The sequence below is a fragment of the Rhodococcus sp. IEGM 1370 genome (assembly GCF_033142325.1).
In the GTDB taxonomy this organism is placed as follows: domain Bacteria; phylum Actinomycetota; class Actinomycetes; order Mycobacteriales; family Mycobacteriaceae; genus Rhodococcoides.
In genome coordinates, this window is sequence record NZ_JAWLRY010000001.1 from 1 (window position 1) to 113,391 (window position 113,391).

A 113,391-nucleotide genomic window follows, 5' to 3' on the forward strand; every position below is an offset into this window, starting at 1 on the left:
CATCGTCGATCCTTCCCACCAAGCTGAGCTCGGCGTGTCGAACCAAGGACCGGATCAACCGTTATTCAGACAGTCCCGGATTCGTGACCTGAGCTGGGGCGAATTTGCGTGCGTGTGGCAAACGCGCGCGCATTCGCGGGGGTCGGGGGGCGGAGGCGAGTCAGAGACCCGGTGAACCCGAACCAGCAACCCAGTGAACCAGCGTGTCGGCTAGATCGGGCTCAGTTGCAGGCATGCATCTGCTGCGAGCCAGAACAATTGTTCGCGCACTGTCGTGGCCTTGGTCCAGCCGCGGTGGTCCCAGTCGGCGGCGAGGGAGTCACCCGCGTACAGCAGTTGCGCGAATCGCACTCCGCGGAATCGGGCAACGGCGCAGAAGGCCGAGGCTTCCATGTCGACCGTTCGGCAGCCCTCCTCGACGCGGCGGGAAACGCGCGCACGGGTCTCGCGGTAGAGCGCATCGGTGGTCCACGAGCGGCCGGTGACGAAGTCGACTCCGGCGTCGGTCAGCACGGATTGCAGCACAGCCACGCCTGCGGGATCGGCGTCGACGATCCGTCCGGGCGGTAGGTAGTGGAACGAGGTGCCCTCGTCGCGGACGGCGCTGTCGACCACCATCACGTGTCCCATGCCCAGGTCGTCGGACAGTGCCCCCGCGCCGCCGACGGCCACGAACTGGGTGCATCCCATCGCGATGGCCTCTTCGAGGAACAGTGCGGCCAGTGGCGCTCCGACGCCGGGGTGGAAGACGGCAAGCTTCTCCCCGTTCCGTTCGATCTCGTAGACGGGATGTTCGCCGTGCTCGGAGCGCATGATCGAGACGACTCTGGCGTCGCCTTTCGCACAGATGCTCTCGATCACCTCGGAGAAGAAACAGACGACGGCTTTCGGCGGTACGTCGACTCCCTTGGCCACCATCGACGGGTCGATGACGCCCGTTTCGTCCAGATCGTTCTCGGTCAGCGCGATGTCCATCAGGTGATGTTCGCACGACCGATTGCAGACCCTGCACGACCGATGCCGTACATGTCGCACGGTCCCGATAGACTCTCCCTGGCATTTCGCTCCATCGAAGGGACCTATTCCTCGTGTCCGCTAGCTCTGTACCCACAGACACTGTCTCCAACGCCGTCGCAACCCCCGACGTAGCGCAGCCGTACAAGGAACTCGGACTCAAGGACGACGAATACGTCCGCATCAAGGAAATCCTCGGCCGCCGGCCGACCGACGCCGAGTTGGCGATGTATTCCGTCATGTGGAGCGAGCACTGCTCGTACAAGTCCTCGAAGGTGCACCTGAAGTACTTCGGTGAGACCACCACCGACGAGATGCGCAAGCCCATGCTCGCCGGTATCGGTGAGAACGCGGGCGTCGTCGACGTCGGCGACGGCTGGGCCGTCACGTTCAAGGTCGAGAGCCACAATCACCCGTCGTACGTCGAGCCCTACCAGGGTGCGGCGACGGGCGTCGGCGGCATCGTCCGCGACATCATGGCCATGGGCGCTCGCCCGATCGCCGTCATGGACCAGCTGCGATTCGGTGCCGCCGATGCACCCGATACGCGCCGCGTCCTGAGCGGCATCGTCGCAGGCGTCGGTGGCTACGGAAACTCCCTCGGCCTGCCGAACATCGGCGGCGAGACGGTGTTCGACGCCTCCTACGCCGGTAACCCTCTGCTGAACGCTCTGTGTGCCGGTGTCATGCGCGTCGAGGACATGCATCTCGCGTTCGCGTCGGGGCTGGGCAACAAGATCATTCTGTTCGGTGCACGCACCGGTCTCGACGGCATCGGCGGCGTGTCCGTGCTCGCGTCGGAGACCTTCGACGGCGACGAAACCGGCGGTGGCCGCAAGAAGCTTCCGGCAGTACAGGTCGGCGATCCGTTCACCGAGAAGGTGCTCATCGAAGCCTGCCTGGAGCTGTACTCCAACAAGCTCGTCGTCGGTATCCAGGACCTCGGTGGTGCCGGGTTGTCCTGTGCTACTTCGGAACTCGCGTCAGCGGGAAGTGGCGGTATGCACATCGAGCTGGAGAAGGTGCCGATGCGCGCCACCGGCATGACGCCCGCCGAGGTGCTCTCGAGCGAATCCCAGGAGCGCATGTGCGCCGTGGTGACTCCCGACAACGTCGACGCGTTCATGGCCGTCTGCAAGAAGTGGGACGTTCTGGCCACGGTGATCGGTGAGGTCACCGACGGTGAGCATCTGCAGATCACCTGGCACGGCGAGACGGTCGTCGACGTACCGCCGAAGACCGTCGCGCACGAGGGACCGGTGTACAACCGTCCCGTGCAGCGTCCCGCCACCCAGGACGATCTGGTCGCGAACACCACGGCGTCGCTGCAGCGTCCGGAAACCGGGGACGAGCTGAAGGCGACGTTGCTGAAGATGATCGGCTCTCCGCAGCTGTGCAGCCGACGCTTCATCACCGAGCAGTACGACCGCTACGTGCGCGGCAACACCGTCCTCGCCGAGCACGCCGACGCAGGCGTCATCCGCATCGACGAGAAGACCGGTCGCGGAATCGCTTTGGCCACCGACGCGTCGGGTCGCTACACCGCACTCGATCCGTATCAGGGTGCGCAGCTGGCGTTGGCCGAGGCGTTCCGCAACGTCGCCGTCACCGGCGCGACGCCCAAGGCCGTCACCAACTGCCTGAACTTCGGCTCACCCGAGGACCCGGGCGTCATGTGGCAGTTCCAGCAGGCCGTGCGCGGATTGGCGGACGGCTGCGTCACCCTTGGCATTCCCGTGACCGGCGGCAACGTCAGTTTCTACAACCAGACCGGTGCCGAGCCGATCCTGCCGACGCCCGTCGTCGGTGTACTCGGCGTCATCGACGACGTGCATCGCCGCATCCCCACCGGCCTCGGTCTCGAGCCCGGCGAGACGCTGATCCTGCTCGGCGAGACCCACGACGAGTTCGACGGGTCCATCTGGGCTCAGGTCGAGCACGATCACCTCGGCGGCGTGCCACCCAAGGTCGATCTCGCCCGCGAGCAACTGCTGGCAGACATTCTGCTCTCGTCCTCGCGCGACGGATTGGTCTCGGCGGCACACGATCTGTCCGAGGGCGGCCTCGCTCAGGCCGTCGTCGAAGCCGCTCTGGCCGGTGAAACCGGTTGCCGCATCATCCTTCCCGAGGGTGCCGATCCGTTCGTGACGCTGTTCTCCGAGTCCTCGGGCCGCGTACTGGTCGCGGTACCGCGCACGGAAGAAACTCGCTTCACCGGCATGTGCACCGCCCGCGGTCTGCCGTGGGCGCGCATCGGCGTCGTCGACGAGGGTTCGGATTCGATCGAGGTGCAAGGGCAGTTCTCCGTCCCGATGACGGAGCTGCGCGAGACGTTCGAGCGCACTCTCCCCAGACTCTTCGGCTGACCGAGGTGGGGGGACGCACATCGGAGCAGCGCCACGACGAGGTCGACGCGACACTCGAGAAGGACCAGCATCATCGGTACCACCTGCCCTCGGTCGAGTTCGCCGTCCCCTCACCCGCCAAGCATCCGTTCGTCATGTGGGCCTGGGGCCTGCTGCGCCTGGACTTCACCGGAATTGCGTTCAGCGCGTTGTTCTTCTGCTGGTCGTTGACTCCGTCTCTGCTCCCTCGTGGATGGCTGTTCCAGGGCATCATCGGCGGTATCAACGCGGCCATCGGCTACGCCTTCGGCGTCGCGGTGGGTTGGGCCGTGACCCGTTGGTGGCTCTCGTCGCGATCGTGGTGGCCGTTGCCGCGCAAGGTCGAGCTGGCCGTCAAGGTCGCCGTTCCCGTCCTCGCGATCGCGGCATCGATGGTCATGCTGGCGATCTCGGCGGAATGGCAGCGTGAGCTGGCCGCTCTGATGGACGCGGAGGGAACCACCACGACGGGGTATTTCCGCACCGGCGCGCTCAGTATCGCCATGGCAGCGCTGCTGATCTCGGTGTGGCGGGTGTTGCGTGACTTCGTTCGTCTGCTCGCCCGTCAGATCAACCGCATCGTGAAGATGCCGCGCGAAGTGGCCAATGCGCTCGGGGTCGTCGTCCTCGTCGTGCTGTCCGTCGCCCTGGTTCAGGGTGTCCTGCTGCGCGCGGTCTCCGAGGTCACCAATTCCGTGTTCAGTCTGCAGAACGACGAAACCCGGGACGGCGCAGAACAACCCGTCGCCGACGAACGCTCCGGCAGCCCGAACTCGTTGGCGCCGTGGGACACCCTCGGCTTCGAGGGTCGCGACTTCGTCTCCAGCGGACTTCGCGCCGACGAGATGGAGCGAGCCACGGGCCGCCCCAGCCTCGAACCGATCCGGGCATATGCAGGGCTGGAAACCGCAGAGACCCAGGACGAGCGACTGAACATCGTGGTCGCCGAACTCGAACGCACCGGGGCATTCCAGCGCGCGGCTCTCGTCGTCGTCCCGACCACCGGAACCGGATGGGTCAATCCCACCGCCATCGAAGCCGAAGAGCTCATGTTCGACGGCGATGTCGCCACCGTCGCATCCCAGTACTCGTACCTGCCGAGTTGGATCTCCTTCGTCGCGGAGGGAGACAAGGCCGCGCAGGCAGGCAGAGCTCTGATCGACAAGGTGCACGACCGCTGGCTGCAGGAACCGGAGGCCACGCGCCCCAAGTTCTACGTCTACGGCGAGAGCCTCGGTACCCAGGCGGGTGAAGGCGCGTTCGACGGTCTGGCCGACATCCGGGCCACCACCGACGGCGTCCTGTGGGTGGGACCGCCGAACAACAACCGCATCTGGAGTCAGTTCGTCAGCCGACGCGACCCGGGAAGCCCGGAGGTGCGGCCGGTCTACTCCGAGGGCCTGACGGTCCGGTTCGCCGACAACTCGTCGGGCATCCCGCCGGAGGATCAGCCCTGGTACGAGCCGCGGATCCTCTACGTTCAGCACGCGTCGGATCCGGTGGTCTGGTGGTCACCCGACCTGTTGTTCGAGCGTCCCGACTGGCTGTCCGAGCCACCGGGGCCGGACCGGCTGCCGAGCATGCGATGGTTCCCGGTCGTGACCTTCTGGCAGGTGGCCGCCGATCTGACGAACGCCGCAGGCGTTCCCGACGGACACGGCCACAATTACGGAACCCTCGTGCTCGACGGCTGGGTGGCCGTTGCCGCGCCCGAGGGGTGGACCGACCGCGACACCGAACGAGTCCGCGGGGTCATGGAGCAGTTCGCCGGCCGGGACGGTCCGGAGAAGTGAGAACCGCAGTGACGGCCGGAGTGGAGCCTGCGGAACGACCCATTCTCACCGGACTCGCGACGACGGCGTGGAGTACCTACCTCCTTCCCGCTCTCGGTCTCGATGCCCGTGGACGGGCAGTGGCCAACGCGTCGTTCGCCGTCGGTGTGGCTGCACTGTCTCGAACGAGCGCAGCAGAGCTCGGCCTGCGCAATTTCGCCGCCGGGCTGAAGTGGGGCGCTGCGGCGTCGGCCATTCCCGTTCTCGGATCTGCCGTCGTCGCTGCGATTCCTGCGTTGCGTCGCCGCGTCCGGCCGTCCGAGGACGAACTGGCCGAGTGGGTTCTGTTTCGCATCCCGGTGGGAACGGTACTGACCGAGGAACTGCTCTTCCGCGGTGTGCTCGACGCCGCGTCGCCTGCTCTGTCGCCGATCTTCTTCGGGCTCTGGCACATTCACCCGGCCCGCGCGGCGGGTGACACCGTGGTCGGAACGGTGGTGGCAACGGCAGCGGCCGGTGTGGTGTTCTCGTGGCTTCGAGCCCGCAGCGGCAGTGTGCTCGCCCCGGCGCTGCTGCACTACTTTCTCAACGCCAGTGGCGCTGTGCTGGCGCATCTCGCAGCGGACGACAGGAGTTAGGCGCAGTGCCACCGCACAAGGAAGTCGGCCCCGCCGAGGTACGCGAGGCCGTGCTGGCCGTCGAGCAATGGATCAAGGGTGAGGCGGACAAGCCTGCGCGGGCGCAGATAGCCGCAGCGGTACGCACCACTGCCAGAACTCTCGGCCAGAATGCGCCGGGATCCTCGGTGGAGGTGCGGGTACCGCCGTTCGTCGCGGTGCAGTGCATCGAGGGGCCGCGTCACACCCGGGGGACACCGCCGAACGTCGTCGAAACCGACGCGCTGACGTGGCTGCAGGTGGTCACCGGAATCCGCGATTTCGCCGAGGCTCTCGCCGACGGTTCGATCGATGCGTCGGGCAGTAGAGCGGCGGAAGTGGGTCGCTGGCTGCCGCTGTTGTCCATCAGGTGATCGGTGTGAATCGGACACACGTTCACCTACTGGGAATCTCCCGTCCACACGATGCGTTGACTCCGGCCGTGTGCCCGTAGACTCAGGCACGGCCCCCCGCCCCGTCCCCCAAGGGAGCAATGCCCGTGACCAACGCCGATTTGTCGGTCGACAGTCCGAATCTTCTGGTAAGCAAACCCCTCGACGAACCGGAGAACGAGCCGCGCGAGGAGTGCGGAGTGTTCGGAGTGTGGGCACCGGGCGAGGATGTGGCCAAGCTCTCGTATTACGGCCTCTATGCACTGCAGCACCGTGGCCAGGAGGCTGCCGGCATCGCAGTGTCCGACGGTTCCCAGGTGTTGGTGTTCAAGGATCTCGGTCTCGTCAGCCAGGTGTTCGACGAGCAGACGCTCGGCGCTATGCCCGGGCACGTCGCCATCGGTCACTGCCGCTACTCCACCAGTGGTTCGGTCACGTGGGAGAACGCGCAGCCGATCTTCCGTACCACCACCGCCGGGACGGGGATTGCGCTCGGCCACAACGGGAATCTGGTGAACTTCGCCGAGCTCGCCACCAAGGCGCGCGACGCAGGCCTGATCAACGACCGGCTGCAGGGCAACGGCACGTCGGATTCCGACGTGGTGACCGCGCTGCTGGCGCACAAGGCGGCCGACTGCACCATCGAGCAGGCGGCGATGGAATTGCTGCCATTGCTCAAGGGTGCCTTCTGTCTGACGTTCATGGACGAGCACACCCTCTACGCCGCGCGTGACCCGCACGGCGTTCGACCGTTGTGCCTCGGGCGCCTCGATCGCGGCTGGGTGGTTGCCAGCGAGACGGCGGCTCTCGACATCGTCGGTGCCGCATTCGTCCGCGACATCGAGCCCGGTGAACTGCTCGCGATCGACGCCGACGGTGTTCGGTCCTCGCGCTTCGCAGCTCCCGAGCCCAAGGGTTGCGTGTTCGAGTACGTGTATCTCGCTCGTCCCGACAGCGTCATCGGTGGTCGTTCGGTGCACTCGACGCGAGTCGAGATCGGACGTCGTCTCGCGAAGGAACATCCGGCCGAGGGGGACCTGGTGATTCCCGTGCCCGAGAGCGGAACTCCTGCTGCGGTCGGTTTCGCGCAGGGCTCCGGCATCCCGTACGGCCAGGGTTTGATGAAGAACGCCTACGTGGGCCGCACGTTCATTCAGCCGTCGCAGACCATTCGTCAACTCGGTATCCGGCTCAAGCTGAATCCTCTCAAAGAGGTCATACGGGGCAAAAGGCTGGTGGTGGTGGACGATTCGATCGTTCGCGGCAACACCCAGCGCGCCCTGATCAGGATGCTCCGCGAGGCCGGTGCGCTGGAGATTCACGTGCGTATCGCGTCGCCGCCGGTGCGCTGGCCCTGCTTCTACGGCATCGACTTCGCTTCTCCCGCAGAGCTGATCGCCAACGGTGTCGATTCCGAGGACGGAATTCTCGAGGGTGTGCGGCAGGCGATCGGTGCCGATTCGTTGGGGTACATCTCCATCGACGGCATGATCGCGGCCTCCGAGCAGCCTGAATCCCGGTTGTGTGCAGCATGTTTCACCGGCAAGTATCCGATCGATCTGCCGGCCGACAACGCACTCGGCAAGCACGTTCTCGAGGGTCTGCTGGCCTCGGCCGCCGGGCAGCCGGTGGACAACGACGCGAACGTGAGTGCTCTGAGTCGTCCCTGAGCAGGGCGTTCCTGCGAGGGAACAGCAGGGTTTTCTCAATGCCACATATTGGAAACAGTCCGTCGGTACTGTCCTTTCAGTTACATAGGACACACCGATTGGATAGAGGCTTTCAGATGACCCTGTCGCCCGACGACGGACGCATGCAGCGCTACAGCGCGGCATCGAAGACCGCTGCACCCAGCTCAGCGGGACGCAAGCACGGCAAGAAAGTTGCTGCAGTGGCAGCACTGTCGGTACTCGCATTGACTGCGGCAGCCTGCGGCTCGGGCCGCACCGACGAAGCCGGTGGCTCCGGCGAGGGCAGTGGTGACACCATCACCGTCGGCACCACCGACCAGGTGACGTCACTCGACCCGGCCGGCTCGTACGACAACGGCTCGTTCATGGTCATGAACCAGACGTATCCCTTCCTGATGAATTTTGCGCCCGGTAGCTCCGAGCTCGAGCCCGATGTCGCCGAGAGCTGCGATTTCACCGAGCCGACCGTGTACACGTGCACGCTGAAGGACGATCTGACGTTCGCGAACGGCAACCCGCTGACGAGCGAGAGCGTGAAGTTCTCCTTCGATCGCATCGTCGCCATCAACGATCCCAACGGACCCGCGTCGCTGCTGACGAACCTCGACAGCGTCGCGACTCCGGACGAGAAGACCGTCGAGTTCACGCTGAAGGCCGCGAACGATCAGACGTTCCCGCAGATTCTGGCGACACCGGCGGGCCCGATCGTCGACCAGACCGTGTTCCCGGCAGATTCGATTCTCGACGACGACGCCATCGTGGCGGGCACCCCGTTCGCAGGCCCGTACTCCATCTCGAGCTACGCCAAGAACTCCCTCGTCAGCTTCACCGCGAACGGCGACTACAAGGGCATCCTCGGAACTCCGAAGACTTCGTCGATCAACGCGAAGTACTACACCAGCTCCGACAACCTCAAGCTCGACGTGCAGAACAAGGCCATCGACGTCGCGTGGCGATCGCTGACCCCGACGGACGTCGAATCTCTCGGCAGCGTCGACGGTCTGACGGTGCACGAGGGACCCGGCGGCGAATCGCGCTACATGGTCTTCAACATGAACACGATGCCCGGTGACAACCCTGATCAGAAGCTGGCCGTGCGCAAGGCAATTGCGGCCTCGGTGGATCGCCAGGCGCTGTCCGACGGCGTCTACAAGGGCACCTACACCCCGCTGTACTCGGTGGTCCCCACCGGTCTGGCCGGTGCGAACACCGCGTACGGCGACGTCTACGGCACCACCCCGAACCGCGACGAAGCAGCCGGATTCCTCTCTGCCGCAGGCGTTGCCACCCCGGTGCAGCTGAACCTGCAGTACAACCCGGACCACTACGGTTCGAGCTCGAGCGAGGAATACGCCGCGATCAAGAGCCAGCTCGACGCGACGGGCCTGTTCAACGTGAACCTGCAGTCCACCGAGTGGAGCACGTACACCAAGGAACGCGTCGCCGACGCCTACCCCGTGTACCAGCTGGGCTGGTTCCCGGACTACCCCGATGCGGACAACTACCTGACGCCGTTCTTCGGGCCGGACAACTTCCTGCAGTCGCACTTCGAGAGCCCGGCCATCACGTCACTGCTCGATCTCGAGCGCACGACCGCCGACGAGAATGCGCGGATGCAGATCATCGGTCAGATTCAGACCGAGCTCGCGACGAACTACCTGCCGACGCTTCCGTTGTTGGAGGGCAAGCAGATCGCCGTCGCCACCGACGAGATCAGCGGCGTGGACGAGACTCTCGACGCCTCGTTCAAGTTCCGATTCGTCACTCTCGCCAGGGGCTGACCGGCGTGCCCACTACCGACAGCACGACGGTAGAGGGCGAGAAGCAAGCACAGCAGGTGAGCGCGCCGTCACGGTACGGCGCGCTCGCCCGTTATCTCGGGGTCAGATTTCTGCTGATCATTCCGACTGCCTGGATTCTCGTCACCGTCGTGTTCTTTCTGATGCGGGTGATCGGTGATCCGATCACCGCGGCCCTCGGTGGTCGCCTACCTGCCGAACAGATCGCCCAGCGCAAGGCCGAGGCCGGCTACGACCGACCCATTCTGACGCAGTACTGGGAGTACCTGACCGGACTGTTGCGCGGCGATTTCGGCCGCTCCGCCACCGACAACCGCGCGATCAGCGACGTCCTGCTCGTCAACGGCGCTGCCACACTGGAATTGGCGTTCTGGGCACTGCTGGTCGCCTTCGCGGTCGGCATCCCGCTCGGGTTCTTCGCCGCCACCCATCGGGACCGCTTCGGTGACGCCTCGCTGCGGATCTTCGCGATCCTGGCGTACGCGGCTCCGGTGTTCTTCGTCGGCATGTTGCTCAAGCTGCTGTTCGCAGTCAAGCTCGGCTGGCTGCCCGTCGCCGGTCGTGCCAGCACCAATGTGGAACTGGCACTGCAGAACGTCTCGCCCAAGACCAACATTCTGATCGTCGACTCGTTCCTGTACGGCGAGCCGAGCTACATCGTGAACGTGCTCGAGCATGCCGTACTACCCGCACTCGCCCTGGGTCTGTTGACGGCCGGAGTGTTCCTGAGGCTGGTGCGCGTCAACCTGATTCAGACGTTGCAGGCACCGTTCGTCGACGCTGCGCGCGCTCGCGGTTTGAGCGAGGGCACGGTGACGCGACGACATGCGTTCCGCAACGCCATGATTCCCATCGTCACCGTCATCGGCCTGCAGATCGCCGTGCTCCTGGGCGGTGCGGTACTGACCGAGACGACCTTCGAGTGGCAGGGCCTGGGCTACGAACTCGCCCGATACCTCCAGCAACGCGATTTCGTTGCGGTGCAGGGCATCGTGACGTTCCTGGCCGTCGTGGTCGCCGTCGTCAGCTTCGTCACCGACGCGATCGTCGCACTCATCGACCCGAGAGTGAGGTTCTGATGAGCACCGAAGTCGTGCTGTCCGACGTCCCTCCCACCCGTCCGCATCGTCGAGGATTTCCCGGCGTCGCATTCGTCAAGTCCACGTCGGGGTTGCAACGCGTCACCTTGATCGTCGGGTTGGCACTGATGGTGGGGTTCGTGATCGCCGCAGTGTTCGCCCCGCTTCTCGCGCCGTACGGGTTCTCGCAGACCAGTGATGCCGGGCAGGATTTTGCTCGCCAAGCGGCTCCGTCTGCCCAGCACTGGTTCGGCACCTCGGTTCGCGGTGAGGACGTGTTCTCGCGCGTGATCTACGGTGCCCGAACGGCATTGATGGTGATCGCGTCGTCGTTGATTCTCTCGCTGATCATAGGTGTTCCGCTCGGCCTGGCCTCGGGCTACATCGGCCGTTGGTTCGACCGCGTGCTCGTGCTGTTCATGGACGCGATGTACGCGTTCCCGTCTCTGCTTCTCGCGGTGGTTATCTCGATCGTCGTCGCAGGCGGGCAGTCGTCGAGCTTCGGTGGCATCGCATCCGCAGCCATCGCCATCACGGCGATCTTCGTGCCGCAGTACTTCCGCGTCGTGCGCAACGCCACGGTGGCGGTCAAGACCGAACCGTACGTCGATGCCGCTCGGGTCACCGGTGCCGGTACTCCGCGAATCCTGTTCCGCCACATCCTCGCCAACGTGGTGCAGACGCTGCCGGTCATCATCACCCTCAACGGTGCCGAGGCCATCCTGACCCTCGCCGGACTCGGATTCCTCGGATTCGGCATCGAACCCACCTCCGCCTCGGAGTGGGGATACGACATCAACAAGGCGCTGCCCGATATCTCCAACGGCATCTGGTGGACGTCGGTGTTCCCTGGCCTGGGCATCGTGTTGGTGGTGCTCGGCCTGACCATGGTGGGCGAAAGCGCAAGCGAGACACTCAATCCGCTGCTGCGCACCCGCAAGAAGTTCAAGAAGGCGGTGAAGGTATGACATCGAGTGTTGCAACTCCACGCGAGTCCGCATTGTCGGTGAAGTCGTTGTCCGTCACGTTCCTCACCGATGCCGGCGAGGTCGATGCCGTCACCGAAGTCTCGTTCGAGGTGTTCCCCGGCGAAGTACTGGCCGTGGTGGGGGAGTCCGGATCGGGCAAGTCCGTCAGCGTCCGATCCGCCATCGGCCTGCTCCCCGACACCGCACGCGTCGAGGGACACGTGGTACTCGGTGGCCAGGACGTGACTACGCTGAGCAACAAGGCGTGGGCGCAGTTGCGCGGCAACAAGATTTCGATGGTGTTCCAGGAACCGGGCAGCGCCCTCGATCCGCTGTTCACCATCGGCTATCAAATAGTGGAGGCGCTGCGGGCGCACACGCGCGACGACGGCAAGCGAATGTCGGCGAAGGACGCCAAGATTCGGGCCGTCGAGCTGTTGACGATGGTGGGTCTGCCCAACCCCGAGCAGCGGTTCTCGTACTATCCGCACGAGCTCTCGGGTGGGCAGAAACAACGCGTCATGATCGCGATCGCCATCTCGTGCGAGGCGAAGGTCATCATCGCCGACGAGCCGACCACCGCCCTCGACGTCACGGTGCAGGCCGAAATCCTGGAGCTGCTCCGTGATCTCAAGGACCGGCTCGGCTGCGCCATCGTGCTCATCACCCACAGCATGGGCGTCGTGTCCGACCTGGCCGACCGCGTCGTCGTCATGCAGAACGGCCGCGTCGTCGAGGAAGCTCCGGTGGCGCAACTGTTCGACGCACCCGCCGACGACTACACCAAGAAGCTGCTGGCCGCGGTGCCGACCCTCGCCGCCGTGGAGTCCGACAAGACGGTCGACACCTCCGGCGAGCCGGTACTCGACGTCTCGCGTTTGGTGGTGCAGTTTTCCGGCGGCGTCGGCTCACCTGCGTTCCGGGCGGTCGACGACGTCTCGCTCACCATCCACCGCGGCGAAACACTCGGGCTGGTGGGCGAATCCGGCTCGGGCAAGTCCACGATCGGCAGATGTGTTGCAGCACTGCAGAAGCCGACCAGCGGCAGCGTGACGGTGATGGGGCAGAACATCGCAGGCGTGAGCGAACGCAAGCTGAAGCCGCTACGCAAGCGATTCGGGTTCGTCTTCCAGGACCCGTCCGCATCACTGAACCCCCGACTGACCGTCGGGCAATGCATCGCCGAACCGATGATCGTGCATAAGTACGGCTCCAAGGACGCGATCGCGGCGAGGACGACCGAGCTGCTCGACGCCGTGCAACTGCCGTCGGGCACCGACAAGCGCTACCCCCACGAGCTCTCCGGTGGGCAGCGGCAACGCGTCAGCCTGGCGCGGGCACTGGTGCTGGGACCTGATCTGGTGGTCGCGGACGAGCCGACCAGCGCTCTGGACGTGTCGGTGCAGGCAGCCGTGCTCGATCTGTTCGAGGCACTGCAGCAGGAATTCGGCTTCGCCTGCCTGTTCATCAGTCACGACCTCGCGGTGGTCGACCGCGTTGCGCACCGCGTGGTGGTACTGCGCAACGGGGCAATCGTGGAGGAGGGGACACCGTGGAAGATCCTGCGATCCCCGGAGGCGGAGTACACCAAGAAGCTGTTGGCGGCGATCCCGGGTAAGCGCCTGCACACGTGAATTCTTCTCGCCACCGGGCACTCCGGTACCGTTAGGGCGCTATCTGTGCCGTCACGGGCGCTGACATGATCGAGTACACAGGCTGGAGCCGAATGACCGAGGAATCCCAACCCACGAGCGCAACTCACTCGGGCGGTGCCTCCTACGCGGCGGCCGGGGTCGACATCGCCGCAGGAGATCGAGCAGTGCAACTGTTCGCGCCGCTCGCCAAGAAGGCCAGCAGGCCCGAGGTCATGGGCGGTCTCGGCGGTTTCGCCGGCCTCTTCGCGCTCAAGGGCGACTACCGCGAGCCCGTCCTGGCCGCCTCGACCGACGGCGTCGGCACCAAGGTGGCCGTGGCGCAGGCGCTCGGCAAGCACGACACCCTCGGCCTCGACCTGGTCGCAATGGTCGTCGACGACCTCGTCGTCTGCGGTGCCGAGCCACTGTTCCTGCAGGACTACATCGCCGTGGGCCGAGTGGTTCCCGAGCAGGTCGCCGAACTGGTCAAGGGCATCGCAGAGGGCTGCATCATCGCCGGTTGCGCACTGCTCGGCGGCGAGACGGCCGAGCACCCGGGACTGATGGCCGACGGCGATTACGACCTCTCGGCCACCGGCATCGGCGTCGTCGAGGCGGATTCGATCCTCGGACCCGAGCGGGTGCGTCCCGGTGACGTCGTCATCGGCATGGGATCGTCGGGTCTGCACTCCAACGGCTACTCCCTCGCGCGCAAGGTGCTGCTGGAGATCAACCACATGGATCTCGGCGGACACGTCGAGGAGTTCGGCCGCACCCTCGGCGAGGAGCTGCTCGAACCGACCAAGATCTACGCCAAGGACTGCCTCGCGCTCGCGGCGGAAACCGACGTGCGCACGTTCTGCCACGTCACCGGCGGCGGATTGGCGAACAACCTCTCACGGGTGATGCCCGAGGGCCTGGTCGCCGAACTCGACCGCACCACGTGGAGCCCTGCCCCGATCTTCTCGCTGATCGCTCAGCGCGGACGCGTCGAGCGGGCGGAGATGGAGCAGACGTTCAACATGGGAGTCGGCATGGTCGCCATCGTGGCACCCGAGGACGTCGATCGAGCACTCGCCGTGCTGACCGCACGCCACATCGACTGCTGGACGTTGGGCACGGTGAAGAAGGCGGCCGGTAAGGACGTCGCCGACGAGCGTGCGCTGCTGCTGGGTAACCACCCGAGGTTCTGATCGCCCGAGGACGGGCAAACAAGTGAGGGGGAGCCGCATCGCGGCTCCCCCTCAGTCGTTCAGTGCTCAGTACTAGCGTCGCCAGTCCTCGTACTCGTCTTCTTCGACTCGGGAAGGCGCGTCCGAGTCGACGCCGCCACGATGCGAGTTCGACGAACCACCGGAGAGCTCTTGCTGCAGTCTCTCCAAGTCCGTAATAGGCGAGCTGTACTTGAGCTCACGAGCGACCTTTGTCTGCTTTGCCTTAGCCCTGCCTCGGCCCATGGCGGTGCCCCCTCGCGGACTTTCGGGGCGGCCTGGGGAAATTTGGCGGCCCCGTTAGAGTTGGTATTTCTTCCTGGGACACACTCTAGCGCGCGAATCGCCGCGATGCGCAGACGGCACCACGTGTCGGTGCCGGGCGAACGGGCGCGACACGCCCGGGAAAAGGGTCGACGCCGCCTGTACCTGCAGAAATCCGTGCACAGGCAAACTATCTCCGTTTCGCGACACGAGAACTACGTGCTGCGCGTCATGGGGAGCGACGCACTCAGGGGTCAGTTCCGCAACGATTTCAGTGCCGCTGCCGCATCGCGGTAGACCTTCGGTGCCAAATCGGGCTGATCGAGCAAAGTGGACATCGCGGTCGCGTCTGTTCCTCGGAACAGGTCGCGAACCGTCACCCCGTGTTGCGGTACCGACTCCACGGTCACCGCGTCACCACCGCCGAAGACCCCTGGTTCGAGAACTCGAAAGTACGCACCCACATCACCTCGGTCCGCGAAGCGACGGATCCATCTCGGCTGGTCCATCCACCGTGCGAACGTCGCGCAGGGCTTGCGGGCGATCGTCACCTCCAAGGCCACCGTGCCGATGCGAAACCGCGACCCGATCACCGCGTCGGTCACCGGTACACCCTCGGTGCGGAGGTTCTCCCCGAATCGACCCGGTGGAACCGGCACCCCCAGCTCGTCGGCCCAGTGCTGCGCCTCGACCTCGTCGTAGGCGTACACGGCCTGATCGAGTCCACCGTGGAATTTCGTGTCCCGACAGTGATCACCGCCGATACCGAGCTCGTGCACGTCCACCTGCCCGTCGACGGGCCGCTTGTCGATACCACTGTCGACCACCGCTCGGCGTCCGAACGGAACATCGGCGTGCACGACGCAGACCGCCAGGACCCTCCCGGTCACCGGCCGCGCAGGCGGTCGACCGCAGCGCGGCCGGCCTGGACGTCGTCGTACGACGGGATCGAATCCGGATCGATCGACGCGGCACACGGCCCCGCCTCGAGGGCAGTGTCGACCGGAATCGTCCGTTTTAGAAGAGCCAACGCGATCGGCCCCAGCTCGAAGTGGTCGATGACGGTGCCCAGACGGCCCACCGAGCGTCCACCTGCGGTCACCGGATCGCCCGTGCCGGGCCGGCCGTCCGCGGAACCGTCGAGATGCAATAGCACCAGGTGCCGGGGCGGTCGACCGAGATTGTGCACGCGCGAGACCGTCTCCTGCCCGCGGTAGCAGCCCTTCTCCAGATGCACCGCGCCGAACTCGGCTGCGCTGCCGATCCAGCGAACCTCGTGCGGAATGGTCTTCTCGTCGGTGTCCACGCCCACGCGCGGACGCAACGATTCCACCCGCAACGCGTCGAACGCCCAGGTTCCGGCCGGAGCGGCCCCGGCGTCGCGCAGTCGGAGGAACCACTCGCTCAGGCTCGCGCGGGGGATCACCACGTCGTAGGAATTCTCGGCCGGCCAGGGCATCCGCCGCACGAAACCGCCGCCGTCGATCGGCGACGCACCGTAGATCTCGCTCGGAGCCGGCAGGCCGGCCTTCTCGAGCACCGATGCCGCGTCGGATCCGAGGACGGTCAGAACGGCGAGTTCGTCGGCCTCACGGGGTTCGGCCTTGGCCCAGAACACCATCTTCTTCAGGAACGACAGCAGATCCGGTCCGGCCGAGCGCTCGGTGTCGATGTACGTGACGCCGGCCAGGTCGGTCTGGACGAAGTGATGCTCGATGCGGCCGTTGACGTCCAGGCTCAGATTCTCGGCCGAGCTGCCGTCGGGCAGGTTGGAGACGAGTTGGCTCGAGATCGTGTTCAACCAACTCAGACGTTCGTCTCCGCTGATGGCCAGAACGAAACGATGGGAACGGTCGATGACGGCAGCGCCGCTGACCGCGTCGCGTTGTTCGCCGAACGGATTGCCGTAGTGCCAGGCCACCCCGGCATCGACGCTGTCGTCGGGGGAGGGCACTGCGCCGGGGAGTGTCAGAAGTGGACTCGGGCTGATCGTGACTGTGTCGGACACATCTCCATAGTAGGAGCCCGTCGGCGCAGCAACTCGGTGACCGGTCCCTTTACACCCTCGAAACGGCGACGACACGGCACCGCGACGACACGGACCTAGCGTGTCGATCCATGAAGAAACTGGCGCATCCGGCCGCGCAGATCGGCCTCGCCGCGATCGGCGGCATCGTGTTCGGGTTGGTGGTCGGCGAGTGGGCCGCGAACCTGAAGTTCATCGGTGATCTGTTCATCCGACTGATCCAGATGTCGATCGTCCCGCTGGTGATGGCTTCGGTCATCGTGGCCACCGGGTCGATGGCGGGGGCGGGCACCGGCAAGATCGCGTTTCGCACCTTCAAGTGGATGATCGGGTTCTCGGTCGTCGCCGCTGTGCTGGCCTGGGTGCTGAGCACCATCATTCGGCCGGGCGCGGGCATGGTGTTCACCCAGCAGCTCGATCCGGCGCTCGAGGAGTCGGCGAGCGAGGCGCTCGGCTGGCAGGACACGCTGCTGAACTTCGTCAGCACCAACGTGTTCGACGCCATGTCGACGGCGACGATGGTGCCGATCATCGTTTTCTCGCTGCTCTTCGGTATCGCGCTGCGCAGTCACATCACCAAGACCGGCAACACCCAGGTGCTCTCGTTCATGGACCAGATCCAGCAGATCGTCCTGACGATGATCCGGCTCGTCATGGTCATCGCCCCGGTCGGTGTGTTCTGCCTGCTCGCCGCGCTCGCCGGCGACGTCGGGTTCTCCGTGGTGTCCACCGCGCTGAGTTACCTCGGTACGACGCTGCTCGGGGTGTTGATTCTGTTCGCACTCTTTGTCGTGGTCGTGACGATGCGGACCCGATTGAACCCGTGGAAGCTGCCCAGCAAGCTCACTGAACAGACGGCCGTCGCGGTGACGACGACGAGTTCGGCCGTCACGTTCCCGACGGTGCTGCGCAACACTGTCGAGAAGGTCGGCGTCAGTCAGAAGGTCGCCAACTTCACGCTGTCGATCGGGTTGACGATGGGCTCCTACGGTGCCGTTCTCAATTACATGATCGTGGTGATGTTCCTCGCGCAGGCAGGCAACATCGACCTGAGCCTCGGGCAGATCGTGCTGGGCATGGGCCTGGCGGTTCTGCTGAACATGGGCACCATCACTGTGCCCGGCGGATTCCCCGTCGTCGCTATGTTCCTCGCGACCTCGCTCGACCTTCCCTTCGAGGCCGTCGGCCTGCTGATCGCCGTGGACTGGTTCGCCGGGATCTTCCGTACCTTCCTCAACGTGAACGGAGACACGTTCGTCGCGATGCTCGTCGCCAACGCCGACGACGAGATCGACCGCGAGGTCTACAACGGCACCAAGGTCGTCGTCGCCGAGGATCTCGACCTCGACGAGTACGCCGACGCGTTGGCAACGGCCGACCGAGCGGATTGATCGAACGCGTCCGCTCCCCTCTAGGGTGGCGGGCATGTCGGAGTCGGTAGTGGTGACGTTGGACGGCCGAGTGCACGACGCGAATCGGCCGTTGCTGTTCGCCGACGACCTGGCCGCGGTACGCGGCGACGGGGTCTTCGAGACGCTGCTCGTTCGCGGCGGCGCGGCCTGTGCGGTCGAGTTGCATCTGGCCCGGCTGGTGGCGTCGGCGAAGGCGCTGGACCTACCCGTTCCCGATCTCGAACAGTGGCGCGCCGTCGTCGAACAGTCCGTGGGTCTGTGGGCGCAGGAGTCGGAGGACGAGGCTGTTCTTCGCGTGGTCCTCAGCCGGGGACGCGAGGGCGGTGGTGACCCCACCGCGTACGTGACGGTGGGGCCGCTGCCCGAGCGAGTGCAGGCAGCGCGCACCGACGGGGTGTCGGTGATCACGCTCGATCGCGGCTACTCGGTGGATTTCTCGTCGGGAGCGCCGTGGCAGCTCGCGGGGGCCAAGACGTTGTCGTATGCGACCAACATGGCCGCGCTGCGACATGCCGCAACGCAGGGTGTCGACGACGTGATCTACCTCAGCAGCGAGGGGCGGGTGCTCGAAGGTCCGCGCTCGACGGTGGTGCTCGCGCGCGGTAAGACTCTCGTCACACCGTCCGTCGAACAGGGCATCCTGGCCGGGACCACGGTCGCCGGGTTGTTCGCCGTGGCCGAGTCCGCTGGTTGGACATGCGAACACGGGCACCTCTATCCCGCGGATCTCATTGCCGCAGATGGCGTTTGGCTTGTCTCGAGCGTCACTCTCGCGGCTCGGGTCACGGCGATGAACGGCGTTCCCCTGGGCACTCGGAGGCTTGCCGGTGACGTTTCGACGATGGTCGATACGGCCGTGGAGACGGTCGAAACTCGATAGGAGTCCAACGACCCTGCCGAAAGACTCTTCCCTACTACTAACCGTAGTAGTACATTCGAGTTTGTCGCGGGCCAACGCCCTGACCTGCGGTGTTGCCCGTCACAGCTCGGGTGTGAGAGTTCGGAGTATCGATGGACGCGTTGGATGTCTCGCGGTGGCAGTTCGGTATCACCACCGTTTACCACTTCATTCTCGTACCTCTCACGATCGGCCTCGCGCCGATGGTGGCCGCCATGCAGACCATGTGGGTGATCACCGGGAAGGACTCCTGGTATCGGCTGACCAAGTTCTTCGGCAAACTGTTCCTCATCAACTTCGCCCTCGGCGTCGCGACCGGAATCGTCCAGGAATTCCAATTCGGCATGAACTGGAGCGAATACTCACGGTTCGTCGGTGACGTGTTCGGTGCACCCCTCGCGCTCGAGGGATTGGTCGCCTTCTTCCTCGAGTCCACGTTCCTCGGCCTGTGGATATTCGGCTGGAGCCGACTCCCGAAACTCGTTCACCTGGCGACCATTTGGCTCGTCGCCATCGGCGTCAACGCCTCCGCCTTCTTCATCATCGCAGCCAACTCCTGGATGCAGCATCCCGTCGGCGCGATCTACAACGAAGAGACCGGCCGCGCCGAACTCACGGACATCTGGGCACTGCTCACCAACAACACTGCGCTGGCGGCCTTTCCGCACGCCGTCGCAGGAGCATTCCTCACCGCCGCGACCTTCGTCGCCGGCATCTCCGGCTGGTGGATGGTGCGTGAGGCTCGCAGGAAGCAGGCTGAGCTCGCTCCGCTGTCCGAAAACGGACTCACGCCACAGGCTCCACTCCCGGCCACTGGGGTCGCTACTCTGCAGGCTCCGCTCCCGGCCACGGACTCGCGTTCGATGTTCAGATCCGCAGCACGAATGTCCTTCATCGTCATGATCGTTGCCGGCGGTGCGCTCGCCATCACCGGAGACATTCAGGGCAAGCTCATGTTCGAGCAGCAGCCCATGAAGATGGCCTCCGCAGAATCGTTGTGCGACACCGAGACCGGGGCCAGCTTCTCGCTCCTGACCGTGGGCACCCACAACAACTGCGAATCCGTGATTCACCTCATCGCGATTCCCGGACTCACCTCGTTCCTGGCGGAGAACGACTTCGGTGCCACCGTGCAGGGCGTCAACCAACTGCAGGAGCAGTACGAGCAGCAGTTCGGCCCCGGAAACTACAAGCCGAACCTGTTCGTCACATACTGGGCGTTCCGAATGATGATCGGACTAGCCGCCGGCTCGGCCCTGCTCGCCATCGCGGGTCTGTGGGTCACCCGGGGTGGCCGGATTCCCGACCAGAAGTGGTTCTCGTGGTTGTCGCTGCTGGCGATTCCGACGCCGTTCCTCGCCAACAGTGCGGGCTGGATCTTCACCGAAATGGGCCGTCAGCCATGGGTTGTCGCGCCGAACCTCTCGGGAGTCGATCAGATACGGCTGACCGTGGACCAGGGCGTGTCCGACCATCCCGTCGGCCTCGTTCTCGCCTCGCTGGTGACGTTCACACTGCTGTACGCCGCCCTCGGTGGTGTCTGGTTCTTCCTTCTTCGTCGCTATGTCATCGAAGGGCCTCTCGACCACGACGCGCATCCGCACGTCGATCCACCGGAATCGGAAGACGAAGAGCCCAAACAGCTCTCGTTCGCGTACTAGGGGAAAACCATGTCACTACCCGAATTCTGGTTCTTCGTCATCGCCTTCTTCTTCGTCGGCTACTTCGTGCTCGAAGGTTTCGACTTCGGCGTCGGCATGCTCATGCCGATCCTGGGCAGGCATCCCGACGCCGCCACGGGGGAGAAGCGCAGGCGTGCGGTTCTGAACACGATCGGCCCGGTCTGGGACGGCAACGAGGTGTGGCTCATCACCGCAGGTGGCGCACTGTTCGCGGCCTTCCCGGAGTGGTACGCCACGTTGTTCTCGGGCTTCTACCTGCCGCTGCTGCTCATCCTGGTGGCGCTGATCCTGCGTATCTGCGCCATCGAATGGCGCGGCAAGATCGACGACCCGGTGTGGCGTCGGCGCTGCGACATCGGCATCGGCATCGGCTCGTGGGTTCCGGCGGTGCTGTGGGGCGTCGCGTTCGCCAACATCGTGCGCGGCGTCGCGATCGACGAGAACAAGAAGGTCACCGCAGGCTTCTTCGATCTGCTCAACCCGTACGCTCTGCTCGGCGGTGCCACCATGGCTTTGGTGTTCGCCCTGCACGGCGCGGTGTTCATCGCGCTCAAGACTTCCGGGGACGTGCACGAGGATTCCGTGAAAATTGCGGCGCGCCTGTCGGTTCCGGCAGTTCTCGTCGGCGGCACCTTCGCCATGTGGACCCAACTCGCGCACGGCAAGACGTGGACGTGGCTACTCGTCGCGGTGGCCGCTGTCGCACTGCTTCTCGTCGTCGCGCTGACGGCGAAAGTGCGCGAAGGCTGGGCATTCGTCTTCACCAGCGTTGCCATCGTTGCCGTCGTGGTGCTGTTGTTCGCCTCGCTGTTCCCCAATGTCATGCCGTCCAGTACGGATGCCGCGTTCGATCTCACCATCGCGAACGCGTCGTCGAGCCCGTACACGTTGAAGGTCATGACGTGGGCCGCAGCTTTCGCCGCCCCGGTCGTCCTCGGATACCAGGCCTGGACGTACTGGGTCTTCCGCCAGCGCATTTCGAGTGCCCAGATCCCGGACTCGATCGGACTGACGGTGAAATCGTGACCGCGCCCGCTGTGCCGCGGGGACGGGCGAAGGGACCCGTCGATCCGCGACTGTGGAAGTACTCCCGATCGGCGCGGGGCTACCTGATCGTCACTGTCGCTCTGTCGACCGTCGTCACCGTCTGCATCATCGTCGGCGCGCTTGCGATCGGCCGCGTACTGGCCGGCGTCATCACCGACCCGACGGCACGGTCGTTGTCCGCCTGGACGACGGAACTCGCCGTGCTGGCGGGCGCAATGGCCGTCCGTGTGCTCGCCACCGGAGCCCAGTCTCGCTATGCGCACCGGTCGGCGTCACGCGTGGTGGCCGAGCTCGAAGTCGAGGTGCTCACGGCCGCAACACATTTCGAACCGCGCGAGCTCGACCGCGAACGAGAAGAGTTGACCGTCGTCGTCACCCGAGCCATCGGGGGTCTGCGCGCGTACCTGACCGGGTACCTGCCGGCGCTGGTGTCCGCGGTCATCGTCACTCCGCTCGTTCTGGTCGTCATCGTCACTCAGGACGTGACCTCGGCTGTGGTCATCGCGGTGACCCTGCCGCTCATCCCGATCTTCATGATTCTGATCGGGTTGCTGACCAAGGGCCGAGCCGCGGCGACGCTCACGACGATGACCCGGTTGTCTGCGCAGTTGCTCGATCTACTGGCCGGTCTGCCGACCTTGCGCGCGCTGCGCCGCGAACACGGCCCGGCCGCTCGCATCCGTGCACTGGGCGACGCCCATCGACGAACCACGATGCGCGCGTTGAAGGTTGCCTTCCTCTCGTCGATGGTGCTCGAGTTGCTCGCGACCCTGTGTGTCGCACTGGTGGCCGTCGGCATCGGCTTGCGCTTGGTCTTCGGGGAGATGACGCTCGAAGCGGGCATCATCGCGTTGATCCTCGCCCCCGAGGTGTACTTCCCGCTGCGCGCCGTGGGGACCCAGTTCCACGCAGCAGAGGACGGCGTCGAGGCCGCGGAGCGAGCCTTCCGGGTCCTGGACCGGCGTACGACACAGCCGACCTGTGGCCGGACCGTGAACGCGACGACCGCGGACATCGAACTCGTCGGACTCACCGTCGCGAGCCGGGACGGTAACGCTCCGGCCGGACTGAGTGCGCTGTGCCGAACGGGCACCATCACGGTACTGACCGGCCCCAACGGCTCGGGTAAATCGACTGCGCTGCAAGCCGTTCTGGGGCTCACGTCGCCCACGAGCGGTGCGGTACTCGTCGATGGGGTGCCCGTGAGCGATCTCGACCTCGACCGGTGGTGGGCTCAGGTCTCCTGGCTCCCGCAGCGGCCGGTGCTGCTTCCCGGCACGCTGTACGAGAACGTCACCCTCCACGGTGTGCCCGATGCCGATGCACTGGACGCAGCCTGCCGCGCTTCGGGATTCGACGCCGTACTACGAGATCACCCGAACGGCTGGAACACTCGCGTCGGGCAGGGCGGAGTGGGTCTGTCCCTCGGCGAACTGCAACGCCTGGCCCTGACCCGAACCTTCGTCTCCGACGCGACGGTGATGGTACTGGACGAGCCGACGGCGCACCTGGACGCGGCGAGTGAACAGACTGTGCTGCACGCCATTCGAGATGCAGCCGACCGAGGCGTCACCGTGGTGATGGTCGGTCATCGACGCGCGGTGCTGCACGCCGCAGATCGCGTCGTCGAGGTGCGAAGCAGCTCGACGGTGGCACGGGAGTTCGATCATGTCTGACCTACGACGCGCACTGGCCCTGTTCGAGCTCTCCCCGCGCAGGGTGGCACTGGCGGTGGCGGCCGGCGTGGCAACACTCGGCAGCGCACTGGCTCTCGCCGCACTGTCGGCATGGTTGATCACCCGAGCGTGGCAGATGCCTCCGGTGATGGACCTGACCGTCGCAGTGGTAGCCGTTCGGGCGCTGGGCATCTCGCGCGGTGTGTTCCGCTATCTCGAACGATTGACCACGCACGACGCGGCACTACGCGGTACGACGGCAGCGCGCACGAGGATCTACGAGCAGCTGGCGAACGGACACGGCGCGCTCGCTCTGCGTCGCGGTGACGTACTGGCCCGTACCGGGGCGGACGTCGATGTGCTCGGCGACGTTGTCATACGCGCGATCGTCCCCATCTGCGTGAGCGTCGTGATGATGCTCGCAGCCGTCGGACTGCTCGCCGGTATCGCGCCTGCTGCCGCGTCGATCCTGGCGGTGTCGTTGCTGATCGCCGGGATGGGTGCACCGATTCTGGCGGCGCGGTCGGCACGGATCGCCGAGGAGGCCGGAGCCGACGCCGACGCGCGGTTCGCCGAGACCGCCGTCCGAGCACTCGACCACGCCGCGGAACTGCGGGTCGCCGGGCGCCTCGACGCGACCCTCGCCGAAGCCCGCGGTGCAGCGCAGGATTCGGTCACTGCCCGCGACCGGGCGGCGCGACCGTCGGCGCTGGCGGATGCCGCCGTTCCGTTGTCGATCGGTGCATCGGTGATCGGGTCCTTTCTCGTCGGCATCGGGCTGTACGGACCGACCGGAGGCACTGCAGGCGGCATGACTCCGATGGCTCTGGCGATCATCGTGCTGGTTCCGCTCGCTGCCTTCGAGGCGACCGCGGCACTCCCCGGGGCGGCAATCGCCCTGATGCGTGGACGAATCGCGGCCACTCGAGTCATGGCGATGCTGGATGCGGCTCCGCCGCAGTGGCGTGGTTATGTGCCCTCTGGGGTACTCAACCGCACCACTGCGCGGAGCGCACTGATCGGGCCCAGCGGATCGGGCAAGACCACGATGCTGCGGGAGTTCGCCGAGGAATGCGGTTCGGACGCAGCGCTGTTCGCCGAGGACGCGCATCTGTTCGACACCTCGATTCTGGAGAACCTGCGTGTGGTGCGCGGCGATGTCGACGAAGCACAGGCATCGGATGCGCTGCGACGCGTGGGCCTGGGCCCATGGCTCGACGCGCAGCCCCTCGGGGTTCACACCACCCTGGTCGGCGGTGCGCAGGCCGTGTCGGGCGGAGAACGGCGCAGACTGCTGTTGGCGCGCGCTGTGCTCAGTACGGCCCCGATCGTGCTGCTGGACGAGCCGACCGAGCATCTCGACCGAATCTCCGGCGAACAGCTACTGCGAGAGTTGCTCACCACCGACGACGGTCTGTTCGGAGCCGATCGAATCGTGGTGGTCGTCACTCATCAACTGCCGGAGAACACCGACGCCGACCAGGTGATCGACCTCGGCTCGAATCGTGGGAAAAAACTCTTTGCCGACTCGGAAACTCGGGCGTACGTTGTGAAGTACACGAGAGAGGAGGTGGTCTGAAGTTGATGAACTCTAGGACGCGTGAGGTGGCTGTCAGCTAGCCGCAATCGCTGACGGATTCACTGCGAAGACCGCGCGAGCGGCTAGCGAATCCCAGGCAGCTACCCGGCCCCCGAGCCCCCGACCTGTCCGGTCGGGACCTGAAATCAGGTATGGCTCGGGGGCCGTTCGCTGTGGATACCGAAGTGGTTGTGTCTCAGCCGATGTAGCGAGACAGGCGCGCGGACAACCGCGGTGCCAGTGGGCCGTCGGCGACGACGCGTTCCTCGACGTATGCGAGGTCCCCGCCTTCGACGATGCCGTAGAGCCGCTTGGCCCCGCCGACCAACGCACCCGAGGTGCTACGGATGACGACATCGGTGGCCAGTTCCCAGGACGACTTGGTCAGGGCGTGGCCGTAATACAGTTCGACGACTCCGGTGCTGTGGGTCAGCAGCAGTTCGACGAGCTCTTCGTCGTCGGAACCCTTGAGCCCGTGGCCTCCGCTCATCCGCCAGAATCCGGTTTCGCGGAGGTCGGGATGTGCGAAGTTGCCGTCGGAGTCGAGTCGCCACGAACGTGATTCCCAGCTCAGGTAGCTACCCCCGTCGTGCGTGACGACGATCTGCTGACCGAAGGGATAGTCGGTACCCGACTCGGGGTCGTGGCCCTCGCCCTCGCCACGCCACACGCCGACGAGCGGCAGCAGAGCGAGCATCGACGGGTGCAGATCGGGGCCGAGGCGTAGATTGGCCGTGTCGTCGGGGTGCGGGATGTCCGGCAGGACCGGAACGTTCCGCGTCGACGCGTCGGCGAACTTCTGTTCGGCAGCCGCTATTGCTTCGTCGCCACTGGTGACGGGGGTATCGAGCCCCCCGTCTGCTCTGCCGGGTTGCCCCGCAACCGGTTCTGTCACGACTCGTCGTTGACCAGTCGGTAGACGACGTAGAGCGAGAACGCGATGATGGCTACTGCCGCAAGAACGAGAAGTAGCTCGAAGAAGATGACCACGAGTGCGAGTTTAACCCGCAGCGATCGTCGTCGAGGACAGCGGCCCGAATACCGCCTGTGTCCTTGGTGACATCTAACCGAATTCGGGGCCTCGAGTGCGCTGGATCACTCATAGCGGTGGAGAAATCCTGTCGAGCAGGTACCTTCTTCGGGGGGCGTCGGGCGCTCGTGGGTGAGTTTCCGATGTTGTTCACTGTGTTCTGTCACGAAGGCTGGGGAGGTCTCCGCAACAATGCTGCGTCGTAAACGGGCTCTGACATCGTCGTTCGGTCCGTTGTTGATGAGGTCGGCGGTGGTGACCCTGGCGTTGGCGCTGGCCGCTCCCGCAGCCGCATTCGCCGCTCCGGACTCGGGATCGGCAGAATCGGGATCGGCAGAGTCGGGATCATCGGACTCCGGTTCCGCCGACGCGGGTTCCTCCGACTTCGGATCGTCGCAGGGGCCGAACATCGACCCCAACAACTACGCGCAGGACTGCCCCGATGTGCTGGTGCTGGCGGTGTCCGGTGCCACCGACTCGGCGTCGGACCGCAATCCTCTGGCCGAGCAGGCGTCCACTGTCGCGTCGAACTGGGTCGGGAATGTGACGGTCCCGGTCGGTGAGGCGAATGCCGACAGCCCGGGTACCGTCGGCTGGCTCTACGTGCCGTACGCCTCGACGTACGGCTTCGACGTTCTGGACGACGTGCCGACCTACCACGAGTCGATCGTGGAAGGTGTCGCAACGACCAATCGTCTGATGGACGAGTACAAGGTCAAGTGTGGAGACCGAACCAAGTTCGTACTCCTCGGATACAGCGTCGGCGGCGAGGTACTCGATCGTTTGTCCACCGAGATCGGCGCGCGTGACTCGAGTGCCCTGGTCAACGGCGACGACATCGCAGGCGTGATCATGGTCGGTTCGCCCTACCGCCCGGCCGGTGTGCCGAATTTCGGTGACGAGCCGGGTGAATCGCTCGGTGGCTTCATGGACCAGTCGCCGCGGGATTACGGAACGCTGACCGACAAGGTCACCTGGTCGTGCCGACCGTGGGATCTGGCGTGCGACGCTCCGGACGACATCGAACTTCTGCAGCTCGCCCTCGAGGTCATCTCGCAGATGCGGCTGACCGTCCTCAACCCGGTACAGACCGTGTCCGACTTCGCGCGCGCAGTGACGACCATTGCTTCGCGCGCGATCGTTGATATCGCCACCGACAAATCATGGTTCACCTCCGACGAGACTCTGCTGCAGGTCTTGGTGAGGGTGGCGGATGTGGATTACACCGTCGCCGATCAGCAGGCGGTGGACGCACTGACACCGGAGCAGCTCCTCGCCGATCTCAACTGGGCGATGGGGCCCGGTGCCGAGACCGTGGAAGCCAAGCTCCGCGCCGAGGCCACCGGGTTCGAGGAGAACAACAAGGGCATCGCCGACGTCGTGCTCGGGCCCTACCTGGCGCTCGGCTTCCTGCAGCACCTGTCGTACTGGTACAACGACCCCAACGACGGGTACGAGTGGGAGAGCGAGAAGATGGTCGCGTGGATCACCGACCTTGCGCGCACCGAACGCGAGAAGAAGAACGCACCGCAGTCGGCGGCACCTGAAGCCCCCGCCCCGGAGATCGCACCCGAACCCCGCCTGCTGCCGGAGCCCGGAACGGTCACGCAGGTGAGCGATCTCGGAGCGTTCCTCGAATCGCAGGGCATTCCGGTACCGGAAGGGATGTTCCCGCCGCAGTATTCGACGGTTCCCGATCCCGCCGCTTCGGTGCCCGTCCCGAACTAGAAGCCTCCACCGAGCCGAAAGAACCCCGCACCTGCGAGCAGGTGCGGGGTTCTTTTTCGTTCTGGGCGAGCCGGTCGGTTCAGACTCCGACGGTGACGTTCGCCGAGTGCACGCCTGCGCCTTCGGGAGCGATCACGGTGTCGCCGTTGCCCGATGCCGACAGGGCGCGCAGCGTCCACTGTCCGGGAGCGGCGAAGAACCGGAAGTCTCCGGTGCCCGACGCGACGACCTCTGCGGTGAATTCGCCGCTGCCGTCGAGCAGCCGCACGAATGCGCCTGCGACGGGCTCACCGTCGCCGGCGAGGACGCGGCCGGTGATGACCGTTTCCTTCTCGACGTCGACACCTGCGGGGATGGTCTGGCCTTGTACGGGTGCTCCACACATATCAGTGAACCTCCAGCTCGATGGGTGCTCCGACGAGAGAGCCGTACTCGACCCAGCTGCCGTCGTAGTTCTTGACGTCTTCCTTGCCGAGGAGCTCCTTGAGGACGAACCAGGTGTGGCTCGAACGCTCACCGATGCGGCAGTAGGCGATGGTGGCCTTGCTGTCGTCGTAGCCCTTGGTCTTGTACAGCTCTTCGAGCGCTTCGTCGGACTTGAACGTGCCGTCCTCGTTGGCGGTGGTGCTCCACGGGATGTTGATCGCGGACGGGACGTGGCCACGCTGCTGCGCCTGCTCCTGCGGAAGATGAGCCGGGGCGAGGATCTTTCCCGAGAACTCGTCGGGCGAACGCACGTCGATCAGGTTCTTGTTGCCGATGGCGTCGATGACCTCGTCGCGGAACGCGCGGATCGACAGGTCGGGTGCCTCGGCGCGGTACTGCGTGGTCTCACGGCTGACGACGTCCTTGGACAGCGCGCGGCCGTCGAGTTCCCACTTCTTGCGTCCACCGTCGATGAGCTTGACGTCCTTGTGCCCGTACAGCTTGAAGTACCAGTAGGCGTAGGCGGCGAACCAGTTGTTGTTTCCGCCGTACAGCACGATGGTGTCGTCGTTGCTGATGCCCTTGGCCGACAGCAGGTCCGAGAACTGTTCCTGATTGAGGAAGTCGCGGCGAACCGGGTCCTGCAGGTCCTTGCGCCAGTCGAGCTTGACCGCACCTTCGATGTGTCCGCCGTCGTAGGCGCTTGCGTCTTCGTCGACCTCGACGAAGACGGTCTTCGGTGCGTTCAGGTTCTGCTCGGCCCAGTCGGCAGAGACCAGGACGTCGGAGCGAGCCATGGTGTTCCTTTCGGTCTTTCTCTATGGATCGGTGAAGGTCGAGACAGGACTGCAGCCTGCTCAAGCGACCCTGTTCAGGATGCGGTGTGCGAGGTGCTGCGCAGCCGCGAGGCGAGGGGGTAGATCATGCAGCCGAGGCAGACCGCGAACGCGGCGTTGAGGAAAGCCGCGAACAACGCGAAGCCTGCCGCCACGGTTCCGACGACGGGAGCGCCGACCGCGAAGCCGAGGACTCCGACGGCGGCGAACACGAAGCCCACCAGTTGAGCGAACTTCAACGGTGCCACCGGCTCTCGTTCGCTGGTGGGGGAGAGCCGCGGTGCGACGAATGTCGCGTAGATCGTGCCGTACGGACTGCGCTTGGGTCCGCGGACGGCTCCGATTCCGAACACGATCGCCTGTAGCCCGAGCAGGATTGCCGCCGCGGGGACCGAGAACGTGGTCAGGAGGAGAACGACGACCAGAACGGCGGTGGTGATCCACGCCGCGAAGCGTGGACCACGAACGTCCACCTGGTCGATCGTGGCAGTGGGGGTGGTGGTCCGGGTGTCGGGTGTCGACATCGAGAGGTACTCCTGTGCGAGGTCGGGGCACGCCGCATCGGCAGTGCTCGGACATGGATTTCGATCATCGGGCCGTCATCACGCATGGGCGTGGCGGCAGAAGGAAATCAGCAGCAGCGACAGCAACAACCGCCCAGTCGGCACAGATCGACTGTGCGACGACTGGTGAGCATCAGCTCGCGGCAGGAGAACACGAAGAGCATCGTACCCGCTACCAGCGGCGCGTCCTACCGCTGGTCCGAAGAAGCGAGGTCAGAGAGCGTCGAGTGCCGACCGCAGCGCCGCGGCGGACGGCACGCCCGCGATTCTGGAGCGCCGTTGCAATCGGGTGTCGAGTACGAAAGTGGTGGGCAGTGACAGCACGCCCAGTTCGCGAGCGAGGATCGGATGGGCGTCGATGTCGAGTTCGAGTTCTCGGGCATCGCTCCGGCCGTCCAGCACCTGCTGGACGACACGTCGCACGGCTGCGCACGGTCCGCACCAGTCGGCCGAGAAGTGCAGGACGGTCGCAGAGTCGGTCGTGGCACCCGCGTCGAGCAGGAGCGGGTACAGGTCGTCGGTCTCGGTGTCTGGCTCACGCACCGCCCGGACGGTGCCCGATCGGCTCCGGAGGAACAATCCGGTAGCGACGGCAAGGATCGCCACGACGACGAGAACTGTGATCCCTGTCACGGCTTTTCGATTTCGTTGAGGTCGATGGTCACGTTCTCGCCGGATCCTTCGACGACGATCTGCGAGCCCTCCGCATAGACGTCGGTCGGGACCAGCCCGAAGGGCAGGCTCTGACGCTCGATGGTCTTGGTGAACAGTCCGAGAATCGTGGGCTTGGCGAAATCGGGGATCGAGAAGTCCGCCTGACCCTCTGGGCCGAAATAGAAGTCCGACGCCACGATGGCGACGCCGTCACCTTCGAGCAACAGGTCGGCCTGCACGCTCACCGTTGTCTCGAGCGGGCCGACCGGAACCGTTCCGGTCAGCACGACGCCCCCGGTAGTGGTCATGCCCGACCCGCCGGAGCCGCCGGTGCCGTCCGACTTGTCGGCCGGCGGCGCGGAAACCTGCAGGTCGACGATGCCGAGGAACCGGCCGAGGTCCGTGGCCTCGATCCGTACGCGGCCGTCGAGCTCGTCCACGGGAATCGCCCGCACGTTGTTGTCGATCAAGTCGGACAACTCGATGTGCACGCCGCGGAGATTGGCCTCGATCGTCGTCGAGCCGACGTACTCGGTCGGCACGTCCTGCGCGCGGATCTCGATGTTCTGGTAGCGCCCGTCCGCGGCCTGGGTGAGGAACGGGAAACCGTGCACGATCACCTGAGGGTCCGAGGTGAGCTCACCGCCGGCGCGGATCGCGCGGGAGACTCGATACTCCGAGTAGGCCGCAGCGCCGAAATCCACCACGAGGGTGAGGGCCAGCAGGCTGGCGAGTCCGATGAGAAGTGTGCGCACGGGTCCATTGTGACCGACGAATCGCGCACTGCCCTCTTCGGCCGGTTGTACGGACAAGCTAGTCTGTGTCCTTGACGATCACTCAAGTCCAGCCTGGACTGGACCGGCCAGCAGTAAGAATGGAGACGCAGTGGAGCTCCTACTACTGACCTCCGATCCCAATCCGGAGGGCGTTCTGCCGTCCCTCGCTCTCCTGGCGCATCACGTACGCCCGGTACCCACCGAGGTGTCCTCGCTTCTCGAAGCCGGCTCGGCGGACATCGCGCTGGTCGACGCTCGTACGGACCTGGCCGCCGCTCGTGGTCTGTGTCGCCTGTTGGGAAGTACCGGATCGGCCATCCCCGTCGTCGCGGTGCTCACCGAGGGTGGGCTCGTCGCGGTGAATTCCGACTGGGGTCTCGACGACATCCTGCTCCCCGGTACCGGCCCCGCAGAGCTCGACGCCCGGCTGCGGTTGCTGGTCGGCCGTAGTGGAGGAGTTGCCAGCCCGGAGACCTCCGGCAAGATCACGCTCGGCGAACTGGTCATCGACGAAGGTACCTACACCGCTCGGCTGCGAGGTCGTCCGCTCGACCTCACGTACAAGGAATTCGAGCTGCTGAAGTACCTGGCTCAGCACGCGGGGCGGGTCTTCACTCGCGCCCAGCTCCTGCAGGAGGTGTGGGGCTACGACTTCTTCGGTGGCACGCGCACCGTCGACGTCCATGTTCGACGCCTGCGCGCCAAGCTGGGCACCGAGTACGAGTCGCTCATCGGAACGGTACGCAACGTGGGATACAAGGCCGTTCGACCCGCACGCAATGCCAAGGGCGGACCGGTGGTCTCGGACGCTGCCGGCGGAGATTCCGACGATGCGGATTTCGAGTTCGAGCAAGAGAGTACTCTCTCGTAGATGAATTCGGATCCTGCGTTCGACGTCCACCCCATCGACGGCGACGCACCGTCTTCGCGCGTTTCCTACGAGATTCATCAGATCCTCTCCCGTGCAACGGAAGTCGATGGCACTGCGCCCTTGTCGGAGCAGGCTGTGAAGGCTGTCGACCGAGGTGACGACGTCGTTCGTCTGGTCTCCACCGAGGGTGATCGTGTCGTCGGCTACGTCGGAATCGCCGACGGGATGGCCGAGGCCGTCGTCGATCCTCCGTTCCGCGGTCACGGAGTGGGACGCGAATTGGTTTCTCGCGCACTCGAATTCGGCTCCGGTACCCGTATCTGGGCGCACGGCAACCTGCCGGCGGCGCAGTCGGTCGCGGCGCGGCTCGGGTTGCAGGTGGTTCGCGAGCTGCTGCAGATGCGTCGCGCGTCCGCACACCCTGATCTTCCAGATGTGGTTGTGCCGGAAGGTATTTCGCTTCGAACGTATCGTGGGCATCAGGACGATGCCGAGCTGCTGCGGGTCAACAATGCGGCCTTCTCCTGGCACCCCGAACAGGGTGGCTGGACCGATCGCGACATCGCCGCACGACGAGACGAATCGTGGTTCGACCCGGCCGGACTGTTCCTGGCTTTCGAGGAGGGCAGCGACCGCCTCCTCGGCTTCCACTGGACCAAGGTTCATCCGGCCGAAGGCTCGGAACCCGCCATCGGCGAGGTGTACGTCGTCGGAATCGACCCCCAGTCGCAGGGGCGCGGCCTCGGCCGGGTGCTCACGCTGGCCGGCCTGCACTATCTGCATAGCAGAGAACTCGGCCAGATCATGCTGTACGTCGAGGCCGACAACACCGCTGCCGTGCACACCTACAGCAAGCTGGGCTTCGAGAACTACCACGTGGATGCCGCATACGCTCGCAGCGTCTGAACGGACATTTCAGGCTGCGGTGTTCATCTTCCGTTCACCCACGCGGGGGTAAACGTCTACCACCTGCCCTTACCTTTCTCCATGGGTGGCAACCTACGCCGCCTGGTGCGAGGTTCTCTTCTGGAGCCGGCACCCACACAGTCACAGCGCGGCCGATCAGGTCCGAGCGGTGGACACGGCCCAAGATTCCTCGGAGGAAACAGGTGAACCTCAAGCGCAACGGTGCTCTCATGAGCGCAGTGGCCATCAGTGCCATGTTGCTGACCGCATGCGGTAGCGACGCGAACGTCGAGACCGTCGGCGCGGGCGATTCTTCCGCCTCGTGCGAGGGCAAGTCTCCGCTCACGGGCGAAGGATCGTCTGCTCAGCAGAACGCGATGTCCAACTTCACCTCGGTCTACTCGAGCGTCTGCTCCGGCAAGTCCGTCGAGTACACCACCAGTGGCTCGGGCAACGGTCGTACGCAGTTCGTCGCCGGTCTGGTCGACTTCGCCGGCTCCGACTCCGCGATCAAGGACGAGCAGGCAGCCGAGGCGGCCACCCGCTGCGACAGCAACCCGGCATGGAACCTGCCGCTGGTCTTCGGGCCCGTCGCAGTGGCCTACAACCTCGACGGCGTCGACAGCCTGGTGCTCACGCCCGATGTCACCGCACGGATGTTCACCGGCCAGATCACCACCTGGAACGATCCCGCGATCGCCGCCCTCAACGAAGGCGTCGACCTGCCGTCCACCCCGGTCACCCCGGTCTACCGCTCCGATTCCTCGGGCACCAGCGACAACTTCCAGCGCTTCCTGTCCGACGCTGCTCCGGAGGCCTGGACCCTCGATCACAGCTCCGACTGGGCCGGCGGCGTCGGCGAAGGTGCCAACGGCTCCTCGGGCGTCGCCCAGGCCGTGTCCGGGACTCCCGGCTCGATCACGTACGTCGAGTTCGGCTTCGTCGAGCAGGAAGGCCTCAGCGCCGCGAACATCGACTTCGGCAGTGGCCCGGTCGAGCTGAGCACCGAGAGTGCTGCCGCTGCCATCGACGCCGTGACCTTCTCCGGTGAGGGCAACGACCTGGTGCTCGACCTCGACACGCTGTACGCCAGCAACGAGGCCGACACCTACCCGTTGGTGCTCGCCACCTACGAGATCGTCTGCTCGGCGGGCTACGACGCCGACACCTCGGCAGCAGTCAAGTCGTTCCTGCTCAGCGCCGCGAACGAGGGCCAGCAGGGCCTCGAGGAAGCCGGCTACGTGCCGCTGCCGGACCGCTTCAAGGAGCGTCTGATCACCGCTATCGAAGCAATCGCCTGATTAAATGAGACGTAGTCCTGCTTCGGCTCGCGGCATCGCGAGCCGAAGCAGGACCGTCCTCGACCTCCACACGAGACAGTGAGCGGTATGAGCGACACCCACTCGATGACCGGCGTCCCCTCCGCGGCTTCTGTGCCCTCCGCGGGTGCCGCGCACAAACCGGAAGAACCACAATTGTCAGACAAGAAAAAATCGGGGACCGTCACACGTCCCGGTGACAGGATCTTCTCCGGCCTCGCCACGGGCTCGGGCATCTTCATCATCGCGCTGATCGCCGCCGTGGGTATCTTCCTGGTCTGGCGTGCGATCCCCTCACTGTCGAACAACACGGTCAACTTTCTGACCTACAACGGTGCCTGGGACACGTCGAACACCTCGGCCATGGTGTTCGGTGTTCTCGATCTGTTCCTGGTCACCGTCACGGTGTCCCTGTTCGCGCTGGTCCTCGCGATGCCTGTCGCCCTCGGCATCGCCATCTATCTGACGAACTACGCGCCCAAGCGAGTGGCGGGACCGCTCGGTTACGTCATCGACCTGCTGGCCGCAGTCCCGTCGATCGTCTTCGGACTGTGGGGCCTGTACGTCCTCGCGCCGGTGATCAGCCCGTTCGCCGAGTGGCTCAACACCAACCTGGGTTGGTTCCCACTCTTCGGTACCGGGTCGGTCTCCATTGCTGGCGGCGGCACCATCTTCACCGGCGGCATCGTGCTCGCCGTCATGATCCTGCCGATCATCGCTGCCGTGACCCGCGAGGTGTTCATGCAGACGCCGAAGGGTCAGATCGAAGCCGCTCTCGCACTCGGGGCCACCCGCTGGGAGGTCGTGCGAACCACGGTCATTCCGTTCGGAAAATCCGGTTACGTCAGCGGCTCCATGCTCGGCCTCGGTCGCGCACTCGGTGAGACCATCGCGCTCTACATCATCATTCGCAGCACCCAGTCGACGTTCGGCGGAACCTTGTTCGACGGCGGTTCCACATTCGCGACCAAGATCGCGCTGGCCGCGGGCGAGTTCAACAACCCGCTCCAAGCCGGTGCCTACATCGCCGCAGGTCTGGTGCTCTTCATCCTGACGTTCGTCGTCAACGCCGGTGCTCGCGCCGCCATCGCCGGAAAGAAGGACTGACCCATGACCGCAACCATGGACAAGCCCGTCAAGGAACCCACGTTCCAGGGCGTCAGCGCTCGCCGGAAGGCGTCCAACCTCTCGGCGACGATCCTCGTCAGCCTCTCGGTGCTGGTGGCACTCGTCCCACTGATCTGGGTGCTCTACACGGTGATCTCTCGTGGACTGTCCGCGGTGGTCTCACCCACGTGGTGGCAGAACTCGCAGGCCGGCGTCACCCAGTTCATCGCAGGTGGCGGTGCGTACCACGCCATCGTCGGAACGCTCCTGCAAGGACTGTTCTGCGCCGCCATCTCCATCCCGATCGGCATCTTCGTCGCCATCTACCTCGTCGAATACGGCGTGGGCACGCGACTGGCCCGAGTCACCACCTTCATGGTCGACATCCTCACCGGTGTGCCGTCCATCGTCGCGGCCCTGTTCATCTACGCGCTGTGGATCGCCACCTTCGGGTTCCAGCGCTCCGGCCTGGCCGTGGCCTTCGCCCTCGTGCTGCTGATGATCCCTGTGATCGTGCGCTCGGCCGAGGAAATGCTGCGCATCGTCCCTCAGGATCTGCGCGAGGCGTCCTACGCGCTCGGCGTGCCGAAGTGGAAGACCATCGCCAAGATCGTCATCCCCACGGCGCTGTCCGGCATCGTCACCGGCATCATGCTCGCCCTGGCCCGCGTGATGGGTGAGACGGCACCCGTGCTGATCCTGGTGGGATCTGCCACCGCCATCAACTTCAACATTTTCGAGGGGCCGCAGACGTCTCTGCCGCTCATGATGGTCGACCTGCAGAAAGCAGGAACCGGCGTGCTCACCGCTGAGCGCATGTGGGGAGCAGCCCTGACGCTGATCCTGATCGTCGCAATACTCAACATCGGCGCGAAGTTGGTCTCGAAGTTCTTCTCGCCCAAGAACTTCTGACCCACCCGACTCCAGCGAATCCTAAGGAACGAAGAACATGGCAAAGCGTCTCGATCTCAAGGACGTCAACATCTACTACGGCAAGTTCCATGCCGTCTCCGACGTCACTCTGGCCGTACCGCCGCGCAGCGTCACCGCGTTCATCGGACCGTCCGGCTGCGGTAAGTCGACCGTCCTGCGTTCGCTCAACCGCATGCACGAGGTGACCCCCGGCGCCCGCGTCGAAGGCTCGGTGCTGCTCGACGGCGAGGACATCTACGGCAGTGGCGTCGACCCGGTGGGTGTGCGCCGCACCATCGGCATGGTCTTCCAGCGCCCCAACCCCTTCCCGACGATGTCGATCCGCGACAACGTCGTCGCCGGCCTGAAGTTGCAGGGCGGCCGCGGCAAGAAGGAACTCGACGAGATCGCCGAGCGCTCGCTCAAGGGTGCCAACCTCTGGAACGAGGTCAAGGACCGCCTCGACAAGCCCGGTGGCGGCCTCTCCGGCGGACAGCAGCAGCGTCTGTGCATCGCTCGTGCTATCGCAGTCTCGCCCGACGTTCTGCTGATGGACGAGCCGTGCTCGGCTCTCGACCCCATCTCCACTCTCGCCATCGAGGACCTGATCCAGGAACTCAAGCAGGACTTCACGATCGTGATCGTCACGCACAACATGCAGCAGGCCGCACGGGTCAGCGATCAGACCGGCTTCTTCAACCTCGAGGCGACCGGCAAGCCCGGCAAGCTCATCGAGATCGACGACACCGAGAAGATCTTCTCCAATCCGACGCAGAAGGCCACCGAGGACTACATCTCCGGCCGCTTCGGATAACCACACACGAACGCGAGAACCCCCGTCGAGCGAAAGCTCGGCGGGGTTCTTTCGTTCGTGTCTGCGCTCGGTGATTCGATGCGGCTGGTGACTCCTCAACGAAAGCCGAGTAGCGCTGCAGCGCAGCGCCACTCGGTATCGGCGAGGGTGGGTACTACGAAGTGGGGATGTTGTTGTGGCTCAGGTCGACGGGTAGCTCACCGGTCACCAGGAAGATCACTCGACGGCCGACCTCGACAGCGTGATCGGCGAAGCGCTCGTAGAAGCGGCCGAGCAGAGTCACGTCCACCGCAGCAGCGACGCCGTGGCTCCACTCGCGGTCCATCAGCACCGTGAAGAGGTGACGGTGCAGATCGTCCATCGCCTCGTCCTCCTCCTGCAGCTTCGCAGCGCGCTCGGGATCGCGGGTCTCGAGGACCTCACGGGCCGAAGCCCCGATCTGAACGGCGAGGCGACCCATCTCGGCGAAGTACCCGTTGACGACCTCGGGGAGAGCATGGTTCGGGTGCCTGCGACGAGTGATCTTGGCGACGTGCAGTGCGAGTGCGCCCATGCGATCGATGTCGGCGACGATCTGGATGCCGGCCACCACCGAGCGGAGGTCGCCTGCGACCGGAGCCTGCAGGGCGAGAAGGGTGAAGGCCTTCTCCTCGCACACCGCACTGAGCTCGGTGATCCTGTCGTGTTCGGAAATGACCTGCTCGGCGAGTACCAGGTCTGCTTGAAGGAGGGACTGCGTGGCTTTTTCCATGGCCGCACCAGCCAGGCTCGCCATCTCTCCGAGGAGATCGGCAAGCTCGTTCATCTGTTCGTTGTAGGCGACGCGCATGAGCGAAGTTTAGTGGGTCACACCGACCAGTTCCCTGTCCCGAGGGTTAACGGAGCATGAATGAACTCAGGCGCACGTGTCGTCGGCGGCGTTGGTGTACGAGAGATCCTCCGGAAGGGGCGCACTCTGGGTGGTGCCCTCGACCTGAGTGGGATCGATTTGGGTGCCGAATGCCGTCGGAAACTGGGTGTATCCGGGATAGTTCGAGCCGAGCACCACCTCGACGACGTTGTTCAGGCTCGGTGCAAGCTCGATGGCCGCGCCGGGTATCGCCGACGCGACGGTCGCCGCAGCAGCCTCCTGATCCTGGGAGTAGCGCACCACGGTCTGGGCCGCGGTGCCCGAGAAGTTGCCGACCGTCAGGATCTGGAAGCCGTAGACCGCGAGTTCGTCGGATGCCGTCTGAGCCATCCCGGCGATGTCGGATGCGTTGGACACCTGCAGGGAGACAGTTGCTGGATCGACGGCCAACAGCGGCGCGTCGGGTACGGCGGCAGGTGCGGGCTCTTCGGGTGTCACCGGCTCCGCGCGTTCCTCACCGGGCAACGGAGCGTCGTCGATGATGGCCTGGAAGATCGCACCGATCGCGTCGTCGTTGGGGATCTCGTTGCCGTAGTCGTTGGTGCCGGTGGTGGGAATGGTCAGGAAGGTCACCGCACCGGCGTCCACGTTCTGCAGCGAGCGCCCCAGCGTCACCAGGTCCTGAGTCTTGACGTTCTCCACGAAGGTGTCCGAGGTGAACGCGTTGACGAATCCGTTGAGCTTGCCGGGATCGAGCAGCACGTTGTTCGAGAGCGCGGACCTCAGAAGCGACGACAGGAAACGCTGCTGTCGCTTGATGCGGCCGTAGTCGCCGTTGCCCTCGGACTCGACGTTGCGCGCTCGAACGTAGTTCAGTGCGGTGCGGCCGTCGATGCGCTGTGTTCCGACGTTGGGGAGGACGTCACCCAATTCGTAATCGATCAGCGGCTGCGCGGTGCAGACCTCGACACCACCGACCTCGTCGACCATGGACTCGAATCCGGCGAAGTCCATCCCGACGAAGTGTCCGATACGCAGGCCCGAGATCTTCTGGATGGTCTTGACCAGACATTTGGGGCCGCCGAGAGCATACGTGGCGTTGAGCTTGTCGCCGTATGCCTCGGGGAACATCTCTCCGGTGTAGGTATTGGTGTCGTTGTCGAACGCCTCGCATTCCGGCCGCGTCACATCGAGATCACGGGGAAACGAGACGGCGACGACGCGGCTGCGGTCGGCCGGGATGTTGACGAGCATGACCGTGTCCGAACGGGCTCCCTCGGCGTCGGCGACGGTGCCGGCACCCACCTCGCCGCTGGCCCCGGTGCGGGTGTCGGTGCCCACGATCAGATACGTCTCGTCGCCGTATTGGCCTTCGGCGTCGACGACGTCGGTCGAATCGGGATCGAGGGCGGCGACCTGGAGAAATCCCTGATCGGTGTTGCGGAGGTATCCCCACACCACTCCGGTCAAGGCCACCGCCAGAATCGCGACGAGGGAGACCAGGCTTCGGCCGATCATCCGGACTCGACGGCGTCGGCGCACCCGGCTCATGGCCAACCGTGTCAGGGCCGGGCGATCCGTTGCGGGCGCACCCACCGGTTCCGGTGCCGCGTGCGGCGGCGGAGTCGGCGGCACTGCTCGGGCAGGTGGGGGAGTGGAATCGGTGATGGGGGCGATGACCTCGGTCGGCTCTTCGACCTCGGGACGGTCGTCCGGCGCCCGCCGAGTCAATCCCGAGCGCGACATCTTGTCCACCAACTCGGCGACCGAGACGGTGTCGGCGTTACGCGGCGATCGTTTGCCGAGTCTGCCGCTGTCCTCGGGCTGAGGCGGTTGCTCCTCGTCCGGTGTTGCGGGGCCTTCGGAGTGAGGTGGGCGCTGCCCCGACCGTCCGATTGCGCCGGTTTGTCTGATTGAGGACAGCGGGCGCTCCCATGGGGCGCGACCCTCGGGCACCGACGGGCCCGACTCTCGATCGTCTCCCACGAATTCGAACCTGGCCTTCCATCACACGCACGCGCCGCCTGCTCGGCAATCCCAGCCATAGTACTGACTCGAGCGGCAGGGTCCACTCGAGCGAGGTGGGCGGCTGGTCAGGTGCGAATCAGCCGCCGGAATGCATCAGGTCGGCACCGGCGGGGACGCAGACGTCCTCGGGATCGTCGAGCCAACCGTCGGGCAGCGACACCGCGCCCGGTGAGCCCTGTCGACCACGGGGGCCTTCGGCGTCCTTGGGAAACGGAACGGTCGGATCGAGTTGCGCCAGAAGGTCGTCCAGCTCGGTCAGGGTCGAGACCAATGCCATCGAGACCCGGAGGTCGGATCCGGCCGGGAATCCGCGCAGGTACCAGGAGACGTGCTTGCGTAGTTCTCGCAGGCCCTTCTTCTCGCCGTGATGCTGGGCAAGCAACTCGGCATGCCGAGCGATGATGGTGGCCACCTCGCCGAGGGTGGGTGGAGTGGGTTCGGGCCGACCGTTGAGGCGGGCGCTGAGTTCGGCGAACAGCCAGGGCCGACCGAGGCAACCCCGCCCGACGACGACGCCGTCGCACCCGGTCTCCGCCATCATGCGGACCGCGTCGGACGCGGAGAAGATGTCGCCGTTGCCCAGGACCGGGATGCCGGAGACATGTTCCTTGAGTCGAGCGATCTCGTTCCAGTCGGCGGTTCCGGAGTAACGCTGCGAGGCGGTTCGGGCGTGCAGAGCCACCGCCGCTGCGCCCTCGCCTGCGGCGATCCGTCCTGCATCGAGATGAGTGTGGTGGTTCTCGTCGATGCCGACGCGGAACTTGACGGTGACGGGAATGTGGGTGCCCTCGGTTGCCTTGACGGCAGCAGCGACTATGCGGCCGAACAGGTTTCGCTTGTAGGGCAGTGCGGCACCACCGCCTTTTCGGGTGACCTTCGGAACCGGGCAGCCGAAGTTCATGTCTATGTGGTCGGCCAGATCGTCGTCGACGATCATCTTCGCGGCGGCGTACGTGGTGTCCGGATCGACGGTGTAGAGCTGCAGCGACCGTGGAGTTTCGGTGGGGCCGAACGTCGTCATGTGCATCGTGGCCGGCTGCCGTTCGACGAGCGCTCGCGCTGTGACCATCTCGCAGACGTACAGACCCGAGGTGCTACCGGCCCGCTTCAACTCCTGCTCCCGGCACAGGGTGCGGAACGCCACGTTGGTGACGCCGGCCATCGGTGCGAGGACAACGGGGCTGCGCAACTCCAGCGAGCCGATCTGCAGTGTCATGAGGGAAGCCTTTGGAACGGAGGGAACGTGATCATGGTGACATCGGTGGGCCGGGGACAGCGGTCGGAAGACAGAAGCCGGAAAACAGTGGTGCCCGGCACCGAAGTCGGTACCGGGCACACCAGCCGATCTGAGCTTACGACGCGCGTGCTTCGGCCTTCGCGCGTTCGCGGGCGAGGGAGCGATCGCGCATTTCCTCGAACTTGGTGGCCTGCCGCTCGAGGTCTTCGAGGAACGCGGCGAGTTCTTCGCGCTTGTTCTCCCCGCGTGCGGTGAAGTCGTTGCGCTCGAAGACGCTCCACTTGCGCAGGACCGGCCAGACGACGTCCTCGAGGTGCTGACGCAGGTCGTAGATGCCGTGCTTGGCCATCAGCACACCGTTGCGGCGGAAGTTCGGCATCCCGGCACCGGGCATGACGAAGTTCGTCACGATGTCGGAGATCGCGTCGAGGGTCTGGTCGGGAGCGATGTCCATCGCTGCGCCGGTGATGTTTCGGTAGAAGATCATGTGCAGGTTCTCGTCGGCGGCGATGCGCTGGAGCATCCGGTCGGCGATCGGATCGTCGCAGACCTTGCCGGTGTTGCGGTGTGAGACGCGGGTGGCGAGTTCCTGGAAGGTCACGTAGGCGACCGAGTGCAGCAGACCCGTCTGTGATCCTGCCGGTGAGGCGAACCCGTTGGTCATGTGGATCATGCGGGCTTCTTCGAGGGCGACGGGATCGACGCCGCGGGTGACGACGAGGTAGTCGCGCATGACGATGCCGTGGCGGTTCTCCTCGGCGGTCCAGCGGCCGACCCAGGTTCCCCAGGCACCGTCCTGGGAGAAGTTCTCGGCGATCTCACGGTGGTAGGACGGCAGGTTGTCCTCGGTGAGCAGGTTGGTGATCATCGCGGCCTGTGCGACGTCGGAGAGTTTGGACTGCTCCGGGTCGTAGTCCTGGCCGCCGAGTGCGGCGAAGTTGCGACCTTCGTCCCACGGGACGTAGTCGTGAGGGTGCCACTCCCGCGCCATCGAGATGTGACGGTTCACATTGTCCTCGGCAGTGGGCACCAGCTCTTGCAGAAGCTCGAGCTGTGTCAGATCCCTCGCCATTAGATCGCCTCCATAGATTGCGTACGACCGGTCCAGCTTACGGCACCGTAGGTTCGGTGTGAACCGTGTCGAGCCTGTTCACTTGCTGTTCCGGCGGTCGTGATGTTCGGTGTCGATCGACGCGATGTGCCCCCGGAGCGTCGATCCTCCGACCGGCTTCCGCGAGTTCACGACCGCTGCAGTTCCCCCTGCACGTCGCTCGGCCTCGGCCGATCGTTACGTCCGAGTGTACGTTCCGGACAGGTGTGATCACTGTTACCAGGACGGTGTGTGGTGTCCCCAGTAGGACTCGAACCTACGACCTGCGGATTAAAAGTCAGAACGAGTCCGTGACACCTGATGACGGTGAAACCCAGTGAGTGACAGTCAGTCCTGTTCGACGGACCTCCGTGCCATCGGTTGGTGACGGCTGGTTGCGTGGTCACACGGTTCCTCTGTGACCACTTCGAAGCCACCGAACGATGGCACGAAAATGCCCCCCTCCACTGGTGGGAGGGGGGCATGCAATTGAAGGGTGCGTCAGACGAGTTGGCAGTCCGTTTTCGACACACCCTCTGTCGAGGTGGCGTCTGTCGAGGCCTGTACAGCGTCGATATTCACCGAGACCGTCAGGCCGACCGTTCCCGCCATGTTGATCAGGTTGTCGACCGAGAATCGATCGATTTTGCCTGTCTTCAGATCTGATATCCGGGGCTGGGTTACTCCCAGGTTTCTTGCTGCGACCGTCTGCGACCAGCCGAACTCGTCGATGCGCTCTTTGATCTTGATCATCAGAGCGGAGCGCACCTTGAGGTTCTCGGCTTCGGCCGGCGTATCGGACAACGCGTCCCACACACTTGCGAACCTCTGTGATTCCGACATCGTTTGTACTCTCCTCATCACTGTCCCGAACCCAAGGTCTCCAGCGCGATCTTGTATCGCGCCTGACCGATCTTGATGTCCTTCTGGGATGTCTGGTTCGTCTTCTTCTGAAACGCATGAAGAACAACGATTGTGTCGCCAACCTTGGTGACATAGAACACTCGGAACCAACCATCGTTGGCGTCGATGACCAACTCTTGGCAACCTTGACCTACTGTGCCCATGGGCTTGGCCCCGACGGGTCTACCGCCTCGTTGCAGTAGATCGATTTGATAGCCCGCTTGCTGGCGTGCTTCGTCCGGGAAGTCCCTCAGGTCATCGAGGGCCTTGCCGATGAAGTCGACCTCTTTCACGTATCCCGTCGCTTGCTCACCCTGTCACTATACAAACTTTTATATGGTCTGGGTACCGAGTTGCGTTACAGCTTGCTCACGAACATCGGGGCTGATCTGCTCTCAAAATGAGCGCGAATCCGCGTCTGATGAACGTTCACGAACTTGCCGCTGAGCTGGGTGTTGCGGTGGGGACTATTCACAATAACCGGCATACGCACCCGCTGTATTCCAAGGCGATCAAGCTCGGCCCCGCAAACTTGCCGCTGAAGTGGCGACGGACCGACGTCGACGCCTACCTCGACAGCCTCTGAAAACGATGAATCCCTACCGCAGGAGTGCCCGGTAGGGGATTCGTCGCGGAAGCGGCCGCTGGGTTGGTGCCTCGCGCGGGCCGTGACCAGGGGTTACGTCAGGGTCTTCATGACCATTCGGTGACCACTTCGGGTGATTCTGAGGCTCCCGATACTGCGTCTGACCAGGAATTACCTGGTCAAGATGGTGCCCCCAGTAGGACTCGAACCTACGACCTGCGGATTAAAAGTCCGTAGCTCTACCAACTGAGCTATAGGGGCGCGGCTCGAAAGTGTAATGGGCCGCGCGGTGCCGACGGGCAGTACCCCCGGCAGTGGTGTCGACCGGGGTCAGCGTCCGAAGCTGCTGCATCCGCTCGGCACCGGAATGCCGGCCAGTCGGTCGTCGATCCAGGCGTACGCGCCCGGGATGCCGCTGAACGCGACGATCAGGTGCTCGCCGAGATACTCCTCGAGTCTGACGTTCGCACCCTGCGCGCACCATTCGTCGTAGAGGGTCTCGGCTCCCTGTCGTGGAATCCAGAACTCCTGTTGTCCCTGGTAGATCATCGTGGGGATGGTGGGGGCGAGGTCGCCGCCGAGGCGGGTCGCGGCGATGACGCTTTCGGCGATCTCGGTGCGGTCGACGTCGGGGATGTCCGAGAGCGCCTGCGCGGGGATCGGGGCCACCAGTCCACCGGGGGCGAGCAGGCTGACGCACATGTCCTTGGCGACGGTGGCCAGTCGCAGTCCGTTGGCGTTCATCAGCGAGAACAGTTCGGGGTACTCGCGGGCCACTCCGAGCGCTGCGGACAGGAAGAGCGTCGATGCCGCAGTTCCGTTCATCGACGTCAGCAGAATCCGGTAATCGGTCGGCGGACCACCGAACGCCGCGCCGACCAGGTTGACGTCGGGAGCGTACGAGGGGGCCACTTGCGCCGCCCAACCTGTGGCGATCGCCCCACCCGAATACCCCGTGACAGCGATCGGAGACGACGCGGGCAAGCCGAGCTCGGGTAGCCGGACCATCGCTCGGAGGGCATCGAGTACCGCGTGCGCGGCCATGCGTCCGGCGGCGTACGCCTGCCGTGGCCCCTCGTGATCGGTGACGACGACGGCGTAGTTCTTGGCCAGGAAGGCCTGCACTGCCGGGATCTCCCGGGCCAACCCGCGCGGGAGCAGCCAGGACGGTGCGCACGTGTTGCCGAGTGAGTTGATGGCCATGTTGTACGCCACGACGGGCCGGCTTCCGGACCCTGTCCACGGTGCGGTCGGCACGATCACGGTGGTGGCCGCAGCAACGGGCCGGTCCTTGGAGTCGTTGGTACGAAACAGGATCTGAGTCGACGTGACCGGCGTGAACAGCGGCCCGACGGTCACCTGTCGGGTTGCCAGCACCGACCCGGGAGGTCGTTGTTCGTAGCCTGCGGGCGGATCGAACCAGGGCTCGCCGAGTGGTGTGGGTAGGTAGAGAGCTGGATCGGCGACGGGTGCCACGAAGTTGCCCAGAGGGTCGGCGGTCGCCGTTCCGGTCGTCGAGAGCGTGAGCACGGCCACCGCGATCACCGTCGTGATGGAACGAAATGCGCAGATCGATACCTTCATGGCATTCACTCGTCTCGAATCGGCCGATCTCCCCCTGTGGTGTATTTCACAGTAAGTCAGCGCAGGCGCCAGCTCGGTCGAAGACCGTGAACGTGTCGGAAACGTTACCGAGCGGTCTTTCTCATATCGATTACCGTGCAATCGATTTGACCGAATGTGCTCGGCACCTACGACGTATTCGTTTGTTGGGCAGTAGATTTGAAATGCTAACGAGCAAGGCGAAGCAGTTGGCGCTCGAGATCCGTTACCGTGAAATGTAATTCGGTTTTTAACCGAAAGTTGTCCGTGCTCCCGGAGCGGCGTGGGCGACGCGTCGACCGTTCGGTTCGTGGGGAACGGACGGTGTCTCGGGCACCGCCGAAAGCGACTGGGTCGGCGTGTGGTTCGGCGCGGGGAGGGGCGCAGAAGTGCGGCTCGAGTGCGCACCCCCTGCAGCGCACTCGAGCCGCGCAGATCATTCCATTCGGCTTGTTTCGGTTGCCTAACCGATTTTTCTGTCGGGTGTATGTGTCGAAGCGAACCGTAGGTGAGTCGACTCGCATGTCGTTCGGGTGAAGTACTCTCTATCTGTACTACCTGCGGATACGCAGGGCGCTTGGGGCTCGGAGGCACGGAATACATGGCACAACAAGAGCGCGCACGGCGGACCCGGGCGGCCATCGTGGAGGCGGCGGCGGCGGAATTCGCCAAACGCGGATACGCAGCTGCATCCGTCAACACCATTTTGGAGGGCTCCAATGCCACCAAGGGCGCGATGTATTTCCATTTCCAGTCCAAGGAAGATCTGGCCCGGGCTGTGCTCGCTGCCGGACTGGATCGGTACGTCGCCATCACGGAGAAGTGGGCCGACACCACTGCGCATCCGTTCTACGTCATCCGCGGGATCGTGGACGACATCGCACAGAACTTCCAGAACGACGTGATCGTGCGCGCGGAGTTCCGGCTGATAGTCGAGCCGGAGTTCTACGCGGAGGTCCATTCGGGCGGCGGTCGAGTCTGGGGCGCTCAGGGGCTCGCGCAGGCCGAGCGTGCTCTGGCGATGGGTGACCTGAAGCCGGAGTTCGACGCGACCAAGTTCGTGCGAGTGCTCGCAGCGTCGATGGCGGGTCAGCGCTACATGTCGGATCTGGTGGCCGACAACGCAGATCTGCGCGAGCGGTTCGAAGAATCCGTCGAGGTCGTGCTGCTAGCGATGGCGTCGGAGCGTTGGCTCGCCGAGTTCAAACTGCACGGGTGGGATCACTACAGTGAAAACTGCGCAAAAACCGCCTCTGACCTGCCGGTTTGAGATTTACAGCGAAAGTGTCCTAAGCTATCCCAGCTCCCAACGGAACGCCGTTGAGGGTAACGTCGAAGCAGTTCGGCGGGCCCCCTTCGTCTAGCGGCCTAGGACGCCGCCCTTTCAAGGCGGTAGCGCGGGTTCGAATCCCGTAGGGGGTACGTAGGAAGAGATCGGTTTGACAACCCGGTCGGCAGTACAGCATTCTTCGTCTCGCTCTCCGCGAGGTGCGGATTTGCAGTTCGGAGAGTTTCTACGCTAGAAATAGCGCGGCAACAACAGCAAGGCCCTGTGGCGCAGTTGGTTAGCGCGCCGCCCTGTCACGGCGGAGGTCGCGGGTTCGAGTCCCGTCAGGGTCGCAACATCGATACGAGAGTATCGGCATTGCGATGGCATTCTAGTACCGGTGCCGCCCGGCCAGGTAGCTCAGTTGGTACGAGCGTCCGCCTGAAAAGCGGAAGGTCGCCGGTTCGATCCCGGCCCTGGCCACCACGGTGTGGATCGACGAGCACATGTATCGACAAGCACGATGAATGCCCCTTCCGGTACTCCGGCAGGGGCTTTTTCGCGTCCACGAGTTATTGTCGACGCGTGGACGTGATCGATCGAGCGCAGGAGGATCTGGCGCGCGGAGACAGCATCGCTGCCAGGGATCGACTGGTCGGCGCATTGGTCCGAAACCCGACATCGCCCGGCATTCTCGAATTGCTCGCGTACACGTATCTGGTACTCGGCGATCGTGCGGCGGCCGGAGCGGCATGGTTTCTCACCGACAAGTCCGACGACGATCCGACGGCGTCCGCTGCGTTCGCCGCACTGGAGAAGCAGTACAGATCGCCTCTGATGATGGCGCGGGCCCTGCCCATCCACGCGCCGTCCGATTGGTACCCCACCCGTGCTCGGATTCGGCTCGAACGGCTCGGGGCCGCGATCGAAGCCAACGGACAACAGTGGGTGCCGCCGCGAGACGTCGTCTATTTCGACGAGGACGGGCTGAACTCGGACGACTTCTACGACTCCGATCTCGATGCCGACGATGACGACTTCGCCGGTGCTCGTGCGGGGGCGAGCTACCGCACGGTGCGACAGCGAGCCATAGCGGCGACCATCGTGATCGCTATCGCCGCCACCTCGGCGTCCGTGGTCCTGGCACTCGTCTTCGGCTGACACCGGTTCACGAACGAAGCGTTCGACGCCGAGCGTAGAGTCGCGAAAGAATTTCCGGCCGACGATCGAGGGTGACGAGTTCCATGGGCACAGCGAACGGCGCGGCGTCACCGGCTCCGCGAGACGACAACTATGCCGTCAACCTCGAGCAGGCAAAGGTGTTCGCGAGAGGACTGGCCGAACACATCGAGACGTGTTCGGCCTCCATCGAACTGGCGCAGTCCAAGGCATTTCGAGCTCGCGCGGATCGCGCCGAATCCAAGGCCCGAGCATTCGAGTCCGAGGCGTCGGCGCTCAGGACCGAGCTGTACGAAATGTACCGACACATCGATGCGATGACGGCGCGCTTTCCCGAGCTGCGCAGCGATCCATCCGTTCGCGGCTGACTCCCGGGTTCGATCAGACAGCTGCGGAATCGGTGACCATACCGAAGGTCGTCTCCGCGCCTCGACGGCCGAGTGCCGAGCCCCACACCTCGTACACCGCATCGGTTGCGGAGGATCGCTCGATGTCGCGGCCCTCCGCGACGGTGATGAGTGTGCGAGAGAGCTCGAACAGACTGACCCGGTGATTTCTCGCGGTCGTGAACAGCTCGTCGATGGCGTCGGCGACGGAGCCGCCGTGGATCCCGATGAGCACGCCGGTTGCGATGTCCACGTGAGTACGAGATGCAGGCGATTCGGGCAGTCTGTCGGTCATCTTTTTCCTCGAGATGGTGTGGTCGGTGCGGATGACCGAAGCGGTTCCTGGGGTCGAACGGGCTTCACTGTCTCACACGGACATGACATTTCATACCGTCGGTTTCGCCCGCACGTGCATCCGCTCGCCCTGGGGTCCGAACAAGCTCAGAAGCTCGACCGGCCGGTCTCCGACGGCACCGAACCAGTGCGGCACACGAGTGTCGAATTCGGCTGCCTCACCGGCCTTCATCGTCAGATCGTGCTCGCCGAGAATCAGACGCAGGGTGCCGTCGAGGACGTAGAACCACTCGTACCCCTCGTGGGTTCGGGGACGCGGCTCCGAGCTCTCCGGGCGGATCAGAAGCTTGTACGCCTGCAGGCCGCCGGGACGCAGCGTCAGAGGAAGGATCGTCACATGTTCGCGAACGGTGGCCGTGGTGCGCACCCGAGGGTCCGCCACGGGAGGTGCAGTCACCAGATCGTCGAGTTTCATCTGATGGGCCCGAGCGATGGGCCACAGCAACTCGAGGCTGGGCTTGCGGTCACCGGACTCGAGCCGTGACAGTGTGCTGATCGAAATTCCCGTGGTGTCCGACAGCGACGCCAGGGTGGTGTTCTTCTCCATCCTGATGCGCTTGAGGCGGGGGCCGAGGCCTGCGATGACCTCGTCCAGACCCTTGTTCGTGTCGTCCATGACTCCATTGCAGTTTCGGCAACCCAGTTTGTCAACCCGGGAAACAGAGGCGACCGAAAACCGCCCGTGGGCGCGGCGGGCGGCACATAATCGATCGATGACGGGTCGTTCGGGGACCACATACCGCAGTGGCATGATTCGCGATGCTTACGGCAGCCCCGCATCCGAGGCATTCATGGTCGTGGCCATCGCGACCATTCTGATCACCAGGGCATACCTGGAGTTGACCCACTATCCCCAGGTAGGCGGAAAGTCGCTGCACATCGCTCATGCCCTGTACGGCGGAGCGGCGATGATGCTCGCGCTGCTGATCGGGTGGATGTTCATCGGGTTCGGCGTTCGGGTGTTCACCGTGCTGCTCGGTGGGATCGGATTCGGGTTGTTCCTCGACGAAGTCGGCAAATTCGTCACCAAGGACAACGACTATTTCTACGGACCCTCGTCGGAGATCATGTACGTCCTGGTGGTCCTGCTGTTGGTGTTCAGCAGGATCGTCCGGGAGTTCCGCCGGCCCTCGGTCGACGAATCGCTGGCCAATGCGGCTGCGATCGCCGCCGACGGCGTCGCGCACGGACTGCCCAAGCATCGGCGCGACTGGGCGCTACGAATGCTCGCGCGCGCCGAGGCCGAGGGGGCCGACGCGGACACCGTGGCCGGGATCAGACTGTTGCTCGGTCGCTGTCGTTCGTCGACGTCGCGGACCCACTCGCTGTGGAACTTCGTTCCTCGGCTGATCCCCGCCTTCTTCACCAGCCCCCGGTGGATTCCCGTCGTCGGCTGGGGACTGGTTCTGCTCTCCGGGGCCGGAGTGGTGTTCGGAATCGTCGAACTCGTGATCGGCGACCTGGACATCGATCGGCGCGACCTGACGATCGACATCGACGGCATGGGAATTGCCAGCGGGATCCTGTTCGTCAGTGCCTGTCTCACCTTCGCCACGGCGCTGCCGGCGATGCTGCGGTTACGCCCGGAAGGCCCGCTCTGGCCTCTGCGCATCCTCCGCGTGTCCGCGTTGATATTCACTCTTCTCAACGCCCTCGTGGACTTCGCTCAGGAAGGATTTGCCGCGCTGTTCAACGTTGCGATCGGATTGTTCGCGCTTGCAGTCATTTCGCATCGCATCACGGTCCGTACCGCCGAGATCGCCGACGTCACGGCCGAATCTGCTGCATCGCAGGTGGTTCGAGACTCCGATCGCTCTCGAATCGTCGAACCAGGCCGCTGAGCGGATCGACGAACTCGATCGAACGGGCCAACAGGCGGAGGGGGTCGGAGTAATCGTCGTCGGCGACATCGCGGAACGCCGGGTAGAAATTGTCGCCGACGATCGGAATTCCCAACGAGCACATGTGAACTCGAAGTTGGTGGGTCTTTCCGGTTCGCGGATGCAATCGGTACAGGCCGTGGGTTCCGCGCGTGTCGACGAGTTCCACGAAAGTGTCCGCGTTGGGCTCGCCGGGTACCTCACGAGCCTGAAGGACGCCGCGTTCCTTGATGATTCGGCTGCGTACGGTCAGCGGAAAGTCCAGGTCCTGGGCGAGTGGGGCGATGGCGTCATACTGCTTGGTGATCGCGCGTTGAGCGAACAACTCCTGGTACGGCCGCCGAGCCTGCTGCCTGACGGTGAACACCAGAACACCGGCGGTGAGTCGGTCCAGGCGATGCGCCGGACTCAGTTCGGGCAGGTCGAATCGGCGTCGGAGCAGGACGAGGGCAGATCGCGCGACGTAGGCGCCGCGTGGGGTGGTGGCCAGGAAGTGCGGCTTGTCGACGACGAGCAGGTTCTCGTCCTGATGGACAACGTCGAGGGAGAACGGCACCGTCGGCTCCACGGGTGGATCGCGGTAGAGATAGATGTCCGATCGCGGTCTCGCGACCGTCGTCGAGTCGATGGGTACGCCTGCCGCGTCGACGATCTCGCCGCCGGCGACCTTCTCGGTCAGCCTCGCTGCGTCCTGGGGGAACCGGGCGCGCAGATGCTCGAGCACGGTCACCCCGGTTGCACTGTCCGGCATTCGCACCCGGGTGGGGTCGAGACCGTCGCGCAACGGCAGGGGAGCGGCGGGCATGCATCGACTCTAACCGCTCGAGCATGGAAACACCCCGGTCGGAAATTCCGACCGGGGTGTGGACTGCGGTAGAACCTTTCGGGTCCGACTCAGATGGTGACGACCATCTTGCCGGTGTTCTCACCCTTCATCAGTCCGATGAACGCAGAGGGAGCGTTCTCCAGACCGTCGACGACTGTCTCGTCGAATTCGATTGCGCCACTGTCCAACCACTGGGTCATCTTCGTGCGGAATTCCTCCGTGAGGTGCGCGTAGGAGCCGACGATGAAACCCTTGAGCGTCAGTTCCTTGCCGATGGCCAGCGCGAGATTGCGCGGCGCGGGCGTCGGCTCGGTGGAGTTGTACTGAGCGATGGCTCCGCACATGGCAATTCGGCCGTACTTGTTCATCGAACCGATGGCAGCTTCGAGATGCTCGCCGCCGACGTTGTCGAAGTACACATCGATGCCGTCCGGTGCCGCCTTGCGGAGCTGCTCGGCGACCGGGCCGTCGTGGTAGTCGAATGCCGCGTCGAAACCGAGCTCGAGCAAGCGAGCCACCTTGGCGGGGGAGCCCGCACTGCCGATGACCCGAGATGCGCCGAGCGCCTTGGCGATCTGGCCGACGAGCGATCCGACGGCACCGGCTGCGCCGGACACGAACACGACGTCGCCTTCCTTGAACGACGCGACCTCGGTCAGGCCTGCGTACGCCGTCGTGCCGGTCATTCCGAGTGCGCTGAGGTATGCCGAGGCCTTCGCGGCGCCGAGGTCGACCTTGCTTGCGCCCTTCGCCGGGACGACGGCGAGATCGCGCCAGCCCTTGCCGTGCAGAACGGCGTCGCCGACAGCGAAGCCCTCGGCCTTGGACTCGACGACCTCGCCGACAGCGCCGCCGTCGAGCGGAGCGTCGAGCTGGAACGGCGGGACGTAGGACTTGACGTCGTTCATCCGGCCGCGCATGTACGGATCGACCGACATCACGATGTTGCGGACGAGGATCTGCCCGTCGGCGAGTTCGGGAAGGTCTACGGCCTCCGCGCGAAAGTTGTCCTCCGTCGGCCAGCCTTGTGGGCGGGACGCGAGGTGAATTTCGTGTGCTTTCATGGTGTCTCCCTACTCGTCTTCGGTGACCGTGACGGTGACGTCGATGTTGCCGCGGGTGGCGTTGGAGTACGGGCACACCTGGTGGGCCTTGTCGGCCAATGCCTGTGCGTTCTCGCGGCTCAGGTTCGGCAGCGTCACTTCGAGGGTGACGGCGAGCTGGAAGCCGCCTGCGTCGTTGGGGCCGATGTCGACACGAGCGCCGACGGCCGAATCGGTGACGTCGGCCTTGTCCTGACGTGCCACCATCTGCAGTGCGGAGTGGAAGCATGCGGCGTAGCCGGCGGCGAAGAGCTGCTCGGGGTTGGTGCCGTTGCCGCTGCCGCCCATGGCCTCGGGGATGGCGAGATCGAGATCGAGCCGTCCGTCGGACGTGCGGGCGTGGCCGTTTCGGCCTTCACCGGTGGCCAGTGCCTCGGCGGTGTAGATCGTCTTCATGATGCTCCTTCTGTCTTGCCGGAATCGGTGTGATGCAGAGCGCTCGTCAATGCGTCGAGCGACTCCTTGAGTTTGACGAGATCGTCGACGTTCATGCCGGTCTTCTCGGCGAGCTTGCGTGGAATGTCGAGTGCCTTCGTGCGCATGGCACTTCCGGTCTCGGTCAGGTGGATCTCGACGCGACGTTCGTCGGTGCTCAGGCGTCGGCGCTCGATGAATCCGAGACCTTCGAGCCGCTTGAGCATCGGCGACAGAGTGCCGGTGTCGAGATCGAGTTCGGCGCAGATGTCCTTGACGCCGCGCCCGTCCTTCTCCCACAGCACCAGCAGTACGAGGTACTGCGGGTACGTGACTCCGAGTTCGTCGAGCATCGGGCGGTACACCGCGGTGGTAGCCCGCGAAGCGGAATACAACGCGAAGCACACCTGACGGTCGAGTGCGAGTTCGTTGGTCACTCCAAGAACAGTAGTGCACGGTTGAGTTGTGCGCAACCTACCTGTCCGATGTGATCGGAACCTCGTAGCCTGCTACGAGGTTCCGCGCACGTCGGGGTCAGCTCTGCAGAGCGTTCTTCAGACCGTCGAGCACGATGGTTGCCGCCGTCGGACCTGCGTTGAGGTACCACGGGTCGTCGTCGACTCGGACGATGTGGTTCTCGGTTGCCGCGCTCATTCCGGTCCACAGCGGGTTGGTGGTGTACGACGCGGCGCTCGAATCGGCTTCGGCGTCCTGGCTGGAGACGAACACCCAGTCCGCGTTCGCCAGTTGGATTTCTTCCTCGCTGAAGTCCTGCGAGGTCTTGTCGAACTGCTGGCTTTCCGGTCGGGCCAGTCCGGCGTCCCAGGCGATGTAGCCCGCGAACGACGGGATGCCGAACACGCGTGCCCGGTCGGCGGTGAAGCGGACGAACGAGACCGTGGGCGCGCCACCGCTCGCGAACGAATCTCCCAGTGCCGCAGCATCGGAGGTGAAGGTGTCGACGAAGCTCTGTGCCTGCTCGGTACGGCCCAACGCGTCGGCGAGAAGCAGGAAGTCCTGTTTCCAGTTCACTCCGGTGCCCTCGGTGAGTACGGTCGGCGCGATGGTCGACAGCGTCGAGTAGATGTCCTCGGAGCCGGCCTCGTTCGCCAGGATGAGATCCGGTTCGATGGCGGCGATGGCCTCGATGTCGACCTCCTGCCGGTTGCCGACGTCGACGAACCGGTCCATCCGGTCCGCGTACTGCGGGAACGAGAAGCTGATGTAGTCCGGGACCAGAGCGGCACCGTCTCCGTAGGCGACTCCGGTGGGTACGACGCCCAGAGTGAGGGCCGCGTCGAGCTGACCGGTGGCGATGACGACGATCTTCTTCGGTTCGGCGGGGATCTCGGTGGAGCCGCCGAAGTGGCCGACCGTGCGGGGGAACACTCCGTCCGCGGCACCCGAACCCATGCCGTCGGGGATGCCGGTGGGGCCGGGAGCGTCCGAGGTGGCGTTGTCGGTTCCGGACGCAGCGCTGGTGGAGGGAGTGGCCGTCTGCTCGGCGGTGCCGCCGCAGGCAACGGTGGTCAGTGCGGTGACCGCGACGATCGTGGTGGCCAGGAGTAGACGTTTCACTTCGTTCTCTTTCACAGTCGGACGTAGGCAGGTAAGCCTAGCCTGTATCCGGCGACGCAGGTGAGCGGAACTTCGTAGCAGGGGTCGAGGTTCCGCTCACCCGGTGTCAGCGCAGCGCCACCGCCGCCTGCACCATGTTCGTCAGTGACCGTTCCACCTCGGCCGGCCCGCGGGTCTTGAGCCCGCAGTCGGGATTGACCCAGAGTCGTTCGGCTGGAACCGCTTTCAGTGCCGCCTGCAGTGACTCGGTGATCTCGTCGACACTCGGCACCCGCGGTGAGTGGATGTCGTACACGCCGGGGCCGACGCCGAGGTCGAAGCCGACGGAGTTCAGATCGTCGAGTACCTCCATGTGTGAGCGGGCCGCCTCGATCGACGTCACGTCCGCGTCCAGGGCGACGATCGCGTCGATGATCTCACCGAACTCCGAGTAGCACAGATGTGTGTGAATCTGTGTGTCGTCGGCGACATCGGAGGTCGAGATCTTGAACGACCGCACTGTCCATTCCAGGTACGCCGCTGTATCTTTCGCACGCAGCGGTAGCAGTTCGCGAAGGGCAGGTTCGTCCACCTGGACGATGCGTATGCCCGCTGCCTCCAGATCGATCGTCTCGTCCCGAATCGCCAGTGCGATCTGGGCTGCGGACTCTTCCAACGGTCGGTCGTCTCGGACGAACGACCACGCCAGAATCGTCACCGGGCCGGTCAGCATGCCTTTGACCGGCTTGTCGGTGAGGGACTGGGCATACTCCGACCACTGCACGGTCATGGGCTCGGGACGCGAGACGTCGCCGTACAGAATCGGCGGCCGAACGCATCGAGTTCCGTACGACTGGACCCAGCCGTTCGACGTCGCTGCGAAGCCGCTGAGTCGTTCGGCGAAATACTGCACCATGTCGTTTCGCTCGGGCTCGCCGTGCACCAGCACGTCGAGTCCGATCTTCTCCTGCAGTGCAACGACATCGGCGATCTCGGACCGCATCCGGGATGCGTATTCGGCATCGTCGATCGCGCCCGTTCGCAGCTCTGCCCGAGCACGTCGTATCTGCGTCGTCTGCGGATACGAGCCGATGGTGGTCGTCGGCAACGACGGCAGGTCCAGCCGCTCGGCCTGTGCTCGACGACGTTCCTCGGCCGGAGTGCGGTCGACGGAGACACCCGCCTCCATGCGTGCTCGGATTGCCGAGTCGTGCAGGCGCGGGTCGGTGCGACGGGTCTGGAGCGCATTGCGGGCCTGCTCGAGCTCGGACGACACCGATTCGGTCCCGTCTCGCAGCGCTCGGGCGAGGAGTGTCACCTCGGCGACTTTCTCGGCACCGAACGCCAACCAGGATCGGAGCGGATCGACGATGTCGGTCTCTGCGTCGAGGGTGTACGGAACATGCAGCAGCGAGCACGAACTCGACACCGCAAGCGTGCCGGCACTGCCCAACAGGCTCGCCAACGTTGCCAGTGCCTTGTCGAGATCCGTCCGCCAGATGTTGCGACCGTCGACGATGCCCGCGACTATGTGCTTGCCCGCCAGCGCAGGTACCACGGCAATCTGCTCGACGGTGCCCGGCACCGTCAGATCGATCGAGAATCCCTCGACTCCGGTCGATGCGAGCACGGGCAGCGCAGCGCCGAGGTCGCCGAAGTACGACGCCAGCACTATGGCCGGCCTGGTCGATACTGCGCTCAGAAAGTCGTAGGCCTTCTTCGCGGATTCGATCTCGCTCTGGGTGCGATCGGCCACGAGCGCAGGTTCGTCGATCTGGACCCACTCCGCTCCGGCATCGGCGAGTGTCGTCAGCAGCTCCGCATACAGCGGCAGGATCTCGTCGAGGCGGTCCAGCAGAGGGGCGCTGCCGCCGACTGCCTTGGACAGGAGCAGGAACGTGATCGGTCCGATGATCACCGGTCGGGCCGAAATGCCGAGTGCCACAGCCCCCTTCAGATCGTCCACCACCTTCTCCGAGTGCAGGGAGAAGGTGGTGTCGGGGGAGATCTCCGGGACGAGATAGTGGTAGTTGGTGTCGAACCACTTGGTCATCTCGAGCGGTGCGACGGTGTCGGTGCCGCGGGCTGCCGCGAAGTACCGGTCCAGGTCGGTGCCCAGTCCCATCACTCGCGGTGGCAGCGCTCCGAGAAGCACGGCTGTGTCGAGCATGTGGTCGTAGTACGAAAAGGTGTTCACCGGAACGGAATCGACCCCGGCGGCAGCGAGTTCTCGCCAGGTGTTCTCGCGCAATGTCCGCGCGACGGCTTCGAGTCCGACGGCGTCGAGCCCTCCGGCCCAGTAGTTTTCGACGGCTTTCTTCAGTTCTCGGTTCGGTCCGATACGGGCCGAGCCGAGCACGGTGGCAGTGAATTCGATACTCACGGTTGGTCTCCAGGTGACTGCTGCATCGACGGTGCACCGCCTTCTCGGACGCGCACATCCCGGAGAGCCCCACGAGCAGCCGAACCAGGGTTACGCGCCCATTCCACGAGGCGGTGAACCGCTGCGCACGGCGTGCGCAGCACAGACGGCAGGTATTCGGACTCGCGGGCGCGTGGACGAGAAGCCCACTCCTACTGGCCGTCGCTTCCCGAAGAGGCTTCTTCAGTGCTTGTGGTGACGGCGGTCGTTCCTGCATACCGCTGCGGGACAGTCCCGGATTCTCACCGGGTTCCCTCTCACGATGCGCGGGAACTGCCGCGCATCGCTTCGACGCCGTGGTGAACTTCGGGGCTCCTCATGGACACCTGGCGAACCGACTGCAGGGACGAGCATAGATGCATCGACGGCGAATCTGCTACGGTGCTTTTCATGCAGCGCACGTATTTCTGGTTTAGCAGGCCGGCCCCGGGTGGGTCAGCCAGCGACGCCATGCGCTGACCCTCCACCCCACGAGCCGGATACAGACCGGCTCGAAGTGCGTGTGGAGCATGAGGAGCCGGCCTGGGAACAGGAACGACCCGTCATGACTCTCTCTCTCGACACCCCACCTCTCGATGATCAGCGGACCATCAGCATCAGTCCGCTGGTTGCTCCGTCGGTGCTGCGCCGCGACCATGCAGTGGACGACGCCATCTCTGCCACCGTCAGAAGCGGCCGCGCCGGCGTGGTCGACGTGCTGGACGGCCGTGACGATCGACTGATCGTCGTCGTCGGCCCGTGCTCGGTGCACGACACCGATGCTGCCCTCGACTACGCACGACGCCTCGCGGCCAAGGCGGCCGAACTGGGCGATCGCCTGCACATCGTCATGCGGGTCTACTTCGAGAAGCCGAGGACGACGCTCGGGTGGAAGGGATTGATCAACGATCCGCACCTCGACGGCAGCTTCGACATCAATGCCGGCCTGCGCGTGGGACGTCAACTGCTGCTCGACATTTCCGCGCTCGGTCTGCCGGTCGGGTGCGAGTTCCTCGACCCGATCACCCCTCAGTACATCGCAGACCTGGTCAGCTACGGCGCAATCGGTGCGCGGACTGCGGCCAGTCAGGTGCATCGCCAGCTGTGCAGTGCGTTGTCGATGCCGGTGGGGATCAAGAACTCCACCGAGGGCGACATCCAGGTCGCGGTCGACGGCACCCGTGCTGCCGCCGCGAGCCACGTCTTCCCCGGCACCGACCTCGACGGCCAGGCGGCTCTGATCCGCACCGTCGGAAACCCGGACTGTCACGTCATTCTCCGCGGCGGCGACGACGGGCCGAACTACGATGCCGAATCGGTCGCCGATACCGTTGCACGCCTGCGCAAGTCGGGTCTACCGGAGCGAGTCGTCATCGACGCCAGCCACGGCAACAGCCGCAAGGACCACAACAAGCAGGTCGACGTGGTCACCGACGTGGCAGCGCGGGTCGCGGCAGGCGAACACGGCATCGTAGGTCTGATGCTCGAGAGCTTCCTGGTCGCGGGGCGTCAGGATCTCGAGCTGGGCCACCGTGACGATCTGGTGTACGGGCAGTCGATCACCGACGCCTGCCTCGACTGGGCCACCACGGCAACGCAACTGGACACACTTGCGGCCGCGGTGGAGAAGCGCCGGGCCTCGCGCTAGCGGACCCCGCGCGGTCGGAACTGCACGCTGATGCGTGGGCCGGTCGCGCGGGTGGACTTGGGTACGGCATGTTCCCAGGTTCGTTGACACGAGCCACCCATCACCACCAGGTCGCCGTGACCGAGCGTGAACTTCAACGACGTTCCACCGCCGCGCGGTCGGAGCATGAGTTGCCGTGAGGCACCGAGGGATACGATCGCAACCATGGTGTCCTCGGTGGCGCTGCGGCCGATGTTGTCACCGTGCCAGGCGACGCTGTCGGATCCGTCGCGGTAATAGCACAGTCCGGCGGTGGCGAACGATTCTCCGAGTTCGGCGCGGTAGTGCTCGTCGAGGGCATCGCGTGCGTCGTAGAGTGCGGCGTCGGGCCACCGCTCGCGCTCGGCGTAGAACTGAACCAGGCGCGGGACATCGACCACGCGGTCGTACATCTGCCTGCGCTCGGCCCGCCAATCGACGGAGTCCACCAGTGAATCGAACAGGTGTGTATCGGACAACCAACCCGGCCGAACGTCCACCCACGCCCCGCGTGTGAGTTCGCGACGGGTGACGGACTCGAGCGACCCGACGCCACCGTCGGCGTCACCGAACAACGAGCCCTGCATGGCGAGCGACATGACCGTCACTGTATCGAACGTGTGTTCCCATTTCCAGTGCGCGTCGGTACTGCATCGAGGGCATCAGGGACCCAGTGTCTGGATCACCATGATCGATCCCGAGGGCAACGAGTTCTGCGTCAGCTGAGACGGTACGAGCCGGGGGTCTGGCCGGTCCATCGCTTGAAGGCTCGGCGGAAGGCGCTGGGCTCGGAGAACCCCAACCTGGTCGAGATGTCGTCGACGCTGTCTCCGCGGCTCAAACCGGAAATCGCTGCATCGCGCAGCACTTCTTCTCGCAGTTGGTTGATGGAGGTGCCCTCCTGCCGAAGGATTCGTCGCAGGTGTGGCGGGCTGATGTTCAACATCGCCGCGATTTCGTCGGTTCCCGGTGCGCCACCTTTGAATCCGGTTTCCAGGGCGCGGCGAACCTGGCTCGACGCAGTGCTGTCGTAATCTCGGGACGAGAACAGCAGATTGGGCGACTCCGCGAGGTACTCCGCCAAAGTCGCCTCGGTCTGCACGATCGGTGCCCGCATCACCGCGCTGTCGAATTCCAGTGTGGCGAGCTCGGTTCCGAACTCCACGTGGGTTCCGAAGATGGCGTCGTACATCTTTCCCGCCTCGGGGCCCGGTAGCGCGTAGGGCAGTTGCACCGACAGAAGCTTGACCCGGTTGCCGATGAGCCACGCCGCGAATCGGTGCAGCAGAATCAGCAGGAAGTCGGTCAGCAGTCGCTCGGCGAGTTCGTTGCCTTCCGGGCTCAGGTGGGTGGTGGGAGTGACGTGCACCGTCAGGACCGTGGATTCTTCGGTTCGATCGATCGTCATGGGGCGTACCGGTATCAGTACCCGCATGGTCTCGGACATCCGAATCAGTGCAGCCTGCAGGTTCTCGGTGTGTATGAGGGTCTGGCACACCACGCGAAAGCTCCCGCGCCGCACCGGTACTGCAGCGAGACCGAACAGTTCGTCGCCGGTCATCGTCCAGACCGCCTGGGTGAATGCGGTGACCTGCCGGGTGGTCAGACGCTCGGCAGGATTGTCGAGGATGGTGGATCCGATACCGGCCATCGACAGCGGGTAGGTCAGGTCGACCCCGCTCCTCGTCGCGAGGTCGACGGCCTGCCTGACGAAGTAGGCCGGGATCGTCGGTTGCGCAGTCACAACTTCCGTAGCCTTTCGGCCGCGTCGGCGAGAACCTCGTCCTGCTTGCAGAAAGCGAAGCGCACCAACGACTTCCATGGAGCCGGCTCGTCGACGAACGCCGTGACCGGAACCGCCGCGACGCCCACCAGATCCGGCAGGGAACGGCAGAACTCGTAGGCGTCACCGCGTCCGATCGGTGCGATGTCGGCACAGACGAAATACGTTCCCGCGCTGTACTTCACATCGGCACCTGTCGCTGCGAGAGCGGCCGAGAGCGTGTCTCGTTTGCGTTGCAGGCCGTCGCGCATCTGCGCTATCCACGCCTGTTCGTGCTCGAGCGCGTAGGCGACGGCCGGTTGGAAGGGAGTGCCGCCGACGAAGGTCATGAACTGTTTGGCCGCGCGGACGGCGTCGATCAATTCGGCAGGCCCCAGCGCCCAGCCGGTCTTCCATCCGGTGGCGTTGAAGGTTTTGGCGGCACTCGACACCGTGACGGTGCGCTCGAACATCCCGGGCAGTGTCGCGATCGGTGTGTGCACCGTGCCGTCGAAGGTGAGGTGCTCGTAGACCTCGTCGGTGAGGACCAGCAGATCGTGGGTGACCGCGATGTCGGCGATGCGGATCATGGTGTCCCGGTCGAAGACCGTGCCGGTGGGGTTGTGCGGGGAATTGACGATCAGCATGCGCGTGCGGGGCCCGATGGCGCGTTCGAGGGCGTCGGTGTCGACGGTCCATCCGTTGCCGTCGGACACCAGTGGCACGGCGGTTCGAGTAGCACCGGCGAGTGCGATGGCGGCCGCGTAGGAGTCGTAGAACGGTTCGATCAGCAGGACGTCGTCACCTGACTCGATCAGGCCGAGAAGTGTCGCCGAGATCGCCTCGGTGGCACCGACGGTGACGAGTATCTGCGAATCGGGGTCGTAGCGCAGACCGAATCGGGCCGCCCTGTCGTCGGCGATGGCCGCCCGCAGCACCGGCATGCCAGGGCCGGGGGAGTACTGGTTGAGGCCGCTCGCGATGGCCTCACGCGCGGTCTCGAGCATGGCTGGTGGGCCGTCGGTGTCGGGGAAGCCCTGCCCGAGGTTGACGGCCTTCTTCTCGACGGCGAGTGCGGTCATCTCGGCGAAGATCGTCGACGCGAACGGGCGCAACCGTGCCACTGTGCGCGAGGGGAACAACTCGGACATTCCTGCAGCGTAGTTCACAGACGGGAACCGGTCTTTCGCCCTGCGTCTGTACTGTGCCTGTCATGCGATTCGGATTGTTCGTGCCACAGGGGTGGCGTCTCGATCTCGTCGGCATCGACCCTGCCCAGCACTGGAGTGCGATGCGCGATCACGCGCTCGCTGCCGAGGCCGGTCCGTGGGAATCCCTGTGGGTCTACGACCACTTCCACACCGTTCCCACCGCGACCGACGAGGCGACGCACGAGGCCTGGTCGCTGATGTCCGCTCTGGCCGCGACCACCTCTCGAATCCGGCTCGGCCAGATGTGCACCGCGATGTCGTACCGCAACCCGGCATACCTCGCCAAAGTTGCTGCCACAGTCGACATCATCTCCGGAGGTCGCGTCGAGATGGGCATCGGAGGCGGCTGGCACGAGCACGAGTTCCGCGCCTACGGCTATGGGTTCCCCTCTGCCGGAGAGCGATTGGGCAGGCTCGACGAGGGTGTGCAGATCTTCAGACAAGCATGGACGGCCGGAGAAGTATTCCTGGACGGTAAGTACTACGAGATCGACGGTGCCGTGGTGCGGCCCCTGCCGTTGCAGGAGGGAGGCATCCCGCTGTGGATCGCGGGCGGCGGGGAGAAGGTGACTCTGAAGATCGCCGCGAAGTACGCGAACTACACCAACTTCGACGGAACCCCCACTGGTTTCGCCGCCAAATCCGCTCTGCTGCGCGAGCATTGCGCAGCGGTGGGTACCGACTTCGATGCCATCGTCCGCTCGGCGAACTACAACGTCGTCGTCGCGGAGACCGAGGCCGAGGTGGAAGACAAGCTGCGCGCCCTCGAGGCTCGTCTGACCGAGTACGTGGGTGCGGACAAGGCCCACAGCGCACTCGACGCGTACCGCGGCATGCCCGCAGTGGGAACCCCTGAGCAGATCGTGGAGAACCTGACGGCGCTGCAGGAACAAGGGATGACGTACGGCATCTTCTACTTCCCCGAAGCGGCCTACGAACGCTCCGGTATCGAACTCTTCGAGCGGGAAGTGATCGCTGCACTGGCCTAGTGGGTCGCTGCAGGCTCTAGCGCAGGTCGTCGGGAAGATCCGTCGGGTCGATGAGCAACTGCTGGTTCTTGGCCGTGCGGACCTTCTCCGACAGGCCGATGTTGGCGTGCAGCAACGCCCACTCGCCCTCGGTGATCTCCCGGGCGGCGCGTGCGATGACCGCCGGATCGGTGGTTCCCCAGGCGATGGGCATCACCGAGGCCAACTGCCACGCTCGACCTCCGGTGTTTCGGCCACGGTCCGCGAGAACCGACACGGCAGGAACTTGTGCGCCCCGCTCGACGGCGTGTCCGGGCAGGGCCCGGACGACGCGGGTGATCAGCACGTAGTGCGGCTCGTCCACCTCCGGTTTCGCGATGTCGACCAGGGCCAGCAGTATCGCTCCACCCGGTAACTTCTCGGCCACCACCGCCGGCACCAGATCGCCTGCTGCATATTGCGATTCGATGGAACCCATCTTTCGGGGTGCCCACAGCATCACCCAGACCGAGGTGGCCGCGCCGATCAGGAACACCGCGCCGAGGATGTACGACCACGGGGCGGCGATCCAGATGAACCACGCTCCCAGTGCGATGAGGAACACGGCGGTGAGCGCTGCGGAGGCCCGCAACCGGCGAAGCTCGGTGAACGTCTCGTTGACCGACTTCGCGTGGGCTACGTCTACAGGGAACTCGAACTTGCGCACACAGGTATTCCTAGCACGGCACCGAGCCGACCCGAAGTCTCAGATCGCCGGACCGAGCAGATCGTCCGCGTCGGTGATGCGGTACGCGTAGCCCTGTTCGGCGAGGAAGCGCTGACGGTGGGCTGCGTACTCGGCGTCGAGGGTGTCGCGGGAGACCACCGAGTAGAAGTGGGCCTGACCACCGTCGTGCTTCGGCCGGAGCAGTCGGCCCAGGCGCTGAGCCTCTTCCTGCCTGGAGCCGAACGTTCCCGAAACCTGGACTGCCACAGAGGCTTCCGGAAGGTCGATCGAGAAGTTCGCCACCTTGCTCACCACGAGCGTCTGGATCTCGCCCTTGCGGAACGCGTCGAACAGCACTTCACGTTCCTTGTTCTTGGTCGAGCCCTGAATGACCGGCGCGTTCAGCGCTTCACCGAGCTCGTTCAACTGGTCGAGGTAGGCACCGATGACCAGCGTCGGAGCATCCTGGTGTTTGGCGAGGATCGATTTCACGACGGCGATCTTCGTGTGCGCCGTCGAGCACAGCTTGTAGCGCTCCTCGGGCTCGGCCACGGCGTACGACATGCGCTCGGCATCGGTGAGGGTGACGCGAACCTCGATGCACTCGGCCGGCGCGATCCAGCCCTGTGCCTCGATGTCCTTCCACGGTGCGTCGTAGCGCTTGGGCCCGATCAGCGAGAAGACGTCGCCCTCGCGGCCGTCCTCGCGGACGAGCGTCGCGGTGAGGCCGAGGCGTCGACGCGACTGCAGATCGGCTGTCATGCGGAACACCGGCGCGGGGAGCAGATGCACCTCGTCGTAGATCACCAATCCCCAGTCGCGGGAATCGAAGAGCTCGAGGTGCTTGTACTCACCCTTGGTACGACGCGTGATCACCTGGTACGTGGCGATTGTCACAGGGCGAATCTCTTTGCGCTCGCCCGAATACTCGCCGATCTCCTCCTCGGTGAGCGAGGTGCGTGCAATGAGTTCGCGCTTCCACTGGCGACCGGCGACGGTGTTGGTGACCAGAATCAGCGTGGTGGCCTTGGCTCTGGCCATAGCGGCCGCGCCTACCATCGTCTTGCCTGCGCCACAGGGCAGTACGACGACTCCCGAGCCGCCGGCCCAGAACGAATCGGCCGCCATCTCCTGGTAGTCGCGCAGTGTCCAGTTGCCGCCCTCGGTGTCGAGCTCGATGGGGTGAGCTTCGCCGTCGACGTAGCCGGCGAGGTCCTCGGCAGGCCAGCCGATCTTGAGCAACATCTGCTTCACGTGGCCGCGCTCGCTCGGATGCACGATCACCGTGTCCTCGTCGACCATCGCGCCCAGCATGGGCGCAATCTTCTTGTGGCGCATCACCTCTGTGAGCACCGCGCGGTCCAGGCTGATCAGCACCAGGCCGTGCACCGGGCTCTTGACCAACTGCAACCGGCCGTAGCGCGCCATCGTGTCGACGATGTCGACCAGCAACGGCTGCGGCACCGCGTAACGCGAGAAATTCACCAGCGCGTCGACCACCTGTTCGGCGTCGTGGCCCGCGGCACGGGCGTTCCACAGTGCCAGCGGGGTGATGCGATAGGTGTGCACGTGCTCGGGGGCACGTTCGAGCTCCGCGAACGGTGCGATGGCCGCCCGCGCTGCACCCGCGAGTTCGTGATCGACCTCGAGCAACAGCGTTTTGTCGGACTGGACGATCAGCGGGCCGTCGGTCACGGTTCCTCCTAGAGACATCTGCTGCGCCCGAAAGAGCGCAACTTCTCCATTGTCCACAGGTAGGGGCGTGCGTGCACGTGAGCCCGGTCTACTCGACCAATGCGACCGAGGTGATCCGATGCAGGGTGAAGCGCCGAACCCCACCGGTGGCGGGGTCGAACGCGTCGAGTTGGCCACCGCCGATGCTGATCGGATCGACGATGCGATGGGTTGCCACGCCCTGGGCGTCGACGTAGCCGATGCTCACGCTCCGTTTGACCTTCGCCGCGGTCTGCAGCAGCGTCATCGTCGCGGTGCTGCTGGCCCGAGACCCGTCGGCGCGCACCACGGCGCCGCCGTTGCCTGCCGCTCTGTCGGCAGCGCGCATCCCGCGTACCAACGAACCCAGCTGTTCCTCGGTGGGGACGGCCGGAGTGCGGAACGCCTGGCGTGGCCGCCGCGCCGACACCCTCGACCCGCGGGCACGCAGATCGACGATGGTGCCGGACGAGTCCTCGCCCGCAGGCGCGAATCCTGCTCCGCTCAGCACCGTCAGTACTTCGGCGAGCGGGGCCTGTGAGATCGCGACGGTCGGAGCCAGCGCTCGCAGGGCCAGCGATTCGGCTGCCGGGGACGCCATCACCTCGGCCAGCAGTGCCGGGTCCTCGCACCTGACGAACGACGCCGCGACGCCTGCGCGTAGGCGGCCGTGCCGTCGAGCCACGTCGTCGATCAGGTAGGTCAGGGCCTGCGGAACCGGCGTTCTCGAGTGGGTGGCGAACAACGTGTGCAGCTCGGAGGCGGTCAGTCCCACATCGAGAGCGCGGCGCAGGCTGGTGTCGCTGATCCGGTACATCGTGGCCGCGCCCGCGGATTCCACGTCGGCGACCAGTTCGATTCGATCCTGCAGTTCCGGCTCGAGCGGGCCGGGTGCCACCAACGTGAGGTCGGCTTGCACCAGGACGTAGTCGATGGGCTCGGGCAGGGCAGCGCGCATGTCTGCCTCGGCATTGCCGTCGTGCAGCAGGGAGCGGCCCGGGGTCGAGATCGCCCCGCGGGCGACGATGCCGAGAGCGGTGGCTTCGGCGAGAACATGTCCGACGGGTGTGACGCCGAAGCGTCCGGACCACCGGGGTCGACGCCAGGCCAGGGTGCGGGCGAGGTCGGCGGGCTGCGCTGCGTGTCCGCTGCCGAGTTCTGCGAGCAACTCCAGGATCATGCGTCGATCCCGCGGTGCGGCCGGAGAGCGGACTTCCTCGGACAGGGCGGCGATGGGTTTGTCGTTGGGGTCACGCATTCCGATGACCCAGGGTGCCCGCGGCACTTCGAGCCAGGCCGAGGCCAGGGTGTGCCAGCGCGCTGCCGGGGCGGCGGTGAGCCAGGCCTCGACCGCCGGTGTCGGGGCCCAGTAGTCGTCGCCGTTGTCGGACGCAGGAACCGGGTCCGGTGTTCCGCTCGAGATGAGGTGAGCGGCGGCCAGCAACTCGACGAGAACGCTCACTCGATCGTCGTCGAGGCCGGTGGCCTTGGTGATCTTGCGGAGCTCGCGTACTCCCAGTCCGCCGGCCTTCAGAGCGGGTGCAGGCGAAGCGGACAGTGCCTCGATCACCGCGACGCAGTGCCGACCCAGCTCCAGCGCCTCTCCTGCGGCAGCGGCGTCGACGTCGGCGAGCGAATACGTGTTGGTATCGAGTTTGGGTTCGGCGAGCGAGCGCGGGTCCGACATCGGTTCGCCGCGCAGGATCTGGCCCACTTGGACGGGCAGCTCGACGGTTTGTTCGTCCAACCAGATCAGCAGACCGGCGGCGAGCAGCTTCTGGACGGGTCGGTCCGGCGGCGTGCCCGGTGCGGCGTCGCGGGTGCGGCCGGTGGGGGACGATCTGGCGAGGGTGTCGAGAAGGCCGCGTTCGCCGTCGCCGAGTTCTGCCAGCGCCGCGGTGATGTGGGCCTCGGTGAGGTTGTCCACCGGGTCGAGTGCGCGACCGATGCGCCACGGCACCGCGTCCGCCGCTGCGGCGCTGATGCGGAAGCCTGCTGCGTCGCCCCACACCAGCAGGCGTTCGCGCAGCTGGGACAGTGCCTTGTCCACGCTCTTGGCCGGTGCGCGTTTGGCGACCACGGCCAGCAGCGCGGCGCGGGTGACGGGTCGCTCGTATGCCTCTTCGATGGCGAGGATCTCGAGGACCGTCAGAGCGAGGGTGTCGAGGGTGTCCGCGGTGTGCAGGATCGATCGGCGCTGCTCGGCCCGTCCGGCCAGTACGGCAAGGGATGCGGGCGGCGGCGCGGTCAGATCCGGACGCAGCGACATGGCCCTGATCAGCTCGGCGTCGCTGCGAGCTGCGATCCATCGAGGCAGATCCGGGGGCGTATCGGTGTGTCGGTGCGCAGTCGTGTCGGTCATCGTCTATCAGATTAGAGACCTGGGCTGGTGCTTGCCGCAGGGCAGGTGTCAAAATAGGCGCATGGTGAACAAGTCGAAGAAGCCCTATGTCGATCCAGGCTGGCCGGAAACCGCTCGCGGTGACCACGCGGTGACCGAACTCTCGTCCGCTCGCTCGGGTGGCTTGTCGCCCTTCGGCGAGGACACCGAGTTCCCGCTGCCCGTCGAAGACCTTCCCTACGCCCATCCGGTGACCGTGGTCAATCGCTAGCCGCGGCCCTCGAGCACGAAGAAGCCCCCGACAATCCGTCGGGGGCTTCTTTCGTACGAGCTGAACCGTCTCCGGGCGCTTACTGGGGCAGGAATGCCTTGTTGGCCTGGTAGAAGTTCACGATCTGAGGATCGAGCTGGATGCCCTGAGCCGCGTTCTGCACGAACGAGGCGATCTGCGGATCGTTGGTGAGGTTCTGGACGGCGGTGACGATGCCCTCGACGACCTCGGCCGAGTTGTCGACTGCCGGGATGGACGTCAGGTCGGGCAACGCGGGAACTTCCGGTGCCTTGGGGGTGACCGGAACACTGCGCTCGGTGGGCGCGCTGTTCAGGCCGAGGCTCGAGGAGCAGGACGGCCATGCGCCCCAGCCCTGCGAGTCGAGGACCTTCTCTGCGACTGCGATCTGCTCTTCACGGCTGGCCTGGTTGGCCGTGGCCGCGTACTGCTGGCCGCCGTGCGCGTTCCAGGTGCTGGGGGAGAACTGCAACCCACCCTGGTAGCCGTTGCCGGTGTTGATGCCCCAGTTGCCGCCGGCTTCACACTGTGCCAGGCGGTCCCAGTCGGAATCCGGTGCCGCGTTCGCGGTGCCGGTGAAGGCGATGCTCGCGGTGCCCATGATGGCTCCGGTGACTGCGACCTTTGCGACGGTCTTGCCAGTGGTGCTCGGCTTGCGATGACGTCCGCTCATACGAGTTGAAATCCTCTCCACACGCGCCTGCGAGGTCAGCTGTCGGGTTCGGGCTGAGAGGTAGCCCGGCCGTCTCACACACTCCTGCGAGTGGGCAATTGGGCTTCACCCCAAGGGAAGTCGGTGCGGCTTCGTGAGTCGCTACAACTTCCCGGTTGTCCGTGGAGGACGTGGGTCCCCCGTCCTCGTCCCCTGGGTGATCGTCAAGGGTGTTCCGGTTCCCGCGGGACGAGGTTTGGCGCTGCGGGCCGGAATTCGGCCGAACTTTCCGGCCGCTGCTGACCGTACTGAAATTCCCGCCTTACGTCACTATTTGGTAACTGTCGATTTCGGGGCGTCGCCGAGAGCACATTTTGTACCTCTTTCGGGTCGCTCGAGTCGGCCCAGCTAGTGGACGTGCCGGGCATTGAACCCCTGTCCGTTGCCTGTCCGTTACCGGAGCGTGATGTGATGGAAGTCACATCGACGGGAACCGGTTCCGGAGGTCACCGAACGGCAACGATGTCCTTGCCGAGGGGCATCAGGGATACGGGGATCATCTTCAGGTTCGCGATCGCCAACGGGATGCCGATGATGGTGATCGCCATCGCGACGGCGGTGACCACGTGGGTCAGGGCCAGCCACCAACCGGCCAGAATCAGCCACAGCACGTTTCCGACGAGCGCACCGGATCCGGACCCCGGCTTGTCGACGATCGTCGATCCGAACGGCCACAGCGCGTAGACGCCGATGCGGAACGACGCGATGCCGAACGGAATGGTCACGATCAGGATGCACAGCAGCAGCCCGGCGAGGAAGTAGCCCAGTGCCAACCACAGGCCGCCGAAGACCAGCCAGATGACGTTCAGTATCAACCGCATGGTCAACGCGCCCGTCGTCCGGATGCCAGCGCGTACCCCAGCGCCAGCACGAAGCCGGTCGGCGCGGAGAACATGGCCGTCAGGTAGAGCCCGAGTGGGGGCTTCGCGTCGGAGAAGATCGGAAACATCAGGATCGCGACGATGGCGACGAGGCCGATCGCGAACAAAGCCAGCGCGATGCGCAGCAGAGCGGTGCTGCTCTTACGGGTCGTTGTGTCCACATCGACCACGGTAGTGCGAATCGCGACGCTGTGAAGAGCGCAGTGCGGTGAACAACTCGAATGCTCTATCCGGGCTCACCGCGCTAGACTGGTGTATTCGCGTCCTACGTCCTCGTGGGGCGCGAAACTTGTGCGGGCCGAACATCGGTCCCACGGACAACGCAACTGTCACAGCAACAGATGAACGGGTGAGCTCAGTGCCGACCGGCAAGGTGAAGTGGTACGACGTCGACAAGGGATTCGGATTCCTCTCGCAGGAGGAAGGCGAGGACGTTTACGTGCGTTCCTCGGCGCTGCCCGAGGGCGTCGAGGGCCTCAAAGCCGGTCAGCGAGTCGAGTTCGGGATGGCTGCAGGCCGTCGCGGACCGCAGGCCCTGAGCCTGAAGGTGCTCGAGCCGGCGCCGTCGGTGCGTCAGAACTCCGGCAGCACCCGCCGCGAACCCGTCGAGCGCAAGCACACTCCCGACGAGCTGCACGGCATGGTCGAGGACATGATCACGCTGCTCGAAGCGACGGTGCAGCCCGAGCTCCGCAAGGGCAAGTACCCGGACCGCAAGATCGCGCAGCGCATCTCCGAGGTGGTCCGGGCCGTCGCCCGCGAGCTCGACAGCTGATCTCGGGAACGACCTACGGCAGCGTGCCGATCGACCAGATGGCGTGGCTGACGAAGCCCTCCTGATTGGTGTCGGTGTCGATGATGCCGGTGGGCAGACGCACTTCGATCCCGAGCAGGGTTCGGCCGCTGTCGTCCGTGGTGGGCACCGTGACGCTGAGCCTGGTTCCCGGTTCGTTGAACGCGCTGTCCTCCACGACGTTTCCGCTGTCGTCGCCGTAGACCAGGGCGAGCACCCACGGTGCCGAGTAGACGGCCTCGGGAAGCGAGAGCTGCACCGTCGGGGCCATGCCGACCTGGATCTCGGTGGTTTCTCCGACGTTGGTGCACAGCGGGTCGCTGACGGCGCAGTACAGGTACGGCTCCACGTCGACGGCTCGGCCGTTGGCGTAGGCGGAGACGGTCGGTTCCTTGTCCGGCGCGTTCCCGATCAGCAGCGCGAGTACCGCGACGAACGCAACGGCGACGACGAGCAGACCTGCGGCGATCAGGGCCGCGATCTTCTTGGTGCGGGGAGCGAGATTCACTTGGTCACGTTTTCGCCGAAGGAACCGTCGGACACTTCTTGTTCGACGTGGTCGGGGCGGTTGCCGCCGAAGCCGGGCAGAAGTGATCTGCCGCGGTAGGTGAGGAATGTCTGCACGAGCCCGATCGTAAGCAACACCGAGACCACGGTGAAACCGAGCCAGTACTCGGTGGGGAGCAGCACGCCGAGCGTGCCGCCGAGGACCCAGCACAGTTGCATGACGGTTTCCGATCGGCCGAATCCCGACGCGATCGATTCCGGCGGCAGATCGGCCTGCAGGGACGCGTCGAGGGAGACCTTGGCGAGTGCACTGGCGCTCGACGCGACGAGCGCTGCCACCGCTGCGGTGAGCAGGCTGTCGGTGACCGCGGCGACGACGGCCACGACCGTGACTGCGAGGGTGCAGCGAAGAACCACAAGGGACGGCCGGCCGAGCTTGATCCTGGCTCCGAGCGCGTTGCCGGAGAAGTTGCCGAGACCGGCGGCGGCTCCGACGAGTCCGAGCATCGCGGCCTGCTGAAGCGGCTCGTGTTCGGTACGGGATTTGGCGACGAACGCGATGTAGAGCGTCAGGAAGCCGGTGAGAATTCGGATGGTGCCGTTGCCCCAGAGCCCGACGATGACCGCCCGGCCCAAGGGCTGTCTGCGGTTCTTGGTGGTGCTCGACGCCGGGGGCGACGGGGGCGTGCGGCGGAGGTTCTCTGTGGGAGCCCCGCTTCCGGCGTAATCGCGATCACCGTGCTGATCGGCGTGGTAACTCAAGGTTGCGGGCACTTCACCCTCGGTGATCTCCACCCAGGACGGAATCCTCATGCTGAGATATGCGCCGAGCACGGTGATCGCGGCAACGAACCACAGAGCGCCGGGGGAGTCGGCGACGAACGCGATACCGCCTGCGATGGCCCCGGCCGCGATGGTGCCGCCGAGCAGACCGAACACCGTCAGACGTGAGTTGACGCGGACCAGGTCGATCTCCGGCGGCAGTACCCGCGGCGTCACCGCGCTCTTGAGCACCGCAAAAGACTTGCTCAGAACGAGCATGCCGAGCGCGGCCGGATACAACACCCAGCTGTCGAAGTTGAACACCAGCACCACCGCCAACACGGTGCGCAACCCGAAGGACGTGGCGAGCGCGATGCGTCGGCCCTGCTGCAATCGGTCCAGCAGCGGACCGATGAGCGGCGCGATCAACGCGAACGGCGCGATGGTGATGACGAGATACAGCGCGACCTTGGTCTTGTCCTCACCGGTGGCGGCGGAGAAGAAGAGCGTGTTGGCCAACGCGATCGCCAGCGCGGCATCCGATGCGAAGTTCGCCATGGTCGCGTACGTGAGTGCTGTCAGGCCGGACTTGTCGGCACCGTCGGCCTTCGCGGCTCGCTGAAACGATGCTATTCCCTTGCCGGTCAGCTCGCGTCCACGCATGGCGGCGACGCGGGTGACGGTCAGCTTCTTGGGCATCGGCGGCGGCTTGCGTGCGCCTGCCTTGCCGCGTGCCGCGGTGATCTGCTCGGTACGCGGCGGGTGCAACGGGGGCAACGGCTCGCGGCGGCTCGGAACATGGGCGGTCACAGGAGTTGCGGCCGGGTAGTTGGCCAGACCGGGGTGCTCGAGAGGGTCAGGAGCGGAGCCTGCGGAGTGACCGTTCGGCTCAGGAGTGGGGCCTGCGGAGTGACCGGGTCGGTCAGGAGCATCGTTCTGCTCGGGGTCGTGAGCGGAGCCCGCGGAGTGATCCTGGTGTGGGTCGTCCGCACCCGGTGGGGTGTGGGGGAGACGTGGATCGGTCACGGTGTCAATTCTGTCCTACCGGCGCGGTATCGGTGAATTGCACCTCGAAGATCGTGGGCCAGTATTTGCCGGTCACGAGAAACCGGTCGGTGCCGGGGATCTGTGCGATGCCGTTGAACACGTCGGCACCCCCTCGTTGGGAGGCCGACATCGAATCCCACAGTGGGGTGCCGTCGATGACGGCCGTCACCGCGCCGGTCTCGGGGTCGATGCGCATGATGTCGAACGTCTGCCACACGTTGGCGTACACCGATCCGTCGTCGGCGCATTCGAGTTCGTTGAGGCGCTCCACCGGATTGCCGTCGAGTGTGACGTTCACGGTGCCCTCGGCCTCGAACGACGTGGGGTCGCGGAAGGTGAGGGTCGACGAGCCGTCGCTCATGACGAGGCGGTTGTCCGGCGTCTGCGTACACAGCCCCCAGCCTTCGCCCTCGTAGTTCACTCGGCGTCGTTCTGTCAGAGTGTCCCGGTCTCGGGCGATCGCGACACCGTCCTGCCAGGTGATCTGCCACAGCGTGTCGCCGTCGACGGTGATGCCTTCGCCGAACAGGTCGGACGGCAGATCCACGCGATCGAGTTCGGTCATGGTCTCGAGCGACGTCCGCCTGACGAACGAGGAACCTTCCAATCCGGTGCCCTCGTAGAGCACGTCGCCGTCGATCTCGAAGCCCTGAGTGAAGGCGTCGTTGCCACGGTCGTATTCGCGCAGGATCTCGGTGGTCAGTGTCGGAACCGAGTCGGACGTCACCGGGGTCGGCTGCGTCGTCGACGAACAGGCGGACACGGCCAGCAGCGAGGCCACGAGGGCAGCGTAGGTGCGAGCACGGACGGTCATTGCACCCATGATGGCAGCCCGAACTGGGCGTCACCGAGTCGATGCGGCAAACTGAATGTGTGAGTTTCGTATCTTCTCCAGAGCTCGATTCCATCCGCCCCGTCTTGGCCGATGCCGTGGACCTCGCGCGGCAGGCTCTGCTCGACCTGGGAGAGGGCGGTATCGGCGAGTACCTCGGGGTCACCGCCGAAGACGCCAGTGCGGCCACGCACCGGTTCGCCAGCGATCTCGAGGGGTACCGCGGATGGCAGTGGGCCGTGGTGGTCGCCGCCCCGGCGGACGCGGATCACGCCACGGTCAGTGAGCTGGTTCTGCTCCCGGGCCCCGACGCTCTCGTGGCACCGACCTGGGTGCCCTGGGACGAGCGCATCCGTCCCGGCGACCTGGGACCCGGCGATCTGCTGTCTCCGCGCCAGGACGATCCCCGGCTGGTTCCCGGGTACGTCGAATCCGGTGACCCCGCCATCGACGAGGTGGCGGGCGAGATCGGCCTCGGCCGAAGCAAGGTCATCAGCCTCGAAGGACGCCTCGACGCCGCCCAGCGTTGGCACGACGGCGACTTCGGCCCCGATACCGAGATGGCCAAGGCTGCGCCGTCGACCTGCGGGCTGTGTGGCTTCTACCTCCCCATCGCCGGGTCCATGTCCGCCGCATTCGGGGTGTGCGGCAACGAATTCGCGGCCGACGGACACGTGGTGCACGCCGAGTACGGCTGCGGAGCGCATTCGGACACCGAACTTCCCACCGGAGCCGGATCGCCGCAATTCGAGCCGTACGACGACGCGGCACTCGACGTCATCGCCTCGCCGGTCGCCCCGGTCGAGCCTGCTGCTGTTGCCGAGACGACCGACGGCGTCGAGAAGGCCGACACGGACAAGGCTGCCCCGGAAGTGTCGTTGACTCCACAGGAGGCTGCATCCGAAGAGTCGGCTGACGAGGTCGTTGCGGTCGATGAGGCCGAACCCGTCGCCGACGATGCGTCGAGTACCACCGATCTGGCTGCGCAGGAAGAAGCTTCGGCATCTCCGAGCTGATCGATCCGTTCGACACCGAGTCGCTGCGGGAGTCGATTCTCGCGGCGTGGGGCTCTTCTCCCACTCGGCTTCGGGAGGATTCGGCGTCCGAGTCCGATCTGGTGCGCGGGGGTTATCGCGATCGTCTGTTGACCGAGCTCGCGCAGAACGCGGCGGACGCCGCGCAGCGCGCCGGCGTCCCGGGTCGGCTGGCCGTATGGACCGATGAGTTCGGTGCTCTGCATGTCGCCAATACCGGTGCAGCGCTCGATGTCTCGGGTGTCCATGCCCTCACGGCGCTGCGGGCCTCGGCCAAGGGCTCGACGGACCCGGGCGTCGGACAGTTCGGGGTCGGGTTCACCGCAGTGCGTTCGGTGTCCGACGAGATCGAGCTGCGCTCCCGTGGCGGCGGCGTGGCGTTCAGCGCGCGGCGCACATTCGAGGCGCTGCGCGAGCGAGGCATGCTCACACCCGACACCGGCGTGCCGGTGCTGCGGCTCGCATGGCCTGTCGCAGATTCGCCGGCCGACGGCTTCGACACCGAGATCGTGTTGACGTTGCGAGCCGATGTGGCGGCGGATTCGTTCGCGTCAGGATTAGCAGACGAGGCCGTCGACCTGCTGCTCGAACTGGAGGCGTTGGACTCCATCGAGATCGACGGCGTCGTGATCGACTGCAGCAGAATCGAATTGGACGACCATTCGTCCGAGATCACGATCGGTCCGCGAACCTGGCGGCAGTTCGCCACCCCGGCCGCCCGCTGGCTCGCTCCGGTTGTCGACGGTCTGCCCGTTCCCGCTCCGCCCGATGTGTTGCGCGCTCCGACTCGTTCGGACGAGCTACTGTCGTTGCCCGCGTTGGTCATTGCCGATGTACCGATGCAACCCGATCGGCGACGCGTGCTGCCGGGTGTCTCGTTCGACGCGGTAGCGCACGGGTACGTGGACTTCGTGGCCTCGCTGCCTGCCGCATCCAGGGTGTCGTTCGTGCCCGAGGTCGGATTCGCCCGCAGTGAGGTCGACGGCGCACTACGTGAACTCGTCTTCCGTCGATTGTCCTGCGCACCATGGCTTCCCGGTGTGGACGGACGCGATCTGGTGCCCGAGCGGGCGAACGTCGTCGCGGACGCCACCGAGGAACTCACCGAGGTGCTGACAGGTGTCGTACCCGATCTGGTCGACGCATCACTGTCGGGTGCACGACATGCGTCGGCGCTCGCGGCAGTGGGTGTGCACCGGATCGGGTTGGCGAGGCTGGCGGAGATGGTCGGTGGGCTCGATCGCGAGCCGAGTTGGTGGCGGCGACTGTTCGACGCGTTGACCCCACTCGTGGTCGACGGTGTGGCTGCGGAAGAGCTTGCGGCGCTGCCTGTTCCGCTCGCGGACGGTCGCACGGTGACCGGCCCGCGGACGACGGTGATCGGCTCCGACGCCTCGGCTGCGGTCACCTGGGTCAGGTTGGTGCATCCGGAAGCGGTGAGTCCGCTGCTGTCGCGTCTGGGTGCCCGCGAGGCGACTGCGACCGAGCTGCTCACCGACCCGGCGCTCGAGGCTGCGCTGGACGATCTCGACTGGGACGAGAGCGAGGAGGTCGACGGTCTGGTCTCCGCTGTGCTCGCGCTGGCGGGAGAGGCGGGCGAACTACCCGGTTGGCTCGGCGGTCTGCCCCTCGAAGACGACGAGGGTGAATTGCGCAGCGCCGACGAATTGTTGCTTCCCGGAGCGCCGTTGGCGGATCTGCTGATACAGGATTCGCCGTTCGGTGTGCTCGCGCCTGCGGTGGTGGCCAGGTTCGGTGAGCGGGCGCTGCGAGCAGTGGGCGTCGGGTGGGGGTTCTCGGTGGTGCGTGACGAGCTACCGACCGGGCCGGATCACGATCTCGACGACGAGTCCGCATGGTGGTCGGGGCTGTCCGAGGAGCCGGAATCACTCCTCGCGGTTCGCGATCTCGACCTCGTTCGATCGGACGGCTGGTCCGAGGCGCTGACCGTACTGTTGGACGACCCGAGCACCCGTGCGGCACTGGCCGATCGGGACGGTTACACCGCGTGGTGGATCGGACGCCATGCGCGAGTGCATGGTTCGCGTCCGGTCAACTTTCGGGCACCGTCGGACGAGACGTTCGCCGGGTTGCTCGATCCGCTGAATCATCCGCGTGCCGACGAACTGCAGGCGGTGCTCAGTGCGTCGATCTGCGAGAGCGCCGATACTGCTCGCGTGCTGCTGGCAGCGCTGTCGGATCCACAGCGGAGTCCGACCCCTGCGGTGATCGCGCGAACCCACACGCTCATCGCCACCGCTGTGGTGGAGCGGCGCTTCGAGGTCTCGGACATCGATCCCCCGGATCGTGTGCGCACGCTCGGCGGCGCAGTCGTGGACGCGTCGGATGCGCTGGTGATCGACGCCCCGTGGCTGGTGAGCGTGGTACCACCGGAGGTCGCCGTGCTCTCGGACATGGCTACCGCTGCGGCACTGGCCGACGTTCTCGACATCAGGTCGGCGTCGGAGGCGATCAGCGGAGAAGTGCTGGGAGTGGGACGGGTCAGCTCTTGGGATCGTGAACCCGGAGCCGTGTTGGCCTGTGCGGTCATGGGATTGCCGCTGCCGTCCGGCGGGGTGGTGGTGCATCGCGAACTCGTGGTGCGGCTGTCCGGTGACGTGAGCGGCGAGCGGACACTCCCGTGGTGGGTGACCGCCGACGGAACGGTGCACTGCACGGAGAGTTGGGAGCGACCTCGTGGGGTTTGACGGTGTGATCCTGGACTGGATGGTCGAGCATCGGGTCGGGTGGGTCACGACGATGTTCTGGATCATCACCACGCTCGGCAACACGGTGTCGATGTTTCTGCTGTCCGCGGTGGGCGTCGTTGCGTTGCTTCGCGTCGGACGCAGATCGGATGCCGTCGTGATCGCAGGCGCGATGCTGACCGGATGGGGTCTGATGAATGCGCTGAAGTTCGCGTTCGCGCGGGAGCGTCCACCGCTTCCGGAGCGGCTGGTGGACATTGCGAGCCATTCGTTTCCGTCGGGCCACGCGATGATGTCGATGGTGCTTGCCACGGTGGCGATCGCGCTGATGCTGCGATCGTCCACGCCGTGGCTGCATCGGCCGGTACTGCTCGTGTTACCCGTGGTCGCGTCCCTGCTGATCGGATTCTCTCGGATCTACCTGGGTGCGCACTGGACCACGGACGTGCTGGCCGGCTGGGTGTTCGGTGCCCTGTGGGGGCTGGGTTGGATCTATGCCGTCAGGCTGATCAGCGCGAGAAATCCGAGCGCTGTGCGATGACGAGCAGCTCGTCGCGCATGGCCGGGCTGGAGACAGCGTTGGCGCGTGCGTAGAGGGCGCGGAGCGAGCGGACGTGGTTGCGGCGAGTGCGGTACTGAGAGACGAGCTTCATGGCCTGGCTTTCGTGGATCAAGAGGTTGTTTTATCTGACATAACCCATGGTCCACGTTAACTTTGTGTTACTCAACCGGTTCAGGGGTTAGTTTGCCCACGTCAGAGGCCTGTGGTGACCGGGCTAACGTGATTCTGATCTCAATCGAGGCCGCGTTGGGCGGTTTTGCTCCCGCGACGTGACGCCGCTCTCTGCATCAGGAAGATTCCGAACCCTACGGCACCGACAGCGATGCCGGACCAACACGTGGCAAGTGCGTCGCCGCCCCCACCTCCGGTGGCGGTGAACACCACCAGCGCGAGGATCCAGCCGAGGATGCCGATCGCCAACACAGGCACCGGATCGGTGAGGCTGCGCGGAATCTGGGGGAGGTCGGCCACGAAACTCAAGTTACGCCACTGCTGCGTGTCTCGGCTGCGCCGTTGCGGTTACCCAAGTGCTTCGGTGTGCTTTATCGTTCGCTCATGCAATTGTCGTCGCGGCTACTCGACAACTACTTCAAGATCACCGAACGAGGCTCGACGGTTGGATCCGAGGTCCGAGGAGGCGTGGTCACCTTCGTGGCCATGGCCTACATCGTCGTCCTCAATCCGCTGATTCTGGGCAGCTTCTCCGCCGACGACGCGGCCGCCAAGACCGACGTACTCGGCAACATCCTGCCGGTCGCCCAGGTCGCCGCCGTGACAGCGCTGGTGGCCGGATTCATGAGTATCGCCTTCGGCATCGTCGCCAACTATCCGTTCGGCATCGCGGCGGGACTGGGCATCAACACCCTGCTCGCCGTGACGATCGCACCCCAGGTGACGTGGCCCGAGGCGATGGGGCTCGTCGTGATCGACGGCATCATCATCGTGCTGCTGGCGGTGACCGGATTCCGCACCGCGGTGTTCAACGCGATCCCGGCCGAGCTCAAGGCTGCGATCGCCGCCGGCATCGGCGCGTTCATCGCCTTCATCGGACTGGTCGACTCCGGGTTCGTTCGCCGCATCCCCGACGCCGCGGGCACGACGGTTCCCGTCGGGCTCGGCATCGACGGGTCCATCGCGTCGTGGCCGACGGTGATCTTCGTGTTCGGGTTGTTGCTGATGGGTGTGCTGGTGGTGCGCAAGGTGCGCGGCGGTCTGCTGATCGGCATCGTGGTGACGACGGTGCTGGCGGCGATCGTCGAGGCCGTCACCGACGTGGGTCCGTCGAACGGCGTCGACCCCAAGGGCTGGAACCTGTCGGTTCCGCAGCTGCCCACCGAGTTGATTCAGTCTCCCGATCTGTCGTTGGTGGGCAACGTCGATCTGTTCGGAGCGTTCACGCGCATCGGCGTGCTCGCCGCCAGCCTGCTGGTGTTCACGCTCGTGCTCGCGAACTTCTTCGACGCGATGGGCACGATGACCGGTCTGGGCAAGGAAGCGAAACTGGACAAGGACGGGAAACTGCCGAACATCGGCAAGGCCCTGGTCGTCGAAGGGGCCGGAGCCATCGTGGGTGGTGGTGCGTCGGCGTCGTCGAACACCGTGTTCGTCGAATCGGCTTCCGGAATCGCCGAGGGTGCGCGTACCGGACTGGCCAACGTCGTCACCGGATTGCTCTTTCTGTTGGCCATGTTCTTCACCCCTCTCACGGCCGTCGTTCCGATCGAAGCGGCCGCTCCGGCGCTGGTCGTGGTGGGTGCGCTGATGATCGGGCAGGTTCTCGACATCGACTTCCGGCGCTTCGATTACGCGTTGCCTGCCTTCCTGACCATCGTGGTGATGCCCTTCACCTACTCCATCGCCAACGGGATCGGCGTCGGTTTCATCACCTGGGTGATACTCGCGGTCGGCTCCGGTCGGGCGAAGTCGGTCCATCCCCTGTTGTGGATCGTGGCGTTGCTGTTCGTCGCATATTTTGCCGTCGGACCCATCACCGAGGCGGTTACATGATGCGGGGTCGGTTCCAGGGCGTATTCTCTGCGCTGTGACGTCGGGAAATGTAGTGAAGGACAATCGGGAATTGGCAAGCGACCTGTCGCTTGCGGTGGTGAGGCTGACTCGCCACCTTCGGGGTAGGCGAGTGGACTCGCAAGTCTCGCTCACTCAGCTGTCGGCTCTGGCCACGCTGAGTCGGGAGGGCGACATGACGCCGGGTGCATTGGCCGCGCGAGAGAAGGTACAGCCGCCGTCGATGACGCGGGTGATCGCATCGTTGGCCGAACTCGGCCTGGTGGCGCGCACCCCGCATCCCACCGACGGGCGGCAGGTGATCGTCTCGCTGTCACCGGCCGGTCGAGAGCTGATCGCCGACGAGGCCAGCGCCCGCGAAGCGTGGATGACCGCGCAGTTGGCAGGCCTCGGACCCGAGCAGCTCGACACGCTCCGTGACGCGGTGACGATCATCGGGGCCCTCGTGAGCGACTCCGAGTAGTTACCTAGGTTTATTATCTGAACGGTGGCCCCTGTTTCCCGTACCTCCGGCTCGACGATGTTCGCCGCCCTGAAGACTCACAACTACCGATTGTGGGCGTCGGGGCAGATCGTCTCGCTGGTCGGCACGTGGATGCAGCGGGTTGCCCAGGACTGGCTCGTTCTGACGCTGTCCGGCGGCAACGGCTTCGCCGTCGGTATCGTCATGGCCCTGCAGTTCGGGCCGACACTGTTCCTCTCGGTCTGGGGTGGGGTTCTGGCAGACCGATACGACAAGCGCAAGCTGCTCATGATCACCCAGGTCTTCGCTGCGGTCTGTGGTCTGGTGCTCGGTGTGCTCGACGTCGGAGGGATGGTCGAGCTGTGGCACGTGTACGTCATCGCGTTCATCCTCGGCTGCTCGTCCGCGATCGACGCTCCGGTGCGGCAGTCGTTCACCATCGAGATGGTCGGCAAAGAGACCCTCGCCAATGCGATCGCGTTGAACTCGATGACCTTCAACATGGCGCGCATCGTCGGGCCTGCCGTGTCCGGAGTGCTCATCACCCTCGTCGGCACCGGCTGGGTGTTCCTCATCAATGCCGTGTCGTTCGCGGCGGTGTTCGGTGCCCTCGTGGCGATGAACGTCGGTCAGCTCTTCCGCGTCGAACCGACCCCACGCGCCAAAGGGCAGGTGCGCGAGGGGTTTCGGTACGTCTGGGGGCGCGGTGATCTACGAGTACTGCTGGCCACGGTCTTCATGGTCTCGACGTTCGGCCTCAACTTTCCGCTGAGCCTGTCGGTGTTGGCGCGCAACACGTTCGGTAGCGGAGCGGACGCCTACGGACTGCTCTCGACAACGCTGGCGGTCGGTACCTTGGCCGGAGCGACTCTGGCTGCCCGGCGGGCGAGCGCGCCGCGACTGCGGCTCTTCATCGGTGCCGTCATCGCATTCGGTGCCTTCGAGTTGATCGTCGGGTTGATGCCCAACTACCTGCTCGTCGCGCTTCTGCTGATACCCACCGGTGCCCTGACCTTGACGTTCACGACGTCGGCGATGAACATTCTGCAGATGTCGGTGCCATCCGACATGCGCGGACGCGTGATGGGCATCTACATGCTGTGCTTCCTCGGCGGCACTCCGCTGGGCAGTCCGGTTCTCGGTTGGCTCGCCGACGCCTTGGATCCGCGGGCACCGTTGCTGTTCGGCGGGGCCATCTCTCTGGCGACCGGCCTCTTCGCGGCCGTGTATCTACTGCGGCACAACAATTTGCGGATCACCGTGGTGCCACCCGCAGACGGTCATCGGCTCCCCACCCTCGATACTGTCGCCGTGAGCACGAAGGTATGAGGGTGAGTCAGATCCAGCCGTGGCGTCGAGCGAGAGCGCAGGCCTCGTGCCGGTTCGCTGCCCCCAGTTTCGCCGCGGCAGCTGACAGGTAGTTGCGGGTGGTGCCGGGCGAAAGATGGGCCCGCCGTGCGATCTCCGCGATCGACGCGCCGTCCGCGGCGAACTCGAGCACATCGGCCTCGCGCGGTGTGAGTGGCGAGTCTCCGGCTCCGATGGCTTCCGCGGCCAGCGTGGGGTCGACGTAGCGACCGCCGCCGTGCACGGTGCGCACCACCTCGGCCAGGGTGGCAGCCGAGGTGGTCTTTGGGAGGAACCCGCGCACGCCCGCTTCGAGCGCCTTCTTGAGGTAGCCCGGCCGACCGTGGCTGGTGACGATGATCGACGCGCACGCGGGCAGCGTCTCGGCGATCTTCTGGGCTGTCTCGATGCCGTCGATTCCGCCCATCTGCAGGTCCAGCACGGCCACATCGGGGGCGAGAGAGGCCGCGACGGTCAACGCCTTCTCGCCGGAGTCGGCCTGCCCGACGATCTCGATGTCGTCCTCCAGATCGAGCATGGTCGCAAGCGCCGAACGAATGAGATTCTCGTCGTCGGCCAGCAGAACTCGAATCATGATGTCGTCCTTGGGTTCTCGATCGGTAGCGCCGCGGTGAGGGTGAATCCCTCGGAGGTCTTCTCCGTGTTCAGCGCTCCTCCGACTGCGACCAATCGTTCGCGCAACCCGCTCAGGCCGGTGCCGTCGTCGCGGCCGGATGATGGACTGGGGTGGTCATTGGTCAGCCGAATGCTGTTGTCGATCAGCTCGATTCGGCAATAAGTGGCGGTGGAGTGGCGCAGGATGTTCGTCACTCCCTCACGGACCACCCAGGCGGCCGCCTCGGCCGCGCGCTCGGACAGAACCGAGGTCTCACCGACCAGTTCGGTGGAAATACCCGCGGCCGACAGCAGGGACCGAGCCCCGTCGAGTTCCGACGCCACATCGACCGATCGGTAGCCGCGAACCAGCTTTCGCGCGTCGGCCATGGATTCCTGGGCCAGGATGCGAACCTCGTCCATCTGGCCCGCCGCTCGATCGTCACCCCGGCGAGCCAGCGTTGCGGCGAGTTCGCTCTTGACCGCTATTGCGGAGAGTGCGCGTCCGACGACGTCGTGCAGATCTCGCGAGAATCGCAGACGCTCCTCGGCAACCGAGAGTGCGGCAGCGGCGGCGCGGGTGGCGTCGAGTTCGGTGACGATGCGCAGCAGCCATGCCGACAGTTGCACCGTGAAGGCCATGAAGGCGATGAAGATGCCGAGGATCACGGTGTCCACCGCCGGGGTTCCCAGAGCCGCCGCGAGCAGAGCAGCGGCCACAGCCGCCGCCAGGGACCAACGCAACGGAATCAGGGTCGCGACCGCTGTGGTGACGAGTACGGCGGCCCAGATCGCGTTGCTCGTGGTCCCTCCCGCTACCAGCACCACGGCGGCGACCGCCACGATTGCCAACGGGATTCGTGGGTCGGCCGTCGACTCGCCGCCGAGTGCGGGGGTGCGCTGCACAACCACGAAAGTGGCGGCGGCACACACTGCTGCTGCCGCCATCGACCGATAGTCGTCGTACTGCAGAGATGTCAGCATCGCACCGACGGCGACACCGATGGAGATGAGCAGGAACGACTGGCGGGTGTAGACGCGCACCTTGTCCACTGCACTGCTGTCGTTCCAGCCGTGCAGTGGATTGAGGTACTGGTGCAACTTCATGATCTCCAGCCTTGCAGACGGTCGACGAATGATGCGATCTAGGACCGCGGTTCCCAACGGAAGTGAGTGCGGGCGATCAGGAGGCTGCCGACGATCCAGGCGAGCATCACCAGCAGCGGCATTCCGGCTTCGGTGAAGGTGGCAGCGAAGCCGATGGACTCGTCGCCGGGCGTGGTGGTACCGAACCAGCCCAGGTTCAACAGGTCCGAGACCGCGGCCATCGGGGTCAGCTCTATCACCCTGCCGAACGAGTCCGGGAGGGCGTCACGAAGCAGTGAGGAGCCGGCCATGGCGACCAGGATCACCGGCAAGCTGGTGATCTGAGCCGCCTCCGCATTGCGGGTGAACGCCGAGGTGATCAGGGCCAGGGCGGCGAACAGCGCAGCACCGCCGAACAGAGCGACCACGACCAGTAGCGCGTTGGTGGGAACGGGTCCGCCGAAGGCCAGCACCACTGCTCCGACGATCAGTCCGAGGACGACGGTCAGTATCAGCGAGGGGATGGCCGGTCCGAGCAGGATCTGCACATCCGAACTCTCTCCGGTGCGAAGTCGTTTGAGTACCAACTCGTCTCGGCGCGTGGCGTAGACCGAGAGCATGTTGTAGTAGACCATGAACACCAGCAGGAACAGCGCGAAGATCTCCAGTGCGGCTCCGACGCCTGCGTCGGTCAATCCGTCGTCGCTGCGGCTTCCCACGATCAGCAGGGCGATGGGGAAGATCAACGGCATGACGATCGCGTTGAACAGCAGTACTCGGTTGCGTCCGAGCAGGGTGAACTCTGCTCGTGACAGTGCGGTCATCGTGCTCATGCGCTCATCACCTTCTGGTCTGTGAAGTCTGGATTGTCGAATTCGTCTGCGATGGAGAGGAATACGGTCTCGAGTGATGCCGCTCGGGCGTCGAGTCCGTGCAGGGTCACCCCGTTGGTGCGGGCCCACACCAGCAAGTCGGTGAGCGTGTCCTGTACCGAGGACGTCCGGATCGAGACGGTGTCTCCCGAGACGTCCATGTCGGTACCCGGCAGTGACGGCAACGCCGTGCCCGGGGCCTTCAGTTCGATCCTCGCCGGATGGTCGGCGACCACCTCGTCGACCGTTCCGCTGCGAACGACTGCGCCGCGGTGCATGATCGCCAGCCGGTCACACAGCGACTCGGCCTCGTCCAGGTAGTGCGTCGTCAGCATGATCGTCACGCCGGAGTTCTTCAGCTCCTGGATCAGATGCCATGTGTTGCGGCGACTTTCGGGATCGAGTCCGGTGGTCGGTTCGTCCAGGAACAGCACTCGTGGGCGGCTGATGATGGCGCACGCCAGATCCAGCCTGCGCTGCTCTCCGCCGGAGAGAAACTTGACCCGGGTATCGGCGCGGTCGGCCAGGTCGACGCGCCCCAGCACCTCGTCCGTCGGCAGCGGATTGCTGCAGGTGCCCGCCCACATGCGCAGGCTCTCCGCGGTGGTCAGATCCTGGGGCAGTCCGCCCTTCTGCAGCATGATGCCCAGCGACGGTCGGACCTTGCGGCGGTCGGACACCGGATCCATTCCCAGAATCCGCACCGTGCCCTCGCTCGGTCGTGAAAGTCCCTGAATCACTTCGAGAGTGGACGTCTTGCCGGCACCGTTGGTACCCAGTAGGCCGAACAGTTCGCCCTCTGCGACCTTCAGATCGAGCGCCTTCACGGCCTCGAAAGCGTTCTTGCCCGAACCGTAGCGGCGAGTCATGCCATTGACTTCGATGATGGTCATGATTGCTTCTCCCAGTGGCGGAGTCCGATGACGAACCGCACGCCCATGAAGGCGACGATGACGCCGAGTGCGACGAACGCCGGAAGCGACGTACCGACGATTGCGAACAGCACCGCGACGATCGCGATGCTGATGACGATGACGACGATCTCACGTGCCATCGTCGGAGCCGGCCCGAGCTCCATCAGATCGGTGAACAGGTTTCCTTCGTCTGGTTGCTTCATGACTACGAGTCTGCTGGGCCGGGATCACCGAAAACAGTGCAGCGCATCATCATCTGCAGTGACACCGTCACGGTCCGGCCATGACAAAAGTCATGTGCTTCTCGACAGCGCCCGGTATGCCGGGAGTTCGGGTATTTTCAGCACGTGAATCGCACCGAGCCGGTGAGCCCCGACCGTCGTACGCAGGTACGCGTCATTCTGGCGGGTTCGGTACCGAACCTGGTGCAGTGGTTCAACCTGTATCTCTACGCGACGTTCGCGCCGTACTTTCGGACCGAGTTCTTCGATCCGGCTTCGACCAATTCACTCGTGTACGTCTACGGACTCTTCGCATTGACCTTCGTCGTGCGCCCGCTCGGTTCGTGGCTGTTCGGCAGGCTCGCGGACGTGCGAGGCCGACAGTTCGCGCTCGTCGCTGCGGTCACGCTGATGTCGGCCGGATCGGTCGCTCTGGCACTGACTCCCACCGTCCACGTGATCGGGGCCTGGGCTGCGGTGATCCTCGCGGTCGTGAGCATCGTGCAGGGCATCGCAACCGGCGGCGAGTACGCGGCGGCGACGGTGCTGCTCTCCGAATCGGGCACACGAGGGCATCGCGGGTTCTTCGCCTCCTTCCAGGCCGCGACGATCGTCGGCGGCCTCGTGCTCGCGCAGGCATGTCTGCTCGTACTCCTCGCGAGCACGGACCGCGCGGCGATCTCCGAATGGGGCTTTCGCCTCGCCTTCGCCGCGGGAGGCGCGGCGGGCCTCGCCTCGTTGTGGTGGGCTCGTGGACTCGATCGTGCGCCTCGTGAACCGGGAGCACCGCGCGCGGACCGAGACGCCACGATGAGGGCGCTGTTCCGCGATCGCTGGCGTCCGCTCGTCTGGGTGCTCTTGTTGACCGCAGGCGGGAGTGCCGCGTTCTACACCTACACCGTCACAGTGCCCTCTGTCGTTCGCGAGACGTTCTTCGCTGCGGACGGTGCCAGAGGAGAGCTCGTTGCGACCGGTCTCGTGTTCGCCGCTTTCGTGGTGTTGATGGTGCTGCAGCCGGTCGGCGGCGCACTGAGCGACCGCATCGGAAGAAAGCCGCTCCTCGTCGTATTCGGGGCACTGGGGATACCGGCGACCGGAGTGCTGGTGCTGGCCACCACGAAAGTGACATCACCGCCGGCGATCTTCGTCATCCTGGTGTGCGCGTTTTTCGTCCTCACGTGCTACCTGTCGGTGAACGGCATCGCCAAGGCCGAAGTGTTCCCCGCGCACATTCGTGCGCTGGGCGTCGGCTTCGGTTACGCCGTGGCGAACTCCCTCTTCGGAGGTACGGCACCGCTGATCTATCACGCCACCAGCGGTGGCGGCAGTGTCGAGTTCATCGCCTACGTGACGGTGCTGCTTTCGGTGACCCTGGGCGCGGCGCTCTGGATGCGCGGCGGCTCGGCCACCGCACTCGATGCGCCGAACAGGTAGGTCTAGAAACCCCAACCCATGACGGCCGGGCGCGCGGTTCCGAACGTCAGGTCCAATGCGTGCAGTGACGCGTCGTTGCGTGCGGTGAGGCGGTTGGCCGCGGCGAACAAGCGGGCTCGATGGGTGCCGAAGTAGATGCTCGCGAGCACGTCGATGTCGAGTTCGATGTCCGGTTCGGATTCCACCCGGGTGCAGGTGGCCCGGCCGTCGGTCACGGTGAGCGAATAGGTACCGCCCGCATCGAGGAAGGGATCTCGCACAGCGATGATCAACGAGGTGTCGAGAGCGTAGGTGCGTGCCTCGAGCGCTGCCTCGACGTGCATGATGCGGCCCCACAGTGCGTCGTGGTGTCCGGTGACCTTCGGCAGTCGGTTGTTGGTCAGCAGAAACGGCAGGGCTTCGTCTCGTGACTGTTGCACCTCGATGGTGTCGACCAGGTCGACACCGACGAGGATCTGCCACAGCGCGGCGTAGGCGGCATCGGTCACCGCGATGAATTCCTGTACCACCACCCGGCTCGGGTTGCGTCCGCGTCGGTAGGCGACGTAACCGTCGGGATGGACGATGAAGAACAGGGCCGTCAGTCCGCCGCGTCGGTTCTCTCGGTCGGCGAAGAACCGCTCCCAGCGGATCGGCGGCTTGGGCTGCGCGCCTGCGGTCTGCTGCTGCCAGCGGTGGTAGATGTCGGGGAGCAGTTCGGCGGCCTCGGCCGATTCGATCAGCCGCACACCGGTCGCCAGGGGAGCATCCTTGCGGAACTGCGCGAATCGACGGTCGATCGAGACGCTGATCTCCTCGGTTATCGGCCCGTAGCCGAAGCGTCCGTAGATCGTCGCCTCGCTGGCCGTGAGCAGGGACAGCGGTGCGCCTGCGTCGTTCAGAGCGCGGTGCTGCTGGGTGAACATCGATCGCAGGATGCCGCGTCGACGATGCGTCGGCGCAACCGACACCCAGGAGACTCCGGACGCCTCGACCTGCGCACCACCGGGAACGGTGACCGACATCGGGAAATGCATGGCCACACCCACCGGGGTCTCGCCGTCCCACGCCAGGTACACGTGCTCGGACTGGGTCAGGATCTGCGTCTCGGCCAGGTCCTCGGCGTTCTGGTGCTCGCCGAATGCGTGGGCGTCGAGCAGCGCGACGGCATCCCAGTCGTCGTCGGTGGCGGTGCGGATGGTGATCGATTCGTCGGTAGTCATCGCTCTTTACTTTTCCATACAGGAGTGGAGCCCGCGGAACGACCCGAAAAAACTGCCATACAGAGGGAAGCCTTCGCCGACGGACTGCGAGAAATGCCGGGTGACAAGATGAGCGGGTGGTTCATGTAATCGATGTCGACGACCCCTCCGACCCCCGGCTGGACGATTTTCGCGATCTCAACTCGTCGGATCGGCGGCCCGACCTGCCCGAGGGCAAGGGATTGGTGATCGCCGAGGGTGTGTTGGTTGCGCAGCGACTGCTGACCTCGCGCTTCCCGATGATCAGCCTGCTGGGCGTGGATCGACGGCTCGACGCGTTGCGCGACGATCTGGCGGATTCGGACGTCCCGTTCTATCGGACGTCCGCGGAGGTGATGGCCGAGGTCGTCGGGTTCCATCTCAATCGTGGTGTGCTGGCGGCGGCGAACAGGCCGCCTGCCCTCGATCTCGACGAGGTGTTGGCCGACGCGAAGACGGTGGCGATTCTCGAGGGCGTCAACGATCACGAGAATCTCGGGTCGATGTTCCGTAACGCGGCCGGCCTCGGCGTGGATGCCGTGCTGTTCGGGGCCGCGTGCGCGGATCCGCTCTATCGACGGTCGGTGCGGGTATCGATGGGGCATGTGCTGCGGGTGCCGTTCGCCAAGGTGCCCGAGTGGCCGCGCGGCCTCGATCGCGTTCGCGCGCATGGCTTTCAGCTGATCTCGCTCACGCCCAATCCCACGGCGGTGTCGCTGGGCACGGCGATGACGGGGGAGAAGGTCGCGTTGCTGCTCGGTGCCGAGGGCCCGGGTCTGACCGAACATGCCATGCGCGCCACGGACATTCGCGCGCGCATTCCGATGGCTCCCGGCACCGACTCACTCAATGTTGCGACGGCCGCTGCGATGGGGTTCTACGAACGTGTGCGCCTGACGTGACCGACCACGACCCGGACGTCCGATGGACCGGAATCCCGATCGCCGTGATCTCGGCGGCGCTCGTCGGGGTGGCACTGACGACCTTCGGTCTGGAGCTCGCCAGAATTCACCCGCTCCTCGCGATCGGTCTGAACATCATCGTCGTCGCGGGTGCAGCACCGACGGTCATGCGATGGCTCGCGATACCGGTGTGGCGCTGGGCCGTGTACGGAGCCGGTATCGGTTCCATGTTGAGTTTCGTGGCACTGGCGGCGCTGGCGTTCTGACCGTCGGTCTTCACAGTCGGTCTCCGACAGCGGGCACAGTTGCGCACTACCGGCGACATTCGGCGGAATCCCGTCGATCAGCGGTGGTTGCGTGCAACGGTGCCCACCCGAGCCACTATTTGCGCGAGAACCAACGCTTCTTCGGTCGCGGTGCCTGCTCGTCGGGGGCGTCGGGCATCGGTTCCTGTGCGCCACGGCCGTTGAAGCTTCGGTTCTGCTGGTTCGGTGGCGGTGGTTCTTGACCCGGGACGTACATCGTGAAGCCGCAGACCGGCAGCGTGTTCGGATCGAACTCGTCCGCGTGTGGTGCGCCGGTGTAGCGGAATCCGAGCCACTCGGCGTTGGCTGCCTCGGCGAATTCCTGAGGGTGGAACGGCAGCGACTGCGGATCCGGCATCACTCCGGGCGGATAGATCAGCGGATGTTCACCGGCCCAGAACGATCGCTCCCACACCAGTGGCAGGCCTGCGTCCTCGTAGATGTACACCGGAGTGGCACTGAAGGATCGGCGGAATTCACCGCGTTCCCAGTACGCGAACGCACCCCAGGCGTGTTGGGGATCCGAGGCGACGAGGTAGGTGTGCTCGGACGCCAGCGGGCGAGTGAAGGATTCGGGAAGCGTCGACGGTGTGGGCACCGCGAGATTGGATCCGCAGACCACGGTGACGCCGGGGTAGCAACCGATGAAGACGTGATCGTCGTCCACGCCTGCCGAGGTCGATATCGGGCCCTGTCCGAGGGGCACTGCCGTCAGGTGGGGGTACAGACGTCCGACGAGTGCGGTCGCAGCGTTCCAGTCCGAGGTGGTGGCCTCTCGGAGTACAGAAATGGGATCCGGTGCGTCCACGTACCAGATGGTTGATGCTTTGGCCCCCACTGCCGGCACCTCTCTCTCCGTTACTTCCTGGGAAGCCTACGGTGTGAGCGTCGGCGGTTCGTCACCGCGCGGCACATCGGTCACAGCAGAACTCAGTTGTGACCGCTGCTGCGAACGCCGAGCAGGACGTCCTCCCACGACGGCATGGCCGGCTTGCCGCGCTTGTCCTTGCCGCTGGTGTGACCGGCTGCAGGCTTGGGTGCGGGCCTGGGCTCCCTGGTCACCGTCTCGCGTGGCTGTTCGGGCTCGGGAGTGGGCGCATCGTCCACCTCGACCTCGATGGTCTCGGCGTCGATCTCGCTGTCGGCGGTGGTGCCGTAGTACTCGTCGAAGCTCTGCTGCGAGGTCTCGTCGTCGGAGTCCTCGGCGGACGTCAGTGCGCGCACCGGTGCCAGACCGCGCAGTTGGCGTCCGAAGTCCGGATCGATCAGCTCGTGAGCAGTGTCGTCGAGCGGGCTGATGGTGCCGCCGTGGCCGTCGGGCAGGAACTGCCAGTGCGCCTTGTTGGTGGTGCGGCCCGCCTGCCACTTCAGCTGCGCGACCCACTTGTTGTCCTCGTCGCGCCAGGCGTCCCACGCCGCGTCGTCGAGATTGTGGCCGCGAGCGCGGAAAGCGAGGGTGACGATCTCGAGCAGGGTCTGCACGGCCGGGCCGTCGTGGCGCAGCGGATGACCGGCCTGAGCCATCGACGCGGCCTGCGAGCGTTCGAGCAACACCGGGTGAGCGAACACCTCGACGCGACTGATGGCCATTCCGGAGTCGGCGGCAACCTGTTCGATGGTCGCTCCGCTGCGGATACGGGCCTGAATTTCCTTGGGCCGAAGCAAGCTGTCCATTTCGATCTCAATCTGTCCTAGTCGAGCGATGTCGCCGCGTGAGGCCGCGCGGAGCTTGTCGTCGGCTGGAAGCCGGAATCTGTCGCCGGTCTTGGGATCTGCGCACACGACGAACTTTCCGTCGGCCTCGAGACCCACCACACGTAAGTCCCGCACCTTGACCTCCTCATCGCGCCGGCTCGCGATACCGTCGAATTCGAGCCTAGTTCACCTGCCGTATTCGGCGGGTGTCCGACACGCATCGCTTCTGCCGACGATCGTTTCCCTATCAGAGGGTAGACAGCTGCGGGCTCGGCTGCACCCATTCGGTCGATGTTCCGTCAATTGTCCTGTGGGACAACGTCGATGCATCGACGCGACGGTACAGTGCGCCCAGGCCGAAGCCGATGCTCAGGGCAATCGCGTGCCCGACGGCAGTGAAGGTCGGGTCCGATACCCCACTGATCGTGACGACGCCGATCCACAGTGCGGCCCAGCCCGCACACCACGGCATCGGCAGGTACCTGATCCACGATCCGGCCACCGCTGCTGCTGCGTAGCTGACACCGACGTCGACGGCCATCGCCAGTGAGTCCGCGAGCCAGTCGTTGTGAATGCCGATGAGCAGGCCGACGGCCACCAGTGCCGTCGCACCGATGTGTCCCGCGCTGAAGGTGACGAGAAAGCGTCGCCAACCGGAGATCCATTCGGCGACGGCGAACAGCAGTGCAACCGCGGCCAACCACAACCAGTTCACCCGTCCTTCGGTGAGAAAGACGCTCGTGACGAGGGTTGCGAGGTGGCCGTCGCCCAGATTGTGCAGATTGGTGCTCGCCGCGTGCAGCACGTGCCAGCGATCGTGCGGTCCGATCCGACCCAGTGCGACGGTGCCCGCCACCGCAAGAGCGATGTACAGCAGGGTCACGCGAATGCGCAGCGCGAATGTCAGGAGCCTGTACACACGAGCGCTCCCTCCGAGGTCGTTACGCTTGCTTACTTGATAGCAAGTGTAGGCCGCGAAGGGAGCGCCGTAGTTGTGAGCTTGCTGGGAATGGTCGTTCCGCAGGCTCCACTCCTGCCCTGCTGATCAGCTCAGAGTCGACACGACCCAGTCGATGCTCTTGGTCAGTGCGATGATGTCGTCCGGCTCGATGGCCGGGAACATGCCGACGCGCAGCTGGTTGCGGCCGAGCTTGCGGTACGGCTCGGTGTCGACGACGCCGTTGGCGCGCAGGATCTTCGCAACCTGGGCTGCGTCGACCTTCTCGTCGAAGTCGATGGTGCCGACGACCTGGCTGCGGTGATCCGGGTTCGTCACGAACGGCGTTGCGAATTCGCTCTTCTCGGCCCAGTCGTACAGACGTGAGGACGAATCGGCGGTGCGCTTGGTGGCCCAATCGAGGCCGCCCTGCGCGTTGAGCCACTCGATCTGGTCCGCGAACATCAGCAGGGTCGCCACGGCCGGGGTGTTGTACGTCTGGTTCTTGCTGCTGTTGTCGACGGCGATCGGCAGCGACAGGAAGTCCGGGACCCATCGATCCGTGGCAGCGATCTCGCTGACGCGCTCGAGTGCGGCCGGGCTCATCAGCGCCACCCACAGGCCACCGTCGGCGGCGAAGCACTTCTGCGGCGCGAAGTAGTAGACGTCCGAGTCGGCGACGTTCACCGGCAGACCGCCGGCACCGGAGGTGGCGTCGATCGCGATGAGGGCGTTCTCGGAGCCGGCCGGACGGCTGACCGGGATGGCCACGCCCGTCGAGGTCTCGTTGTGCGCCCAACCGATGAGGTCGACGGACGGGTCGGAGGTGGGCTCGGGCGCGCTGCCCGGCTCGGCCTTGACGACGATGGGATCACCGATGAACGGATTGTTCTTGGCCACCGACGCGAACTTCGAGCTGAACTCGCCGTTGGTCAGGTGCAGCGACTTCTCGCGAATGAGGCCGAAGGCAGCAGCGTCCCAGAACGCGGTGGTGCCACCGTTGCCGAGGACGACCTCGTAGCCCTCGGGCAGTGAGAACAGATCCTTCAGGCCACTGCGCACGCGTCCGACGACGTCCTTGACGGGCTTCTGACGGTGGCTGGTGCCGAACACGGAAGCGCCGACGTCGACCAGGGACTGCAGCTGCTCGGGGCGAACCTTGGACGGGCCACACCCGAAGCGTCCGTCGGCGGGCAGGAGATCGGCGGGAATGATCGGCAAATCGGCCATGGAGTAGCGCGTCCTAGCGTCGATGGAATATGGCACTCACAGGCTAGTCGGGTGCCATGACACCGTCGACTACCGGATCAGGTCCCAGCCGTCGACGGACTCGGGGCTGCGGGGTTCGGGGCCGGTGTAGAGGGCAGCCGGCCGGACGAGCTTGCCCAGGCGCTTCTGCTCCAGGATGTGCGCGCACCAGCCCGCGGTACGTCCACAGGTGAACATGGCGGGCATCATGTGCGCGGGTACCTCGGCGAAGTCGAGGATCACCGCGGCCCAGAACTCGACGTTGGTCTCGATGGCGCGGTCGGGGCGGCGCTCGCGCAGTTCGGTCAACGCTGCCTGCTCGAGCGCGGCGGCAACCTCGTAGCGCGGTGCGTTCAGCCTCTTGGCGGTGGCGCGCAGAACACGGGCTCGGGGGTCCTCGGCGCGGTAGACGCGGTGTCCGAAGCCCATGAGCTTCTCTTTGCGGTCCAGGATGCCGGTGATGAGAGCGCGTGCGTCACCGGTTCTCTCGACCTCCTCGATCATCGGCAGGACGCGAGCGGGCGCGCCGCCGTGCAGGGGCCCGGACATCGCACCGATGGCACCCGAGAGGCAGGCGGCGACGTCGGCTCCGGTGGAGGCGATGACGCGGGCAGTGAACGTCGAGGCGTTCATGCCGTGTTCGGCGGCCGAGACCCAGTATGCGTCGATGGCGGCGACGTGGGCGGGATCCGGTTCGCCCTTCCAGCGGACCATGAAGCGTTCGGTCACGGTGGCGGCCTGATCGATGCGGCTCTGCGGTACAGCGGGCTGGTAGATGCCGCGAGCGGACTGAGCGACGTAGGACAGAGCCATCACCGAGGCGCGAGCGAGATTGTCGCGGGCGGTGGAGTCGTCGATGTCGAGCAGCGGCTGATAGCCCCAGATGGGCGCCAGCATCGCCAGTCCGGCTTGGACGTCGACGCGCACGTCGCCGGTGTGGATCGGCAGAGGGAACGGTTCGGCCGGTGGAAGTCCTCGACCGAACTCGCCGTCGACGAGCAGTGCCCAGGCATCACCGAAGGTGACGTTCTGAGCGACGAGTTCTTCGATGTCGACGCCGCGATACCGCAGTGCGCCACCGTCCTTGTCGGGCTCGGCGATGTCGGAGGTGAACGCGACGACACCTTCGAGGCCGGAGACGAAATCCTCGGGAACTCGTTGAACAGCCATGGCCTGTGGACTCCCTCGTCGCAACTGCACCCGGCTCTGCGCCGCATCCGGGCGTACTTCGTCAGAACCATAGCCGGGATCTACGCGGGAGTAGCGTCTGGGCTTGTGTCTGCAGATGAACAGCGCCTGGCGAACATGCGGGTGGACTATGGAGAGCCCGAGGACCTCGACGTCGATGCTCTGGCGGACGGGTGGTGTTCGCTGGCGCAGCAGTGGTTGTCCGACGCGATAGCCGCGAATCTGCCCGAGCCCAACGCCATCGTGTTGGGGACGGTCGACGGTGCGGGTAGACCCGCCACCCGCACCGTGTTGTGCAAGGACTTCGACGCGGACGGAATGGTGTTCTACACCAACTACGACTCCGACAAGGGCCGTGCGCTCACCGCGACGCCGTATGCGTCGATCACGTTCCCGTGGATCGGAATTGCCCGTCAGCTCACCGTTCGCGGCCCGGTGGTCAGGGTCGACGCCGAGACGACCGAAACCTATTGGCGCACTCGGCCCCGCGGCTCCCAGCTGGGGGCATGGGCGTCCGAGCAGTCGCGGCCCATCGGCTCGCGGGAGGATCTGGCTGCGCGACTGGCCGAGGTCACCGCGACGTTCGACGGCATCGAGGTGCCGGTTCCGCCGAACTGGGGCGGTTTTCGCGTCGAACCGGAGACGGTCGAATTCTGGCAGGGCCGAACGAGCCGCATGCACAACCGAATTCGCCTGACGGTGGCAAGCGGTGTGATCGAGCGTCTGCAGCCGTGAGCGGATTGCGCGGCATTCTTGCCGATACGACTCCGCTGAGGACCCCCGCTTACAAGCGGCTGTGGGTGGCGAACATCGTCACCGTCATCGGGGCGCAGCTGTCCATCGTCGCTGTGCCGCAACAGGTTTTCCAGATCACGCTGAGTTCGGCCTATGTGGGTCTGACCGGTGTCTTCGCGTTGGTGCCGCTGATCGTGTTCGGTCTGTGGGGCGGAGCGCTGGCCGATGTGATGGACCGCCGCACGCTGTTGATGATCACCACCTGCGGTCTGATCGGTACCTCCGCGCTGTTCTGGTTGCAGGCGTTCCTCGACCTGAACAACGTGTGGATCATCCTGGTGCTGTTGGCCGTTCAGCAAGCCTTCTTCGCGGTGAATCAACCGACGCGCAGCGCGATCCTGCCCAGAATTCTGCCCGGCGATCAGCTGCCCGCGGCGAACTCGCTGAACATGACGGTGATGAACTTCGGTGCCATCGCGGGTCCGCTCAGTGCCGGCATCCTGATCTATTACATCGGGCTCGAGACGCTCTATCTGATCGACACCACCGCGTTGTTCGCGACACTGTGGGCGGTGATCCGGCTACCGGGAATTCCGCCGGCCACGTCAGGTCAGCGCGCCGGATTGCGTTCGGTATTCGAAGGTTTCGCGTACCTCGCCACGCAGAAGGTGCTGCTGGCATCGTTCGTCGTCGACATCATTGCCATGGTGTTCGGCATGCCCCGCGCGCTGTTCCCACAGATCGCACACGAGAGCTTCGGCGATCCGGCGTCGGGCGGGCCGGTGCTGGGCATGCTGTTCGCGGCGATGTCCGCGGGCGCGGTACTCGGCGGAGTGTTCTCCGGTTGGCTTCCTCGAGTGCGCAGGCAAGGCCTGGCGGTGCTGATCTGCATCGTCGTGTGGGGCGTGGCGATGATCGGCTTCGGTCTCGCCGTCGGCGCGGCCACCGACGGGGCCACCACCGTCGCCCTGTGGTTCGCGTTGGCGTTCCTGGCCCTCGGCGGCGGAGCCGACATGATCTCGGCGGCCTTCCGCAGCACGATGCTGCAGCAGGTCGCCACCGACGAGATGCGTGGCCGGCTACAGGGTGTCTTCATCGTCGTGGTTGCCGGAGGCCCGCGCGTCGGCGACGTCCTGCACGGCGCCGCAGCGGCGTCGGTGGGGACGGCGGCCGCCGCGGCGGGCGGCGGCGTGCTGGTCGTCATCGGTGTCTCGATCGCCGCGTTGGCTCTTCCGGCATTCATCCGATACCGAGTGGGTGCGGTGGTAAAGAATGGCACTCATGGCTGACGCACAGACCTACTCGTTGACGAGCGGTAAGTATCGGGCAGACATCGCTGCCCACGGGGCGGGCCTACGGGTTCTCGAGTACGACGGCGCACCGCTCACCGAGACCTGGGAGGCAGGCTCCAAGCCGCCGCTGTCGGCGGGGCTGGTGTTGGCCCCGTGGCCCAATCGGACGGCCGACGGAACGTTCACGTTCGAAGGCGTCGAGCATCGGATGGAGATCAGCGAGCCTTCGCGCAACAACGCCAGTCACGGTTTCGTCCGGCGGGTGGAGTGGACCCTGAACGAGCACACCGACTCTCGCGTCGAACAGAGCGTGGACGTCGGGACGCATCAGGGCTGGCCGTTCTCGGTGACGGTGACCGTGGCGCACGAGCTGTCGGCGGACGGTCTCACCGTCACCGCGTCGGCGAAGAACACCGGTGATTCACCCGCGCCGTACGGGATGGGTTTTCACACGTTCGTCAGGGTGGGAGACGTGCCGCTCGACGAGTGCACGCTCGAGCTCTCGGCCGGTACGCGGCTGCCGCTCGACTCGGTGCGCAATCTGCCCGTGGGCAATTCGGTGCCGACTGCCGATACCGAGTACGACTTCCGGCAGCCGCGGACGCTGCAGGGCGTGCAGCTCGACACCCCGTTCAGCGCGTCGCTACCCGAGGCCGACGGCCGAGCGAGCCATGTTCTTCGCGGTCCCGACGGCACCGCGACGGTGCTGTGGACCGACAGCAGCTTCGGTTGGGTGCAGGTGTTCACCGCCGATCCCGCCAACGATCAGGCCTATCCCGATCGAGGGCGGGCGCTGGCGATCGAGCCGATGACCTGCCCACCCGATGCGTTGAATTCCGAGATCGATCTGATCGTGCTGGATCCGGGGCAATCCTGGTCGGGCACCTGGGGAATGAGGTACGAGAAGTGACCATTCTGGTGTGCGGCGAGGCGTTGGTCGACCTGGTTCCGGTGCACGAGGGCCCGCTGCTCTCGCCCAAACTCGGCGGCGGACCGTTCAATGTCGCCGTCGCGATCGGTCGACTTGGTTCGCCCGTCGCGTATCTCTCGCGGATCTCCCGCGACCCGTTCGGTGAGCAGATCCTGGCGAGCCTGCGCGATGCGGGAGTGGACACCACGTGGGTGCAGCGCGGCGACGAGCCGACGACGTTGGCGATGACCACGCTCGCCGAGGACGGCAGCGCCGAGTACTCGTTCTACGCCGACGGCACAGCCGACCGCCTCGTCGCCGATCCCGGCGATCTGCCCGACGAGATCAGCGTGCTCTCGTTCGGCACACTGTCGCTGCTGTACGAGCCCGGCGCGTCGATGTACGCGGGCCTGCTGCACCGGGCCCGGGCGGCGGGCAAGCTCACGATGCTCGACCCGAACATTCGGCCCGCTGCGATCGACAGCACCAGCGGAGACATCACGGCCGACGGGTTTCGCGACCGATTCCGTTCGTGGCTGCCCAGCATCGACATTCTCAAGGTGTCCGAGGACGACTCGTTCTGGTTGGGCCTCGGAACGCAGGGGACCACCGTCGACGACTGGCTCGCGGCAGGGGTCACCGCGGTGGTCATGACCCGCGGCGGCGACGGCATCTCGGTCTTCACCGCATCCGAGGAAATCACGGTCCCCGGTGTCGCGGTCGACGTCGTGGACACGATCGGCGCTGGTGACACCGTGCACGGAGCTCTGCTCAGCTTTCTGCAGAAGGAGACCATTATCACATCGAACGCGGTGAAAGAGATGAGCAAGGAAGATTGGCGAGAAGCGCTCGAGTTCGCCGCGAAAGCAGCGGCGATCACGGTTTCTCGACCCGGTGCCGACCCTCCCTGGGCGTCCGAGGCGTCGAGAGACTAGTTTCACTATCGACGTTAGAACTGTCCGCTTCAAGTACGTGTCCGTTACACGAGTTCGAGAGGGACCATTCGTGCCCGCTGAGAATGATGCCAAAGCCACCCTCACCTATCCCGGTGGCGAATACTCCATGTCGATTGCCGAGGCCTCCGAGGGCAACAACGGCATCGAGCTGGGGAAGTTGCTGGCCACCACCGGCTACACGACGTTGGACGGCGGGTTCGTCAACACCGCGTCGACCAAGTCGGCCATCACCTACATCGACGGTGACGCAGGCATCCTGCGCTACCGCGGTTACCCGATCGAACAGCTCGCGGGCAAGTCTTCGTTCATCGAGGTCAGCTACCTGCTGATCTACGGTGAGCTGCCGTCCGAGGATCAGCTCGAGAAGTTCACCGACAAGATCCGTCGGCACACTCTGCTGCACGAGGACCTCAAGCGGTTCTTCGACGGCTTCCCGCGTAACGCGCACCCGATGCCGGTGCTGTCGAGTGCCGTCAACGCGCTGTCGGCGTACTACCAGGATTCGCTCGACCCCAACGACCCGGAGCAGGTCGAGCTCTCGACCATCCGCTTGCTGGCCAAGCTGCCGACCATCGCGGCGTACGCCTACAAGAAGTCCGTCGGTCAGCCGTTCCTGTACCCGGACAACTCCAAGAGCCTGGTCGAGAACTTCCTGCGCCTGACGTTCGGCTTCCCGGCCGAGCCGTACGAGGTCGATCCCGAGATCGTCAAGGCTCTCGACATGCTGCTCATCCTGCATGCCGATCACGAGCAGAACTGCTCGACGTCGACGGTGCGTCTCGTCGGATCCTCGCAGGCAAACCTGTTCACCTCGATCTCCGGCGGCATCAACGCGCTGTGGGGCCCGCTGCACGGCGGAGCCAACCAAGCCGTGCTCGAGATGCTGGACAAGATCAAGGCCGAGGGCGGCGACGCAACGGACTTCCTGCGTCGCGTCAAGAACAAGGAAGACGGCGTCAAGCTCATGGGCTTCGGACACCGTGTGTACAAGAACTTCGACCCGCGCGCGACGCTGGTCAAGGAGACCGCGCACACGATCCTCGGCAAGCTCGGCAACGGCGACGAACTGCTCGAAATTGCCCTCAAGCTCGAGGAGACCGCGCTGACCGACGATTACTTCGTCGAGCGCAAGCTGTACCCCAACGTGGACTTCTACACCGGCTTGATCTACCGCGCGATGGGCTTCCCGCCGCGCATGTTCACGGTGCTGTTCGCGATGGGCCGTCTCCCGGGCTGGATCGCGCACTGGCGCGAGCAGAACGAGGACACGACCGGCAAGATCGGCCGTCCGCGCCAGATCTACACCGGCTACACCGAGCGCGCCTACCAGGACGTCAGTTCCCGCTAGATCTCGCTGCACGACAACGCCGCCGACTCCCTTGGGGAGCCGGCGGCGTTGTTGTGTCCGGCTGCGCCGAGTTCGCAGTTACGTAGGTCAAATGGCCGTTTTCGGCTGCACAACTGCGAACTCGAAGTTGTGGACGAATTTCGGCCGAAAGGCATCCATAACTTCGAGTTCGCGCAACCGTCAGGCGTCGAAATACTTGCGGTTCTTCAACACCGGCAGAGTTTTGCGTACGGCGTCGACGAGTTCAGTGTGGATGTCGATCGTCAGCATGCCGGGCGTCGCGTCGAGTTGCCCGAGGATCTCGCCGGTGGGGGAGCAGACGATGCTGTGTCCCACGCCCAACGGTGCATTGCCCTCGGCGGCAGCGGGTTCGGCTTGGTCGCAGGCCGCGACGAACGTCGTCGAGTCCAGGGCACGTGCCCGCGCGAGCAGGGTCCACTGCTCCACTTTGCCGTCGCCCGATCCCCACGACGCCGGGACGACGACGACTTCCGCGCCGAGATCACCGAGTTTCTGGAACAGTGCCGGGAATCGAATGTCGTAACAGGTGGCGAAGCCGACCCGAACGCCGGCGATGTCCACCACGAGAGGGTCCGAACCCGGTGCAACTGTGTCGGATTCGGCGAATCCGAACGCATCGAACAGGTGGATCTTGTCGTAGCTCGCGTCGATACCGGGCCCGGTGACGAGCAATGTGTTCGTGACCCTTTCGTCGGCGGCGGGGGTGAACATTCCGGCGACGACGGTGATGCCCACGTCGGACGCTATGGTGCGCACCGCGTTCGCCCATTCACCGTCCAGGGGCTGCGCGAACTTTCGGATGGGTCCGCCGAAGCATCGCATCGTCGCCTCCGGAAACACGACGAGATCCGATCCCGCATGCGCTGCGGCACGGGTGTGGGTGGCGATGAGTTCGAGGTTCTCGGCGGGCTGTTGGCCGCTGGTGATCTGGGCGAGGCTGATGCGGATGGACGAGCTCACGGTGTGACTCCTGGTTTCGTCGGAGGAAGACAGGTATACATATCGTATGCAGCCGCTGTCGGGGAGGGAGAAGGCGTACCAGTACGTGCGCGATCAGGTGTTGTCCTCACCGGCCGCCACCGGCACTTTTCTGAACGAGCAGGAACTTGCGACGCAGATCGGAGTATCCCGTACCCCGGTTCGTGAAGCGTTGCTGATGTTGCAGTCCGAGGGTCTGGTCGAGATGGTGCCCAAGCGGGGCGCGCACGTGCCGGCGATGTCCGGACGCCAGATCGCCGAACTGATGGATCTGCGCGGAGTTCTCGAGCGGCACGCGGCCACCCGTGCGCTGCGAGCCGGTGACGCGCCGATCACGCAGATGCGGCACGCGTTGACGCAGCAGGAACTGCTGATGAACTCCGACGACGCAGATGCACCCAAGCAGTTCATCGACTGGGACGGCACGTTCCATCAGAGTTTGATCGATTCGGCGGGAAGCGATCTGCTCTCGCGCACGTACGCCGGACTGCGGGCTCGCCAGCTTCGGGTCGGGTTGAGCGCGTTGTTCACCGCGGCGAACCGTCAGCACCGGGTGTGCGCCGAGCACCAGGCCATCATCGACGCACTCGGTGCGGGCGACGAGGACCTGGTGCACGCGAAGATCGACGCTCACCTCGAGGTCACACTTCAGACTCTGCTGCGCGCGTAGCCTTTTCGCGCTCCTGGCCCAGCAGCACGTAGTGCTCGTCCTCGGTGGGGTCGGGGTTGCGACCGAGTGCGAGACCGACGAGTGTCACGGCACCGACGATCACGATGTATCCCGCGATCGGCACCCAGCTGTCCGTTCTGTCCAGCAGGTAGACGAAGATCAGCGGTGCCATTGCGCCACCGAACACACCGGCGATCGTGTACGCCAACGAGCTGCCGGTGGACCGCAGTCGCACGCTGAACTGTTCGGTGACGAACGCAGCCTGCGGTCCGTACATGAACGAGTGGAACGCCAGTCCCACAACGACACCCAGGATCAGCAGCGGCAGAGATCCGCCGCCGATGACGAGGAAGAAGATGGCGCTCCAGGCCACACCGCCCACAGCGGCGACGCCGTAGACGAGGCGTCGGTTGATGCGATCGGACACGGCTCCGGCGAGCGGAATCAGGCCGAGCTGGCAGGCGGAGCCGACCAGAATGGCGGTGAGTACCTCGCTGCGCTCGAAGCCCAGTTTCTGCGTGCCGTAGGTGATCGAGAAGACCGTGAACAGTGCGTAGATGACGTCGGGTGCGACGCGGGACATGATGCCTGCCACCAGTGGTCGCAGTTCGGTCTTGAACACTTCGCTGATCGGGGCTTCCGATCGATCGCCGCTTTCCTGAAGTGCCTTGAACACCGGGGTGTCCTCGAGCTTCAAGCGGATCCACAGACCGAATCCGACGAGTACGGCCGAGAAGAGGAACGCCACTCGCCATCCCCAGGACTCGAACTGCTGGTCGGTCAGTGACAGAGTCAGTATCGCGAGTGCGCCGTTGGCGAGCAGGTTGCCTGCCGGTGGTCCGATCTGCGCGGCGGACGACCAGAAGCCGCGCTTGCGTGGATCGCCGTATTCGCTGGAGAGCAGAACCGCGCCGCCCCACTCTCCGCCGACGGCAACACCCTGGCAGAACCTCATGGTGACGAGGATGATCGGGGCTGCGATGCCGATCGTGTCGTATCCGGGGATCAGGCCGATGGCGAACGTGGTGACGCCGATCAGCATCAGCGTGATGACGAGTAGTTGCTTGCGGCCGATGACATCGCCGAGGCGCCCGAAGACGAATCCACCGACCGGCCGGGCGACGTACCCGACGGCGTAGGTGGAGAACGCCAGCAGTGTCCCGGTCAGCGGATCGCTGTCCGGGAAGAAGACCAGGGGGAACACCAGCGCTGCGGCGGCCGAGTAGACGGCGAAGTCGTACCACTCCAATGCCGTTCCGGTCAGGCTGGCCGCGAAGGCCTTGGCCAGGCCTTTTCTATCCACCGAAACAGGTTCGGTCATGACGACTCCTTCGTGTGCCTGAGATCACTCTATCCGTTGTACGTGCTCCATACTTGCTGTATACAAGACGTATGCGCAAGGCTTTCGGCGTATCGGAAACAGAAAATTTACGAGGAGAGGGTCCTTACTGATGCTCACGTTCACGCTGCCCGACGGCTCGACCGAATCGCTCGAGGTGACCGCCCTGCTCAATGCGGGATATGCCGGACGCAACCAGGACGAGGTGGCGTCGCACATCGCGGAGCTGGCCGAACTGGGTGTCCCGGCTCCGACGGTGACCCCGGCGCTGTACCCCATCTCGCCTTATCTGGCGCAGCAGACCGATTCCGTCGCCGTTCAACACGGTCGCACCTCGGGCGAGGCGGAGTGGGCTCTGGTGATCCTCGGCGACTCGATCGACGACGTGCTGCTCACGGTGGCGTGCGATCACACCGACCGTGACCTGGAAGTTCACAGCGTCGCATGGAGCAAGAACGCCGCTCCCGACGTGCTGGGCACCGGTGCGTGGCGGTTGTCCGAGGTAGCCGATCGACTCGACGAGATCACGTTGACCGCCTGGGCCGACGGCACGCTCATCCAGACCGGAACGCTCGGTGATCTTCTCGCGCCGCAGTACTGGCTCGATGTGCTCACCGAACGTGGCTTGTTCTCGCGTGGAACGGTTTTGATCTCGGGCACCATCTCGATGCACCACGGGGTGAATCAGTTCTCCGACGCCTGGAAGGTCGAGATGACCGACCCCGCCACCGGCAATACTCTGACCTGCGAATACAAGACGATATTGATGCCAGCTCCGATCGGCTGAGCGTCACGACGTATGGTCGAAGCGGTATATGCCCAGAGATAGACAGCCGGCGTCGGCGGGCCGGCATCAACCGCAGGAGACTTCAGTGACGAAGCCAGTGATCGAATTTCAGGCCGGACCGGCGCCCTTGGACCTGGTGACGGTCGACCTCGTCGAGGGTGACGGCGCAGAGGCAGTGGCCGGTGGCACCGTCGAGGTGCACTACGTCGGTGTCGAGTTCGATTCGGGAGAAGAGTTCGACTCGTCCTGGAACCGCGGCGAGTCCATCCAGTTCCCGCTGCGCGGACTGATCCAGGGCTGGCAGGACGGCATTCCCGGAATGAAGGTCGGCGGACGTCGTCAGCTCACCATTCCGCCGGAGCTCGCCTACGGTCCCGCCGGTGCAGGACACCGTCTTTCCGGCAAGACCCTCGTGTTCGTCATCGATCTGCTCGACGTCAAATAACTGCAGGGCCGCCAACGGCATTGCGTACCCGCTCGGCTTCGCGGGTTGCCGCGAGATTGGCAGTTCCCTCTCGGGAACCCGCGAGCTTGGCGTGAATGTGCCCGGCTACCGTCACCGGCTCGTACCGGGCCACGTCACCGGGCTCGATGCACGACGGCAGTGGCGCGATCACCGCGTCGAGGTTGCCGTCGTGGAAGAACGCGGCAGATCGCCTGCGCTGGATCGTCCCGTCGGTGATCGGCGGACGGACCCGGTGCAGCGTCGACATCCAGCGATCGTTGGTCAGTCGGGCCGTCAGATCTCCCAGGTTCACCAACATGGCTCCGTCGGCGGGTTGCACGTCGTGCCACCGTCGGTCGGTTCCGAGAACCTGCAGGCCGGGCACTCGATCGGCCCACAGCACCGTCACCAATCCGTAGTCGGTGTGTTCGCTCATCCCGGTGAGCTCGGCGTCCGGCACATGCATGCCGGGTTCGAGCGCGTAGTTGTTCATCCGCAGGGTATCGAGCGATCGACCGGTGATGTTGGAGAACGTATTCGGTGACACACCGAGTGCATCGACGAACACTGTGGTCAGCGTCCGGGCCACGCGTGCTGCCTCGGCGAAATACTCGTCGACGGCGCGCTGGAATTCCGTGGAGTCGGGCCAGGTGTTCGGTTCTCCGGTGCCGACGTTGAAGGCCTCGAAATAATCGTTCATGCCCGACGCCGATTCGACTCCCAGGCTCAGGCTCAGCGATTCGCTCTTCGGAGCGGTGTATCCCCGATTCACTTCGGGTGGGCAGATGTAGGTTCGCTTCTTCGCCAGGTCGAGTCCGAAGAACGAATCCATCGCCGACGCGAGTCCGGCCACGGTGTCCTCGGGAATGCCGTGCCCGAGAATCTGCATGAAACCGACTGTGCTGCAGGCATAGTCGACGTCCGCCGCGACGCTGCGTCGGGCAGTCCCGTCGCCTGCCGCGGTGGCATCACCCAGAACGTACGGCGAGATGTCGATGGTGGGGACGAAGAAATCCGACAACGTGTGCATGGGTACATGATCCACGGCTCGGATGGGCCCGCAGGTTTCTCCCGCGTAAAGACTGCCGAACGTCAGCTGTCCTGCAGCTCCAGCACCAATCGGGCACCGCCGAGCGGGCTGTCGGTGAACCAGGCCCGCCCACCGTGCAATTGGGCTTGCTGCGCCACCAGTGCCAGGCCGAGCCCGGAGCCACCCTTGGCGGCACGGGTGCCGCGCTCGAACCGGCCGAACACCGTCTCGCGTTCCTCGACGGGAACGCCGGATCCGTTGTCGTCGAGCAGGACACGTACCGTCTTGCCCTCGCGCTCGGCGGTGATGACGATCGACGTCGCGTTGCCGTGTCGAACGGCGTTGCCGATCACGTTGTCGACGGCCAGCCGAAGACCGGTCGGCAGTGCGCGCATCGTGATCTCGGAGTCGGCGGCGTACTCCACGCGTATGTCGAGTCCCGGATGCAGTCGTTGCGCATCCTGCGCTGCGACGTCGCAGACGTCGATGATGTCGGTCTCGACTCTGTCGCCCTCACTGGACAATTCGCCCGACGCGAGTCGTTCCAGGGCGGTCAGGGTCGTCTCCACTCGACCCTGAGTCCGCTCGAGATCTCCCAGAATCTCCTGCTGCTGCGACGGCTCGAGGTCGAGAGTTCTGAGCACCTCGATGTCGGTGCGCATCGCAGTCAGTGGGGTCCGCAGCTCGTGAGCGGAGACGGCCGCGAAGTCGCGTGCGGTGTCGAGCGCGGCATTGGTGCGGTCCTGTGCTTCGTTCAGTCTGGTCAGCATGCCGCCGATCGCGACCGCGAGCGCATCGGCTTCGGTGACACCGGTGCGGGTTTCGGGCGCGGTCGGTGGTTGCGCGCTGACCTGCCGGGTCAACGTCACCAACGGTTTGACGGCTCTGCCACCGAAGAGCCAGCCCAGGCCGGTGGACACTGCGATCGCGGCGAGTCCCAGCAGAATCACCTGCCGCTGCTGTTCGTCGGTGACCTGTTGCGCTTCGATGGCAGGCACGCCGATGGAAATCGAGATGGACGACACTGCGGTCGAAACAGCGGTGTAGACCCGGAAGCGTTGCCCGTCGACGTCGACGGTCTGCGACCCGGTCTCGAGCGCGGGCAGCCGTGTCGGAGTGGACGCGACGACGATGTCGCCACTGCGAATGGTGACGGCGAACGCGCCGGAGAGCTGATCGAGGAACGCCTCCAGCGTCGTCGAGGTCGGGATCAGCACCTGAGACGCCGTCGTCAGCCGCTCGTCGAGCTGGTTGACGTTGTTGCGCGAAATAGCGACCGAGGTGACCACCGAGAGTGCGGCGACAACGAGGGTGGCACCGAGGGTCGTGGCGGCGGCCACGCGGGCGCGCAGAGAGAAGCTCATGCGGACTCCCGGACGACGAAGCCGACTCCGCGAACCGTGTGGAGGATGCGCGGCGACCCGTCGGCCTCGAGTTTGCGTCGCAGATATCCGACGAACACGTCCACGACGTTGGTGTCGGCGACGAAGTCGTAGCCCCACACCAGCTCGAGCAGTCGTTCACGCGTGAGGACGACGCCCTTGTTGCGCGCCAGAATCGCGAGCAACTCGAACTCGCGCTTGGTCAGATCGATGTCGGCTCCGCCGCGGTGGACGCGATAGCCCGGGATGTCCACCACCAGGGTTCCGATGGCGACGGCCGAGTTCGGCGCGCCCGAATCTGCAACCGGCACAACCGGACCGGTGCCGCGACGACGCAGCATGGCGCGAATCCGTGCGACCAGCTCGGCCAGCACGAACGGTTTGGTGAGGTAGTCGTCGGCACCGGATTCGAGCCCGGCGATGCGATCGTCCACCGAGCTGCGGGCACTGAGCACGCAGATCGGGATGTCGTTTCCCATGGCGCGCAACGCGGTCACCACGCTCGCGCCGTCGAGTACCGGCATGTTGATGTCGAGCACGATGGCGTCGGGCATCGATCGCGACACCACGCCGAGCGCCTCCGCGCCGTCGGATGCGGTGATGACGGTGAACCCGGACAGGCGCAGTCCGCGTTGCAGCGACGACAGCACGTCGACATCGTCGTCGACGACGAGGACGGTGGCGGGGGCACTCGACGATTCGGTCACCGTTCCAATGCTATGCAACCCAGCTGTCGACGGTGCTTCGGCGTTCGGCCGGCGTCTTGGCGAAGAACTCCTCGAGCGCACTGCGGCGGCCGGTGTCGGCATCGAGTGACCAGGCGAGTGCAGGTGCCTTGGCGTAGAGCTGCTCGTAGTACTTCTCGAAGGTGCAGGTGCTGTCCACCAGGGAAAGAGCGCCGGGGAAGGGGCGTGTGTTCGTCATGGTGTTCTCCTTTTCTCTTCTGTGTTTCCCAAGGTAGAGCCCCATGTTGCGGCCATGGTGAGCCATCGTTGGCGGTTCTCTGAGAGTTCGGCCGAGAGCGGGCTGTGATTGCCGACCGCGTCGGTGGGTAAGACTGGAACCATGTCGCTCGTATGGTTTCGCCGTGATCTCCGTCTGGGGGATCTGCCCACACTCACCGCCGCTGCCGAGTCCGGAGATCCGGTGCTCGGGCTGTTCGTACTGGACGACCGTCTACTGAAGCCCTCGGGCGGGCCGCGCAAGGATTTCCTGTTCCGTTCGCTCGAAGCATTGAACGAGCAGCTCGACGGCCGGTTGATGGTGGTGCACGGCGACCCCGAGACCGTGGTCCCCAAGGTCGCGCAGGCGATCGGCACCGAGGACGTACACATCAGCGCCGATTACGGCCCGTACGGACGCGACCGAGACAAGCGCGTCGGCGAGAAGGTGACTCTGGTCGAGACCGGATCCCCGTACGCGATCGCACCCGGGCGGATCGCCAAGAGTGACGGCGAACCGTACAAGGTGTTCACGCCGTACTCCCGGCAATGGCTGGAGCACGGGTGGCGCGGACCGGCCGACACGTCCGCGAAGACCGTGGAATGGATCGACCCGGACAAGGTGAAAGGCGTTCGGCGGGCGAAGATTCCCACCGAGAAAGAGGCGTCCGACGCGGCAGCGGGTGAGAAGGCTGCGTCGAAGCAGTGGAAGGAATTCCTCGAGGAGGTCTCGGCGTACGACGACGAGCGCAATCGTCCCGACCTCGATTCGACGAGCCGGATGTCGGTGCATCTGAAGTACGGAACCATTCATCCTCGAACGATGTTGGCCGACCTCGGCAAGCTGCGCAGCGAAGGGGCAGCGTCGTATCGCAGGCAGATTTGTTGGCGAGACTTCTACGCCGACATCCTGTTCCAGCGCCCCGACAGCGCCCGAGAGAACTACGTCAAGAAGTTCGACAAGATCGAGATCGACTCGGGCAAGCACGCCGACGAGTTGTTCGAGGCCTGGTGCAAAGGCGAGACCGGCTTCCCGATCGTCGATGCCGGTATGCGGCAGTTGAACTCGGAGAAGTGGATGCACAACCGGGTCCGCATGATCGTCGCATCGTTCCTCGTCAAGGATCTGCACCTGCCGTGGTGGCGAGGTGCGCGCTACTTCATGCAGCATCTCGTGGACGGCGATCTGGCCAACAACCAGCACGGCTGGCAGTGGACCGCCGGAACGGGCACCGACGCCTCGCCGTACTTCCGCGTGTTCAACCCCATCACCCAGGGCGAGAAATTCGACCCCACCGGCGATTACGTGCGGCGCTGGGTGCCGGAGCTGCGCGGCGAAGAAGGAAAAGCCGTGCACACGTTGAAGTTCGGCCGGCCCAAGGAATATCCAGAGCCGATCGTCGACCACAAACACGAACGGGAAGTGGCGATCGCGCGCTTCAAGGCGCTGTAAGAGTTCAGCGCTCTAGCGGAGCCTGCGGAGTGACCCCTATCTTCTGCGGGACAACCCGACTCCCACGAGACAGATCATGCCGCCGACCACGGCGAGGTAATGTGGAACCTCGCCCAGTAGCAGCCAGGCCAGTGTGATGGTGATCGGCGGAACGGCATATGTGGTGATGCCGAGCTTCCCCGCGTTCATTCGCGTCAACGCGTAGGCCCAGGTGCTGAACGCCAGGGCCGTCGGTACCAGGCCGAGGTAGATCAATCCGCTGGTGGCTCCCGCCGATGCAGTGGACAAGTCGCCGAGCAGAGCAGGCGCAAAGGGCAGTGTGCACACTGCGCCGATGGTGCAGGCCATCCACGTCACCTGAAGTCCGGGGATGGTGCGCAGCACCGGCTTCTGGCTGAGCACTCCGACGGCGTAGGTCACCGCGGACACCAGACACAGTGCGATGCCCAGGAAGTCAGCGTCTGTCTTGGTCGTGGACGTGGTGGTGACGGCTGTGACGACACCGACCATCACTGCTCCGGCGAACGCGATGCCCGCTCCGATCACCAACCACTTCGGAAAGCCCTCGCCCAGAAGCAGACCCGCGAACAGGGCGACCAGAATCGGCCCGATCTGAATGATCATCGACGTCGTGCCGGCGTCGACGCGTTGCTCGGCGGCATTGAGGGCGACGTTGTAGATACCGAACCAGAAGACGCCGATGCTGATGATCTGCAGCCACTGTGTGCGGTTCGGCTTGACCCACTGCCTTCTGACCATAACGATCGCACCGAGCGCGACGGATCCGATGAGCAACCGGCCCAATGCGAGCGGACCGGCTCCGAAGGATTCGCCGACGCCGCGAATCGCCACGAAGGCCGAGGCCCACGAGATCACCGTGACGGTGACGGCTCCGAGAGCAAGCCAATCCACCGCGGGACGGGTGTCGAGATCTGTCATGTCGACGACGCTATCGCGCGGGAGCCTTCTGTGGCGCGCGGGTTTCGGCCATGGTTGCTCGTATTACCGCCGCCTATCTGCCGAGCAGCTTCTCCAGTGCGTCGAGGACTGCCGGATCCTCGATGGTCGACGGCACGCCGTATTCCTCACCGGCGACGATCTGCCGCATCGTTTTCCGCAGGATCTTGCCCGAGCGGGTCTTGGGCAGGGCTCCGACGATCGTCACGTCGCGGAACGTGGCGAGGGCACCGATCTGATCGCGGACCATGGCCACCAGTTCGGTGCGCAGTTGTTCCTCGGTGATCTGCTCGCCGGCCTTGAGTACCACGTACCCGCTGGGGCGTTGGCCTTTGAGGTCGTCGTGGATGCCGATCACCGCGCATTCGGCCACGGCGGGGTGACCGGCGAGCACGGCTTCCATCGACCCGGTCGACAGACGGTGGCCGGCGACGTTGATGACGTCGTCGCTACGGCCGAGGACGTAGACGTAACCGTCGGCGTCGATGTAGCCCGAATCGCCGGTGAGGTAGTACCCGGGGAACGTATCCAGATACGAACGCTGGAAACGTGATTCGTCGTTCCACAGCCCCACCAACGCGCCCGGTGGCAGCGGCAGCTTCACGACGATGTTGCCCTCGGTGCCTGCGTCCACCGGATTGCCCGAGGCGTCGAGGATACCGACCTGGAACCCCGGCACCGGCACCGTCGGCGAGCCCGATTTGATCGGAAGTGGTTCCAGACCGCGAAGATTGGCGCAGATGGCCCACCCGGTTTCGGTCTGCCACCAGTGGTCGACCACGGGCCGGTCCAGGGTTCGCGAAATCCATTCGTACGTATCGGGATCGAGACGCTCACCTGCGACGAACAGGGTCTCGAGCGACGAGACGTCGTACTTCTCGAGCTCGGCCGCATGGGGATCGACCTTGCGGATGGCGCGCAGTGCAGTCGGCGCAGTGAACAGGGCACGGACACCGTGATCCTGGATCACCCGCCAGAACGCGCCGGCATCGGGAGTCCCGACGGGTTTGCCCTCGTACAGAACCGTTGTGGCACCGGCGAACAGCGGCGCATAGACGATGTACGAGTGCCCGACCACCCAGCCGACGTCGGACGCGGTCCACATCACCTGACCGGCTCCCACGTCGTAGATGTTGCGCATCGACCACGTCAGCGCGACGGCATGACCGCCGTTGTCGCGCACCACACCCTTGGGCTTACCGGTCGTGCCCGAGGTGTAGAGGATGTAGAGCGGATCGGTTGCCAACACCGAAACCGGTTGTGCGGCGGTGGCGTCGGCGATGAGGGAGTCCCAGTCCAGCCAGTCGTGACTGCCGGGGATTCCCTCGCGGGTCTTGACGATCACCGCGGGGACTTTCGCGGTCGTCAGCGTCAGGGCGCGTTGCACCAGCGGCAGATATTCGATGACGCGACCCGGCTCGAACCCACCGCTGGCGGTGATCAGCAGGACCGGCTCGGCGTCGTCGATTCGCGCTGCCAGCTCCTTGGCTGCGAAGCCGCCGAACACCACCGAATGCACCGCGCCGAGTCGAGCGCACGCGAGCATCGCGACGACGGCCTCGGGGATCATCGGGAGGTAGATCACCACGCGGTCGCCCGGTCCGACGCCCTGCTCACGCAGCACACCGGCGAATCGAGCGACGTGGTCGAGAAGTTCGGCGTAGGTGTAGCTGCGGGTGAGTCCGAGCATCGCCGAGTCGTAGATCAACGCGGTCCGGTCGCCGTGTCCGGCGTCGACGTGCCGATCGAGCGCGTTGTAGCACGTGTTCAGGCGGGCCCCGGGAAACCAGTGAGTGCCGTCGAACGCGCTGGTGGGAGGGGTGTCCCAGTCGACTCCCGCTGCGGCGTCGAGCCAGAATTGCTCGCGGTTGTCGATACTGTCGTCGAAGGCCTGCCGATACTCGCCACTCATGTTGTGGAGCGTAGTTCGGGGCTGCGTGGTGCGGGCCGGGTTGCGCACTACCGGCGACGACCGGCGGAATCCCGTCGACCGGCGGTCGTTGCGTGCAACCGTGCCCGGTGCACGTCAAGATTGCGTCGACGCCTCTGCCTGAGGATTTCGCGGCCGCCGTAGAACGCGGCGCTGGCCGCGAACATCCCCGCTACCAACAGCAGCCATCGCATTGCGTAGGGCTCCTGTGTCTGACCCGTGGCGGCCTCGTACGTTTCGCTCCCGTGGGCGAAGATCCCCGGTGCGAACAGCAGCAGGCTCAAACCCGCCCCGAGCGCGGGGATGCGGACCGCGTTGACGAACCTGCCCAGACGAGCGACCAGCGTCCGGTCCAGCACGGCGTACAGCGGAAACAGGATCGCATCGTGCACCACCGCTGCCCCGACGAACCAGAGTCCGATGGACTGCCACCACGTATCGGTGTTCCACAGTGCAGGGAAGCCGATCGTCAGGACGACCGCGCCGGCCAGGGCGAGGCAGCCGGCCGTGACCGCGAGATGCATCGGTCCTGCGCCGTACCTGGCTCGAAACGTCGTCATGCTCGCTCCTCGAAGAATTCGACGGACTCGATCCACTTGGTGGCGTGCACTCCGGGTATCGCCGGCATCATGATGCGAGCGGGATAGCCGTGATCGAGGGACAGGTCGGCCCCGTTCACTTTCAGTGCGAGAAGTGAATCCGGATGCATCATCTGGTGTCCTCCGAAGGTGACGCGGTTGAACGACCCGACGGGTTCGAGCGACCGCACCTCACCGGTATCGACGGCATCGACACCCACGAGTGCCGCCAGATCTCGCAGCGGAACTCCGGTCCACGTCTGCACCGTCGACCAGCCCTCGACGCAGGAAATCGGGAGTTCGACGGTGTGCAGATCCATCTGCTCGAGTTGAGCTCGGGTGAGTACTACCTCGGTACCGCCGGCCAGTACGGTCAGCCGCCACGCATCGCCTGTCTGCGCATCGGTGACGCCTGCGGACTGCGCGGTGCGGTTGATCTGGAAGTCGTTGGGGCCGTCACCGTACGAGCGTCCGCGAGGCAGCAGGATCGCCGCCGAGCGCAGTGGTCCGCCCGTCGTCTGCCCAACGCTGAGGACCGCGACGAACAGTGCGCTACCGCCCACGAGTGTGAGAGCTCCGCGTCTGCTGATCGTCGCCGGAGCGGGATCGGTTGCAGCAAGCCCTGATTCGTCGTCGGCATCGGGCACCGTGTCAGCGACTCGAATGCGCATCAATTCCAGGAACGGCCGCGTTCTCAACGCGGTCACCATGGTCGGCAGCTTGAGCGCCACGTGGGCGACGAAGCCGGCGACGAACACCCAGGCGCCCCAGTAGTGCGCGGTGTAGAAGCTGAAGCCGAAGATGTAGTCGTACTGAATGTTCAGCACACCGGTGATGATCTCGAAGAGAATGCCACCGACCAACGCCAACAACGAGATTCGCTCGAGAAGGTGCGCGACACTGCGAACCGGGGGCATCTCGATCAGTTTCGGGATCACCGACCACAGCTTGGCCAGCACGATCGGCACCATGACCAGTCCCAGTCCCACATGCAGGCCCTGGGTCATCCGATAGAGCCAGGCGGGCTCGGTCGGCCAGTCGAACGACGGAATTCGTAGCCACCCGACGTCGCCCGGCATGGCCTGGCCGAACTGCGGGCCGTATGCGGCCCAGGAGATGAAGCCGGTGATCGTCACGATCGGCAGGGCGACGAGCAGGACGGACGCCAGGACCGACGTGAACCAGACGCCGCGGATCGGGCTACGGAACGTGAGAAGTCGCTGCATTCTGGTTCCCGTCTCCAATTTTGTACCCATTAGTACAAACTGTGAGGTCGAGGTTAGCGCACTTCGAGCCCGTTCGCCAGGGTCGGTGTCAGTGTCGAGTCCGACGGCGACGGACCGCGGCTACGGCCGCGTCCAGAGTGTCGCGCAGTGGGTGGACATCGCCCGCGATGCGGGCGATCAACATTCCGCCTTGAAGCGACGCGATCAGCGTGGCGGCAGTTGCGGCCGGATCGGTCGACACATCGAGTTCCCCGCGGTCGATCATGCGGCGAAGCCCTTGTTCGAGCGGCCGTTCCCAGCGTCGGAACGCGGCATGAAGGCTGGGGACGAATGCCGCGTCGTTCTTGAGTTCTGCAGCGAGCGAACCGAGGGGGCACGAGAACGGGCCCCCTGGTTGTTCGTGATTGCGGACGATCTCCGCGGCCCATGCGTCGATGTCCTCGAGGCTGTCGATGTGGGCCAGGCGCGGCTGGGCGGCGAGGACGCGTTCGAGCTGACGTGCAATGACGGCTTCGACCAGGTCCGACTTGTCGGAAAAATAGTGGTAGAGCTGCGATTTTCCGGTTTCGGACGCGGCGAGTACGTCGTCGAGAGTCGTTCCGGCGACGCCGTGGGTGTACATCATCGACGCGGCCGCATCGACGATCGCCGCTCTGGT

The 113,391-nt window shown here is 65.2% G+C and carries 111 protein-coding genes, 4 tRNA genes, 1 pseudogene and 2 riboswitches (1 of these 118 only partly in view); of the genes and pseudogenes, 54 read left to right on the forward strand and 62 right to left on the reverse strand.

The annotated features are described in order from the left end of the window. Window positions 1–210 precede the first annotated feature (210 nt). Window positions 211–975, reverse strand: coding sequence for a nucleoside phosphorylase (locus R4P47_RS00005; RefSeq protein WP_269594778.1), 765 nt, complete (start codon window positions 973–975; stop codon window positions 211–213). Between the two features lie 113 nt (window positions 976–1,088). On the opposite strand from R4P47_RS00005, the gene purL reads away from it, so the two are divergent. From purL to purM, 10 genes are all read left to right on the forward strand, one after another. Beyond that, window positions 1,089–3,380, forward strand: coding sequence for a phosphoribosylformylglycinamidine synthase subunit PurL (purL, locus tag R4P47_RS00010; RefSeq protein ID WP_269594779.1), 2,292 nt, complete (start codon window positions 1,089–1,091; stop codon window positions 3,378–3,380). An 83-nt stretch (window positions 3,381–3,463) separates the two neighbouring features. After that, a complete protein-coding gene (locus tag R4P47_RS00015; protein ID WP_269594860.1) occupies window positions 3,464–5,191 on the forward strand; it encodes an alpha/beta hydrolase in 1,728 nt (575 codons plus the stop codon). Beyond that, window positions 5,188–5,808, forward strand: a complete 621-nt coding sequence (locus R4P47_RS00020) for a CPBP family intramembrane glutamic endopeptidase (protein WP_411567274.1) — start codon at window positions 5,188–5,190, stop codon at window positions 5,806–5,808. Before R4P47_RS00015 ends, R4P47_RS00020 begins: the two co-directional genes overlap by 4 nt. Before the next feature lie 5 nt (window positions 5,809–5,813). Continuing rightward, the gene (locus R4P47_RS00025) at window positions 5,814–6,200 is read left to right on the forward strand and encodes a sterol carrier family protein (RefSeq protein ID WP_269594780.1); all 387 of its coding nucleotides are present in this window, start codon (window positions 5,814–5,816) and stop codon (window positions 6,198–6,200) included. A 125-nt stretch (window positions 6,201–6,325) separates the two neighbouring features. Continuing rightward, a complete protein-coding gene (gene purF / locus R4P47_RS00030) occupies window positions 6,326–7,888 on the forward strand; it encodes an amidophosphoribosyltransferase (RefSeq protein ID WP_269594781.1) in 1,563 nt (520 codons plus the stop codon). Between the two features lie 116 nt (window positions 7,889–8,004). After that, window positions 8,005–9,690: an ABC transporter substrate-binding protein gene (locus R4P47_RS00035; RefSeq protein ID WP_269594782.1), complete on the forward strand. Its 1,686-nt coding sequence runs from the start codon at window positions 8,005–8,007 to the stop codon at window positions 9,688–9,690. Between the two features lie 56 nt (window positions 9,691–9,746). Continuing rightward, on the forward strand, window positions 9,747–10,787 hold the full coding sequence (locus tag R4P47_RS00040; RefSeq protein ID WP_269594862.1) for an ABC transporter permease: 1,041 nt from the start codon (window positions 9,747–9,749) through the stop codon (window positions 10,785–10,787). Then, window positions 10,787–11,755, forward strand: a complete 969-nt coding sequence (locus tag R4P47_RS00045) for an ABC transporter permease (protein WP_037194582.1) — start codon at window positions 10,787–10,789, stop codon at window positions 11,753–11,755. The genes R4P47_RS00040 and R4P47_RS00045 overlap by 1 nt, the downstream gene beginning before the upstream one ends. Next, window positions 11,752–13,389, forward strand: a complete 1,638-nt coding sequence (locus R4P47_RS00050) for an ABC transporter ATP-binding protein (RefSeq protein ID WP_283347714.1) — start codon at window positions 11,752–11,754, stop codon at window positions 13,387–13,389. Before R4P47_RS00045 ends, R4P47_RS00050 begins: the two co-directional genes overlap by 4 nt. Before the next feature lie 92 nt (window positions 13,390–13,481). Further along, window positions 13,482–14,582: a phosphoribosylformylglycinamidine cyclo-ligase gene (gene purM, locus R4P47_RS00055; RefSeq protein ID WP_027495851.1), complete on the forward strand. Its 1,101-nt coding sequence runs from the start codon at window positions 13,482–13,484 to the stop codon at window positions 14,580–14,582. 72 nt (window positions 14,583–14,654) lie between these two features. Here the strand turns inward: purM and R4P47_RS00060 are convergent, their stop codons facing one another. From R4P47_RS00060 to R4P47_RS00070, 3 genes are all read right to left on the reverse strand, one after another. Continuing rightward, entirely contained in the window at window positions 14,655–14,846 is a 192-nt protein-coding gene (locus R4P47_RS00060; protein WP_082898823.1) for a DUF3073 domain-containing protein, read from the reverse strand. 272 nt (window positions 14,847–15,118) lie between these two features. Next, window positions 15,119–15,754, reverse strand: a complete 636-nt coding sequence (locus R4P47_RS00065; RefSeq protein ID WP_283347715.1) for an MOSC domain-containing protein — start codon at window positions 15,752–15,754, stop codon at window positions 15,119–15,121. Beyond that, entirely contained in the window at window positions 15,751–16,872 is a 1,122-nt protein-coding gene (locus R4P47_RS00070; protein WP_283347716.1) for a YgfZ/GcvT domain-containing protein, read from the reverse strand. The genes R4P47_RS00065 and R4P47_RS00070 overlap by 4 nt, the downstream gene beginning before the upstream one ends. A gap of 110 nt (window positions 16,873–16,982) precedes the next feature. Between R4P47_RS00070 and R4P47_RS00075 the strand changes: the two genes are divergently transcribed. The 6 genes from R4P47_RS00075 to R4P47_RS00100 all read left to right on the forward strand — a co-directional run bounded on the left by R4P47_RS00075 (window position 16,983) and on the right by R4P47_RS00100 (window position 25,184). Further along, the gene (locus tag R4P47_RS00075) at window positions 16,983–18,281 is read left to right on the forward strand and encodes a dicarboxylate/amino acid:cation symporter (RefSeq protein ID WP_068049893.1); all 1,299 of its coding nucleotides are present in this window, start codon (window positions 16,983–16,985) and stop codon (window positions 18,279–18,281) included. Window positions 18,282–18,315: 34 nt separating this feature from the next. Next, window positions 18,316–19,182: an aminodeoxychorismate lyase gene (locus R4P47_RS00080; RefSeq protein ID WP_283347717.1), complete on the forward strand. Its 867-nt coding sequence runs from the start codon at window positions 18,316–18,318 to the stop codon at window positions 19,180–19,182. 131 nt (window positions 19,183–19,313) lie between these two features. Next, on the forward strand, window positions 19,314–20,861 hold the full coding sequence (locus tag R4P47_RS00085) for a cytochrome ubiquinol oxidase subunit I (RefSeq protein ID WP_283347718.1): 1,548 nt from the start codon (window positions 19,314–19,316) through the stop codon (window positions 20,859–20,861). 9 nt (window positions 20,862–20,870) lie between these two features. Beyond that, window positions 20,871–21,908, forward strand: a complete 1,038-nt coding sequence (cydB, locus tag R4P47_RS00090) for a cytochrome d ubiquinol oxidase subunit II (protein ID WP_283347719.1) — start codon at window positions 20,871–20,873, stop codon at window positions 21,906–21,908. After that, entirely contained in the window at window positions 21,905–23,605 is a 1,701-nt protein-coding gene (gene cydD, locus R4P47_RS00095) for a thiol reductant ABC exporter subunit CydD (RefSeq protein WP_283347720.1), read from the forward strand. The genes cydB and cydD overlap by 4 nt, the downstream gene beginning before the upstream one ends. Then, the gene (locus R4P47_RS00100; protein WP_283347721.1) at window positions 23,598–25,184 is read left to right on the forward strand and encodes an amino acid ABC transporter ATP-binding/permease protein; all 1,587 of its coding nucleotides are present in this window, start codon (window positions 23,598–23,600) and stop codon (window positions 25,182–25,184) included. Before cydD ends, R4P47_RS00100 begins: the two co-directional genes overlap by 8 nt. A 196-nt stretch (window positions 25,185–25,380) precedes the next feature. Here R4P47_RS00100 and R4P47_RS00105 read toward each other — a convergent pair whose 3' ends face one another. Then, entirely contained in the window at window positions 25,381–26,079 is a 699-nt protein-coding gene (locus tag R4P47_RS00105) for an FABP family protein (protein ID WP_411567275.1), read from the reverse strand. Window positions 26,080–26,406: 327 nt separating this feature from the next. Here R4P47_RS00105 and R4P47_RS00110 point away from each other — a divergent pair, with 327 nt between their 5' ends. After that, window positions 26,407–27,942: a cutinase family protein gene (locus R4P47_RS00110; RefSeq protein ID WP_283347722.1), complete on the forward strand. Its 1,536-nt coding sequence runs from the start codon at window positions 26,407–26,409 to the stop codon at window positions 27,940–27,942. 79 nt (window positions 27,943–28,021) lie between these two features. On the opposite strand, the gene R4P47_RS00115 is transcribed toward R4P47_RS00110, so the two are convergent. From R4P47_RS00115 to R4P47_RS00135, 5 genes are all read right to left on the reverse strand, one after another. Further along, window positions 28,022–28,327, reverse strand: a complete 306-nt coding sequence (locus tag R4P47_RS00115) for a DUF1416 domain-containing protein (RefSeq protein ID WP_037194601.1) — start codon at window positions 28,325–28,327, stop codon at window positions 28,022–28,024. 1 nt (window position 28,328) lies between these two features. Further along, window positions 28,329–29,165 carry a sulfurtransferase gene (locus tag R4P47_RS00120; RefSeq protein ID WP_068049880.1) on the reverse strand — a complete coding sequence of 279 codons (837 nt, stop codon included), beginning with the start codon at window positions 29,163–29,165 and terminating at the stop codon, window positions 28,329–28,331. A 74-nt stretch (window positions 29,166–29,239) separates the two neighbouring features. After that, a complete protein-coding gene (locus R4P47_RS00125) occupies window positions 29,240–29,728 on the reverse strand; it encodes a DUF4395 domain-containing protein (protein WP_269594793.1) in 489 nt (162 codons plus the stop codon). Between the two features lie 252 nt (window positions 29,729–29,980). Beyond that, on the reverse strand, window positions 29,981–30,400 hold the full coding sequence (locus R4P47_RS00130) for a thioredoxin family protein (RefSeq protein WP_269594794.1): 420 nt from the start codon (window positions 30,398–30,400) through the stop codon (window positions 29,981–29,983). Beyond that, window positions 30,397–31,176: an LmeA family phospholipid-binding protein gene (locus R4P47_RS00135; protein ID WP_269594795.1), complete on the reverse strand. Its 780-nt coding sequence runs from the start codon at window positions 31,174–31,176 to the stop codon at window positions 30,397–30,399. The genes R4P47_RS00130 and R4P47_RS00135 overlap by 4 nt, the downstream gene beginning before the upstream one ends. Before the next feature lie 130 nt (window positions 31,177–31,306). On the opposite strand from R4P47_RS00135, the gene R4P47_RS00140 reads away from it, so the two are divergent. From R4P47_RS00140 to pstB, 6 genes are all read left to right on the forward strand, one after another. Further along, the gene (locus R4P47_RS00140) at window positions 31,307–32,068 is read left to right on the forward strand and encodes a winged-helix domain-containing protein (protein WP_068049874.1); all 762 of its coding nucleotides are present in this window, start codon (window positions 31,307–31,309) and stop codon (window positions 32,066–32,068) included. Continuing rightward, window positions 32,069–32,974: a mycothiol synthase gene (gene mshD, locus R4P47_RS00145; RefSeq protein ID WP_269594796.1), complete on the forward strand. Its 906-nt coding sequence runs from the start codon at window positions 32,069–32,071 to the stop codon at window positions 32,972–32,974. Between the two features lie 203 nt (window positions 32,975–33,177). Beyond that, window positions 33,178–34,275 (forward strand): phosphate ABC transporter substrate-binding protein PstS, encoded by a 1,098-nt coding sequence (gene pstS / locus R4P47_RS00150; RefSeq protein ID WP_149405012.1) that lies wholly within the window; start codon window positions 33,178–33,180, stop codon window positions 34,273–34,275. Between the two features lie 87 nt (window positions 34,276–34,362). Continuing rightward, window positions 34,363–35,400, forward strand: coding sequence for a phosphate ABC transporter permease subunit PstC (gene pstC, locus R4P47_RS00155; protein ID WP_149405013.1), 1,038 nt, complete (start codon window positions 34,363–34,365; stop codon window positions 35,398–35,400). A gap of 3 nt (window positions 35,401–35,403) precedes the next feature. Continuing rightward, window positions 35,404–36,312 carry a phosphate ABC transporter permease PstA gene (gene pstA, locus R4P47_RS00160; RefSeq protein WP_149405014.1) on the forward strand — a complete coding sequence of 303 codons (909 nt, stop codon included), beginning with the start codon at window positions 35,404–35,406 and terminating at the stop codon, window positions 36,310–36,312. Between the two features lie 37 nt (window positions 36,313–36,349). Beyond that, window positions 36,350–37,126: a phosphate ABC transporter ATP-binding protein PstB gene (gene pstB / locus R4P47_RS00165; RefSeq protein ID WP_032395896.1), complete on the forward strand. Its 777-nt coding sequence runs from the start codon at window positions 36,350–36,352 to the stop codon at window positions 37,124–37,126. Between the two features lie 154 nt (window positions 37,127–37,280). Here the strand turns inward: pstB and phoU are convergent, their stop codons facing one another. From phoU to R4P47_RS00195, 6 genes are all read right to left on the reverse strand, one after another. Beyond that, window positions 37,281–37,955, reverse strand: coding sequence for a phosphate signaling complex protein PhoU (gene phoU / locus R4P47_RS00170; protein WP_094639310.1), 675 nt, complete (start codon window positions 37,953–37,955; stop codon window positions 37,281–37,283). A 66-nt stretch (window positions 37,956–38,021) separates the two neighbouring features. Next, on the reverse strand, window positions 38,022–39,962 hold the full coding sequence (locus R4P47_RS00175) for an LCP family protein (RefSeq protein WP_317783861.1): 1,941 nt from the start codon (window positions 39,960–39,962) through the stop codon (window positions 38,022–38,024). 118 nt (window positions 39,963–40,080) lie between these two features. Next, on the reverse strand, window positions 40,081–41,220 hold the full coding sequence (dusB, locus tag R4P47_RS00180) for a tRNA dihydrouridine synthase DusB (RefSeq protein WP_269594799.1): 1,140 nt from the start codon (window positions 41,218–41,220) through the stop codon (window positions 40,081–40,083). A gap of 136 nt (window positions 41,221–41,356) precedes the next feature. Further along, window positions 41,357–42,313, reverse strand: a complete 957-nt coding sequence (locus R4P47_RS00185; protein ID WP_283347723.1) for an acyl-ACP desaturase — start codon at window positions 42,311–42,313, stop codon at window positions 41,357–41,359. 519 nt (window positions 42,314–42,832) lie between these two features. Continuing rightward, on the reverse strand, window positions 42,833–43,174 hold the full coding sequence (locus tag R4P47_RS00190) for a helix-turn-helix domain-containing protein (protein ID WP_269594800.1): 342 nt from the start codon (window positions 43,172–43,174) through the stop codon (window positions 42,833–42,835). Between the two features lie 17 nt (window positions 43,175–43,191). Beyond that, window positions 43,192–43,527, reverse strand: coding sequence for a type II toxin-antitoxin system RelE/ParE family toxin (locus R4P47_RS00195; protein WP_283347724.1), 336 nt, complete (start codon window positions 43,525–43,527; stop codon window positions 43,192–43,194). A gap of 107 nt (window positions 43,528–43,634) precedes the next feature. On the opposite strand from R4P47_RS00195, the gene R4P47_RS00200 reads away from it, so the two are divergent. Next, window positions 43,635–43,820 (forward strand): helix-turn-helix transcriptional regulator, encoded by a 186-nt coding sequence (locus R4P47_RS00200; protein ID WP_269594802.1) that lies wholly within the window; start codon window positions 43,635–43,637, stop codon window positions 43,818–43,820. 185 nt (window positions 43,821–44,005) lie between these two features. Here the strand turns inward: R4P47_RS00200 and R4P47_RS00205 are convergent. Together R4P47_RS00205 and R4P47_RS00210 are read right to left on the reverse strand one after the other, a co-directional pair. Continuing rightward, window positions 44,006–44,081, reverse strand: a tRNA-Lys gene (locus R4P47_RS00205). Window positions 44,082–44,150: 69 nt separating this feature from the next. Then, the gene (locus R4P47_RS00210) at window positions 44,151–45,404 is read right to left on the reverse strand and encodes a lipase family protein (RefSeq protein WP_283347725.1); all 1,254 of its coding nucleotides are present in this window, start codon (window positions 45,402–45,404) and stop codon (window positions 44,151–44,153) included. 619 nt (window positions 45,405–46,023) lie between these two features. Here R4P47_RS00210 and R4P47_RS00215 point away from each other — a divergent pair. From R4P47_RS00215 to R4P47_RS00240, 6 genes are all read left to right on the forward strand, one after another. Then, a complete protein-coding gene (locus tag R4P47_RS00215; RefSeq protein WP_068047934.1) occupies window positions 46,024–46,692 on the forward strand; it encodes a TetR/AcrR family transcriptional regulator in 669 nt (222 codons plus the stop codon). A gap of 79 nt (window positions 46,693–46,771) precedes the next feature. Beyond that, a tRNA-Glu gene (locus tag R4P47_RS00220) sits at window positions 46,772–46,844 on the forward strand. 124 nt (window positions 46,845–46,968) lie between these two features. Continuing rightward, a tRNA-Asp gene (locus R4P47_RS00225) sits at window positions 46,969–47,042 on the forward strand. 56 nt (window positions 47,043–47,098) lie between these two features. Then, window positions 47,099–47,175 (forward strand) — tRNA-Phe (locus R4P47_RS00230). Between the two features lie 99 nt (window positions 47,176–47,274). Further along, window positions 47,275–47,850 carry a DUF6584 family protein gene (locus R4P47_RS00235; RefSeq protein ID WP_094671531.1) on the forward strand — a complete coding sequence of 192 codons (576 nt, stop codon included), beginning with the start codon at window positions 47,275–47,277 and terminating at the stop codon, window positions 47,848–47,850. A gap of 83 nt (window positions 47,851–47,933) precedes the next feature. Continuing rightward, on the forward strand, window positions 47,934–48,236 hold the full coding sequence (locus R4P47_RS00240) for a hypothetical protein (RefSeq protein WP_149405017.1): 303 nt from the start codon (window positions 47,934–47,936) through the stop codon (window positions 48,234–48,236). A 13-nt stretch (window positions 48,237–48,249) separates the two neighbouring features. Here the strand turns inward: R4P47_RS00240 and R4P47_RS00245 are convergent, their stop codons facing one another. Beyond that, on the reverse strand, window positions 48,250–48,549 hold the full coding sequence (locus tag R4P47_RS00245; RefSeq protein ID WP_143536687.1) for an ANTAR domain-containing protein: 300 nt from the start codon (window positions 48,547–48,549) through the stop codon (window positions 48,250–48,252). A 90-nt stretch (window positions 48,550–48,639) separates the two neighbouring features. After that, the gene (locus tag R4P47_RS00250) at window positions 48,640–49,224 is read right to left on the reverse strand and encodes a helix-turn-helix domain-containing protein (protein ID WP_149405019.1); all 585 of its coding nucleotides are present in this window, start codon (window positions 49,222–49,224) and stop codon (window positions 48,640–48,642) included. 97 nt (window positions 49,225–49,321) lie between these two features. Here R4P47_RS00250 and R4P47_RS00255 point away from each other — a divergent pair, with 97 nt between their 5' ends. Then, window positions 49,322–50,449, forward strand: a complete 1,128-nt coding sequence (locus R4P47_RS00255) for a hypothetical protein (RefSeq protein ID WP_317783862.1) — start codon at window positions 49,322–49,324, stop codon at window positions 50,447–50,449. Here R4P47_RS00255 and R4P47_RS00260 read toward each other — a convergent pair. The 6 genes from R4P47_RS00260 to metE form a co-directional block, all read right to left on the reverse strand. Continuing rightward, the gene (locus R4P47_RS00260; RefSeq protein ID WP_269594805.1) at window positions 50,376–51,293 is read right to left on the reverse strand and encodes a pseudouridine synthase; all 918 of its coding nucleotides are present in this window, start codon (window positions 51,291–51,293) and stop codon (window positions 50,376–50,378) included. The two genes, R4P47_RS00255 and R4P47_RS00260, sit on opposite strands and share 74 nt — an antisense overlap. A gap of 89 nt (window positions 51,294–51,382) precedes the next feature. Further along, on the reverse strand, window positions 51,383–52,378 hold the full coding sequence (locus R4P47_RS00265; protein WP_269594806.1) for an NADP-dependent oxidoreductase: 996 nt from the start codon (window positions 52,376–52,378) through the stop codon (window positions 51,383–51,385). A gap of 9 nt (window positions 52,379–52,387) precedes the next feature. Then, window positions 52,388–52,813: an organic hydroperoxide resistance protein gene (locus R4P47_RS00270; RefSeq protein WP_027495882.1), complete on the reverse strand. Its 426-nt coding sequence runs from the start codon at window positions 52,811–52,813 to the stop codon at window positions 52,388–52,390. Further along, a complete protein-coding gene (locus tag R4P47_RS00275) occupies window positions 52,810–53,268 on the reverse strand; it encodes a MarR family winged helix-turn-helix transcriptional regulator (RefSeq protein WP_283347726.1) in 459 nt (152 codons plus the stop codon). The genes R4P47_RS00270 and R4P47_RS00275 overlap by 4 nt, the downstream gene beginning before the upstream one ends. Before the next feature lie 97 nt (window positions 53,269–53,365). Then, entirely contained in the window at window positions 53,366–54,409 is a 1,044-nt protein-coding gene (locus R4P47_RS00280; RefSeq protein WP_283347727.1) for an iron-siderophore ABC transporter substrate-binding protein, read from the reverse strand. A 106-nt stretch (window positions 54,410–54,515) separates the two neighbouring features. After that, window positions 54,516–56,771, reverse strand: coding sequence for a 5-methyltetrahydropteroyltriglutamate--homocysteine S-methyltransferase (gene metE, locus R4P47_RS00285; RefSeq protein ID WP_317783863.1), 2,256 nt, complete (start codon window positions 56,769–56,771; stop codon window positions 54,516–54,518). A gap of 129 nt (window positions 56,772–56,900) precedes the next feature. After that, window positions 56,901–57,103, reverse strand: a riboswitch (cobalamin riboswitch). Window positions 57,104–57,354: 251 nt separating this feature from the next. Between metE and R4P47_RS00290 the strand changes: the two genes are divergently transcribed. Next, a complete protein-coding gene (locus tag R4P47_RS00290; protein WP_149405023.1) occupies window positions 57,355–58,437 on the forward strand; it encodes a 3-deoxy-7-phosphoheptulonate synthase in 1,083 nt (360 codons plus the stop codon). Here the strand turns inward: R4P47_RS00290 and R4P47_RS00295 are convergent. After that, a complete protein-coding gene (locus tag R4P47_RS00295; RefSeq protein ID WP_317783864.1) occupies window positions 58,434–59,054 on the reverse strand; it encodes an alpha-ketoglutarate-dependent dioxygenase AlkB in 621 nt (206 codons plus the stop codon). The genes R4P47_RS00290 and R4P47_RS00295 overlap by 4 nt on opposite strands. Before the next feature lie 40 nt (window positions 59,055–59,094). Between R4P47_RS00295 and R4P47_RS00300 the strand changes: the two are divergent. Next, window positions 59,095–59,181: pseudogene (locus tag R4P47_RS00300) on the forward strand (VOC family protein); the annotation flags it as partial. On the opposite strand, the gene R4P47_RS00305 reads toward R4P47_RS00300, so the two are convergent. Together R4P47_RS00305 and R4P47_RS00310 are read right to left on the reverse strand one after the other, a co-directional pair. Continuing rightward, a complete protein-coding gene (locus R4P47_RS00305; protein ID WP_094639371.1) occupies window positions 59,174–60,199 on the reverse strand; it encodes an AraC family transcriptional regulator in 1,026 nt (341 codons plus the stop codon). The pseudogene R4P47_RS00300 and the gene R4P47_RS00305 sit on opposite strands and share 8 nt — an antisense overlap. Further along, complete coding sequence (locus tag R4P47_RS00310; RefSeq protein WP_269594811.1) at window positions 60,196–61,368, reverse strand: pyridoxal phosphate-dependent aminotransferase; 1,173 nt, start codon at window positions 61,366–61,368, stop codon at window positions 60,196–60,198. Before R4P47_RS00310 ends, R4P47_RS00305 begins: the two co-directional genes overlap by 4 nt. A gap of 62 nt (window positions 61,369–61,430) precedes the next feature. Between R4P47_RS00310 and R4P47_RS00315 the strand changes: the two genes are divergently transcribed. Next, window positions 61,431–62,417 (forward strand): LLM class F420-dependent oxidoreductase, encoded by a 987-nt coding sequence (locus R4P47_RS00315; protein WP_269594812.1) that lies wholly within the window; start codon window positions 61,431–61,433, stop codon window positions 62,415–62,417. A gap of 16 nt (window positions 62,418–62,433) precedes the next feature. Here the strand turns inward: R4P47_RS00315 and R4P47_RS00320 are convergent, their stop codons facing one another. From R4P47_RS00320 to R4P47_RS00330, 3 genes are all read right to left on the reverse strand, one after another. Beyond that, window positions 62,434–63,102: a DUF3239 domain-containing protein gene (locus R4P47_RS00320; protein ID WP_269594813.1), complete on the reverse strand. Its 669-nt coding sequence runs from the start codon at window positions 63,100–63,102 to the stop codon at window positions 62,434–62,436. 39 nt (window positions 63,103–63,141) lie between these two features. Next, window positions 63,142–64,797 carry a DNA repair helicase XPB gene (locus R4P47_RS00325; RefSeq protein ID WP_094639782.1) on the reverse strand — a complete coding sequence of 552 codons (1,656 nt, stop codon included), beginning with the start codon at window positions 64,795–64,797 and terminating at the stop codon, window positions 63,142–63,144. 88 nt (window positions 64,798–64,885) lie between these two features. Next, a complete protein-coding gene (locus R4P47_RS00330; RefSeq protein WP_269594814.1) occupies window positions 64,886–67,177 on the reverse strand; it encodes a helicase-associated domain-containing protein in 2,292 nt (763 codons plus the stop codon). A 61-nt stretch (window positions 67,178–67,238) separates the two neighbouring features. Here R4P47_RS00330 and R4P47_RS00335 point away from each other — a divergent pair, with 61 nt between their 5' ends. After that, window positions 67,239–67,427: a hypothetical protein gene (locus R4P47_RS00335; RefSeq protein ID WP_008719333.1), complete on the forward strand. Its 189-nt coding sequence runs from the start codon at window positions 67,239–67,241 to the stop codon at window positions 67,425–67,427. Between the two features lie 79 nt (window positions 67,428–67,506). On the opposite strand, the gene R4P47_RS00340 is transcribed toward R4P47_RS00335, so the two are convergent. The 3 genes from R4P47_RS00340 to R4P47_RS00350 form a co-directional block, all read right to left on the reverse strand. Next, window positions 67,507–68,118 carry a resuscitation-promoting factor Rpf1 domain-containing protein gene (locus R4P47_RS00340; RefSeq protein ID WP_149405030.1) on the reverse strand — a complete coding sequence of 204 codons (612 nt, stop codon included), beginning with the start codon at window positions 68,116–68,118 and terminating at the stop codon, window positions 67,507–67,509. Window positions 68,119–68,126: 8 nt separating this feature from the next. Further along, a riboswitch (cyclic di-AMP (ydaO/yuaA leader) is annotated at window positions 68,127–68,331 on the reverse strand. Between the two features lie 272 nt (window positions 68,332–68,603). Then, the gene (locus tag R4P47_RS00345) at window positions 68,604–68,978 is read right to left on the reverse strand and encodes a YccF domain-containing protein (protein WP_037187421.1); all 375 of its coding nucleotides are present in this window, start codon (window positions 68,976–68,978) and stop codon (window positions 68,604–68,606) included. Between the two features lie 2 nt (window positions 68,979–68,980). Continuing rightward, the gene (locus R4P47_RS00350) at window positions 68,981–69,199 is read right to left on the reverse strand and encodes a hypothetical protein (protein WP_082898830.1); all 219 of its coding nucleotides are present in this window, start codon (window positions 69,197–69,199) and stop codon (window positions 68,981–68,983) included. A 197-nt stretch (window positions 69,200–69,396) separates the two neighbouring features. Between R4P47_RS00350 and R4P47_RS00355 the strand changes: the two genes are divergently transcribed. After that, window positions 69,397–69,813, forward strand: a complete 417-nt coding sequence (locus R4P47_RS00355; RefSeq protein ID WP_269594863.1) for a cold-shock protein — start codon at window positions 69,397–69,399, stop codon at window positions 69,811–69,813. A gap of 13 nt (window positions 69,814–69,826) precedes the next feature. Here the strand turns inward: R4P47_RS00355 and R4P47_RS00360 are convergent, their stop codons facing one another. The 3 genes from R4P47_RS00360 to R4P47_RS00370 are packed head-to-tail and all read right to left on the reverse strand — an operon-like array spanning window position 69,827 to window position 72,961. Then, window positions 69,827–70,339, reverse strand: coding sequence for a DUF2771 domain-containing protein (locus R4P47_RS00360; protein WP_317783865.1), 513 nt, complete (start codon window positions 70,337–70,339; stop codon window positions 69,827–69,829). Next, window positions 70,336–72,126 carry an MFS transporter gene (locus tag R4P47_RS00365; RefSeq protein WP_269594816.1) on the reverse strand — a complete coding sequence of 597 codons (1,791 nt, stop codon included), beginning with the start codon at window positions 72,124–72,126 and terminating at the stop codon, window positions 70,336–70,338. Before R4P47_RS00365 ends, R4P47_RS00360 begins: the two co-directional genes overlap by 4 nt. Window positions 72,127–72,130: 4 nt before the next feature. Next, complete coding sequence (locus R4P47_RS00370; RefSeq protein WP_411567276.1) at window positions 72,131–72,961, reverse strand: glutaminyl-peptide cyclotransferase; 831 nt, start codon at window positions 72,959–72,961, stop codon at window positions 72,131–72,133. A gap of 41 nt (window positions 72,962–73,002) precedes the next feature. Here R4P47_RS00370 and R4P47_RS00375 point away from each other — a divergent pair, with 41 nt between their 5' ends. From R4P47_RS00375 to R4P47_RS00385, 3 genes are read left to right on the forward strand one after another with little or no spacing between them, the layout of a single operon-like run. Beyond that, window positions 73,003–73,995: a DUF3027 domain-containing protein gene (locus R4P47_RS00375; RefSeq protein ID WP_269594818.1), complete on the forward strand. Its 993-nt coding sequence runs from the start codon at window positions 73,003–73,005 to the stop codon at window positions 73,993–73,995. Beyond that, window positions 73,992–76,721: a sacsin N-terminal ATP-binding-like domain-containing protein gene (locus tag R4P47_RS00380; RefSeq protein WP_269594864.1), complete on the forward strand. Its 2,730-nt coding sequence runs from the start codon at window positions 73,992–73,994 to the stop codon at window positions 76,719–76,721. The genes R4P47_RS00375 and R4P47_RS00380 overlap by 4 nt, the downstream gene beginning before the upstream one ends. Continuing rightward, window positions 76,711–77,262, forward strand: a complete 552-nt coding sequence (locus R4P47_RS00385; RefSeq protein ID WP_269594819.1) for a phosphatase PAP2 family protein — start codon at window positions 76,711–76,713, stop codon at window positions 77,260–77,262. The genes R4P47_RS00380 and R4P47_RS00385 overlap by 11 nt, the downstream gene beginning before the upstream one ends. On the opposite strand, the gene R4P47_RS00390 is transcribed toward R4P47_RS00385, so the two are convergent. Both R4P47_RS00390 and R4P47_RS00395 read right to left on the reverse strand, forming a co-directional pair. Further along, window positions 77,231–77,395 carry a hypothetical protein gene (locus R4P47_RS00390; RefSeq protein WP_231893860.1) on the reverse strand — a complete coding sequence of 55 codons (165 nt, stop codon included), beginning with the start codon at window positions 77,393–77,395 and terminating at the stop codon, window positions 77,231–77,233. The two genes, R4P47_RS00385 and R4P47_RS00390, sit on opposite strands and share 32 nt — an antisense overlap. A 119-nt stretch (window positions 77,396–77,514) precedes the next feature. Then, on the reverse strand, window positions 77,515–77,754 hold the full coding sequence (locus tag R4P47_RS00395; RefSeq protein ID WP_317783866.1) for a DUF2530 domain-containing protein: 240 nt from the start codon (window positions 77,752–77,754) through the stop codon (window positions 77,515–77,517). Between the two features lie 84 nt (window positions 77,755–77,838). Here R4P47_RS00395 and R4P47_RS00400 point away from each other — a divergent pair, with 84 nt between their 5' ends. Genes R4P47_RS00400 through R4P47_RS00410 form a run of 3 tightly spaced genes read left to right on the forward strand, consistent with a single transcriptional unit; the run spans window position 77,839 to window position 81,100 of the window. After that, window positions 77,839–79,290 (forward strand): NCS2 family permease, encoded by a 1,452-nt coding sequence (locus R4P47_RS00400; protein WP_269594821.1) that lies wholly within the window; start codon window positions 77,839–77,841, stop codon window positions 79,288–79,290. Window positions 79,291–79,342: 52 nt separating this feature from the next. Continuing rightward, window positions 79,343–79,771 carry a MarR family winged helix-turn-helix transcriptional regulator gene (locus tag R4P47_RS00405; RefSeq protein WP_037188786.1) on the forward strand — a complete coding sequence of 143 codons (429 nt, stop codon included), beginning with the start codon at window positions 79,343–79,345 and terminating at the stop codon, window positions 79,769–79,771. Window positions 79,772–79,828: 57 nt separating this feature from the next. Next, window positions 79,829–81,100: an MFS transporter gene (locus R4P47_RS00410; RefSeq protein WP_149405587.1), complete on the forward strand. Its 1,272-nt coding sequence runs from the start codon at window positions 79,829–79,831 to the stop codon at window positions 81,098–81,100. Window positions 81,101–81,107: 7 nt separating this feature from the next. On the opposite strand, the gene R4P47_RS00415 is transcribed toward R4P47_RS00410, so the two are convergent. Genes R4P47_RS00415 through R4P47_RS00435 form a run of 5 tightly spaced genes read right to left on the reverse strand, consistent with a single transcriptional unit; the run spans window position 81,108 to window position 84,808 of the window. Then, entirely contained in the window at window positions 81,108–81,713 is a 606-nt protein-coding gene (locus R4P47_RS00415) for a response regulator transcription factor (RefSeq protein ID WP_269594822.1), read from the reverse strand. Next, on the reverse strand, window positions 81,710–82,840 hold the full coding sequence (locus tag R4P47_RS00420) for a sensor histidine kinase (protein ID WP_317783867.1): 1,131 nt from the start codon (window positions 82,838–82,840) through the stop codon (window positions 81,710–81,712). Before R4P47_RS00420 ends, R4P47_RS00415 begins: the two co-directional genes overlap by 4 nt. A 38-nt stretch (window positions 82,841–82,878) precedes the next feature. Further along, the gene (locus tag R4P47_RS00425) at window positions 82,879–83,652 is read right to left on the reverse strand and encodes an ABC transporter permease (protein WP_269594824.1); all 774 of its coding nucleotides are present in this window, start codon (window positions 83,650–83,652) and stop codon (window positions 82,879–82,881) included. Continuing rightward, complete coding sequence (locus tag R4P47_RS00430) at window positions 83,649–84,584, reverse strand: ABC transporter ATP-binding protein (protein ID WP_269594825.1); 936 nt, start codon at window positions 84,582–84,584, stop codon at window positions 83,649–83,651. The genes R4P47_RS00425 and R4P47_RS00430 overlap by 4 nt, the downstream gene beginning before the upstream one ends. Continuing rightward, window positions 84,581–84,808, reverse strand: coding sequence for a hypothetical protein (locus R4P47_RS00435; protein WP_176460371.1), 228 nt, complete (start codon window positions 84,806–84,808; stop codon window positions 84,581–84,583). Before R4P47_RS00435 ends, R4P47_RS00430 begins: the two co-directional genes overlap by 4 nt. 144 nt (window positions 84,809–84,952) lie before the next feature. On the opposite strand from R4P47_RS00435, the gene R4P47_RS00440 reads away from it, so the two are divergent. Beyond that, window positions 84,953–86,260: an MFS transporter gene (locus tag R4P47_RS00440; protein WP_269594826.1), complete on the forward strand. Its 1,308-nt coding sequence runs from the start codon at window positions 84,953–84,955 to the stop codon at window positions 86,258–86,260. A gap of 2 nt (window positions 86,261–86,262) precedes the next feature. On the opposite strand, the gene R4P47_RS00445 is transcribed toward R4P47_RS00440, so the two are convergent. Continuing rightward, entirely contained in the window at window positions 86,263–87,462 is a 1,200-nt protein-coding gene (locus R4P47_RS00445) for a GNAT family N-acetyltransferase (protein ID WP_269594827.1), read from the reverse strand. 116 nt (window positions 87,463–87,578) lie between these two features. Between R4P47_RS00445 and R4P47_RS00450 the strand changes: the two genes are divergently transcribed. Both R4P47_RS00450 and R4P47_RS00455 read left to right on the forward strand, forming a co-directional pair. Next, window positions 87,579–88,382, forward strand: coding sequence for a TrmH family RNA methyltransferase (locus tag R4P47_RS00450; RefSeq protein WP_269594828.1), 804 nt, complete (start codon window positions 87,579–87,581; stop codon window positions 88,380–88,382). After that, window positions 88,379–88,648 carry a DUF2537 domain-containing protein gene (locus R4P47_RS00455; RefSeq protein WP_068047820.1) on the forward strand — a complete coding sequence of 90 codons (270 nt, stop codon included), beginning with the start codon at window positions 88,379–88,381 and terminating at the stop codon, window positions 88,646–88,648. Before R4P47_RS00450 ends, R4P47_RS00455 begins: the two co-directional genes overlap by 4 nt. A gap of 115 nt (window positions 88,649–88,763) precedes the next feature. Here the strand turns inward: R4P47_RS00455 and R4P47_RS00460 are convergent, their stop codons facing one another. The 5 genes from R4P47_RS00460 to R4P47_RS00480 all read right to left on the reverse strand — a co-directional run bounded on the left by R4P47_RS00460 (window position 88,764) and on the right by R4P47_RS00480 (window position 93,737). Next, window positions 88,764–89,525, reverse strand: coding sequence for a DUF6928 family protein (locus R4P47_RS00460; RefSeq protein ID WP_317784067.1), 762 nt, complete (start codon window positions 89,523–89,525; stop codon window positions 88,764–88,766). Window positions 89,526–89,617: 92 nt separating this feature from the next. Beyond that, a complete protein-coding gene (gene sepH, locus R4P47_RS00465; protein WP_269594829.1) occupies window positions 89,618–90,517 on the reverse strand; it encodes a septation protein SepH in 900 nt (299 codons plus the stop codon). Window positions 90,518–90,629: 112 nt separating this feature from the next. Then, window positions 90,630–91,301, reverse strand: coding sequence for a rhomboid-like protein (locus R4P47_RS00470; protein WP_269594830.1), 672 nt, complete (start codon window positions 91,299–91,301; stop codon window positions 90,630–90,632). A 126-nt stretch (window positions 91,302–91,427) separates the two neighbouring features. Beyond that, window positions 91,428–92,549, reverse strand: coding sequence for a phosphoserine transaminase (gene serC, locus R4P47_RS00475; protein WP_269594831.1), 1,122 nt, complete (start codon window positions 92,547–92,549; stop codon window positions 91,428–91,430). A gap of 69 nt (window positions 92,550–92,618) precedes the next feature. After that, entirely contained in the window at window positions 92,619–93,737 is a 1,119-nt protein-coding gene (locus tag R4P47_RS00480; protein ID WP_269594832.1) for a citrate synthase 2, read from the reverse strand. Between the two features lie 135 nt (window positions 93,738–93,872). Here R4P47_RS00480 and pdxH point away from each other — a divergent pair, with 135 nt between their 5' ends. The 5 genes from pdxH (at window position 93,873) to R4P47_RS00505 (ending at window position 98,996) form a co-directional block, all read left to right on the forward strand. After that, window positions 93,873–94,490, forward strand: coding sequence for a pyridoxamine 5'-phosphate oxidase (pdxH, locus tag R4P47_RS00485; RefSeq protein WP_269594866.1), 618 nt, complete (start codon window positions 93,873–93,875; stop codon window positions 94,488–94,490). After that, window positions 94,487–95,779, forward strand: a complete 1,293-nt coding sequence (locus tag R4P47_RS00490; protein WP_283347730.1) for an MFS transporter — start codon at window positions 94,487–94,489, stop codon at window positions 95,777–95,779. The genes pdxH and R4P47_RS00490 overlap by 4 nt, the downstream gene beginning before the upstream one ends. Then, window positions 95,763–96,692: an aldose 1-epimerase family protein gene (locus R4P47_RS00495; protein ID WP_269594834.1), complete on the forward strand. Its 930-nt coding sequence runs from the start codon at window positions 95,763–95,765 to the stop codon at window positions 96,690–96,692. Before R4P47_RS00490 ends, R4P47_RS00495 begins: the two co-directional genes overlap by 17 nt. Beyond that, window positions 96,689–97,627 (forward strand): carbohydrate kinase family protein, encoded by a 939-nt coding sequence (locus R4P47_RS00500; protein ID WP_068047796.1) that lies wholly within the window; start codon window positions 96,689–96,691, stop codon window positions 97,625–97,627. Before R4P47_RS00495 ends, R4P47_RS00500 begins: the two co-directional genes overlap by 4 nt. A gap of 70 nt (window positions 97,628–97,697) precedes the next feature. Continuing rightward, entirely contained in the window at window positions 97,698–98,996 is a 1,299-nt protein-coding gene (locus R4P47_RS00505; RefSeq protein WP_269594835.1) for a citrate synthase, read from the forward strand. Between the two features lie 180 nt (window positions 98,997–99,176). Here the strand turns inward: R4P47_RS00505 and R4P47_RS00510 are convergent, their stop codons facing one another. Then, a complete protein-coding gene (locus tag R4P47_RS00510; RefSeq protein WP_269594836.1) occupies window positions 99,177–99,977 on the reverse strand; it encodes a carbon-nitrogen hydrolase family protein in 801 nt (266 codons plus the stop codon). A gap of 46 nt (window positions 99,978–100,023) precedes the next feature. Here R4P47_RS00510 and R4P47_RS00515 point away from each other — a divergent pair, with 46 nt between their 5' ends. Then, entirely contained in the window at window positions 100,024–100,665 is a 642-nt protein-coding gene (locus tag R4P47_RS00515) for a GntR family transcriptional regulator (protein WP_068047784.1), read from the forward strand. On the opposite strand, the gene R4P47_RS00520 is transcribed toward R4P47_RS00515, so the two are convergent. Next, entirely contained in the window at window positions 100,637–101,986 is a 1,350-nt protein-coding gene (locus R4P47_RS00520) for an MFS transporter (RefSeq protein ID WP_317783868.1), read from the reverse strand. The genes R4P47_RS00515 and R4P47_RS00520 overlap by 29 nt on opposite strands. Before the next feature lie 130 nt (window positions 101,987–102,116). Here R4P47_RS00520 and R4P47_RS00525 point away from each other — a divergent pair, with 130 nt between their 5' ends. Together R4P47_RS00525 and R4P47_RS00530 are read left to right on the forward strand one after the other, a co-directional pair. Beyond that, entirely contained in the window at window positions 102,117–102,791 is a 675-nt protein-coding gene (locus R4P47_RS00525) for a DUF2848 domain-containing protein (protein ID WP_283347733.1), read from the forward strand. Between the two features lie 85 nt (window positions 102,792–102,876). Then, window positions 102,877–103,236: an FKBP-type peptidyl-prolyl cis-trans isomerase gene (locus R4P47_RS00530; protein ID WP_032377394.1), complete on the forward strand. Its 360-nt coding sequence runs from the start codon at window positions 102,877–102,879 to the stop codon at window positions 103,234–103,236. Here the strand turns inward: R4P47_RS00530 and R4P47_RS00535 are convergent. From R4P47_RS00535 to R4P47_RS00550, 4 genes are all read right to left on the reverse strand, one after another. After that, window positions 103,229–104,266 (reverse strand): isopenicillin N synthase family dioxygenase, encoded by a 1,038-nt coding sequence (locus tag R4P47_RS00535; RefSeq protein WP_283347734.1) that lies wholly within the window; start codon window positions 104,264–104,266, stop codon window positions 103,229–103,231. The genes R4P47_RS00530 and R4P47_RS00535 overlap by 8 nt on opposite strands. 62 nt (window positions 104,267–104,328) lie before the next feature. After that, window positions 104,329–105,630, reverse strand: a complete 1,302-nt coding sequence (locus R4P47_RS00540) for a sensor histidine kinase (protein ID WP_283347735.1) — start codon at window positions 105,628–105,630, stop codon at window positions 104,329–104,331. Beyond that, window positions 105,627–106,355 carry a response regulator transcription factor gene (locus R4P47_RS00545; RefSeq protein WP_283347736.1) on the reverse strand — a complete coding sequence of 243 codons (729 nt, stop codon included), beginning with the start codon at window positions 106,353–106,355 and terminating at the stop codon, window positions 105,627–105,629. The genes R4P47_RS00540 and R4P47_RS00545 overlap by 4 nt, the downstream gene beginning before the upstream one ends. A 10-nt stretch (window positions 106,356–106,365) precedes the next feature. Then, a complete protein-coding gene (locus R4P47_RS00550; RefSeq protein WP_068047758.1) occupies window positions 106,366–106,572 on the reverse strand; it encodes a hypothetical protein in 207 nt (68 codons plus the stop codon). A 141-nt stretch (window positions 106,573–106,713) separates the two neighbouring features. Here R4P47_RS00550 and R4P47_RS00555 point away from each other — a divergent pair, with 141 nt between their 5' ends. Further along, window positions 106,714–108,042, forward strand: a complete 1,329-nt coding sequence (locus R4P47_RS00555; RefSeq protein ID WP_283347737.1) for a cryptochrome/photolyase family protein — start codon at window positions 106,714–106,716, stop codon at window positions 108,040–108,042. Between the two features lie 36 nt (window positions 108,043–108,078). Here R4P47_RS00555 and R4P47_RS00560 read toward each other — a convergent pair whose 3' ends face one another. From R4P47_RS00560 to R4P47_RS00580, 5 genes are all read right to left on the reverse strand, one after another. Then, window positions 108,079–108,981, reverse strand: a complete 903-nt coding sequence (locus R4P47_RS00560; protein WP_283347738.1) for a DMT family transporter — start codon at window positions 108,979–108,981, stop codon at window positions 108,079–108,081. A gap of 73 nt (window positions 108,982–109,054) precedes the next feature. Further along, a complete protein-coding gene (locus R4P47_RS00565; RefSeq protein WP_269594843.1) occupies window positions 109,055–110,911 on the reverse strand; it encodes a propionyl-CoA synthetase in 1,857 nt (618 codons plus the stop codon). 47 nt (window positions 110,912–110,958) lie between these two features. Then, window positions 110,959–111,489: a hypothetical protein gene (locus tag R4P47_RS00570; RefSeq protein ID WP_317783869.1), complete on the reverse strand. Its 531-nt coding sequence runs from the start codon at window positions 111,487–111,489 to the stop codon at window positions 110,959–110,961. Continuing rightward, entirely contained in the window at window positions 111,486–112,733 is a 1,248-nt protein-coding gene (locus R4P47_RS00575) for a molybdopterin-dependent oxidoreductase (RefSeq protein WP_317783870.1), read from the reverse strand. The genes R4P47_RS00570 and R4P47_RS00575 overlap by 4 nt, the downstream gene beginning before the upstream one ends. Window positions 112,734–112,821: 88 nt before the next feature. After that, window positions 112,822–113,391: the 3' portion of a TetR/AcrR family transcriptional regulator gene (locus tag R4P47_RS00580; RefSeq protein ID WP_411567277.1), read on the reverse strand. The gene runs 39 nt beyond the window's last position; only the last 570 of its 609 coding nucleotides appear in the window; its start codon lies beyond the right edge, outside the window; it ends in the stop codon at window positions 112,822–112,824.

Bases quoted from the DNA above. Each gene is read 5' to 3' on its own strand.
- R4P47_RS00125 (WP_269594793.1), bottom strand. From the start codon at position 29,728: ATGTCGACACCCGACACCCGGACCACCACCCCCACTGCCACGATCGAC.
- R4P47_RS00290 (WP_149405023.1), top strand. From the start codon at position 57,355: ATGACTCTCTCTCTCGACACCCCACCTCTCGATGATCAGCGGACCATC.
- cydB (WP_283347719.1), top strand. From the start codon at position 20,871: ATGTCACTACCCGAATTCTGGTTCTTCGTCATCGCCTTCTTCTTCGTC.
- R4P47_RS00520 (WP_317783868.1), bottom strand. From the start codon at position 101,986: ATGACCGAACCTGTTTCGGTGGATAGAAAAGGCCTGGCCAAGGCCTTC.
- R4P47_RS00330 (WP_269594814.1), bottom strand. From the start codon at position 67,177: ATGACCGACACGACTGCGCACCGACACACCGATACGCCCCCGGATCTG.
- R4P47_RS00310 (WP_269594811.1), bottom strand. From the start codon at position 61,368: ATGTCCGAGTTGTTCCCCTCGCGCACAGTGGCACGGTTGCGCCCGTTC.
- R4P47_RS00085 (WP_283347718.1), top strand. From the start codon at position 19,314: ATGGACGCGTTGGATGTCTCGCGGTGGCAGTTCGGTATCACCACCGTT.
- phoU (WP_094639310.1), bottom strand. From the start codon at position 37,955: ATGCGCGTCGCCTACAACGAACAGATGAACGAGCTTGCCGATCTCCTC.
- R4P47_RS00515 (WP_068047784.1), top strand. From the start codon at position 100,024: ATGCAGCCGCTGTCGGGGAGGGAGAAGGCGTACCAGTACGTGCGCGAT.
- R4P47_RS00370 (WP_411567276.1), bottom strand. From the start codon at position 72,961: ATGACCGTCCGTGCTCGCACCTACGCTGCCCTCGTGGCCTCGCTGCTG.
- R4P47_RS00560 (WP_283347738.1), bottom strand. From the start codon at position 108,981: ATGACAGATCTCGACACCCGTCCCGCGGTGGATTGGCTTGCTCTCGGA.
- R4P47_RS00110 (WP_283347722.1), top strand. From the start codon at position 26,407: ATGCTGCGTCGTAAACGGGCTCTGACATCGTCGTTCGGTCCGTTGTTG.
- R4P47_RS00550 (WP_068047758.1), bottom strand. From the start codon at position 106,572: ATGACGAACACACGCCCCTTCCCCGGCGCTCTTTCCCTGGTGGACAGC.
- R4P47_RS00375 (WP_269594818.1), top strand. From the start codon at position 73,003: ATGCGGCAAACTGAATGTGTGAGTTTCGTATCTTCTCCAGAGCTCGAT.
- R4P47_RS00535 (WP_283347734.1), bottom strand. From the start codon at position 104,266: ATGCACACGTTGTCGGATTTCTTCGTCCCCACCATCGACATCTCGCCG.
- R4P47_RS00445 (WP_269594827.1), bottom strand. From the start codon at position 87,462: ATGACTACCGACGAATCGATCACCATCCGCACCGCCACCGACGACGAC.
- R4P47_RS00215 (WP_068047934.1), top strand. From the start codon at position 46,024: ATGGCACAACAAGAGCGCGCACGGCGGACCCGGGCGGCCATCGTGGAG.
- R4P47_RS00435 (WP_176460371.1), bottom strand. From the start codon at position 84,808: ATGAAGCAACCAGACGAAGGAAACCTGTTCACCGATCTGATGGAGCTC.
- pstB (WP_032395896.1), top strand. From the start codon at position 36,350: ATGGCAAAGCGTCTCGATCTCAAGGACGTCAACATCTACTACGGCAAG.
- R4P47_RS00060 (WP_082898823.1), bottom strand. From the start codon at position 14,846: ATGGGCCGAGGCAGGGCTAAGGCAAAGCAGACAAAGGTCGCTCGTGAG.
- R4P47_RS00555 (WP_283347737.1), top strand. From the start codon at position 106,714: ATGTCGCTCGTATGGTTTCGCCGTGATCTCCGTCTGGGGGATCTGCCC.
- R4P47_RS00045 (WP_037194582.1), top strand. From the start codon at position 10,787: ATGAGCACCGAAGTCGTGCTGTCCGACGTCCCTCCCACCCGTCCGCAT.
- R4P47_RS00185 (WP_283347723.1), bottom strand. From the start codon at position 42,313: ATGGCGAGGGATCTGACACAGCTCGAGCTTCTGCAAGAGCTGGTGCCC.
- R4P47_RS00245 (WP_143536687.1), bottom strand. From the start codon at position 48,549: ATGACCGACAGACTGCCCGAATCGCCTGCATCTCGTACTCACGTGGAC.
- R4P47_RS00430 (WP_269594825.1), bottom strand. From the start codon at position 84,584: ATGACCATCATCGAAGTCAATGGCATGACTCGCCGCTACGGTTCGGGC.
- R4P47_RS00035 (WP_269594782.1), top strand. From the start codon at position 8,005: ATGACCCTGTCGCCCGACGACGGACGCATGCAGCGCTACAGCGCGGCA.
- R4P47_RS00565 (WP_269594843.1), bottom strand. From the start codon at position 110,911: ATGAGTGGCGAGTATCGGCAGGCCTTCGACGACAGTATCGACAACCGC.
- R4P47_RS00255 (WP_317783862.1), top strand. From the start codon at position 49,322: ATGACGGGTCGTTCGGGGACCACATACCGCAGTGGCATGATTCGCGAT.
- R4P47_RS00260 (WP_269594805.1), bottom strand. From the start codon at position 51,293: ATGCCCGCCGCTCCCCTGCCGTTGCGCGACGGTCTCGACCCCACCCGG.
- R4P47_RS00210 (WP_283347725.1), bottom strand. From the start codon at position 45,404: ATGAAGGTATCGATCTGCGCATTTCGTTCCATCACGACGGTGATCGCG.
- R4P47_RS00270 (WP_027495882.1), bottom strand. From the start codon at position 52,813: ATGAAGACGATCTACACCGCCGAGGCACTGGCCACCGGTGAAGGCCGA.
- R4P47_RS00200 (WP_269594802.1), top strand. From the start codon at position 43,635: ATGAGCGCGAATCCGCGTCTGATGAACGTTCACGAACTTGCCGCTGAG.
- R4P47_RS00295 (WP_317783864.1), bottom strand. From the start codon at position 59,054: ATGTCGCTCGCCATGCAGGGCTCGTTGTTCGGTGACGCCGACGGTGGC.
- pdxH (WP_269594866.1), top strand. From the start codon at position 93,873: ATGCGGGTGGACTATGGAGAGCCCGAGGACCTCGACGTCGATGCTCTG.
- mshD (WP_269594796.1), top strand. From the start codon at position 32,069: ATGAATTCGGATCCTGCGTTCGACGTCCACCCCATCGACGGCGACGCA.
- R4P47_RS00420 (WP_317783867.1), bottom strand. From the start codon at position 82,840: ATGAAGTTGCACCAGTACCTCAATCCACTGCACGGCTGGAACGACAGC.
- R4P47_RS00575 (WP_317783870.1), bottom strand. From the start codon at position 112,733: ATGCAGCGACTTCTCACGTTCCGTAGCCCGATCCGCGGCGTCTGGTTC.
- R4P47_RS00410 (WP_149405587.1), top strand. From the start codon at position 79,829: ATGTTCGCCGCCCTGAAGACTCACAACTACCGATTGTGGGCGTCGGGG.
- purM (WP_027495851.1), top strand. From the start codon at position 13,482: ATGACCGAGGAATCCCAACCCACGAGCGCAACTCACTCGGGCGGTGCC.
- R4P47_RS00190 (WP_269594800.1), bottom strand. From the start codon at position 43,174: ATGTCGGAATCACAGAGGTTCGCAAGTGTGTGGGACGCGTTGTCCGAT.
- dusB (WP_269594799.1), bottom strand. From the start codon at position 41,220: ATGACACTGCAGATCGGCTCGCTGGAGTTGCGCAGCCCCGTTGTCCTC.
- pstC (WP_149405013.1), top strand. From the start codon at position 34,363: ATGAGCGACACCCACTCGATGACCGGCGTCCCCTCCGCGGCTTCTGTG.
- R4P47_RS00335 (WP_008719333.1), top strand. From the start codon at position 67,239: ATGGTGAACAAGTCGAAGAAGCCCTATGTCGATCCAGGCTGGCCGGAA.
- R4P47_RS00075 (WP_068049893.1), top strand. From the start codon at position 16,983: ATGAAGAAACTGGCGCATCCGGCCGCGCAGATCGGCCTCGCCGCGATC.
- R4P47_RS00425 (WP_269594824.1), bottom strand. From the start codon at position 83,652: ATGAGCACGATGACCGCACTGTCACGAGCAGAGTTCACCCTGCTCGGA.
- R4P47_RS00340 (WP_149405030.1), bottom strand. From the start codon at position 68,118: ATGAGCGGACGTCATCGCAAGCCGAGCACCACTGGCAAGACCGTCGCA.
- R4P47_RS00050 (WP_283347714.1), top strand. From the start codon at position 11,752: ATGACATCGAGTGTTGCAACTCCACGCGAGTCCGCATTGTCGGTGAAG.
- R4P47_RS00240 (WP_149405017.1), top strand. From the start codon at position 47,934: ATGGGCACAGCGAACGGCGCGGCGTCACCGGCTCCGCGAGACGACAAC.
- R4P47_RS00100 (WP_283347721.1), top strand. From the start codon at position 23,598: ATGTCTGACCTACGACGCGCACTGGCCCTGTTCGAGCTCTCCCCGCGC.
- R4P47_RS00480 (WP_269594832.1), bottom strand. From the start codon at position 93,737: ATGGCTGTTCAACGAGTTCCCGAGGATTTCGTCTCCGGCCTCGAAGGT.
- R4P47_RS00495 (WP_269594834.1), top strand. From the start codon at position 95,763: ATGGCACTCATGGCTGACGCACAGACCTACTCGTTGACGAGCGGTAAG.
- R4P47_RS00525 (WP_283347733.1), top strand. From the start codon at position 102,117: ATGCTCACGTTCACGCTGCCCGACGGCTCGACCGAATCGCTCGAGGTG.
- pstA (WP_149405014.1), top strand. From the start codon at position 35,404: ATGACCGCAACCATGGACAAGCCCGTCAAGGAACCCACGTTCCAGGGC.
- R4P47_RS00540 (WP_283347735.1), bottom strand. From the start codon at position 105,630: ATGAGCTTCTCTCTGCGCGCCCGCGTGGCCGCCGCCACGACCCTCGGT.
- R4P47_RS00115 (WP_037194601.1), bottom strand. From the start codon at position 28,327: ATGTGTGGAGCACCCGTACAAGGCCAGACCATCCCCGCAGGTGTCGAC.
- R4P47_RS00415 (WP_269594822.1), bottom strand. From the start codon at position 81,713: ATGATTCGAGTTCTGCTGGCCGACGACGAGAATCTCATTCGTTCGGCG.
- R4P47_RS00265 (WP_269594806.1), bottom strand. From the start codon at position 52,378: ATGAAAGCACACGAAATTCACCTCGCGTCCCGCCCACAAGGCTGGCCG.
- R4P47_RS00315 (WP_269594812.1), top strand. From the start codon at position 61,431: ATGCGATTCGGATTGTTCGTGCCACAGGGGTGGCGTCTCGATCTCGTC.
- R4P47_RS00345 (WP_037187421.1), bottom strand. From the start codon at position 68,978: ATGCGGTTGATACTGAACGTCATCTGGCTGGTCTTCGGCGGCCTGTGG.
- R4P47_RS00250 (WP_149405019.1), bottom strand. From the start codon at position 49,224: ATGGACGACACGAACAAGGGTCTGGACGAGGTCATCGCAGGCCTCGGC.
- R4P47_RS00080 (WP_283347717.1), top strand. From the start codon at position 18,316: ATGTCGGAGTCGGTAGTGGTGACGTTGGACGGCCGAGTGCACGACGCG.
- serC (WP_269594831.1), bottom strand. From the start codon at position 92,549: ATGGCCGATTTGCCGATCATTCCCGCCGATCTCCTGCCCGCCGACGGA.
- R4P47_RS00400 (WP_269594821.1), top strand. From the start codon at position 77,839: ATGCAATTGTCGTCGCGGCTACTCGACAACTACTTCAAGATCACCGAA.
- R4P47_RS00120 (WP_068049880.1), bottom strand. From the start codon at position 29,165: ATGGCTCGCTCCGACGTCCTGGTCTCTGCCGACTGGGCCGAGCAGAAC.
- R4P47_RS00005 (WP_269594778.1), bottom strand. From the start codon at position 975: ATGGACATCGCGCTGACCGAGAACGATCTGGACGAAACGGGCGTCATC.
- R4P47_RS00570 (WP_317783869.1), bottom strand. From the start codon at position 111,489: ATGACGACGTTTCGAGCCAGGTACGGCGCAGGACCGATGCATCTCGCG.